Source organism: Planococcus halotolerans, assembly GCF_003289955.1.
GTDB lineage: Bacteria > Bacillota > Bacilli > Bacillales_A > Planococcaceae > Planococcus > Planococcus halotolerans.
The window spans coordinates 461,371-576,713 of the sequence record NZ_QLZR01000001.1 but is presented as its reverse complement, the minus strand read 5'-3'; the positions used below and the strand labels follow the sequence as shown (position 1 = coordinate 576,713).

General features: G+C 43.8%; 102 protein-coding genes (1 of these 102 running past the window's edge). 84 read left to right on the top strand and 18 right to left on the bottom strand.

Features of this window, described 5'->3' with window-relative positions:
* From DP120_RS02645 to DP120_RS02630, 4 genes are all read right to left on the bottom strand, one after another.
* Window positions 1–313, bottom strand: partial view of a hypothetical protein gene (locus DP120_RS02645; RefSeq protein WP_112221626.1) — the 5' portion only. 104 nt of this gene lie to the left of the window's left edge; 313 of the gene's 417 nt are visible here — the first part of the coding sequence; the start codon lies at window positions 311–313; the stop codon falls past the left edge of the window.
* Window positions 314–773: 460 nt separating this feature from the next.
* Window positions 774–1,394 (bottom strand): FMN-binding negative transcriptional regulator, encoded by a 621-nt coding sequence (locus DP120_RS02640; protein WP_112221625.1) that lies wholly within the window; start codon window positions 1,392–1,394, stop codon window positions 774–776.
* A 27-nt stretch (window positions 1,395–1,421) separates the two neighbouring features.
* On the bottom strand, window positions 1,422–1,931 hold the full coding sequence (gene paiA, locus DP120_RS02635) for a spermidine/spermine N(1)-acetyltransferase (protein ID WP_112221624.1): 510 nt from the start codon (window positions 1,929–1,931) through the stop codon (window positions 1,422–1,424).
* 17 nt (window positions 1,932–1,948) lie between these two features.
* Window positions 1,949–2,401 (bottom strand): MarR family winged helix-turn-helix transcriptional regulator, encoded by a 453-nt coding sequence (locus DP120_RS02630; RefSeq protein ID WP_112221623.1) that lies wholly within the window; start codon window positions 2,399–2,401, stop codon window positions 1,949–1,951.
* Window positions 2,402–2,605: 204 nt separating this feature from the next.
* On the opposite strand from DP120_RS02630, the gene DP120_RS02625 reads away from it, so the two are divergent.
* Both DP120_RS02625 and DP120_RS02620 read left to right on the top strand, forming a co-directional pair.
* On the top strand, window positions 2,606–3,262 hold the full coding sequence (locus DP120_RS02625; RefSeq protein ID WP_112221622.1) for an SDR family oxidoreductase: 657 nt from the start codon (window positions 2,606–2,608) through the stop codon (window positions 3,260–3,262).
* Between the two features lie 159 nt (window positions 3,263–3,421).
* Entirely contained in the window at window positions 3,422–4,279 is an 858-nt protein-coding gene (locus DP120_RS02620; RefSeq protein WP_112221621.1) for a GAF domain-containing protein, read from the top strand.
* A gap of 63 nt (window positions 4,280–4,342) precedes the next feature.
* Here DP120_RS02620 and DP120_RS02615 read toward each other — a convergent pair whose 3' ends face one another.
* On the bottom strand, window positions 4,343–5,125 hold the full coding sequence (locus DP120_RS02615; protein WP_112221620.1) for a potassium channel family protein: 783 nt from the start codon (window positions 5,123–5,125) through the stop codon (window positions 4,343–4,345).
* A gap of 158 nt (window positions 5,126–5,283) precedes the next feature.
* Window positions 5,284–5,595: a hypothetical protein gene (locus DP120_RS02610; RefSeq protein ID WP_133257363.1), complete on the bottom strand. Its 312-nt coding sequence runs from the start codon at window positions 5,593–5,595 to the stop codon at window positions 5,284–5,286.
* Between the two features lie 218 nt (window positions 5,596–5,813).
* Between DP120_RS02610 and DP120_RS02605 the strand changes: the two genes are divergently transcribed.
* The 3 genes from DP120_RS02605 to DP120_RS02595 all read left to right on the top strand — a co-directional run bounded on the left by DP120_RS02605 (window position 5,814) and on the right by DP120_RS02595 (window position 8,112).
* Window positions 5,814–6,245 (top strand): YndM family protein, encoded by a 432-nt coding sequence (locus DP120_RS02605; RefSeq protein WP_112221618.1) that lies wholly within the window; start codon window positions 5,814–5,816, stop codon window positions 6,243–6,245.
* A 187-nt stretch (window positions 6,246–6,432) separates the two neighbouring features.
* Entirely contained in the window at window positions 6,433–7,173 is a 741-nt protein-coding gene (locus DP120_RS02600; protein ID WP_112221617.1) for an SDR family NAD(P)-dependent oxidoreductase, read from the top strand.
* 75 nt (window positions 7,174–7,248) lie between these two features.
* Window positions 7,249–8,112, top strand: a complete 864-nt coding sequence (locus DP120_RS02595; protein WP_112221616.1) for a fumarylacetoacetate hydrolase family protein — start codon at window positions 7,249–7,251, stop codon at window positions 8,110–8,112.
* A 46-nt stretch (window positions 8,113–8,158) separates the two neighbouring features.
* Here DP120_RS02595 and DP120_RS02590 read toward each other — a convergent pair whose 3' ends face one another.
* Window positions 8,159–9,643 carry a BCCT family transporter gene (locus DP120_RS02590; RefSeq protein WP_112221615.1) on the bottom strand — a complete coding sequence of 495 codons (1,485 nt, stop codon included), beginning with the start codon at window positions 9,641–9,643 and terminating at the stop codon, window positions 8,159–8,161.
* A 348-nt stretch (window positions 9,644–9,991) separates the two neighbouring features.
* Here DP120_RS02590 and DP120_RS02585 point away from each other — a divergent pair, with 348 nt between their 5' ends.
* The 10 genes from DP120_RS02585 (at window position 9,992) to DP120_RS02540 (ending at window position 21,290) form a co-directional block, all read left to right on the top strand.
* Window positions 9,992–10,789, top strand: a complete 798-nt coding sequence (locus DP120_RS02585) for a carbon-nitrogen family hydrolase (protein WP_112221614.1) — start codon at window positions 9,992–9,994, stop codon at window positions 10,787–10,789.
* 553 nt (window positions 10,790–11,342) lie between these two features.
* The gene (locus DP120_RS02580) at window positions 11,343–12,542 is read left to right on the top strand and encodes a quaternary amine ABC transporter ATP-binding protein (protein ID WP_112221613.1); all 1,200 of its coding nucleotides are present in this window, start codon (window positions 11,343–11,345) and stop codon (window positions 12,540–12,542) included.
* Window positions 12,543–12,546: 4 nt separating this feature from the next.
* Window positions 12,547–13,395 (top strand): ABC transporter permease, encoded by an 849-nt coding sequence (locus tag DP120_RS02575; RefSeq protein WP_205854492.1) that lies wholly within the window; start codon window positions 12,547–12,549, stop codon window positions 13,393–13,395.
* Between the two features lie 95 nt (window positions 13,396–13,490).
* A complete protein-coding gene (locus tag DP120_RS02570) occupies window positions 13,491–14,417 on the top strand; it encodes a glycine betaine ABC transporter substrate-binding protein (protein ID WP_112221611.1) in 927 nt (308 codons plus the stop codon).
* A 384-nt stretch (window positions 14,418–14,801) separates the two neighbouring features.
* Entirely contained in the window at window positions 14,802–16,160 is a 1,359-nt protein-coding gene (locus DP120_RS02565) for an alpha/beta hydrolase-fold protein (RefSeq protein ID WP_112221610.1), read from the top strand.
* A gap of 240 nt (window positions 16,161–16,400) precedes the next feature.
* A complete protein-coding gene (locus DP120_RS02560; RefSeq protein ID WP_205854491.1) occupies window positions 16,401–17,447 on the top strand; it encodes a Gfo/Idh/MocA family protein in 1,047 nt (348 codons plus the stop codon).
* A gap of 122 nt (window positions 17,448–17,569) precedes the next feature.
* Window positions 17,570–18,526, top strand: a complete 957-nt coding sequence (locus DP120_RS02555) for a sugar kinase (RefSeq protein ID WP_112221609.1) — start codon at window positions 17,570–17,572, stop codon at window positions 18,524–18,526.
* 15 nt (window positions 18,527–18,541) lie between these two features.
* Window positions 18,542–19,162 (top strand): bifunctional 2-keto-4-hydroxyglutarate aldolase/2-keto-3-deoxy-6-phosphogluconate aldolase, encoded by a 621-nt coding sequence (locus DP120_RS02550; RefSeq protein WP_112221608.1) that lies wholly within the window; start codon window positions 18,542–18,544, stop codon window positions 19,160–19,162.
* Window positions 19,163–19,175: 13 nt separating this feature from the next.
* Entirely contained in the window at window positions 19,176–20,252 is a 1,077-nt protein-coding gene (gene uxuA / locus DP120_RS02545) for a mannonate dehydratase (RefSeq protein WP_112221607.1), read from the top strand.
* Window positions 20,253–20,285: 33 nt separating this feature from the next.
* A complete protein-coding gene (locus DP120_RS02540; RefSeq protein ID WP_112221606.1) occupies window positions 20,286–21,290 on the top strand; it encodes a LacI family DNA-binding transcriptional regulator in 1,005 nt (334 codons plus the stop codon).
* A 75-nt stretch (window positions 21,291–21,365) separates the two neighbouring features.
* Here DP120_RS02540 and DP120_RS02535 read toward each other — a convergent pair whose 3' ends face one another.
* Window positions 21,366–22,361, bottom strand: coding sequence for a LacI family DNA-binding transcriptional regulator (locus DP120_RS02535; RefSeq protein WP_112221605.1), 996 nt, complete (start codon window positions 22,359–22,361; stop codon window positions 21,366–21,368).
* A gap of 450 nt (window positions 22,362–22,811) precedes the next feature.
* Between DP120_RS02535 and DP120_RS02530 the strand changes: the two genes are divergently transcribed.
* The 14 genes from DP120_RS02530 (at window position 22,812) to DP120_RS02465 (ending at window position 38,531) form a co-directional block, all read left to right on the top strand.
* Window positions 22,812–23,843: a TRAP transporter substrate-binding protein gene (locus DP120_RS02530; protein ID WP_112221604.1), complete on the top strand. Its 1,032-nt coding sequence runs from the start codon at window positions 22,812–22,814 to the stop codon at window positions 23,841–23,843.
* A gap of 84 nt (window positions 23,844–23,927) precedes the next feature.
* Complete coding sequence (locus DP120_RS02525) at window positions 23,928–24,437, top strand: TRAP transporter small permease (protein WP_112221603.1); 510 nt, start codon at window positions 23,928–23,930, stop codon at window positions 24,435–24,437.
* A 13-nt stretch (window positions 24,438–24,450) separates the two neighbouring features.
* Window positions 24,451–25,746 (top strand): TRAP transporter large permease, encoded by a 1,296-nt coding sequence (locus tag DP120_RS02520; protein ID WP_112221602.1) that lies wholly within the window; start codon window positions 24,451–24,453, stop codon window positions 25,744–25,746.
* A gap of 69 nt (window positions 25,747–25,815) precedes the next feature.
* Entirely contained in the window at window positions 25,816–28,215 is a 2,400-nt protein-coding gene (locus DP120_RS02515) for a glycoside hydrolase family 31 protein (RefSeq protein ID WP_112221601.1), read from the top strand.
* A 76-nt stretch (window positions 28,216–28,291) separates the two neighbouring features.
* Entirely contained in the window at window positions 28,292–29,689 is a 1,398-nt protein-coding gene (gene uxaC, locus DP120_RS02510; protein WP_112222297.1) for a glucuronate isomerase, read from the top strand.
* 42 nt (window positions 29,690–29,731) lie between these two features.
* Window positions 29,732–30,568: an SDR family oxidoreductase gene (locus DP120_RS02505; RefSeq protein ID WP_112221600.1), complete on the top strand. Its 837-nt coding sequence runs from the start codon at window positions 29,732–29,734 to the stop codon at window positions 30,566–30,568.
* Window positions 30,569–30,803: 235 nt separating this feature from the next.
* Window positions 30,804–31,490: a GntR family transcriptional regulator gene (locus DP120_RS02500; RefSeq protein WP_112221599.1), complete on the top strand. Its 687-nt coding sequence runs from the start codon at window positions 30,804–30,806 to the stop codon at window positions 31,488–31,490.
* A 72-nt stretch (window positions 31,491–31,562) separates the two neighbouring features.
* A complete protein-coding gene (locus DP120_RS02495) occupies window positions 31,563–32,573 on the top strand; it encodes a C4-dicarboxylate TRAP transporter substrate-binding protein (RefSeq protein ID WP_112221598.1) in 1,011 nt (336 codons plus the stop codon).
* Window positions 32,574–32,609: 36 nt separating this feature from the next.
* Complete coding sequence (locus DP120_RS02490; protein WP_165843699.1) at window positions 32,610–33,065, top strand: TRAP transporter small permease; 456 nt, start codon at window positions 32,610–32,612, stop codon at window positions 33,063–33,065.
* A gap of 19 nt (window positions 33,066–33,084) precedes the next feature.
* The gene (locus DP120_RS02485; protein ID WP_112221596.1) at window positions 33,085–34,365 is read left to right on the top strand and encodes a TRAP transporter large permease; all 1,281 of its coding nucleotides are present in this window, start codon (window positions 33,085–33,087) and stop codon (window positions 34,363–34,365) included.
* A 36-nt stretch (window positions 34,366–34,401) separates the two neighbouring features.
* The gene (locus DP120_RS02480; protein ID WP_112221595.1) at window positions 34,402–35,160 is read left to right on the top strand and encodes an SDR family NAD(P)-dependent oxidoreductase; all 759 of its coding nucleotides are present in this window, start codon (window positions 34,402–34,404) and stop codon (window positions 35,158–35,160) included.
* Window positions 35,161–35,188: 28 nt separating this feature from the next.
* Window positions 35,189–36,592 (top strand): glucuronate isomerase, encoded by a 1,404-nt coding sequence (gene uxaC / locus DP120_RS02475; RefSeq protein ID WP_112221594.1) that lies wholly within the window; start codon window positions 35,189–35,191, stop codon window positions 36,590–36,592.
* A gap of 18 nt (window positions 36,593–36,610) precedes the next feature.
* Window positions 36,611–37,690, top strand: a complete 1,080-nt coding sequence (uxuA, locus tag DP120_RS02470; protein ID WP_112221593.1) for a mannonate dehydratase — start codon at window positions 36,611–36,613, stop codon at window positions 37,688–37,690.
* Window positions 37,683–38,531: an SDR family oxidoreductase gene (locus DP120_RS02465; RefSeq protein WP_112221592.1), complete on the top strand. Its 849-nt coding sequence runs from the start codon at window positions 37,683–37,685 to the stop codon at window positions 38,529–38,531. The genes uxuA (DP120_RS02470) and DP120_RS02465 overlap by 8 nt, the downstream gene beginning before the upstream one ends.
* Window positions 38,532–38,652: 121 nt before the next feature.
* On the opposite strand, the gene DP120_RS02460 is transcribed toward DP120_RS02465, so the two are convergent.
* From DP120_RS02460 to DP120_RS02455, 3 genes are all read right to left on the bottom strand, one after another.
* Window positions 38,653–39,525 carry a GGDEF domain-containing protein gene (locus tag DP120_RS02460; RefSeq protein ID WP_112221591.1) on the bottom strand — a complete coding sequence of 291 codons (873 nt, stop codon included), beginning with the start codon at window positions 39,523–39,525 and terminating at the stop codon, window positions 38,653–38,655.
* A gap of 261 nt (window positions 39,526–39,786) precedes the next feature.
* Window positions 39,787–39,951 carry a hypothetical protein gene (locus DP120_RS18565; protein WP_205854490.1) on the bottom strand — a complete coding sequence of 55 codons (165 nt, stop codon included), beginning with the start codon at window positions 39,949–39,951 and terminating at the stop codon, window positions 39,787–39,789.
* A gap of 80 nt (window positions 39,952–40,031) precedes the next feature.
* The gene (locus DP120_RS02455) at window positions 40,032–40,904 is read right to left on the bottom strand and encodes an AraC family transcriptional regulator (protein ID WP_112221590.1); all 873 of its coding nucleotides are present in this window, start codon (window positions 40,902–40,904) and stop codon (window positions 40,032–40,034) included.
* 115 nt (window positions 40,905–41,019) lie between these two features.
* Between DP120_RS02455 and DP120_RS02450 the strand changes: the two genes are divergently transcribed.
* The 17 genes from DP120_RS02450 (at window position 41,020) to DP120_RS02370 (ending at window position 61,551) form a co-directional block, all read left to right on the top strand.
* Window positions 41,020–42,519 (top strand): L-fucose/L-arabinose isomerase family protein, encoded by a 1,500-nt coding sequence (locus DP120_RS02450; RefSeq protein WP_112221589.1) that lies wholly within the window; start codon window positions 41,020–41,022, stop codon window positions 42,517–42,519.
* A 185-nt stretch (window positions 42,520–42,704) separates the two neighbouring features.
* Window positions 42,705–43,724, top strand: a complete 1,020-nt coding sequence (locus DP120_RS02445) for an autoinducer 2 ABC transporter substrate-binding protein (RefSeq protein ID WP_240611946.1) — start codon at window positions 42,705–42,707, stop codon at window positions 43,722–43,724.
* A gap of 73 nt (window positions 43,725–43,797) precedes the next feature.
* A complete protein-coding gene (locus DP120_RS02440) occupies window positions 43,798–45,534 on the top strand; it encodes a cache domain-containing sensor histidine kinase (RefSeq protein ID WP_205854489.1) in 1,737 nt (578 codons plus the stop codon).
* Window positions 45,515–47,155, top strand: coding sequence for a response regulator transcription factor (locus DP120_RS02435; protein WP_112221586.1), 1,641 nt, complete (start codon window positions 45,515–45,517; stop codon window positions 47,153–47,155). Before DP120_RS02440 ends, DP120_RS02435 begins: the two co-directional genes overlap by 20 nt.
* A 171-nt stretch (window positions 47,156–47,326) precedes the next feature.
* On the top strand, window positions 47,327–48,838 hold the full coding sequence (locus DP120_RS02430; RefSeq protein ID WP_112221585.1) for a sugar ABC transporter ATP-binding protein: 1,512 nt from the start codon (window positions 47,327–47,329) through the stop codon (window positions 48,836–48,838).
* 26 nt (window positions 48,839–48,864) lie between these two features.
* Window positions 48,865–49,899: an ABC transporter permease gene (locus DP120_RS02425; protein WP_112221584.1), complete on the top strand. Its 1,035-nt coding sequence runs from the start codon at window positions 48,865–48,867 to the stop codon at window positions 49,897–49,899.
* On the top strand, window positions 49,896–50,942 hold the full coding sequence (locus DP120_RS02420) for an ABC transporter permease (RefSeq protein WP_240611945.1): 1,047 nt from the start codon (window positions 49,896–49,898) through the stop codon (window positions 50,940–50,942). The genes DP120_RS02425 and DP120_RS02420 overlap by 4 nt, the downstream gene beginning before the upstream one ends.
* A gap of 57 nt (window positions 50,943–50,999) precedes the next feature.
* Window positions 51,000–52,052 carry a rhamnose ABC transporter substrate-binding protein gene (gene rhaS / locus DP120_RS02415; protein WP_112222295.1) on the top strand — a complete coding sequence of 351 codons (1,053 nt, stop codon included), beginning with the start codon at window positions 51,000–51,002 and terminating at the stop codon, window positions 52,050–52,052.
* 121 nt (window positions 52,053–52,173) lie between these two features.
* Complete coding sequence (locus DP120_RS02410; protein WP_112221582.1) at window positions 52,174–52,500, top strand: L-rhamnose mutarotase; 327 nt, start codon at window positions 52,174–52,176, stop codon at window positions 52,498–52,500.
* A gap of 191 nt (window positions 52,501–52,691) precedes the next feature.
* A complete protein-coding gene (locus DP120_RS02405; RefSeq protein WP_112221581.1) occupies window positions 52,692–54,761 on the top strand; it encodes a bifunctional aldolase/short-chain dehydrogenase in 2,070 nt (689 codons plus the stop codon).
* A 33-nt stretch (window positions 54,762–54,794) separates the two neighbouring features.
* Window positions 54,795–56,216, top strand: a complete 1,422-nt coding sequence (gene rhaB, locus DP120_RS02400; RefSeq protein WP_112221580.1) for a rhamnulokinase — start codon at window positions 54,795–54,797, stop codon at window positions 56,214–56,216.
* A 36-nt stretch (window positions 56,217–56,252) separates the two neighbouring features.
* Window positions 56,253–57,509, top strand: a complete 1,257-nt coding sequence (gene rhaA / locus DP120_RS02395) for an L-rhamnose isomerase (protein WP_112221579.1) — start codon at window positions 56,253–56,255, stop codon at window positions 57,507–57,509.
* 21 nt (window positions 57,510–57,530) lie between these two features.
* Window positions 57,531–58,301, top strand: coding sequence for a DeoR/GlpR family DNA-binding transcription regulator (locus tag DP120_RS02390; RefSeq protein ID WP_112221578.1), 771 nt, complete (start codon window positions 57,531–57,533; stop codon window positions 58,299–58,301).
* Between the two features lie 18 nt (window positions 58,302–58,319).
* Window positions 58,320–58,583: a phosphocarrier protein HPr gene (locus DP120_RS02385; protein ID WP_112221577.1), complete on the top strand. Its 264-nt coding sequence runs from the start codon at window positions 58,320–58,322 to the stop codon at window positions 58,581–58,583.
* A gap of 102 nt (window positions 58,584–58,685) precedes the next feature.
* Window positions 58,686–59,417, top strand: a complete 732-nt coding sequence (locus DP120_RS02380; protein ID WP_112221576.1) for a (Fe-S)-binding protein — start codon at window positions 58,686–58,688, stop codon at window positions 59,415–59,417.
* A 2-nt stretch (window positions 59,418–59,419) separates the two neighbouring features.
* Window positions 59,420–60,847, top strand: a complete 1,428-nt coding sequence (locus DP120_RS02375) for a LutB/LldF family L-lactate oxidation iron-sulfur protein (RefSeq protein WP_112221575.1) — start codon at window positions 59,420–59,422, stop codon at window positions 60,845–60,847.
* Window positions 60,848–60,849: 2 nt separating this feature from the next.
* Entirely contained in the window at window positions 60,850–61,551 is a 702-nt protein-coding gene (locus tag DP120_RS02370) for a LutC/YkgG family protein (protein ID WP_112221574.1), read from the top strand.
* Window positions 61,552–61,711: 160 nt separating this feature from the next.
* Here the strand turns inward: DP120_RS02370 and DP120_RS02365 are convergent, their stop codons facing one another.
* Complete coding sequence (locus DP120_RS02365) at window positions 61,712–62,131, bottom strand: hypothetical protein (protein WP_112221573.1); 420 nt, start codon at window positions 62,129–62,131, stop codon at window positions 61,712–61,714.
* A 264-nt stretch (window positions 62,132–62,395) separates the two neighbouring features.
* Between DP120_RS02365 and DP120_RS02360 the strand changes: the two genes are divergently transcribed.
* From DP120_RS02360 to DP120_RS02300, 13 genes are all read left to right on the top strand, one after another.
* Complete coding sequence (locus DP120_RS02360) at window positions 62,396–63,091, top strand: CoA transferase subunit A (protein WP_112221572.1); 696 nt, start codon at window positions 62,396–62,398, stop codon at window positions 63,089–63,091.
* On the top strand, window positions 63,069–63,722 hold the full coding sequence (locus DP120_RS02355) for a 3-oxoacid CoA-transferase subunit B (RefSeq protein ID WP_112221571.1): 654 nt from the start codon (window positions 63,069–63,071) through the stop codon (window positions 63,720–63,722). Before DP120_RS02360 ends, DP120_RS02355 begins: the two co-directional genes overlap by 23 nt.
* Window positions 63,723–63,733: 11 nt before the next feature.
* Window positions 63,734–64,732, top strand: a complete 999-nt coding sequence (locus DP120_RS02350; RefSeq protein ID WP_112221570.1) for a TAXI family TRAP transporter solute-binding subunit — start codon at window positions 63,734–63,736, stop codon at window positions 64,730–64,732.
* A 32-nt stretch (window positions 64,733–64,764) separates the two neighbouring features.
* Complete coding sequence (locus DP120_RS02345) at window positions 64,765–66,741, top strand: TRAP transporter permease (RefSeq protein WP_112221569.1); 1,977 nt, start codon at window positions 64,765–64,767, stop codon at window positions 66,739–66,741.
* Window positions 66,742–66,813: 72 nt separating this feature from the next.
* Window positions 66,814–67,827, top strand: a complete 1,014-nt coding sequence (locus DP120_RS02340) for an NAD(P)-dependent oxidoreductase (RefSeq protein WP_112221568.1) — start codon at window positions 66,814–66,816, stop codon at window positions 67,825–67,827.
* Between the two features lie 16 nt (window positions 67,828–67,843).
* The gene (locus tag DP120_RS02335; RefSeq protein WP_112221567.1) at window positions 67,844–68,824 is read left to right on the top strand and encodes an NAD(P)H-dependent flavin oxidoreductase; all 981 of its coding nucleotides are present in this window, start codon (window positions 67,844–67,846) and stop codon (window positions 68,822–68,824) included.
* 15 nt (window positions 68,825–68,839) lie between these two features.
* A complete protein-coding gene (locus DP120_RS02330; RefSeq protein ID WP_112221566.1) occupies window positions 68,840–70,183 on the top strand; it encodes a hypothetical protein in 1,344 nt (447 codons plus the stop codon).
* An 86-nt stretch (window positions 70,184–70,269) separates the two neighbouring features.
* Window positions 70,270–71,121, top strand: coding sequence for a 3-hydroxyacyl-CoA dehydrogenase (locus DP120_RS02325; RefSeq protein ID WP_112221565.1), 852 nt, complete (start codon window positions 70,270–70,272; stop codon window positions 71,119–71,121).
* A 6-nt stretch (window positions 71,122–71,127) separates the two neighbouring features.
* The gene (locus tag DP120_RS02320; protein WP_112221564.1) at window positions 71,128–71,907 is read left to right on the top strand and encodes an enoyl-CoA hydratase/isomerase family protein; all 780 of its coding nucleotides are present in this window, start codon (window positions 71,128–71,130) and stop codon (window positions 71,905–71,907) included.
* 14 nt (window positions 71,908–71,921) lie between these two features.
* On the top strand, window positions 71,922–73,073 hold the full coding sequence (locus DP120_RS02315) for an acyl-CoA dehydrogenase family protein (protein ID WP_112221563.1): 1,152 nt from the start codon (window positions 71,922–71,924) through the stop codon (window positions 73,071–73,073).
* A gap of 16 nt (window positions 73,074–73,089) precedes the next feature.
* Window positions 73,090–74,283 carry a thiolase family protein gene (locus DP120_RS02310; protein WP_112221562.1) on the top strand — a complete coding sequence of 398 codons (1,194 nt, stop codon included), beginning with the start codon at window positions 73,090–73,092 and terminating at the stop codon, window positions 74,281–74,283.
* 34 nt (window positions 74,284–74,317) lie between these two features.
* Window positions 74,318–75,385, top strand: a complete 1,068-nt coding sequence (locus DP120_RS02305; protein WP_112221561.1) for a tartrate dehydrogenase — start codon at window positions 74,318–74,320, stop codon at window positions 75,383–75,385.
* An 88-nt stretch (window positions 75,386–75,473) separates the two neighbouring features.
* A complete protein-coding gene (locus DP120_RS02300) occupies window positions 75,474–76,232 on the top strand; it encodes an IclR family transcriptional regulator (RefSeq protein ID WP_112221560.1) in 759 nt (252 codons plus the stop codon).
* 393 nt (window positions 76,233–76,625) lie between these two features.
* Here DP120_RS02300 and DP120_RS02295 read toward each other — a convergent pair whose 3' ends face one another.
* On the bottom strand, window positions 76,626–77,651 hold the full coding sequence (locus DP120_RS02295) for a DNA/RNA non-specific endonuclease (protein WP_112221559.1): 1,026 nt from the start codon (window positions 77,649–77,651) through the stop codon (window positions 76,626–76,628).
* Between the two features lie 391 nt (window positions 77,652–78,042).
* On the opposite strand from DP120_RS02295, the gene DP120_RS02290 reads away from it, so the two are divergent.
* The 9 genes from DP120_RS02290 (at window position 78,043) to DP120_RS02250 (ending at window position 93,784) form a co-directional block, all read left to right on the top strand.
* Window positions 78,043–79,902, top strand: coding sequence for an LTA synthase family protein (locus DP120_RS02290; RefSeq protein ID WP_112221558.1), 1,860 nt, complete (start codon window positions 78,043–78,045; stop codon window positions 79,900–79,902).
* 595 nt (window positions 79,903–80,497) lie between these two features.
* Window positions 80,498–83,458, top strand: a complete 2,961-nt coding sequence (locus tag DP120_RS02285; RefSeq protein WP_165843698.1) for an AAA family ATPase — start codon at window positions 80,498–80,500, stop codon at window positions 83,456–83,458.
* A 1-nt stretch (window position 83,459) separates the two neighbouring features.
* Window positions 83,460–84,485 (top strand): McrC family protein, encoded by a 1,026-nt coding sequence (locus DP120_RS02280; RefSeq protein WP_112221556.1) that lies wholly within the window; start codon window positions 83,460–83,462, stop codon window positions 84,483–84,485.
* Window positions 84,486–84,512: 27 nt separating this feature from the next.
* Window positions 84,513–84,926 carry a (deoxy)nucleoside triphosphate pyrophosphohydrolase gene (locus DP120_RS02275; RefSeq protein ID WP_112221555.1) on the top strand — a complete coding sequence of 138 codons (414 nt, stop codon included), beginning with the start codon at window positions 84,513–84,515 and terminating at the stop codon, window positions 84,924–84,926.
* Between the two features lie 21 nt (window positions 84,927–84,947).
* Window positions 84,948–87,845 (top strand): DEAD/DEAH box helicase, encoded by a 2,898-nt coding sequence (locus tag DP120_RS02270; RefSeq protein WP_112221554.1) that lies wholly within the window; start codon window positions 84,948–84,950, stop codon window positions 87,843–87,845.
* A 44-nt stretch (window positions 87,846–87,889) separates the two neighbouring features.
* Window positions 87,890–88,216 carry a nucleoside triphosphate pyrophosphohydrolase gene (locus DP120_RS02265; RefSeq protein ID WP_112221553.1) on the top strand — a complete coding sequence of 109 codons (327 nt, stop codon included), beginning with the start codon at window positions 87,890–87,892 and terminating at the stop codon, window positions 88,214–88,216.
* The gene (locus DP120_RS02260) at window positions 88,209–90,632 is read left to right on the top strand and encodes a DEAD/DEAH box helicase family protein (RefSeq protein ID WP_112221552.1); all 2,424 of its coding nucleotides are present in this window, start codon (window positions 88,209–88,211) and stop codon (window positions 90,630–90,632) included. Before DP120_RS02265 ends, DP120_RS02260 begins: the two co-directional genes overlap by 8 nt.
* 73 nt (window positions 90,633–90,705) lie before the next feature.
* Window positions 90,706–92,526 carry an AAA family ATPase gene (locus DP120_RS02255; protein WP_112221551.1) on the top strand — a complete coding sequence of 607 codons (1,821 nt, stop codon included), beginning with the start codon at window positions 90,706–90,708 and terminating at the stop codon, window positions 92,524–92,526.
* On the top strand, window positions 92,516–93,784 hold the full coding sequence (locus DP120_RS02250) for a hypothetical protein (RefSeq protein ID WP_112221550.1): 1,269 nt from the start codon (window positions 92,516–92,518) through the stop codon (window positions 93,782–93,784). Before DP120_RS02255 ends, DP120_RS02250 begins: the two co-directional genes overlap by 11 nt.
* A gap of 260 nt (window positions 93,785–94,044) precedes the next feature.
* On the opposite strand, the gene DP120_RS02245 is transcribed toward DP120_RS02250, so the two are convergent.
* From DP120_RS02245 to DP120_RS02230, 4 genes are read right to left on the bottom strand one after another with little or no spacing between them, the layout of a single operon-like run.
* Complete coding sequence (locus DP120_RS02245) at window positions 94,045–95,634, bottom strand: hydantoinase/oxoprolinase family protein (protein WP_112221549.1); 1,590 nt, start codon at window positions 95,632–95,634, stop codon at window positions 94,045–94,047.
* A 1-nt stretch (window position 95,635) separates the two neighbouring features.
* Window positions 95,636–96,730, bottom strand: coding sequence for a DUF917 domain-containing protein (locus tag DP120_RS02240; RefSeq protein ID WP_112221548.1), 1,095 nt, complete (start codon window positions 96,728–96,730; stop codon window positions 95,636–95,638).
* A gap of 14 nt (window positions 96,731–96,744) precedes the next feature.
* The gene (locus DP120_RS02235; RefSeq protein WP_112221547.1) at window positions 96,745–98,070 is read right to left on the bottom strand and encodes a cytosine permease; all 1,326 of its coding nucleotides are present in this window, start codon (window positions 98,068–98,070) and stop codon (window positions 96,745–96,747) included.
* 22 nt (window positions 98,071–98,092) lie between these two features.
* Window positions 98,093–98,698 (bottom strand): TetR/AcrR family transcriptional regulator, encoded by a 606-nt coding sequence (locus tag DP120_RS02230; protein ID WP_165843697.1) that lies wholly within the window; start codon window positions 98,696–98,698, stop codon window positions 98,093–98,095.
* A gap of 392 nt (window positions 98,699–99,090) precedes the next feature.
* On the opposite strand from DP120_RS02230, the gene DP120_RS02225 reads away from it, so the two are divergent.
* The 16 genes from DP120_RS02225 to DP120_RS02150 all read left to right on the top strand — a co-directional run bounded on the left by DP120_RS02225 (window position 99,091) and on the right by DP120_RS02150 (window position 114,416).
* A complete protein-coding gene (locus tag DP120_RS02225; protein WP_112221545.1) occupies window positions 99,091–99,636 on the top strand; it encodes a glycerol-3-phosphate responsive antiterminator in 546 nt (181 codons plus the stop codon).
* 182 nt (window positions 99,637–99,818) lie between these two features.
* A complete protein-coding gene (locus DP120_RS02220; protein ID WP_112221544.1) occupies window positions 99,819–100,652 on the top strand; it encodes an MIP/aquaporin family protein in 834 nt (277 codons plus the stop codon).
* A gap of 18 nt (window positions 100,653–100,670) precedes the next feature.
* Window positions 100,671–102,173, top strand: a complete 1,503-nt coding sequence (gene glpK / locus DP120_RS02215; RefSeq protein ID WP_112221543.1) for a glycerol kinase GlpK — start codon at window positions 100,671–100,673, stop codon at window positions 102,171–102,173.
* A 160-nt stretch (window positions 102,174–102,333) separates the two neighbouring features.
* Window positions 102,334–103,989 (top strand): glycerol-3-phosphate dehydrogenase/oxidase, encoded by a 1,656-nt coding sequence (locus DP120_RS02210; protein ID WP_112221542.1) that lies wholly within the window; start codon window positions 102,334–102,336, stop codon window positions 103,987–103,989.
* A 336-nt stretch (window positions 103,990–104,325) separates the two neighbouring features.
* The gene (glpK, locus tag DP120_RS02205; protein ID WP_112222293.1) at window positions 104,326–105,849 is read left to right on the top strand and encodes a glycerol kinase GlpK; all 1,524 of its coding nucleotides are present in this window, start codon (window positions 104,326–104,328) and stop codon (window positions 105,847–105,849) included.
* Between the two features lie 182 nt (window positions 105,850–106,031).
* Window positions 106,032–106,481 carry a DUF4357 domain-containing protein gene (locus tag DP120_RS02200; protein WP_112221541.1) on the top strand — a complete coding sequence of 150 codons (450 nt, stop codon included), beginning with the start codon at window positions 106,032–106,034 and terminating at the stop codon, window positions 106,479–106,481.
* 42 nt (window positions 106,482–106,523) lie between these two features.
* Window positions 106,524–107,504 (top strand): LysM peptidoglycan-binding domain-containing protein, encoded by a 981-nt coding sequence (locus DP120_RS02195; RefSeq protein WP_165843696.1) that lies wholly within the window; start codon window positions 106,524–106,526, stop codon window positions 107,502–107,504.
* Window positions 107,505–107,621: 117 nt separating this feature from the next.
* Window positions 107,622–108,002, top strand: a complete 381-nt coding sequence (locus DP120_RS02190; protein ID WP_112221539.1) for a YhjD family protein — start codon at window positions 107,622–107,624, stop codon at window positions 108,000–108,002.
* Between the two features lie 175 nt (window positions 108,003–108,177).
* Window positions 108,178–108,534, top strand: a complete 357-nt coding sequence (locus tag DP120_RS02185; RefSeq protein WP_205854504.1) for a YolD-like family protein — start codon at window positions 108,178–108,180, stop codon at window positions 108,532–108,534.
* Window positions 108,535–108,615: 81 nt separating this feature from the next.
* Window positions 108,616–108,840, top strand: a complete 225-nt coding sequence (locus DP120_RS02180) for an HTH-like domain-containing protein (RefSeq protein ID WP_112221538.1) — start codon at window positions 108,616–108,618, stop codon at window positions 108,838–108,840.
* 376 nt (window positions 108,841–109,216) lie between these two features.
* A complete protein-coding gene (locus DP120_RS02175) occupies window positions 109,217–110,845 on the top strand; it encodes a M4 family metallopeptidase (RefSeq protein WP_240611943.1) in 1,629 nt (542 codons plus the stop codon).
* 286 nt (window positions 110,846–111,131) lie between these two features.
* Complete coding sequence (locus tag DP120_RS02170) at window positions 111,132–111,545, top strand: acyl-CoA thioesterase (RefSeq protein WP_112221536.1); 414 nt, start codon at window positions 111,132–111,134, stop codon at window positions 111,543–111,545.
* Between the two features lie 29 nt (window positions 111,546–111,574).
* Window positions 111,575–112,339, top strand: coding sequence for a 3-oxoacyl-ACP reductase FabG (gene fabG / locus DP120_RS02165; protein WP_112221535.1), 765 nt, complete (start codon window positions 111,575–111,577; stop codon window positions 112,337–112,339).
* A 16-nt stretch (window positions 112,340–112,355) separates the two neighbouring features.
* The gene (locus DP120_RS02160) at window positions 112,356–112,805 is read left to right on the top strand and encodes an FAS1-like dehydratase domain-containing protein (RefSeq protein WP_112221534.1); all 450 of its coding nucleotides are present in this window, start codon (window positions 112,356–112,358) and stop codon (window positions 112,803–112,805) included.
* Window positions 112,802–113,233: a MaoC/PaaZ C-terminal domain-containing protein gene (locus DP120_RS02155; RefSeq protein WP_112221533.1), complete on the top strand. Its 432-nt coding sequence runs from the start codon at window positions 112,802–112,804 to the stop codon at window positions 113,231–113,233. The genes DP120_RS02160 and DP120_RS02155 overlap by 4 nt, the downstream gene beginning before the upstream one ends.
* Window positions 113,234–113,237: 4 nt before the next feature.
* Window positions 113,238–114,416, top strand: a complete 1,179-nt coding sequence (locus tag DP120_RS02150; RefSeq protein ID WP_112221532.1) for an iron-containing alcohol dehydrogenase — start codon at window positions 113,238–113,240, stop codon at window positions 114,414–114,416.
* 62 nt (window positions 114,417–114,478) lie between these two features.
* On the opposite strand, the gene DP120_RS02145 is transcribed toward DP120_RS02150, so the two are convergent.
* Window positions 114,479–115,099, bottom strand: coding sequence for a hypothetical protein (locus tag DP120_RS02145; protein ID WP_112221531.1), 621 nt, complete (start codon window positions 115,097–115,099; stop codon window positions 114,479–114,481).
* Between the last annotated feature and the right edge of the window lie 244 nt (window positions 115,100–115,343).

Genomic DNA, 115,343 nt, shown 5'->3' with positions numbered 1-115,343 from the left:
TCTTTAAGGTATCATCATCTATATAAACAATTGAGTCGTCACTATTTCGGAAATATCTTTTCACTTCGTAGAGGGGGATATTGCGTATATTGCTTAATCCATTCTGACACACGGTAAATGTGGAATATTGATAGAGAGATCCATTAATGTATTCGTTTTCCCAGCAGAAGATTAAAATCAAATCATATCTTTTCATAAAAAGAATGGTTTCCTCTTTATCTATGAGCATAAGTTCTACAGTCCGGCCAACTTCGGTCTTAAGTATGTCTAAGTTATTATCTGGCAAGATAGGTTTTCGTTTAAAAATGAACATAATTCTTATCTCCTTATTTGAATATGAAGAAAGCCGAAAATATATATTAAAAAAATAGTATTATATTGAGAAGCGAACAGTTTTTCATAATTGTTAGGTAATTATAACTTTAAAAATTATTTTGAAATATAGATAGATAGTCTATTTTTATTGTAAATCTTTAGACAATAATCTTTTTAATTTGATTTCCTGTCCTTTTTTTATGGGGAGAATTCATAATATAAAAAAATAGTAGTTCTTTTTACTTGGTTTTTATTTTTGGAGTAAATATATTAACTGGAATATTGAAGAAATAAATAAGTGGAGATTATGCAGTTTCTTTGAAAATCTGACCGCGTAAATGGCGTGAATTATTTAAAGGAAAAAATGTTAGTAACTTTTAAAAAAGGTTCAAGTCTGAAAATCTTCAGACTTGAACCTTTTTAGTAGAGCATCTATATATTGCGGTAAGAAGTAGGGATCAAATTTTTTCCATTCTCTTTTCCATCTCATCCGCCATCCGGCTGGAATCAGGATTCCCTTCCTTCCGCAATTGCTCGATGATATTGCGGTAATCCGTATCGCTGCGGTTCTGGCTCATCTTATAGGCTGCCTGGATCTCGTTCACTTTCACCTTAAAGCCGACGATGCCTTTTATTTCTTTATCGAGTAAAGATGGGGACAACTTGTCCCATAGAACAGGATCCGCACGGTGTTGCTCGTATTTCTTCATCAGCTTCGTCAGATCCTGCTTCAATTCTTCTTCATCCAGAATTTGAGCAGCGCCGTATATATGGACAGCCTGGTAGTTCCATGTCGGAACGTTTTCCTGCTCGTACCAGGAAGAAGAGATATAGGAATGCGGCCCCTGGAACATGATGAGTATTTCTTCGCTCGCCTCAAATGTTCGCCACTGGGGATTTCCGTACGCCATGTGGCCGGTTATATAATAGTCTTCCTCTTCTTTCACCAGCTGCAACGGCAGGTGGGTCGCAATGGGCCTGCCTTTTCTCGTCGTGACCAGTGTGCCGAACGAATGGTGCTGCACAAATTCCCGAATTTCCTCTACATCTGTAACTTTATAAAACTTTGGAATATACATAATTGCCCGCCTTTCGGTATAAAAGCATTAGAGTGTTTTCGTCATGATCAAATCGATTTGCTTGTCGTCACCCATATAGAAGGGGTGTGCGCCGGTTTGGACAAATCCTTTCTTCTTATAGAAGGCAATGGCATTGTCATTTTCTTCCCAAACGCCCAGCCACACTTTCTTTTTCCCCAGTTCCGCTGCAGCATCGAAAGCTTTCGCCAGCAATATTTTGCCAAAGCCTTGCTTATGGAATTTCTTCTTCACGTAAATGCGCTCCACTTCAAGCGAGTCATCGCCCATCTCTTCAGACTGGGTCTCACCGACGTTGATTTTCAGGTAACCCGCGACTTCCTCTTCGCTATAGACAAAATAGAATTGCGATTCCGGATTTTCCAGCTCAAGCGCCAATTGCTCCTGATTATAGGCCTTTTCCAAATAGGCATTGAGATGCTCCGGCGAATTCTGTTCCTTGAAAGTTTCCGTAAATGTTTCCCGGCTGATTGCCTGGAGTTCAGGCAGGTGTTCAGATGTGCATTTGATAAGTGTCATGTGTACATCGCGCTCCTTTAATAATGTCTTTTCTGTCCTTTTTTGACCGATTCCCAATCCTTTTCGACGTTCTTTCGGATCCGCTGCAGCAGACTGGCGGCAAGTTCTGCTTCCTGTGCCGTAAAACCCTCCAATGCCACGCGATTCGAATACTCATTTTCCCTTTTAATGAAAGGGAAGGCTTCTTGTCCTTTTTCGGTTGGAAACAATCGTTTGATCTTTTTATTTGCAGGATCATCCTTCTTCTCAATAAAGCCGTTCAGTTCCAGTTTCTGAATGGCACGGGTCGCTGTGGAGCGGTCCACTTTGATCAATTCCAGTAATTGCTCCTGGATGATTCCCGGATTCTCACAGATCCTCACCAGATAAAGATACTGGCCTTTGGTTAAATCGAGCTCTTTGAATTCAATATTGCTGATGGAATCCAACGCTCTGGCAATCATGCCGATTTCACGCAAAATTTCAGTCATTAGGGGCAGCCTCCGGATTTTTAGTATAAATAGAACTTACTATATATTTGTTGCAAATGCAATAAAATAAAATGACTCATTTCTGCAAACGCCCGGGCAGCTACTGAAGCTCTTTCTTTTGACTTGAAAATTTCGGTATGATTAGAATAAGGAACATCCGAATAAAGGCATTCAGCAAATTAATGGAAAGAAGGAGAGAGCGCCATGAAAACAGCAATTATTGGAGCAAACGGAAAAGTCGGGACTCGCTTGGGGCAAATGCTGGCACAACGGGGCGACGAAGCTTTTGGTTTTATTCGCAAGGAAGAGCAGGCAGAAGAGCTGGAAAAGCTGGGAATGAAGACAGTGCTGGCTGATTTGATCAAGACTGATACGGCTGAATATGTGTCGTTGCTTAAAGGGATGGACGCAGTCGTGTTTACGGCAGGAGCCGGCGGAGCGGGTACCGATCTAACCCAGGCCATCGATGGTAACGGCCTCAGTAAAATGATTGCGGCAGCGGAAGAGGCGGGAGTAAAACGCTTCCTGCTTGTGTCGGCATTTCCGGATGCGGGACGCGGCATGGGCATGCCGGAGAGCTTCGAATTCTATATGAAAGTGAAGCGGCAGGCAGATGTCGAGCTGGCGAAATCCTCACTCGATTGGACGATTCTTCGACCGGGTACGCTGACAGATGAACCCGGGACAGGAGGAGTCGAACTTGGCCTGGCCATTCCGTACGGAGAAGTTTCACGGGATGATGTGGCGGGCGTGCTTGCCGAACTGCTCCATAATCCGGAAACAACAAAGCTGATCCTTGAATTGACGGAGGGGGAAACGCCGATTTCCGAAGCTGTATCAAACCAGAACCGGCCGTTGTAAAAGAATCTGTCCGAAATCAGGAGCGGCAGTAAGCATTAATGGTATGCAAAGGTTATACTTTACTATTAAAGGGTATCATTATAGTTGATGTCTAAAGATTATAATAAGTAAAAGTGTAGCAATATAGAGCAGGTACACTCCCGAAAATGGAGGAATATGATGGAACAGTCAACTGCGGGCCCGTCCCGGCAATTCGAAAATTTCAATGAAGCAGCCAACCAGGTGCTCAAAATGTTAAGTGGCCGTATGAATATAAATACTCTGTTCATCGCGAGAAATGACGGTGAAACCAATACCATTACGAAAGCTTTTAATAGAAACGATGAGTTGGTCAAAGAAGGCAGTGAGTCGCCTTTGGACCAGACTTTTTGCAACCTGTCGATCCAACATGGCCAGGAAGCGCTTAAGATAGCTGACATTTCCAAGGATAAAAGTGCTCAAACTCTTGAAATTGCATCCGATTTCGATAATGGTTCTTTCATGGGCATCCCGATTTATTATGAAAACGGGAAAGTTTACGGCACCATTTGCGGTTTGGATAAGCATCCCTATGACTTCACGCCGGAAGATCAGGAAATGTTCGAGATGATGTCTTCGCTGCTGACTTATATTCTGGAGCTGGAGACAGCCCAGAAGGAAATCCAGAAACTTTCCTCACCGCTTGTGCCGCTGACAGATGACATCTCCATTTTGCCAATCATCGGCCACATTACCGTTACACGCGCCATGCAAATGGTTAACGATGTAGTCAATAAAGCAGGCCGGGGACTGGATATTCTGATAATCGACTTCTCGGGAATCACTCAAATCGATCAGCAGATTGAACAGCCTTTGCTGGATTTGGTGAAAACCTTGAAAGTCATGGGCGTTACTCCGGTCATTACAGGAATTACACCATCCATCGCATTGAATGTGCCGCATTTCGCCCATTCGCTGAAAGGCGAAAGAATGGAAGCGACACTGAAGATCGCCATTGAGCAGATGGGCTTTGTCTTAACGAAGAAAATTGAATCCTGACCAACGAGATAAAAAAGAACTCTGAATGAAGCCGTAGAAAGTGGCTGCACTCAGAGTTCTTTTTTATGTTGCTTTCGTTTCGGCAAAAATGGAGTTTACGGCCATTTTCGCGATTGTACCGTTGGACATGATGAATTTATCGACTTTAACATGCGAGAAATTCGGAAGATGTTCCTCCCGTTCAACTTCCACAGTCGTATAGACATCCGGCGACATCCGTTCCACCGCTGTTGCAATCAGGAGCGATTTCCCGTCTGTCAGCATCTGGTCCTCGATCCGGTCATCAGCAAAGATCAATACCGCTTTCGCCTGTTGGACATTTGCCTGCCGCAGCACGTCTCCGTGCGTGGCATTGCCTTTGACATAATGGATTCTTGGATGAACTTCTTTCGCTTTTTCCAGCCGATCGATTACCACGATTTCAGTTTGTTCATCCTGCTTTAAAATTTCGGCAATCGCATTTTCAGCTTTATGCGACCAGTCGATAATGACAATGTGATTTTTTCCTTTGTACATCAGCTCACCTCTTTCTTCCCGTCTTTTGTGCAAGCTCAGACTTTCGAACGCCTTTCCGATGAACGAGGCGAACAGCCCGATGCCGATTATGTATAAGAAAAAAACCGTGAAGATTCTTCCGCCGTAAGTGGAAGGGTACAGGTCACCGTAGCCGACTGTCAGGATCGTCGTCATGGTGAACCATAACGAATCCGCATAGCTGGTGAAAGTTGAAGGCTCAATGGCTGGCAGTATAATGGCACTGAATGCAATCAGAATCAGTGTGCTTACGGTGAGTATCAGCCAGGACAGGCTTGTCGCCTGCAGATAGAGCCGGCGAAGTATGATCAATTCAGAATCCCTCCTTTTTACTGATAGTATACACTACGAAATTTTGCCGATGGCTGCACAGTTTTCGAGAAGCGGTGCTTTCATCTGACGAGGGATGAAAAAGGCAGCCGTTTTCTGCTCATATTTATAAAACAGCAAAGAATGAATATCGGAACGGGTCAGCTGAGGTAATGCTCATTTTGGGCAAAATGAGCATTAACAGCGGCAACGATTTCTTGCATTGTTTCTTTCTTCGATGAAGTTTTTTTGAATCTTACCGGCAATAAATGTGCCGAAGATTCTTGTGCAGGAAGATGTTCAATCAGTAATATCTTATCCTCTGCCTTGGGTTTTTCATTCTCTGAGAGGAGGTATACCGAGTAAAGAGAGGTATCCATAATCAGTTTTACAGCGCTGTATTTATTATCGAGGCCTCTCGCTTCCAAAGCATGCTTTAATCTATTCTCGCTTTTACCGGACACTGGTGACATGCGGATCATCCTTTTCTCTTATAAAATCTTCTGTGGAATTAAATTTCAGGTGTTGATGAAGAAAAGTTCCTGCTATTAAGTATGCAGGAATCCCTTTTAGGTTAAAAGAGATTAGTGCTAATGAATGAAAAAATTATACAAAAAATCAGGTAAAGGGATTAGAGCGCCAAACAATGGGTATAAGTAGAGTGTACAAAAAATAAAGAGGAGGAAAAAAGATGAATCATTTAAAAGCACTTATTATTAAGTTTGTCATGATTGCTGTTGTCCTTCTGGTTATCCTGACATTGATTTATGATGTTGAGTTCGGTGATACGTTGTTAATCAGCGCAGTTTTGACGCTGGTAGCTTACGCACTGGGGGATCTGATGATTTTCCGTAAAACCGGGGACCGTGACGACCGCAATCGAGCAGACCGTGATGACGATCATACGAAACGCAATGCAATGGCGACAGTGTCAGATATTGTCCTGTCTTTCCTAGTCATTTGGTTGATGGGAGAAGTATTGCTAGAAGAAACTCCAGATCTCATCCAAGCTTCCATCATTTCTGCATTGGTGATCGGTGCAGGAGAATGGTTCTTCCATAAATACTTGGACAAGAACGTTTTCCCTGAAAAACATAACCATGCAACACATAACAACCATTAATTCAGAGAAGGGCCTTTAACGAGGTCCTTTTTTTATGCGCTTAAAGTTTTATTCCTTAGACACTTTCGGTCCAATCGAAAATCGGGAAGGACTTTGTTAGATGAGCGACAAGTGCTTTTAATATGAATAAATTCATTATTTCGATAATATAGAGGGTGGAACTATCAATATAAAGGAGGACACGCACATGGATTTAGCAGGGAAAGTGGCAGTAGTGACAGGCGGAGCTTCAGGAATCGGGCTTGCCGCAGCAAAAGCATATCTGGAAAAAGGTGCGAAAGTTGTAATCGCTGACTTCAATGAAGAAGGCGGCAAGCAGGAAGCTGAAAATTTGAAAAGCAGCGGCGAAGTGGAGTTTGTCCAAGTCGATGTTGCGAGCGAAGAATCAGTCCAGAACATGATTCAGTTTGCTGTTGATACATTCGGCACAATCGATATTCTGGTCAATAATGCAGGAATCGGTGCCCTTAGTGAGACTCATGAGCTGAGTTACGAAGATTACCATAAAGTTATTTCCGTAAATCAGGATGGCGTGTTCTTCGGCGCGAAACATGCAATTCGCCATATGATGAATAACGGGGGCGGTGTCATCGTCAATACTGCATCCATTCTCGGCAGTGTCGGGGAAGCGGGTGCGTTTGCCTATAACGCATCGAAAGGCGCCGTCAATCTGATGACAAAATCATTGGCTCTTCAATATGCCGATAAGAATATCCGTGTCAACGCAGTGGCGCCGGGCTATGTGGAATCCGGCATGGTCAGCCGCGATGCGCTCGGACCGGAATTCTACGACCAGCTTGTCGGCAAGCATCCGATCGGACGTCTTGGCCGTGCGGATGAAATAGCCCACGCCATCATTTTCCTCAGCGAAAATGATTTCATGACCGGTGCGACCATCCTCGTGGACGGCGGCTATACTGCACAATAAGGAAACAGGAACCGCCGTCCTTGTCTGGGCGGCGGTTTCAATACATAGACTAACGTTACGAAAGGGTAGATATATATGCGTTTAGCAACAATTCAACTGAACGGAAAAGAGACAGCTGCTGTCGTCGCAGCAGTTGGAATGATTCCAGTCGAAGCCATCAATAAAGAGTTCGGCCAGCAGTGGCCGACGGAACTTTTCAATCTATTGCCGCTTGAGCAACTGGAGCCATTCAAAGAATGGTTTGCCGAACAAGGTGAAGAAACGCTCGATAAACTGGCAGTTCACGATGTAGAGTTCGGCCCGCTTTACCGCCATCCGCGCAAAATCTGGGGCATCGGGCTGAATTACGTCGAGCATGCTGCCGACCTCAGCGAAGTGTCACCGAACACGGAACCTGCCAGTTTCATGAAACCCGATACGACGATCATCGGACCGGGTGACACCATCCAGGTGCCGCTGCAATCCGAGCGCACGACAGCAGAATCAGAACTCGGCATTGTCATCGGGAAAATGTGCAAGGACGTCGAAGAGCAAGACGCGCTCAGCGTCATCGCCGGCTACACAACCATCATTGACATGACGGCTGAAGACATTCTGCAGAAAAATCCGCGTTACCTGACACGCGCGAAAAGTTTCGACACCTTCTTCAGTTTCGGTCCGCAGCTCCTGACAGCGGATGAAGTGGAGGACGTACTTGACTTAAAGGTAGCTACGGTAATCAACGGTGAAATCCACCGCGACAATCTGGTGTCGAATATGACTTTCCAGCCGCAGCACCTCATTTCTTTCCATTCAAAAGTCATGACGCTGCTTCCGGGTGACATCATCTCGACCGGCACACCGGGAGCGGTCGTCATCCGGGACGGCGATGTAGTGGAATGCCGCATTGACGGATTTGAGACATTGGTGAACCCGGTGGAGGATTTGAAGAATCAATAAAGAAGCTGTTCTCCTTATTTACAGGAGAACAGCTTTTTCATTCGGACTATTGCTTATCTCGCCTCAATCCTTTGAGGAGTGAAAAGGCCATGACAACAATAATTATAGAAAACGGCAGCGCAGCGATGATGGCGATGGAACGCAGCGCCTGGAGCCCGCCGCTCAGGAGCAAGGCCGCTGCAGTGGCGGCAATTAATAGACCCCAAGCCAAACGGACAGTTTTGCCCGGTGTAATGGCTCCGCTGGATGTCAAGGTGCTGAGCACATAGCTGGCCGAATCAGCGGAAGTGATGAAGAAAATGATGATCAGCAAAAGGGCCATGACACTCAATATTAATCCGCCAGGCAGGTTCTGGAGCATCAGGAATAAGGCAAGCTCCTGATTTTCCTGGCTTGGACCGGCAATGTCAGCAACGCCGTTCATTTGCATATCCATCGCTGTGCCGCCGAATACCGTAAACCATAGAATGCCGAGGAGGGAAGGCACAGCAAGCACGCCGATGATAAATTCCTGGATGGTCCGCCCGCGTGATACCCGCGCGATGAATGTGCCGACATAAGGCGCCCATGAAATGCCCCATGCCCAGAAAAAAATGGTCCATTCGCCGAACCAGTTTTCATCAGAATACGGAGCCAGCGTCAGACTGAGTTCGAGGTAATTGCCCAAATAACTGCCGATAGCCGTCGTGAAACTTTCAAATAGAAACGCCGTCGGTCCGAGAACGAGGACGGCGAGCAGTAACAGACCCGCGACGGCCAAGTTGATCATGCTTAAATACCGGATGCCTTTATTGACGCCTGATAATGCAGAAATCATGAAGAGCACTGAAATGACAGCGATGATGATCAGCTGGGTGGCTGTTGAATTGGGGACAGGAAACACTTCGGATATGCCGCCGCTGACCTGCAGTGCACTCAAGCCGAAAGTGGTGGCAACCCCGATAGCTGTTGTGATGACCGCGACAATGTTGATGACTTTTCCTGCCAGCCCATCAACCCGGTCGCCGATTAAGGGACGAAAAGCCTGACTGAGCAACACTGGATAGCCTTCGCGAAATTTGATGAAGGCAATCGCCAGCCCGACTGTAGCATAGATGGCCCATGGCTGAAGCGCCCAGTGGAACGCACTGTACTGCAGGGAAGTTCTTGCCGCTTCTGCGGTTTCCGCTTCTGTCCCGGGCGGTGGATTGATGTAATGGAGAATGGGTTCGGCAGTACCATAAAAAACAAGGCCGACACCCATGCCGCCCGCAAAGATCAAACCGATCCAGGTATAGAACGAATACTCAGGCTCCTCATCCGGTTTGCCAAGCCGCATTTTCCGGTAAGGCCCAAATCCGAGGAATAGCGCCATAACGACGAAAAACGTCGTCACCAGCATGTAGAACCAGCTAAAGCTTCTTTGCACCCACGAAAGCGCTGTACTGCTCCATGCCTGAAGAGTTTCCGGCATGAAAACGCCAGCCAGCACCAGGGCGATGACTATAATGAATGATACATAAAACACAAAGCCGATGTGTTTGTCCCGCATAGAATTACCCCTTCAGCAAAAAGACATCATCAATAAGTGCTTTCCACCTGAACAAAGAGCTAAACGCGGATAGCTTGATAAAACCGGTTTCTTCGCCTATTCGGCGATTTTGCAGAATCAAGCAATAATCGTTTGGTATGACTGTGTTCCAGTCATCAAACTGTAATAATATTATCGTTTGAAAAGATGGACTTTTTCCTTTGATTTTGTGTATTCTTGAGACATTATACTAATAGATAGATATTCCAATTTGTATAATATTGTTATTGTCTTGGCCTAGAGACATTGATAATAGAGATTATTTCAGCTGCAAATCAGTGCAAATAAAGCCTGTGGGGAGAGGTTCACATGAAATACTCCATTTACCAAATGGATATCATCGCCGGAAAACCCGATGCGAATCGGATGAAAGTCAGGCATTGGCTTGAAGCGGAAATGAAAGAGAACAAGCCCGATATTGTCGTGCTGCCAGAAATGTGGACAACTGCCTATACACTGAAAGCCTTGGACAAAGTCGCCGATAGGGATGGTGCCAAGACAAAAAGTTTCCTGAAAGAGCTGGCGCTGACTTTCAATGTCAATATCATCGGAGGTTCTGTCGCCAATCAGAAGGGCGGCAAATTTTATAATTCATCGTTTGTTTATTCGCGGAGCGGCGAATTGGTCTATGAATACGATAAAATCCATTTAGTGCCGATGCTGAATGAACACGATTTCCTTGCCGGAGGAGAAAAGGTGCCGGAGGTTTTCGAATTGGAAGGTATCAAAATGGGTTTGATCATCTGCTACGACCTTAGATTCCCGGAAATCATCCGGAGTCTGGCTCTCGACGGTGCACAGGTTCTTCACATCGTAGCCGAATGGCCAGCAGCGAGAACCCGCCATTGGAAAGTATTGCAGACAGCCCGTGCGATAGAAAATCAGATGTATGTGGTTTCCGCAAACCGGGTTGGTGAATACGACGGAGTTGAATTTGCCGGAGCATCGATGGCCATCGATCCATGGGGAGATGTCCTGCTTGAAGCCGGCGAAGAATATGAAGAGACTTTATCGATTTCACTCGATTTGGAGAAAGTGAAAACCGTCCGCGAAGAGGTTCCTATCTTTACTAGCCGGGTACCGCATTTATATAAGAAAGAACTTTAATGATTGAACTGATATCCATAATTAAAAAAAGCGATTTCCAGACGGATTTTTTCCGGTGGGAAATCGCTTTTTTTTATGCGAAAAAAACCGATAAAAATTCAAAGGTTTTTAATTGCAAAAAGGCGAAAAATAGCTCTGAAAAATCCAAATCAAAAAATTATTTTAAAAAAAGTTAACAAAGTTTAGGTCGAAAGAATCAGATTTTTCTATCAACTTTCTCAACCCCCGTCACAAAGGCATTGAGGACTTAACAAATAATAAAAAAATGCGTTTTAAATTGTCGGAATTTGTCGGAAATAAGCCTTTCGAGAGGCGTAAATTTAGACAGTCGGTTTGAAATTGTAGGTAATTAAGCGTATAGTTGTGAACATGCGGCTTAGGTTCATTGGCACGAAAAGAGTTTATTTATATGGGTTTTTGTTTGATGGCTGACAGAAAAAAGCAGATTTTCTATGCAGCAAAAACTGCCTCAAAATAGATAAAGATGTAAGAGATTTGAAAAACTCTTAAAGCCATGAGAAGCAAAAAAATGGTAAGAGGGGTGTGAGAATATATGCCAGTCATTAAAGTAGAAGGCTTGTCGAAAGTATTCGGCAAAAATACGAAACAGGCTTTGAAGTTATTGGAAGCGGGCAAGACGAAAGAAGAAATCCTTAAACAGACGGGCAGTACTGTCGGCGTAAACCGGGCCTCTTTTGAAGTGGAAGCGGGCGAGATTTTCGTCATTATGGGATTATCGGGAAGCGGCAAATCGACCTTGGTGCGATTGCTCAACCGATTGATCGACCCGACGGAAGGCCATGTCTATGTAGACAACGAAGATTTGGCGATCATGAACAAAAAAGATCTTCTGCGGGTGCGCCGTACGAAAATGAGTATGGTATTCCAAAAGTTCGCACTTTTCCCGTTCCGCTCGATCTTGGAAAATGCAGAATACGGTCTTGAAGTACAAGGGATAGCGAAAGAAGAGCGGAGCAAAAAAGCCCGCACGTCCCTTGAAATGGTCGGACTGGGCAATTACATTGACCAGTATCCATCCCAGCTTTCCGGCGGGATGCAGCAGCGTGTCGGTTTGGCAAGAGCGCTTGCCAACGACCCGGAAGTGCTTCTAATGGACGAAGCATTTTCAGCGCTTGATCCGCTGATCCGCAAAGAAATGCAGGATGAGCTATTGGATCTTCAGGAAACAATGAAGAAAACCATTATTTTCATCACGCACGATTTGGACGAAGCTCTTCGCATCGGCGATAAAATCGCTTTGATGAAAGACGGCTCAATCGTACAGGTTGGTTCACCGGAAGAAATCCTGATGAATCCGGCAAACGATTATGTCGAGAAATTTGTTGAAGACGTTGACCGTTCGAAAGTCCTGACGGCTTACAACATCATGAAACGTCCGGAAACGGTCAATATCGAAAAACACGGTCCGCGGGTCGCGCTGGAACGGATGCAGAAAGAAGGCATCTCCAGCATTTACGTAACAGACAGCAAACGGAATCTGAAAGGCTATGTAACAGCGGATGATGCATCGATTGCACTGCGCAGCGATGTGACCAGCCTGCTGGCCATTATGAAAACGGATGCTCCGACCGTCACGAAAGATACATTGATGAATGCAATCTTTGAAATCAGCCACAATTCGCCGGTTCCGATTCCGGTAGTGGAAGATGGTAAATTACTTGGAATTATTGTACGCGGTGCGGTCATCTCAGCGCTTGCAGGACAGGGTGAGGTGAATTTAACACATGCTTAACTTTATGGAAAACATCGAAAAATTACCGTTGGGTTCATGGGTGTCTGATTTTACAGACTGGATTTCCGACAGCTTTGCGTTCCTGTTCGATCCGATCAAGAATCAATTCGGGGACGGACTGGAAGATTTCGCTGATATGCTGGCGGCAGTGCCTCCGGTAATCGTTATTTTAATCGTTGCTGTCTTGGCTTTCTTCCTTAGCGGGAAACGCTTCGGGCTGGCCGCATTCTCGATTGTCGGCTTGCTGCTTGTTTGGAACCAGGGGCTTTGGGAAGAGCTAATGCTGTCCTTCTCGCTGGTGCTCGTTGCCAGTCTGCTCTCAGTCATCATCGGTGTGCCGATTGGCATACTGATGTCGAAAAGCAAAACAGCTGAAAGCATCATTACACCGGTACTCGATTTCATGCAGACAATGCCCGCATTCGTCTACCTGATTCCTGCGGTTGCTTTCTTCAGCATCGGGATGGTACCCGGAATTTTCGCTTCCTTAATCTTCGCGACACCGCCGACTGTCAGGTTTACGAACCTCGGCATCCGTCAGGTATCGGAAGAATTAGTGGAAGCAGCCGAAGCATTCGGCAGCACAGGCGCACAGAAACTGTTCAAAGTTGAATTGCCGATGGCCAAGACCACCATCATGGCCGGCATCAACCAGACAGTTATGCTTGCCTTATCCATGGTCGTCATCGCATCAATGATCGGTGCACCTGGACTTGGCCGCGAAGTACTCTCGGCTCTGCAGCGTGCAGACGTCGGCACCGGCTTTGTTGCCGGTCTTGGGATTGTCATCCTGGCAATCATCATCGACCGCTTTACTCAAAGCTTCTCGTTGAAAAAAGGAACAAGCATCTAGAATACTTGATTGATTAGTACGACTGATCCACCTGGAATCTTTTCTAAAAAGGAAAGTGCCATACAATTTTAAAGAAAAAGGAGATTGATCATTTTATGAAAAAAGCACAATGGAAACATTTAGGTTTAGCATTTGCTGTAACGCCAATGATGCTGCTTGCAGCTTGTGGTGATGAAGAGGCGAACACGGACGAAGGAACAGCCGGTGATTCTGGCGAGGTGAACTACGGCGAAGAGATGAGCTATAAAATCACAGGCATCGAGCCTGGTGCAGGCGTAGTTGCAGCATCTGAACAAGCGACTGAAGACTACGACAGCCTTGAAGGATGGCAAGTTGTAACTTCTTCAAGTGGCGCAATGGCGACAGCACTTGGTGAAGCCATCGACAACGAAGAACCAATCATCGTAACAGGCTGGAGCCCGCACTGGAAATTCCAGAAATACGATCTTAAATACCTTGAAGATCCAAACGGCGTCTTCGGTGATGCTGAAACGATCAACACAATGGTACGCCAAGGATTGGAAGAAGAAAATCCTGAAGCTTACACAATCCTTGACCAGTTCAACTGGGAACCAGCGGACATCGAAAGCATCATGCTTGAAGTTTCCAACGGAACAGCTGTAGAAGATGCAGCATCAGCATGGATTGAAGAAAACAGCGACAAAGTGGCTGAGTGGACTGAAGGCACTGAAACAGTTGACGGCACTGAAATCGAACTTGCATACGTAGAGTGGGATACAGAAGTCGCATCTACAAACGTAGTCGGCCAAGTCCTTGAAGCTCAAGGTTTTGACGTTAAATTGACTCCGCTTGATAACGCTGTAATGTGGTCAGCGGTAGCCGGCGGCGAAGCTGACGGAATGGTAGCTGCATGGTTGCCAGGAACTCACGCAACACAATTTGAAGAGTATGGCGAAGACGTAGTAGATCTTGGTGCAAACCTTGAAGGTGCTAAAATCGGATTTGTTGTCCCTTCTTACATGGACATCGATTCAATTGAAGACCTATCGCCAAAAGAATAAAGGAATAAAAATAACCGGACTCCCGAGAGATTTTTCTTGGGGGTTCGGTTTTTTTGTATTCGAAATGAGTCTTCAGAATTTGCAATTTGATTTAGAATAGCCAAGTTATTTGCCTAGGAATATCATCCTGATTATTACCTGAAGTGAAGAAGTGATATTTTGATTATTTTATAATTATTTATCGATGATAAAAGTATTTAAAGGAAGAAGTGTGAGTCGACGAACAAAAGACTCGTGCTAAAATGACTATAAGATACAAAATCCTTGAAAATAACAACGTTGTTTTTTGATTGACTAAATATTCTAACTTCTATAACATCCTATTTACACCTGGTGTTAACTTGATGGATTTACTAAATTTATGAGATAGAAGGGAGTAAGGCTATGAAGAAAACAGTCAGTTTAGGAATCGCTTTGTCTTTAGTATTCTCAATGTTTGGAAGCACCTCATTTGCTTCAGCTGAAACATCTTCTGCATCCGATTACGCAAATTACGAGCCTGGCGTAACGGTGGAAAAAGATTCAGCTTCTCCAACGGGCTATTATGCAACATTCGTTTACGAAGATGAAACGGAGACAGCCGCAAAGGTAGAGCTTTATAGCGACACCTTCCTCCATTTTGATGTTGAGGAAGGATTTGAAAGCCCTTACATACCAGAAGATTATCGCACTGGGATGGTTCCTGCTGGCGGTAACGCGGCAACAACGTATTATCAAACCCTGGAAAATATCGGAGATAATTTATGGGCAGGCAAAGTGCCACTCTCAAGCGGAGCTTATCCATACAATTTCCGTATAACCAATCCGGATGGCAGTACAACTGCGAGACTGGATGACCCGAATAATCCGACTTTAACGAATACGGCAACCGGAATTTCCAGCTTGTCCAGCATGGTCTATATCCCGTACAGTGCTGACAAAATGGGCACCGGAGAGTGGCTGGATCGCTCAGTAGAACTTCCGCGCACAGATGGAAAAACAGGTACGGTGGAAACTGTAGCTTATACAGGTGCTGCTGGTGATACGCGCGGACTCGCGGTTTACCTGCCTCATGGATATGATCCGGACCGCAAAAAACCATACAAAGTGCTGTATATGTCCCACGGCATGTCTGGCGATCTTTACGGCAATGAACTGCGCTGGATGAATGAAGGTGCAGTGGCGAATATAACAGACAACTTAGTGGCTGATGGAAAGACAGAGCCATTTGTAGTAGTAACCATGAATAATCAGGATTTCAACTGGGATTACAGTCTAATCGAAGAAGACCAGTTTGAATACATCATGCCATATGTTGAAGCTAACTTTAACGTGTCGCATAAAGCTAAAGACCGTGCTTACGCCGGTTTGTCGATGGGTGGAATGACCACCAATCGGATGTATTTTAACCATGCAAAGGAATTTGCTTATTTTGGTATTTGGAGTTATGCAGTAACAGGAGATGAATTGAGTGATATCGAAACCTACAAGCACTTAAAGCACCCTTCTGTAATGGTGGGTGTCGGCACTTGGGACTTCTTGATTGATCCAGTGCAAAATCTACACGAGGCTCTGAATGACGAAGGAATCGAACATGCATATGTTGAACTTCCTGCAGCTCATGACTGGCAGTCGTGGCAATTGCTCTATGCAAAATTTGTAGAGAATCATCTGTGGAAAGATAAGAAAGATAAGAAAGATAAGAAAGATAAGAAAGGTAAGAAAGATAAGAAAGAGAAAAAACAAAAAGGAAATAAAGATTGAACTTATCCTGATCCAGCCATATTAAAACACTGTTCAGGCAGCCTATTCCGATAATTAAAGAGACGATGATCAAATCGGACAAGGTACTGGGCGATGAATAATAATAATATGAAAAATAACCGGATTGCCGAGAGATGTTTTTTGGTGGTCCGGTTATTTGTGAGGAATTATGTAAAGAAAAAACTCCTCTTATGCATTTACAGTTAAAACAAAAAATGAAAATACAAAGGACTGATTTTAATGCGTAAAGAAATTAAATTTGCAATCGTTGGCTGCGGAACCATAGCCACTCAGCATATTAATGCAATATTGAAAACTCCGGGAGCAAAGCTGGCCGCTGTTTATTCAAGAAAGATCGATAAAGCGGAAAAATGGGCGCATGAATATGGCGTTCAGGCATTTGACGATTACGAAGCATTGCTGCAAAGTGATGGAATTGATGCGGTGGTTATTTTGACGCCAAGCGGAACGCATGCTGAATTCGGCATGAAAGCAGCTGAAGCGGGCAAGCATGTGGTGGTCGAAAAACCCATTGATATTAACCTGGAAAAAGCAAAAGCGTTGGTGGAAGTGTGCGAGAAGTCAGGAGTGAAGTTGAGCTGTATATTCCAGCATCGATTTGATGAAGCAATCATTAGATTAAAGGAAGCGGTGGACGCCGGTGAACTGGGGCAGCTGAATTTCGGTTCCTCCCGCACCACCTGGTACCGGCCACAGGATTATTATGACAGCGGCGAATGGCGCGGAACCCGGGAACTTGATGGCGGCGGCGCATTGATGAACCAATCTATCCATTATATTGACCTCCTTTTGTATATTATGGGGCCGGTCGAAGAAGTGCATGGCTATCGTGCGACCCGCGGACACGAACGGATAGATGTGGAGGATATTGCCGTGGCGAACATGAAATTCGCATCAGGTGCTCTTGGAATAATTGAAGGGAACACGGCTGCATTTCCGGGCTTTAACACGGAGCTGGATATATTCGGCGGTGCTGGAAGTGTCCGCATCAGGTCGGATGAAATTGCGGGATGGCACATTAAAAACCAGGAGACCGTTACAATCGCTGGAGGAACCTCAGCGGCAAATGCTAAGGGGAATACCCAGACCGCAGATTACGGTCCTTCATTCAGCAGACAGTATGCTGATATCGTCCAAGCTTTTCAGAACAACACGGAGCCCCTTGTCAGCGGCAGGGAAGCGATTCGGGCATTGGAAGTGATATTGGCAATTTACGAAAGCGCAGAATCCGGAAAAGCGATTAAACTCCGTAACACCGCTTTATAGAAAAAATCTTTCTGCTATTTTCAGAATCATATGGATAGTCGAGTTGATTTTGAAAAGAGCTTGGACTATACTTTACTAAATCGGTTTACCAAACAAATTATCGATTAGGAAAGGGAATCATTATGACTGAAAATATAAAGATATTCACATTGGGTGACGCATTGATCACCTTCAATCCTTCCGAAACAGGGCCGTTGCGCTATGTGCCATCATTCACGAGGAAAGTTGGCGGCGCAGAATTGAACTTTGCAATCGGCTGCGCACGTTTGGGGATGGATACGAAATGGGTGAGCCGGCTCGGCGGCGATGAATTCGGCCGGGTCATTTACAATTTTGCACGTGGTGAAGGCGTTGATATGACAGATGTCGAATTTATCGATAACTACCCGACTTCTTTGAACTTCAAGGAAATCCGTCAGGACGGGTCTGGTAAAACGTTTTATTACCGCTATCAGTCGCCGATCTTAACGCTCGAACCCAAGGATATTACAGAAAAGATGTTTGAAGGGATCAACCTGATTCACTTGACTGGCGTTTTTTTGGCTATCGATCCGAAAAACCTTGAAATCGCCAAGAAAGTTCTGGAAATTGCGTCTGAAAAAGAGATCATGGTTTCATTTGACCCGAATATCCGTTTGAAGTTATGGACATTGGAGCAGGCGAAAGCCGCTTATACAGAAATTTTACCGTCCGTGGACATTTTACTGACAGGACTGGATGAAATTGAAATGATTAATGGAGATGCTTCAGACCAAGCGTTGGAAACGTTTGCTGAACGCTTTAATATTGAGCAGCTGGTCATAAAAGACGGCGGCAATGGATCGAGGCTTTATCAAAAAGGAACTTGGCATTCAAAAGCTGCCTTCAAGGTTACGGTCGTTGATACTGTCGGGGCTGGAGACGGCTTTGACGCCGGATTCATTTATGCGGTTCTGCATGGTTACAGCGCAGAAGACGCATTGGAGTTTGCAAATGGTTCGGGCGCTCTGGTGACGACTGTTTCCGGAGACAATGAAGGCCTGCCATATTTACAGGAAGTCTTAGCGATGGTCAGAAAAGAAAAAATTATTGAACGCTGATGAAGGAGGAATATTATGTTGAAGCATGAGATTTTATCGAGTATTACCAATACAAAAGTGGTGGCTGTCATACGCGGAAACAGCGCGGAGGAAGCAGTCGAATTATCGAAAGCAGCGATTGAAGGCGGCATCCGTGCAATTGAATTGACTTACACGACACCTCAGGTTCAAAAAGCTTTTGAAGCTTTGTACGGAGCAGATGTTTTGCTTGGAGCGGGTTCGGTATTGGATGCGGAAACTGCGCGCCATGCCATTTTAGCGGGAGCGAAATTCATCGTCAGCCCTCATTTTGAAGAAACGATTGCACCGGTGTGCAATCGTTATGGCATTCCTTATTTGCCAGGCTGTATGACAATCCGTGATATGGTCAAAGCGATGGAAGCAGGATGCGACATCATTAAATTATTCCCGGCGAATAATTTTACGCCGTCATTCATCAAATCCGTCAATGGTCCGCTTCCGCAAGTCCGTGTCATGCCGACAGGCGGCGTCAACCTGGATAATATCGGGGAATGGCTTGCAGCCGGAGCAGTCGCTGCGGGCATCGGCAGTGACCTGAATAAAGCATATACAGCTGGCGGATATAACGCGGCCGTAGAATTGACAAAAGAATACGTACAGAAAAGTAACCAATAAAGGAGGAACATTCATGAATATGACATTTCGCTGGTATGGCCAAGGCAATGATACGGTCACATTGGAACATATAAAACAAATTCCAGGAGTCAAAGGGATTGTCTGGGCACTTCACGATAAACCGGCAGGAGAAGTCTGGACAAAAGAGGAAATTGAAAAGGAAGTCGCTTATATTGAATCACATGGCTTCCATGCCGATGTTGTGGAGAGCGTCAACGTCCACGAATCCATCAAGCTTGGCAATGCGGACAGCGCCCGCTATATTGAAAATTACAAAGAATCGATCCGCAATCTGGCGGAATTCGGCGTCAAAGTGATCTGCTATAATTTCATGCCTATTTTCGACTGGACCCGCACAGAGATGTTCCATCCGCTGGAGGACGGTTCGACCGCGCTTTTCTTTGAAAATGCGAAAGTGCTGAACGCCGATCCGAAAGAGTTGATCCGCACAGTCAGTGAAGCATCTGACTTGACGCTGCCGGGCTGGGAACCTGAAAAACTGGACCGCATCACGGAACTATTCGACGCCTATAAAGAAGTCGATGAAGAGAAACTATGGGCAAATCTGGAGACATTCCTGAAAGAAATCTTGCCGGTGGCAGAAGAAGCCGGCATTAAGATGGCCATCCATCCGGATGACCCGCCGTTTTCGATTTTCGGGCTGCCTCGTATCATAACAGGAGCAGCAAGTTATGAAAAATTGATCGAAATCTCCGATTCACCATCCAATGCATTTACGATGTGCACGGGTTCAATGGGCGCGAGTAAAAAGAATGACATGGTAGCTGTAGCCAAAAAATATGCGAACCGTTCACCGTTTGCGCATATACGCAACGTACAAATCTACGATAACGGTGATTTCACAGAAACGTCCCATTACACTCAGGACGGTTCAATCGACATTAAAGGTGTCGTCAAAGAATTACATGACCAGAACTATACTGGCTATGTGCGCCCTGACCATGGCCGCCATATTTGGGGAGAAGTTTGCCGTCCTGGTTACGGGCTTTACGACCGGGCGCTTGGAATCATGTATTTGCTGGGGTTATGGGATGCATATGAAACAACGAAAAATGAAAATGCACTCTAACGTCAATCTTGTTTTTCAGGAGTTTGATCAACGATGAAAAATGTAACGATGGCCGATGTGGCTGAGCACGCAAAAACTTCTAAAAGTACAGTTTCCCAGTATCTGAACAAGCGGTATGAATATATGAGTGAAAATACCAGGAAGCGGATAGAAGCGGCGATTGAGGAATTGAATTACCATCCGAACAGCGTAGCCAGGAGCCTTAAACAAAAGGCTACTTATACGGTCGGAGTCATCGTCGCGAATATTCTCCACTCTTTTTCCACACATATCATCAGGACCCTGGAAACCGAATTCAATAAACAGGGATTTCACACGATTATCTGCAATGCGGATGATGATCCGGAAAAAGAGCGGAACTATATCGAAATGTTGCTGGCCAAACAAGTCGATGGACTCATTATATTTCCCACAGGTGAAAATCTGGATTTATACGAGCAGATGAAGGATAGGGATTTTCCGATTGTTTTCATGGACCGAAAAGTGGATGCGCAGGCGATCGATACCATAATGCTTGATAACCACAAGGCTGCTGAACTGGCTGTTGATAGATTGACAGCGGGGAATTACAGAAAAATCTCTATCATTACCACGTCTGTCATCAGAAACATCAGTCCGCGCATAGAGCGGATAGAAGGTTATCGGCAAGCACTTCAAAAATACAGCCTCCCAGTACGGGAGGACTATATCAAAACGGCGGATGCAGAACATCTTCAAGATGTATTGAGGGAGTTATTCGAAATGGATGCGCCTCCGGAAGCTATTTTGGCAGCCAATGATATTGTGCTGGTGGAAGTGCTGAAATATATAAAAGAGAAAAATCTTTCTATTCCGGATGACGTAGCGGTAATCGGAATTGACGAAGTTCCTTTTGCTGCATTCTTCACCCCACCTATTACAGTTGTGGAACAGCCAAAAATTGAAATGGCCAATCTTGCAGCGGAATTGCTTCTCAAAAAAATCAATGGGCAAAAAGAAGGCGGAAGCCCGACCGTCCATCGCATGCAGCCTAACTTGATAGACAGGCATTCTTGCTGAAGCGGCAAAATCGAAATGCAAGCAATAAATAAGACTGTGATTTTCCGGTTTTACGGGAAGCCCACAGTCTTATTTTTATTCGGATATTAAATTTTTTTCTGCGGGAGCACAAGAGCTCCTTTCAGTAATCACGGGTTTTAAGCTTTGCACAAGCGGAACGGATTGCGGATATTTGATAAATTTCGTCAATGTTTGGACCATAGCTTGTGCAATTTCTTCCACTGGAACCCCGACACTCGTTAAAGGAATTTCCATATTCGCCATTTGAGGAATATTATCGTAGCTGAGCACTGAAACGTCTTTCGGAACATTAAAATTTTCCTGTCTCAAAGCGCGTACGAGTCCAGCACTTATATCGTAACTGGCGCTGATGATAGCGGTTGGCTGATAAGGCGAATTTATCAATCGGATTGTCGCCATATAGCCGTCATACCAGCCAAAACCTTCAGTGTCGATCAGGCAGCCATCCTCGAATATTTCCAGTTTTGTCATAGCTTTCTGAAAACCGATGGATTTCTCGATTTGTCTCTCGTCAGTGGTTGTCAGGTTTCCAACGAAAGCAATTTTTCTGTGTCCAAGTTGATGCAAATAGTTGACCGCATCTTCCATAGCTGCCTGGTAATTGACATCAATAACCGGATAAGATTTATTTTTCCCCACACCATATGTGACAGACGGAAGGGACAGAGTCTCAGTTGATTCGCTTTCTCCTTCACTGAAAAGAATGACACCATCTACTTGAAACCGCTTGAACATTTCAATCGAGCTTTGAATCGAATTTACTGAAAGGATCATGGAATAGGAGCTCTTAGTGATTTCCTCGTTAATGTTTGATACTAAACTTGATGGCGCCAATCGTTCCAATGTCGGCCATATTAAACCAATGACTTTGGATTCCTTTGATACCAGCCGCTGAGCGGCGAAATTCGGTTCGTAACCCATTTCTTCCGCAACTTTTAGAATTTTATTTTTTGTTTCAGGTTTTACGAGCGGACTGTCGTTAAGCGCCTTCGACACAGTCGAGTAACTGACCCCTGCAACACGGGCAAGATCTTTGATTGTTATTGTCATAGTAAGCCTCCATCACTGTTCCTTCATTAATTTTTAATGCGAATTTTTTATTACCATATCATTGGACCTATAAAAGAAGCAATGCCATAAACACAGCTTCTTTTTTAAAAAATTCCAATATTGAAACTCGTTAAAAAGAAATTTCTGAATATATGCTTGATTATTTAATTATAATACTTTAATATGAAAATTGTAATAACAACGTTGTTATTTTTACGTTGTTAGAAATTTAGCAGGACATTTAATTTTTTAAACGAAATGAAAGCGCTTGCCTGAAAGGCGAGAAGTCACTTGACTGTTTCACGGAAGGGAATTTTCTTTTGCTGTCCGGCCGGCTGCATTTTGAAAGATTCGACTAAATTAGAAAGTTGCAGTTATATAGTAAGAGGGTTCAATCGCTGCACCTTCTGTAAATTGAGGACCGCATTATAAAAAGGGAGGAAATATATTATGAAATTTAAAAAAGGTTTTACTATCGCATCATTAGGTTTAAGTTCTATGTTATTGCTTGCAGCTTGTGGAGAAGACAGTGCATCAAGCAGCAGCTCTGTAGGCGGAGAAGCTGAAGCGGTTTCACTGCGACTGGCTCATAATCAGGGAGAAGATCATCCTATCCATACGTCATTGGTAGAACTGACAGACTTGGCTGCAGAAAAGTCGGACGACAGTGTGGAAATTGAGTTGTTCCCCAACGGCCAGCTGGGTGACGAGCGCGGCGTTATTGAATTGGTGAAATCAGGGACGCTTGACATGGCGAAAGTCAGCGCCAGCGCTTTGGAATCATTCGACAGTAACTACTCGATCTTTTCACTTCCATACGTTTTCCAGAGCGAAGAGCATTATTTCAATGTAATGGACAACAGCGAAGCTGTACAGGAAATCTTCCAGAACACACGCGATGAAGGATTCTTCACAATGGGCTGGTATACAGGCGGACAGCGCAGTATTTATACAGCAGATACAAAAGTGGAAACACCTGCTGATATGAACGGCATGAAAATCCGCGTACAGGAAAGCCCGACATCCATCGCTATGATTGAAGCTATGGGCGGAGCACCGACACCTATGTCCTTTGGTGAAGTTTATACATCTCTTCAGCAAGGGGTTATCGATGGAGCGGAAAATAATGAAACAGGCTTGACGAGCAACAAGCACGGGGAAGTTGCTAAAGCATACTCATATACAGAGCACCAATATGTACCGGATGTGTTGATCGTTAGTACCAGCATGTGGGACGGTTTATCTGAAGAACAGCAGCAGGCAATTACAGATGCGGCAGTTGAATCATCAGAAAGCCATAAAGCAGTCTGGGCTGAGGCCATTGACCAGGCTATTATCGATGCAGAGGAAATGGGCGTCACTTTCTATGAAATCGACAAACAGCAATTCATCGATGCAGCAACGCCGCTTCATGAAACTTACCAATCAGAAAACGAAGACAGCAAACGTTATTTCGAAGATTTCCAAAGCTATAACGAGTAAGAATTGAAAATAGGGTCTCAACCTTTTGCAGGAACATCCTGCAATGGTGAGACCCTAAATTTTTTTAGAATGGAGAAAACCCCAATGAGAGATATTGTAGATCGAATAACAGCGTTTTTGACATGTTCCTTGATGGTGGCAATGGTCTTAGTGGCTTGTTGGCAGGTCTTTACACGGTTCGTGTTAGGGGCGCCAAGTACATTATCCGAAGAGTTTCTGCGTTACTCTTTAATTTGGCTTACCATGCTGGGTTCAGCCTATGCATACGGCAAGAAAAAACACTTGGCGGTAGTATTTGTTGCGCGTAAAGTGCCGAAAAAATTTAAATTTTATGTTGATATGCTAGTTGAACTGATCGTATTGGCGTTCATCTTAGTGATTTTACTCTATGGAGGCACTCAAGCTTATCAGAATTCTGTCGGTCAAGTCTCTTCAGCTTTGGGTTTGCCTACGCAATATTTGTATTTGAGCATTATCGTATCAGGAGTACTGTTTCTGTTTTACGCCTTGATACATATCGTAGAACATTTCCGGGATAAGAAAAGAAATAAAAATTTGGAGACGCAGTTTGAATCCGACGAAATTCTAGAATGAGGAAGTGGACTTAATGGCGTTAGAGGCAGGAATCGTATTGGCGGTTGTATTTGCATTGATGCTCGTTATCAGTGTACCTATTTCAGTAAGTATAATCATCGCTTCTTTAGCAGCGATATTGCTCGTTTTACCTTTGGATATGGCCATTTTCACAGCCAGCCAAAAGCTGGTTACAGGTCTTGATAGTTTTACGTTGCTGGCAGTCCCATTCTTCATTTTAGCTGGGATACTCATGAATAATGGCGGGGTTGCAGAACGCCTGATAAATTTTGCGAAAGTGCTTGTTGGGCGTGCTCCGGGAGCATTAGCTCATACAAACGTAATTGGCAACACCCTGTTTGGTTCCCTGTCCGGTTCGTCAGTTGCAGCCGCGGCTGCTATTGGCGGGGTTATGGGACCTTTGCAGAAAAAAGATGGCTACGATCCGAAATTTTCGGCAGCCGTCAACATTGCTTCAGCTCCAGTTGGACTGGTCATACCACCAAGTGGAACATTGATCATCTATTCTCTTGTCAGCGGCGGTACTTCTGTTGCCGCACTTTTCGTAGCAGGATATTTGCCGGGCTTGTTATGGGCTCTGGCCTGTATGGTTGTCGCCTTTGTCATCGCTAAAAGAAGAGGCTATCCAACATCTGAAAAAGTCAGCATGAAAGTTGCTTTTAAAACGTTCTTCGATGCGATCCCCAGTTTGATGCTGATCGTCATTGTCATCGGAGGAATTCTAGCGGGTATTTTTACCGCAACAGAAGCGGCTGCGGTCGCAGTAGCATATACATTCATTTTATCTATGGCGTACGGTGCCGTTAAAATCAAACATTTGCCGAGAATCATCATGGAAGCGGTCGAAATCACTGCGGTCATTATGCTGCTGGTATCAGCTTCAGCAGTCATGTCATGGGTCATGGCCTTTACTGGACTTCCATCTGCCATCAGTGATCTGATCATCGGAATTTCAGACAACCCGATCATCTTACTGTTGATTTTGAATGTCTTCCTGTTGATCATCGGTACATTTATGGATATCACGCCTGCGGTCCTGATATTCACTCCTATTCTGCTGCCGATTGTCGTCGGCTTCGATATGGATCCGATTCATTTTGGGATTATGATGGTCATGAACTTAAGTATCGGGAATATAACTCCGCCTGTAGGCAGTGCCTTGTTTGTAGGTGCCAGTATTGCGAATCTGGATATCGAGGATGTCATCAAGCCGCTCATTCCATTCTACGTGGCGATTATTGTAGTGCTCCTCTTAGTTACTTATATTCCAGCGATTAGCATGCTGTTGCCGAACTTGCTAGGTTATTAACATTTTCCAGCTTGATCTCGCAAGGGAATTGCTAGTGATGGCGTTTCATAGTGAAAGGATGAGAAATTTATGTCTTTAAAAGAAAGTTATTTATTTGAGTTAAAGAAACAAGAAAACAATATTATCACTTTACAGCTTGATAACCCGGTGGTCGTTGCACAGGTAATGGTACTGGAGCATGACTTGATCCGCGTGCTGATGACAAAAGGTGAAGAGTTGGAAGTTGATAAGACCTGGCTGGTGGCTCCCGGAATGGACGATGTTCCATTCGAGGGCAGAAGCCGCTTTGACCTATCGCCTTTTTCGCTTCCTTCCTATCAACTATCAAACGAAGGCCAGGCTGTCAGCATTGAAACCGAAGTGCTCAAACTTTCAATCGATCTTGAGGGTTTTAAAGCCACCTGGTTCCACAAAGCAGCTGATGGAGAGCTTAAACAGATTGCTGCCGATCGCAATACACAAGCTTACAATTTTGACGGGTCGCTGGGCGATGGAATTTTCCATTACCTTCAGCGTACGCAGGATGAACAGTATTTCGGTTTAGGGGAAAAAAGCGGTGATATGGACCGCTACGGCAAACGCTATCGCATGTTGAGTGTAGATCCGATGGGATATGATGCACAGTATACGGATCCTTTATATAAGCATATTCCTTTCTATATCACGCGAAATACACAATCGGATATCTCTTTTGGGATTTTCTATGACAATATGGCGCAAAGTGTCTTTGATATGGGCAACGAAATGGATAATTACCACGGCTGGTACCGGTATTACCATTCATTCGCTGGAGATTTGGATTACTACATCATTGCCGGACCAAAGGTGAAAGATGTGGTTAAAAGATATTCCTGGCTTACCGGGAAAACCATCTTTTCGCCAAAATGGAGCCTAGGCTATTCTGGATCGACGATGACATACACCGATGCTCCTGATGCTCAAGAGCAGTTGAAGCGGTTTATTGAACTTTGTGAGGAGAATGATATCCTTTGTGATTCTTTTCAATTATCTTCTGGTTATACCTCGATTGGCGATAAACGCCACGTGTTTACCTGGAATCGGGACAAGTTTCCAGACCCTAAGGGCTTTATCGATGAGTATCATCAAAAGGGAGTTCGTTTATGTGCGAATATCAAGCCTGCTCTTCTGAAAAGTCATCCGCGTTTTAACGAGTTGAAAAAGCAGGGTATATTTATTCGGAATAGTTCAGGAGAAGTGGAAATGGTCCAATTTTGGGATGAGGTAGGGGCATATATTGATTTCACAAATGAAAAATCCATTAGTTGGTGGAAAGAAAACGTCACTTCTCAATTGCTTGAATATGGAATTGACTCGACTTGGAATGATAATAATGAGTTCGAAATTTGGTCGACAGATGCAATCTCTAGCGGATTTGGCAAGGAACTTCCGTTTGAGACAGTACGCTCTATTCAGCCGCTTCTTATGATGAAAACCTCTTTTGAGGCACAAAAAGAATTTGCTCCACATTTACGGCCTTATTTAATCTCCCGGTCCGGCAGCCCAGGTATGCAACGCTATGTGCAAACTTGGTCTGGAGACAATTATACGAATTGGAAATCGCTTAAATACAATATAAAAATGGGCTTAGGACTAAGTATGTCCGGTATTTATAATGTAGGACATGATGTCGGAGGATTCTCAGGTCTAGCTCCAGATCCGGAGTTATTAGTACGCTGGGTACAAAACGGCATCTTCCATCCGCGCTTCACAATGCATTCATGGAACGATGATCAAACAGTCAATGTCCCTTGGATGTATGAAGAAACCACGGAAAATATCCGGAATCTGATGAAATTCAGACACCGCATTACACCATATCTGTATACAGCGCTGTACGAGGCGCATGAAAATTATGAGCCGATTATCCGCCCGACATTTTACGATTTCGGACATGACAAAAAAACGTTTGAAGAAAACGATGACTTTATGCTGGGTGAATCCATGCTTGTGGCTTCGGTTGTTGAAGAAGGACGCACGGAGAGAGATGTTTATTTGCCTTCGAATGAAGGAGGCTGGTACAACTTCCATACTTCAGAATGGCATGAAGGCGGCAAAACGGTTACAGTGCCCGCGCCATTGGAATATAATCCTCTTCTGATCAAAGCTGGAAGCATTATACCGATAAACGACATAGACCCGTCATTTTTGACTAAAAATGAAGCGGGAAGAGGGTTCCTCTTGTATCCGCACACTGGAAATGGGAATTCTTCATACCAGTTATTCGAGGATGATGGTGTATCTTCAAACTATCGGGAAAATCATACAATGGTAAATGTTTCAATGGAATCGACAGCTGAGAAGGTTGAGATAAAGCTTGATGTACAAGGTACATACAGCTTGCCGTACAAGAAAATCAGTTTCTGTCTGACTGGGGACAATTCAAGAAAGATAGTTATAAACGGAAAAGAAGCAGAAAAGATAAACGGAAATTATGAAGTGAATATTTAATCGGTTTGGCAGTCATTCTTACGACTGTAAGGCTAATTGAAAATAATGTGCTAATAGAGGTGTAGATGTGAAATTTATGGATGAAGATTTCCTGTTGAACAGTAAAAGTGCGAAGATTTTATATCACGACTATGCAAAAGATCTTCCATTATATGATTTTCATTGTCATTTGAGTCCACAGCAGATTGCCGAAGACCATCGCTTTGAAAACATCACGGATCTCTGGCTTAAAGGGGACCATTATAAGTGGCGGGCTATGCGGGCGTTCGGTATAGACGAAGAATTAATCACAGGAAGTGCCGGTGATAAAGAGAAATTTCACGCCTGGATCCAAACAGTTCCATATACAATGGGGAATCCTTTATACCACTGGTCGCATCTGGAATTGAAAAAGTACTTCGATTATGATGATGTGATCAAAGAGGAAAACTGGGAAGTGTTATGGGATAAGTTGAACAATATTGTCCAGTCGGATTCTTTTTCAGCCCGTAAACTGATCAAAAACAGCAATGTAAAAGTGATCTGTACAACGGATGACCCGGCAGACAACCTTGAGTATCATGTGCAGATTGCCTCGGATAAAACGATTGAAGCGAAAGTGCTGCCAACTTTTCGTCCTGACAAAGGGCTCGGGATTTCAGCTGTCGGTTACCAGGATTATATTCAAAGTCTTGGAGATGCTGCAGACCTTGAAATCCGAGATTACGAAGATTTTTTGAAGGCACTGGAAAATAGAGTCGAGTTCTTCCACAAAAACGGCTGCCGCATCTCGGATCATGGCTTTGAATACTTGCCTTATGTGGAAACTTCCAAGGAAGAAGCAGCAGAAATTTTCCGGAAAGCACTGTCTGGTGAAACCGTTTCAAAAGCTGAAGAAGAAAAACACAAAACATATACAATGCAGTTCTTGGGCGAATTGTATGCGAAAAATGACTGGGCGATGCAGTTGCATATTGGGCCTCTCCGCAATAATAATTCCCGCATGTTCGAAAAAGCGGGTCCGGACTCAGGTTTTGACTCGATCAACGATTTTGAACTTGCACGTCCGCTCAACCAGTTCTTGAACAGCCTGGACGCAAAATCAGTCTTGCCGAGAACAATTGTCTATCCCTTGAACCCGGCGCATTTTGAGATGGTGGCGAGCACAATCGGCAACTTCCAGTCCGGCGGGATCAAAGGGAAAGTGCAATTCGGTTCCGGCTGGTGGTATAACGATCAAAAAGACGGCATGATCCGCCAGATGAAAGAGCTTGCGAATGCCGGCTTGCTGAGCCTGTTTGTGGGGATGCTGACGGATTCCCGCAGCTTCCTGTCATATACTCGACATGACTATTTCAGAAGAATCCTTTGCCAATTGATCGGAACGTGGATTGAAGAAGGCGAACTTCCTGCTGATTATGAATTTATCGGCAAGATGGTGCAGGATATCTCTTACAACAACGCCAAAGAATACTTCGCGATTGAGCTGGACTGACAGCAGCCAGCTGATAAATGCAAAAAGAAATGAGGGTGCTGAATGATTCCTATCCATACTAACTTAGACGGACGTGTAGCAGTGGTGACAGGCGGCAGCGGCGTTCTGTGTTCAGAGATGGCGCGTGAACTGTCCCGACAAGGGATGAAAGTTGCTATCTTGAACCGCACCGCAGAAAAAGGAGAAAAAGTGGCGCAGATGATTACAGAAGCTGGAGGAGAAGCAATCGCCCTGCCAGCTGATGTCCTGGATCGTGCTTCATTGGAAGCTGCAAAAAAGGAAATTTTAGAGAGATTTGGTCAGATTGATTTATTGATAAACGGAGCAGGGGGCAACCACCCCGATGCCATCACCGGACCAGAAACACACGATGAACAAGCTGCAGGCCAATCATTTTTCGAGCTGGACGAAAACGGATTTTCTTCTGTCTTTTCATTGAACTTCACAGGCACATTCCTGACTTGTCAGGTGTTCGGAAAAGAGCTGCTTAAAAGTGAAGCACCGGCAATTATCAATCTTTCTTCGATGAGTGCCTATGCACCGCTGACAAAAGTTCCAGCCTACAGCGCGGCGAAAGCTTCGATTAATAATTTTACGCAGTGGCTGGCTGTTCATTTCGCTGAAACCGGCTTGCGGGTCAACGGAATCGCTCCCGGCTTTTTCCTGACAACACAAAATCGTGATCTGCTGATGGATAAAGACGGCAATCCGACCGCACGTACGGAAAAGATTCTGAAAGCAACGCCAATGAACAAATTCGGCGAACCCGAAAACCTCCTCGGCGCCTTGCTCTTCCTGGCAGATGAATCGTATTCGTCATTTGTAACAGGAACAACGATGGCAATTGATGGTGGATTCATGGCCTATTCTGGCGTATAAGTAATTGGTGAAGTAAATACAGTAAACCGGACCCCTTAAGAGATATTCTCCAGGGTCCGGTTTTTTGTTTTCAGTTTTAAATTGATTGAATTTTAAAAGCCATTTGTTACTGTCATGAGTCTTAAAAAAAGTTTAATCTCTATAAGAGAAAACTGGAGTTGATAAAATATTTGAAATATACTACCATACAAGTATGCTAATATGTTACTATGATTACAAGTAGAGGGGGGATTACATGCTGAACATCGATTCCAACAAGAAAGTGAAAAACTTTTCGACACGGGATTATGTATATGAAATTTTAAGGGAGAACATTATTTCGCTTAAAATTGAACCAGGAAAAAATATCTCGGAAAAAGAAATCTCTGAATTACTTGAAGTAAGCAGAACACCGGTGCGCGAAGCTTTTGTTAAGTTGGCTCAAGAAGAACTGCTGGAGGTTTATCCTCAAAAAGGAACCATTATTGCATTAATAGATCTGCACCATGTTGAAGAATCGAGGTTCATACGAGAACATTTGGAACGGGCAACCGTGAGAGTAGCATGTGAAAATTTCTCGGAAGCACACCTGTCTCAGTTGGAAGAGAATCTTCACCAACAGAAAAAGTGCATAGAAGAAAATGATTTTGCTAAACTTTTCAAACTGGATGAAGATTTTCATAAGACCATTGCATATGGCAGCGGGAAAGAACGGATTTGGACATTGATCCAGCAGATGAATGCACATTTGAATCGCATACGCATGTTGAGCCTGGCAGCTAATTATGATTGGGAGTTGATACTGTCCCAGCATAAAAGAATTTATGCGGCCATTAAAGCAAAAGATGCAAATGCAGCAGAAGCGGTGATGGAAGAGCATTTGAAAAAACTGCTTTTCGAACAAGAGAAACTTCGCCAGGAATATCAGCAATATTTTAAATAATTTTTTACGCAAAATGTAAGCGCTTTAAATAAAGGGGATTTACAAAAAAATTACTCAAAGGGGATAAAAAACATGAAGAAGAAAAGTTTGATTTCAGGATTATTAATTTCGTCAGCATTGTTGCTTACAGCTTGTGGGGATGACGGTAATGCTTCAGGAGAAGCAGGAAGCGGCGAAACGTATACGCTGAAAATGGGTACAGCTTTAGCTGAAACAGATCCAATTTACCAGGGGCTTGTGGAATGGAAAGAAAATGTTGCAGAAGCGACGAATGATGAAGTGCAAATCGAAATTTTCGGCAACGGTTCACTCGGGGATGATAAAGATATTTTAGAGCAGGCAAAAGTTGGTACAAATGTAGCAGTAATTGTGGATGCAGGGCGTTTAGCGGAAATGGTGCCTGAAATTGGTATTCTTTCAGCTCCATATATTGTGGACAGCTACGAAGAAGCGAGCCAGGTAGTAGAATCTGATTTGTTTAAAACTTGGGAAGAAGAGCTGGCTCAAGACCATAATTTACAAGTGTTGTCGTTCAATTGGTATCAAGGTGACCGCCATCTATTGACGAATAAAAAAATCGAAAAACCGGAAGATTTAAAAGGTCTTGAATTGCGTACACCGGGAGCTCCAATTTGGACTGAAACAATTTCTGCTATGGGAGCAAGCCCAGCCGGTATCGCTTTTTCTGAAGTTTATCCAGGGATCCAGCAAGGTGTAATCGATGGAGCTGAAGCACAGCACCCAGCCACATACGGCGCGAATCTTCACGAAGTCATCAGCAATATTGCCAAGACAAGCCATTTCCAATTGCTTACTGGAGTAGTAGCAGGTGCTGACTGGATGGACGAACTTCCTGAAGAATACCAGCAGATCGTGAAGGAAGAGGCAGCGAAAGCCGGTGCCGAAGCATCACAGAACACGGTTGACCAATTGGCTGATTTCGAACAGAAAATGGTTGATGCGGGCGTGGAAGTTAATGACGTAGACATCCAGCTATTCAAAGATGCGACTGAAAGCGTTTATGCGGAATTTGACGGATATGAAGAATTGCGCGAAGAGATTAACAAAATTCTAGGAAAATAGTGAGTGATATATATGAAAAAGTTTGCTCGAGTATATGTGAAAGCTGAAAACTTCCTCACCAATTTTTTAATGATGGCAATTGCAGGGTTTGTGTTTTTTGCTTCAGTCATGAGATGGGCGGGTTCGCCCCTCTCCTGGAGCATTGAATTTTCTCAATTATTGTTTGTATGGGTTATTTTCCTGGGAGCCAACAGGGCTTTGCGTGAAGACTCCCATATCAGTGTTGATTTTTTCGTGAAGAAATTGCCCGATAAAGCAAGAGCGGTTCTGGAAATTATTATTTCCATACTGGTCATGGCTTTTCTGATATTTTTAATCATTTTCGGCATACAGCTGAGTATTGAGAATTCCGTCCGATTAATAAGTAACCTTCCATTAAGTTACTCTTTTGTCACTTTGGCAGTTCCTATCGGAAGTCTTCTGATGTTCATTACGCTCTCTTTAAAGCTGAAAGAGAAAATAATGCGATTGAAAACTGATCCAGCTAAGTGATTACAAAGGAGTGAGTTAAATGTTGCTGGTCGCTATAATTTTTTTCATCATGCTGTTTCTTAATATGCCGGTAGCATTCGCAATCGGTATAGCAAGTCTTTCCTTTTTCCTTATCGAACCCAATTTACCTGTTGAGATAGTAACTCAAAGAATGGTGGCCGGAACACAGTCGTTTCCCTTGATGGCGGTGCCATTCTTTATTTTGGCAGGAAATCTGATGAACTCGTCGGGAATCACGAAAAGGCTGATTCGTTTTGCCAATGCGCTTACCGGTCACTTGGTCGGCAGCCTGGCACACGTTTCAATTGTGTTAAGTACCATTATGGGTGGTGTTTCAGGTTCCGCCAATGCTGATGCAGCAATGCAAAGCCGGATTCTTGGCCACCAGATGGTTGCAAGAGGCTACTCAGGTGGTTACTCAGCTTCTGTTATCGCAATCAGCTCGCTGATTACCGCCACAATTCCACCCAGTATTGGATTGATTCTTTACGGGTATGTCGGGCAAGTTTCCATCGGCAGATTATTCCTCGCCGGTATCATTCCCGGAATTTTAATGATGGCAGTTTTGATGGTCGTTTCTTACGCGGTTGCGAAGAAACGTGGATATGACCAGGACACCGAATTGAAAAGAGCGACATTTAAAGAAGTGGTCATTTCATTCCGTGACAGTTTTTGGGCTCTTTTGTTTCCAGTCATCCTGGTAGTGGGTATCCGTTTTGGCATATTCACGGCTTCAGAAGCTGGAGCTTTTGCAGTCATGTACGCATTGGTCATTGGATTCTTTGTTTACAAGGAATTGAAATGGAAAAACTTTGTGAAATCGGTTGAACAATCCGTTTTGGATAATGCAGCGATTCTATTGATCATCGCAACTTCATCCATACTTGGATTCCTGATTACATATGACCGTCTGCCGCAGACTGCAGCAGAATTTCTGATTGGTGTTACGAGCAACGAAACGCTTATGCTACTGCTGATTCTCTTGTTCCTGGCACTCGCTGGAATGTTCATCGAATCAACAGTTCTGGTGTTGTTATTAACCCCGATATTCCTGCCGATTGTCAAAACAGTTGGAGTGGATCCGGTACATTTCGGGATTCTGATGATGACTATCGTTACATTCGGCGGTATGACGCCGCCTGTTGGTGTCACGATGTATACGACGACTTCCATTATGAAAGTGCCGATCGAGGAATATATCAAGGAGTCTGTTCCATTTATACTTGGGGTGCTCGTTCTTGTATTATTATTGGTTTTCATTCCACAGATTGTCTTATGGATTCCTGATTTACTGATGTAAGTGGATACAGTTTACTGATTTTGAGGAGGAATATTATTGTTCACATTTAACGATAAAGTCGTTTGGGTAACTGGAAGCAGCACGGGAATTGGACGGGCTATCGCCATCAATTTTGCTGAAAATGGCGCAAAGGTGGTTGTACATGGCAATTCCAATAAAGAAGACGCTGAGAAGACGCTAGAAGCAGTAAAAGAAAAAGGCGCAGAGGCGATTCTTGTTATGGGAGATGTAACAGACCGCCAGCAAGTCAGCCAAATGACCGAGACGATAAAAGAAAAATTCAACAAGATAGATATTTTGGTGAATAACGCCGGCACGATGGTCAAGCGCGCTAAAATCGAAGAGATAGATGCAGAAACTCTGCAGCGGATTATCGACGTTAACTTTTCTTCTGTTGTCTATGTCACACAAGCGGTTCTTCCGCTGATGCGCACACAGGAAAAAGGCTCCATTATTAATATGACATCCATTGCTGCCAGAAACGGCGGTGGCGGTGGTGCAGTAGCCTACGCTTCAGCTAAAGCTGCAGTCAGCACGCTGACAAGAGGTTTAGCCAAAGAATTGGCAGGAGACAACATCAGAGTAAATGGCATTGCACCTGGTATTATCACAACGCCTTTTCATGAGCGCTATTCTACACCGGAGCTGCGTCTGAATATGGCGGGACAGGTGCCAATGGGCCGAGAAGGAACACCGGATGAAATTGCCGGAGCGGCTTTGTATCTGGCGTCTGATTTCGCAGGTTATATTACGGGTGAAATTATTGAAATCAATGGCGGATTATTGATGGACTAGATTTATACAGGCAAGGAGGAATATCAGCATGAAGGCGTTTATGGATGAAGACTTTTTATTGGAAACTGAAACGGCTAAAAAGCTGTATCACGAATTTGCGGCAGCTATGCCTATATTCGACTACCATTGCCATTTGACTGCGAAAGAAATTGCAGAGAATAAATCTTTTGACAATATGACCGAGATTTGGCTGGACGGCGACCATTATAAATGGCGGGCCCTGCGCAGCAACGGTGTCCCGGAAGAATTGGTGACAGGAGACGCAGAGGACAAAGAGAAATTTCTCAAATGGGCCGAGACCGTTCCATACACTTTGGGAAATCCTTTATATCACTGGACGCACCTTGAACTGAAACGGTATTTTGACTTCCACAAAACCTTGTCGGCTAAAACTGCTGAAGAAGCATGGGAACATTGCAATAGATTATTGCAGACGGAAGAATTCACCGCGAGAGAATTAATCAGAAAATCGAATGTAAAAGGTCTCTGCACAACCGACGACCCACTGGATGATCTGGCTTATCATAAAGAAATCAAAGAAGACCCCACATTTGATATCCACGTCCTGCCGACTTTCCGTCCGGATGGGGCATTAAATGTTGAAAGCAGCGGCTTCAAAACGTGGACAGAAAAACTGGGTGCATTGACCGCTATCGAAATGTCTTCGTTTGAAAACTTCAAAGAAGGGCTTGCCGCCCGAGTTCAATATTTCCATGATGCGGGCTGCAGGCTATCGGACCATGGACTGGATTCCAACTTCTATATTGAAGCGGATACAGATGAATTAAACCGTATCTTCACTAAAGGTTTAGCAAATGAAGTATTGACCAAAGAAGAGATTATTCAATACAAAACTGCCGTATTGAAGGAATTGGGAAGACTATACCATGAAAAAGGCTGGGCCATGCAATTGCACATTGGTGCATTGCGTGCTGTGAATACCAAAATGCTCGAGAAAGTTGGTCCGAATACAGGTTTTGATTCCATTGCAGATTTTACATATGCTGAGGATTTATCGAAGCTATTGAACTCGTTGGCCTATGAAGACAATTTGCCGAAAACGATCATCTATAATTTGAATCCGCGCGACAATTATATGATCGGCTCCATGATCGGTAATTTCCAGGAAGAAACTCCAGGCAAAATTCAATTTGGTACAGCTTGGTGGTTCGGCGATCAGCGGGATGGAATGGTGGACCAAATAAAAGTGTTGGCCAACACAGGTCTGTTATCCAGATTTGTGGGAATGCTGACGGATTCGAGAAGCTTTCTTTCCTATACGCGCCATGAATACTTCCGCCGGATCCTGTGCAATGTTATCGGGGGCTGGGTTGAAAACGGGGAATATCCGGCTGATTACGAGCTGCTGGAAGAAATCATAAAAGATATATGCTACAGAAATATTGATAATTATTTAGCGATAGAATCATAAAACAGTTAGGTGATAAATATGCAGATGACATTCAGGTGGTTTGGAGAAAACGATGACTCAATACCCTTATCCCATATTAAGCAGATTCCGGGTGTAACAGGAGTAGTTTGGGCTTTACATGATGTGGCGGCTGGAGAGAAATGGCCGCTCGAAAGAATCCGGGAAGTAAAAGAACAGGCGGACCGCTACGGTTTTAATATTGATGTAGTGGAAAGTGTCAATGTCCACGAAGATATTAAGCTTGGTCTTGAAAGCAGAGACAGCTACATTGAGAACTATAAAGAAACGATCCGTGAACTGGCAAAAGTCGGCGTAAAAGTAATCTGCTATAATTTCATGCCTGTCTTCGACTGGATCCGGACTGACATGTTCAAGGAAATGGAAGATGGTTCGACGGCTCTGTTTTACGAAAAAGCGAAAGTTGATAATATGCTCCCGATGGATCTAGTGGAAAACGTATTAAAGAATAAAGACTTTTCCATGCCAGGCTGGGAACCGGAACGCCTAAATCAGCTGACAGATCTGTTTGCTGCCTATGAAAAAGTATCTGAAGAAAAGCTATGGGAAAACCTGAAGTACTTCCTGGAAGAGATTATCCCTGTTGCAGAAGAAAATGACATCCGAATGGCAATCCATCCAGATGATCCGCCGTGGTCCGTTTTCGGTTTGCCGCGCATCATCACCAGTAAGGAGAATATCCGGAAGTTTCTAGGGCTGGTGGATAATCTATACAACGGCATTACGTTATGCAGCGGTTCACTGGGTGCCAATCCGGCAAATGATATACCGGAAATCATCCGGGAATTCGGCGACCGGATTCATTTTGCCCATATCCGGAATTTAAAGCACTATGACAACGGCGATTTCATCGAGACGTCACATAAAACAAGTGACGGATCCCTGGATATATACGGTATTGTCAAAGCATTCCATGATATCGGCTATACGGGTTACACTCGACCGGACCACGGACGGCATATTTGGGATGAAGTCTGCAGGCCCGGCTATGGTTTATATGACCGGGCTCTCGGAATCATGTATCTTTGGGGAATCTGGGATTCGCTTGAAAGAACGGAAAGAGGTGTGAAGAATGCTTGAACTGAACGGTAATTTTAAAGGGAAAGTTGCTGTCGTCACCGGCGGCAGCGGTGTTCTTTGCAGTGCGATGGCACGTGAACTCGGACGGCAGGGAGCCAAAGTGGCTATATTGAACCGGACGGCTGAAAAAGGCAAAGCAGTGGAAGAAGACATCATAAATGCGGGCGGCATAGCGATTGCCATAGCCTGTGATGTTTTGAATGAGGAAAGCGTTAAACAGGCGCATGCTGAAGTCACAGAGAAATTCGGCAAATGCGATATCCTGATTAACGGAGCGGGCGGTAACCATCCTGAAGGGATTACCACAAACGAAACTTTCAGCTCCGAAGACCTGGATAAAGAAAACACCAAGACATTTTTCGACTTAACCAAAGAAGGTTTTGGCTTTGTCTTCGATTTGAACATTATGGGAACTTTAATCCCGACTCAGATTTTCGCTAAGGATATGGTGAATCGCCAGGGATGTACCATTATTAACATGTCGTCGATGAGTGCGCCATCACCCATGACAAAAGTTCCTGCATACAGTGCAGCAAAAGCGGGAATCGAAAACCTGACGCAATGGCTTGCGGTCCATTTTGCAGACGCTGGCCTGCGAGTCAACGCGATTGCTCCCGGGTTTTTCCTTACCGAACAAAACAAAAATCTTCTAACCAATGAAGATGGATCCTTAACAGAAAGATCCAACAAGATTATTTCCCATACACCGATGAAACGCTTCGGTAAACCGGAAGATTTGCTCGGCACATTATTGTGGCTGGCAGATGATAATATGTCCGGTTTTGTAACGGGCATCACAGTTCCTGTGGATGGCGGATTTATGTCTTATTCTGGTGTATAATATTTTTTCACTGGACAATAAAGAAGAGACAGTTCAAATGGTTTTAATCCCATTAGAGCTGTCTCTTTTCTATTGCAGTTTTAAGAACCGATCAGAAATTGAATGAGTAGAATACCGAGCATCAACAACGCTCAACCATCTCCGCCACATGAACTTCACCTTGCTGTTGAAACAGATAATAAGAAAGCCCTTCCTGTTTCTTGGCTTTGTACATGGCGAAATCAGCCTTGCGGATCAGGTCGGCCAGATTCTCGCCGTCAGTGGGCGCATTGCTTACGCCGATGCTGGTATGCAGCTGCTGCAAGGTGCCGTTGATATTGAAAGGTTCAAAGAAAAGCGCCATCAATTGTTCGGCAAGGTCTTTGCCCTTGCAATCTTCTGATAGCTTGGCGACAAGAAGAAATTCATCACCGCTCAGCCTCACCAGGAATTCATCTTCAGCCAGAGCAGCTCTTATCCTTCCTGCAACTTCTATCAGAACTTTATCTCCATAGAGGTGGCCGTACTGGTCGTTGATTTCCTTGAACTTATCCAGATCAAAGAACAGAAAGGCGGTCTTCTGTTGAGCCAGCCAGCCTGAATTTTTCCGGTGATACTGCTTTAGAAATTGCCGGTTCGGCAAGCCGGTCAACTCGTCGTGAAGCACTTCGTCATTTTTCTCTTCCAGATGTTCAAGTGCGCAATTCACGTCATCTGCCAGTAAACCGATCATATCACCGCCTGAGAAATTCACGCGTGCTCTGTAATCTTCTTCATGAATGCGGGCGAGGACTTCCCTAAAATGCCCGATGATCGAACGAATAAAAGAATAATTTATTAAAAAACTAGCAGCGCCACTAACCAAACCGGCTCCAAGCGCCAATAAATACAGAGACAAGACTTCGTTTTCCGGCACCGCTATAAGGAATCGAACGATAGAGGCGAAAGCAAGTCCAATAAGCGAACCTGTTCCCAAAAAGGCTCCAAACATATAAACACTGTAATTTTTCCGCATGTGAAATCCTGCTTTCTCAGAGATGCTGAATTCATTCTTCAGGTTATTTTTCAGTTTATAATAGGACTATACGCTAAAAACGAATTGGAAATAATAAGCATTAAGACCTAATTAACAACTACCCCCATTCAGTATTTGATAAACCAGAAAGTGAAGATATAAGACGAAGTCTTCTATGCAATACGAGTAAAGCAACCGATTAGATCATAAATGCCTATACAATCCCCTCAATATTTATATGAACGTAAAAAAAAACAACGCCTAGGCATCGCTCTTCAAAAAACTTTCGAGTATTTCATTGAACTTCTCGCTGTGTTCCCAAAGCATTAAATGGCCTCCCAGTATGTCGATCCGTGCTTCAGGAGAGATCCGCTGCATGAAGGAGCGGGCTGTCTCTCCCCAATGTTCAGCGGCAAATGGCGGCATTATAATACGTTTTTGAAAAAATTAAAGATTGGCTTATAGTAATCACTGGAACTTTTTTATTTAAGCATTTCCCTGCTATATCAAATCCGCCATTTCTTTCGGTATGCAAGAGGAGTGGTGCCTTCACGATCTTTGAACAAATTGATAAAATGGCTGACATTTGGGATGCCTGCATCTTCGGCAATCTCAGAAATGGAATCATTGGAATACTTGAGAGCATTTTTCGCATAAGTAATCCGGCAGGTGATGAGGAACTCATGGGGACTGATTCCTGCATATTTTTTGAATTCTCTCGCCAAGTGGTACTTGCTGAGGTTGAAGCGGGCCGCCAGATGATCAAGGGATACAGCGGTGTTGAAATACTTTTCAAGGTATCGGATTATTGCTTGCATAGTGTCGGGGATATAAGTTTCAGTTTCGAATTTACTGTGAATAGAACACAGCAATTCAGTTAGCAGGTCAGTCAGCAGTTTGGAACTTATAGGTTCAGAATGAGCGGTGAAATTCTGGTGGTTCTGGATTAATTGCTGAAAAGATGATTTGAAGTCACTTGAATTCTTGATAGTTACGACGGGGGAATCAGCAGATTGAAAATAGTGATAGTAATCACTGATTGAGGAACCATTGAGGTGGACCCAGTTAAATTCCCATAGTTCCTCTTGATCAGTCTCATAATGCTGATAATCCATGCAGGAAATAAAAAATGCCTGATTTTTTTGCAATTTGTATTTGTGACCATGGTAAGTTAAAAAACCTTTTCCGTCTAATGTGTAGACAATGAAATAGGAGTTCAGCTTTTCTCGTTCGGTGAAATACCCCGGCTTAGTTTGAAAGTAACCGGCTTCTTCCACATAGAAAAAAGAGCTTTTTGCTGACCGGCTGGGCGTGGTGATCAGCCGGATAGAATCTTCTGACCAGTTATGAGCCGCCTTTTCACGATAATGCTTCGTCATCTTAAACCTCCGCAATATTCTGTTATTTTCAGACAATATTATAGGATGTATCAATATTTGTAAACGGATACAATCAAAGTAATTCTGTTATTTCAGTAAAAAAGGGGATGAATAGATGGAGTTTGAAGCGCTAAAACCGGCAAAAAAAGCACGAATAGGGATTTATACAATTGGCTTGAAGGCATATTGGAACCAGTTTCCAGGGTTAAAGGAACGAATTGAGGAATATGGTAAATTTCTTGAAAAAAAGATGTCCGTGCATGGGGATGTAGTGAATTATGGATTGGTGGATACGGAATCAGAAGCGAGAAAAGCAGGGTATTGGTTCAATGAGCAGAATGTCGACCTGATTTTTTGCCACTCTGCCACCTATTCAACAAGTTCAGCCGTATTGCCGGTCCACCAAATCTGCAAGGCGCCTGTTATAATTCTGAATCTGCAGCCGACAGCCAGGATCAACTACAGGGATACAACGACTGGAGAGTGGCTTGCCCATTGCGGTGCATGCCCGGTTCCTGAAATCGCAAATGCATTTAACCGTGCGAAAATTCCGTTTCGCCTGGTCAGCGGCTTGCTTGGATTGGAAGAGACACCTGAAATTTCGCTGGCTGATGAAAAGACCAGCCACCGTATGGAAGCGACACGAGCGTGGAAAAAGATTGAAGAGTGGATTCGTGCGGCTGCTGTTCCACGTACTCTGCGAGAAAGCCGATTCGGATTTTTGGGGAATACCTATAATGGGATGCTTGATATGTACAGTGACTTTACAATGATACAGGCACAGACAGGTCTCCATGTGGAAGTTCTGGAGATGGGCGACCTCGATAAGATGATGAAAGATGTCACCGACATGGATGTAAAGCGGAAGCTGGAAGAAGTCGAGCGGATGTTCGAAATCAGTGGTGATTCCCCTTCTGATCCGATTGCCAGAAAGCCGACACAGGAACAATTGGACTGGTCCTGTAAAGTCGCAGCAGCCCAAGAGAAAATGGTCAAAGAGTTCGATTTGGATGCGTTGACTTATTATTATCATGGCGAGCCCGGCAGCTATTTTGAAAAACTGCAATCCGGTTTCATTATTGGTCATTCCTTACTAACGGCTAAAGGAATCCCTTGCTCTGGCGAAGGAGATTTGAAGACTGCTATTGCCATGAAAATTGCCGATATCCTGGGAACCGGAGGAAGTTTTTCGGAAGTGATGACGGTGGACTACGACGATGAAACGCTTTTATTGGGCCATGACGGTCCTTTCCATATCGCAATTTCGGAAGGCAAGCCAATTCTCCGTGGAATGGGATTGTATCATGGCAAGCAGGGAACCGGAGTTTCGGTTGAAGCCAAAGTACGTACCGGACCGGTAACGCTTTTGAATGTCACACAAACCGGAGATGGAAATCTTAAACTGATTATCAGTGAAGGAGAATCGACGGATGGAGAAATCATCCATGTCGGCAATACTCAAACTCCTGTGAAATTCGGAAAGCATCCAGATCAATTCATGGAAGAATGGTTTATGGAAGCGCCGACACATCACTTCGCCATGTCAGTAGGCAGGAATACTGAAATTTTCCGGAAAGTCGGCGAATTGCTGGCTTGCAAAACTGTGACTTTATAAAGAGCAAAAATTTTTGAGTGACTGCCTGCAGTCACTCTTTTTATTATTTCCTTTATAAAAAATAAAGAATAGTTATCAGAATAATGCTAATATAAGAACAAATAGACAGTTTTAACCAATGCAGCTAGATTGCCCGGGGAGCGAGGTGTGGTAAGTTGAAAGCTTTAAAAATACTTTTTTACCTAGTGTGTATTTTGTTGATTGTTAGCGCTTGCTCTATGCCGCCGGATAGCTCGGAAAAATATGATGTTATTTATACGCTGGATAAAGTTGCCTATGAGGAAACCGATGCAGACAGAAGTAGGGAAATTACGATTGCAGTGGTGCCGAAAGTAGCTAATATTCCTTATTTTAATGCAGCGGAAGAGGGAGCGCTTGAAGCTGCTAAGGATTTAGGCATCAACGTTATTTTTACAGGACCTGCTTTCGCTGATGCTGAGCAGCAGATAATAATTATTGAAGAATTGATTGAAGATGGGGTTGATGCCATCGCTGTGTCAGTAAATGATCCGGAAAAGTTGGCACCGATTTTGCTTGAAGCGAAAGGAAAAGGCATCAAAGTAATCACTTGGGACGCTGATACTCTTCCGCATGCAAGGGACTTTTTCATCAATATGGTCGATCCTGAAACACTTGGCCGCCATCTGATGGACATCCTTGCCTGGAACACGGGTGAAAAAGGAGAATTTGCTATCATGACTGGGGCTTTAACGGCTTCAAATCTAAACGAGTGGCTTCATTGGATTAAAATTCAGCAAAAAGAATATTATCCGGAAATGACTCTGGTGGAAGTGGCGGCTAACGATGACAATCCTCAAATGGCCTACGCCTCAGCCTTAAATCTGTTGGAGAAATATCCGGACCTGAAAGGTATTATCGGAAATTCATCAGTCGGCCCTCCAGCGGCAGCAAAGGCAGTCAAGGAACTTGAGCGGGAAGGCGAAGTGGCAGTTGTCGGATTGTCTACACCGAATCCGATGAATGAATACCTGAAAGACGGATCCGCACAGATTGTAACGTTATGGAGTCCCAAGAAATTAGGTTATTTAACAGTAATGCTTGCGAATAATTCTCTGAAAGGCATCGATCCCTACGATTGGCAGGAAATCCGCAAGGTAGGAAACATAAGGATGGTTGATGACATGGTCATTATGGGAGAGCCGATGGATTTCACGGCGGGAAATGTGGATCAATATGATTTCTAAAGCCTGGCGATTTAAGAACTACAGACTGCGAACCAAACTTATAGTTACATACTTCCTGTTGACGTTTATACCAATGTCATTATTAGGATACATTGCATACAACCAATACACAGCATCAATAGAAGAACAAGTGGGAGAATATATCCCCAAACTCCTGGACCAGGCTAATGAAAACATAGCAAACCAAATCAGGGAAATCAGCAGCCTGCCTGAGGTGCTTTATAATTCGGATCAGATTGTGGAAATCCTGAGGAATGATGCGCTTCAAAACCGCTCGTCGCTTATGCAGGATGAATTTACAGTAAATACTTACCTGTCCAGGAACTTCATTAATGGTGAAAGTCCGGATATTCTGGGGGTCTTTGTGTTGTCAAAAGACCGCATTTTTCAAAGTACGAAAATCCCATATTCCAATTTTGGACTGGATCAATCGCTTTCCTATGGGCAAAATATTGAACTTAACGGCGAAGAGGTTTTTCTTTTGCCACATCAGACTTCACTTCGTTTTGAAGGAGATCCGCCTTTCATTCTTATCATGAAGCAGCTTAATGACCTGGAAAACAGGACGGATTTGGGAACGGTCATGATTGCAGTGGAAAGCACATTTTTTAAAAAAGTAGTTGATGAATTGAATGATGAAGGAAATGCTAATTTATGGATGATGGATAAAAATGGACGCATTATTTATCATACGGATCCTTCAATGATCCGTGAAACAGATCGTGAATCCGCTGATTATCCTAAAATTGACGGCAGTTTTCGAACTGTACAGGAAGATGAAAGCCGTTTGATTAGTTTAAATTATCTGCAAGAAACGGATTGGATTCTGGCACACAGTATATTGGTAAGCAATTTAACGGAAAGAACCGATCTGGTCCGAAATGTAACGATTATTGTTTTTTTGATTTTTGTTTTGATCAGCACCGCTATCTCCATTTTGCTGGCATGGAATGTGTCAAGGCCGCTTAATCAGCTGACCAATGTTATGAAAAAAGTCGAGCAGGGAGATTTTGACGTTGATTTGCCGGCTGGCTCAACAGACGAAGTCGGGATATTGGCCAATAATTTCAATTCAATGGTGTTGGAAATAAAAGATCTGATCCGTAAAAACTACCAGATTGAATTGAAACAGAAAGAAGCAGAGTTATATGCTTTGCAATCACAGATCAATCCTCATTTTATGTACAACACATTGGAAACGATCGCCATGTCGGTTGAAGACGACGAAAAAGATACGGTCATTGAAATGGTTACCCTGCTCGGTCGCATGTTGCGATTCTCAATAGGAAACAAAGAGGATGTAGTAACAATTTCGGATGAACTGTCCCATGTCAAGGATTACCTGACCATTCAAAAAATCCGCTTTGAAGAGAAATTGGATTTTGCTATTGAGACAGAACTGGATACGGAGCAATACGGCACACCCAAATTCATCCTCCAGCCGCTTATTGAAAATGCGATTAAGCATGGCCTTGTATATGGCAATAAAACGCATATACACATCAGTGTCAGAAGGGAACGTCGAAATGACGGAACGGAAGAAATCATCTTCGGAGTGCGCGACGACGGTTCCGGTATCCAACCGGAAAAGCTGGCGGACATCAACCTTATGCTCGAGGCAGGATCAATGTCAAAACGTGATGATCATTTCGGTTTAATGAACGTTCAGGCCCGTATCCTCATTAATTTTGGCAGCACATATGGTCTGACATTATCGAGCAGCCTAAATCAGGGAACTGACGTTCAAATTAGAATCCCAGCGTTATTGAAAGACAGGGGAGGAGATCACAATGAACTCAAGAAAAATTAAAACAATCATTGTAGACGATGAAAGCCGGATTCGACGCGGGATTGAAAAGCTGGTCCTGGCTGCCGGAGAGGAGTGGCAAGTTGTCGCGGTCTATGGAGACGGCCGTGAATTACTTGAAGCCTATGATAAACAGCCGATTGATTTTAATGTTTTAATAACGGATATACGGATGCCTTCGGTGGATGGTCTTACGCTGATCAGGGAGATGAAGAAAAGAACGGCTTTCAACCCGGTGGTCATCAGTGGATTTGATGATTTCAGCTATCTCCAGACAGCGATGCGGGAAGGGGCACTGGACTACATATTAAAGCCGATAGACCGGGTGGAATTCAAGAAACAGCTTGAGGCACTTAAAGAAAAAATTATGAATCAATGGAAGGAACAGGAGAGAGAAGAAGAGGTTAAAGCCCAGACTGCAAAATTTGCATATATGAAGCAGGTGGAAAAGCTCAGCGAAGTGTCAAAAGGGTTTGAACTTGAAGTTTCCTTATTTGATTGGACGAAGGATTTTCCTGAGGGGAATTATATGCTGGTTTATATTTCAATCGACCAATCCTCCAATTATTCCCGGCTGATGTCCCGGGAAGAGTGGATTACATGGATGTTGGCTAATGAAAATATTATAGAAGAAATGCTGGCGGAAAGCGGAAGAAAGTTCTGGAAGTGGAGAGGGGAAGATTCTTCCTGGTGGATCTTATTATGCAGTAACGAAAACGAAGAGATAGAAACTTTCAGGGAAAAAATCTATAATTTCACAAAGTTGATGCAGAAAAATGTTCTATGTACGATTCCTTTATCGAACTCAATGGCCATCAGTCGGAGTTTTACGGAGCTGGCTTTATTGCAGCCAATGAGCCGGGATGTCCTGTCGCTAATGCAGTACCGTCCAGTTTTTGGAAGCAGCCAAATTCTGCAGCAGGAGATGAATATAGATCTGCAGCAGAAAAGTGAAATAGAAAATGCCGGTGAGCTGCAGCAATTTATACTGAAAATTATCCAGGCCCTGGAGAATATGAATGAAAAAGAATTGAAAAAGCAGCTTAGTCAGTTTGTTGATGGACTGCAATCATTAAGACTTTCCAGCGAGGTGGAGTTTTTTCTTCAATCGCTCAGTATACAGTTGATCAATTATGGCATAAAGTTTACTCCCCGTTTGAACACCGGGTTATTGAATCTGCAGGACACTGCAGATTTGCTTAAAAAAGCTGCGAATATGGATGAGTTGCGCACAGAGTTGGAGAAGATGATTTTGGATGTGTTCCAAAAACTTTCTGTACTGGACAAAGAAAAAGTGCATGACGAGGTACAGGTGGCAAAGCAGTGGATTCTGGAGAATTTGAAGGAAAACATTACTATCGAAAAAATTGCTTCCCATATCTACATGAATCCCACTTATTTCTGTGAATTCTTTAAAAGTGAAACGGGGGAGACAGTTCTGGATTTTGTCACAAGAAGCCGTATCTACAAAGCAAGAGGGCTTCTTCTTGGCACCAATTTGAAGATTTATGAAATCTCGGAACAAGTCGGATACGCTGATACAAAATATTTCAGCAAATTATTCAAAAAACATTACGGAGAACTTCCGTCCAAATACAGGGAAAATTTAATGCGGCCAATTTAACCTCCAAAATGGAGGTTTTTTTGTTTTTCTGGGCATAAACGGACATAAACAGAGAAATACCCTCCTTTATCCGAATATTCTCTCCTTTCTGAAAAAGTCCCTGCGTAATAAACTTATTGAAAGCGCTATCATTGGCGGAGACATAAGAGTCTGAGGATGAGGAGTGAGTAAATGTCTGACTATGTTCTTGAGTTAAAGGGTATTACGAAGGAGTTTCCTGGAGTTAGGGCATTGGATAATGTCGATTTTAAACTAAAGCCAGGGCAAATCCATGCATTGATGGGAGAAAACGGTGCAGGAAAATCCACATTTATAAAAGTAATCACAGGAGTCCATGCCCCGAACGAAGGAGAAATGTTCCTGAATGGTGAAAGAGTGGAATTCTCAAACCCGAACGATGCTCAGGAAAAAGGGATTGCTGCTATTTATCAGCATGTTACCAGTTACCCGGATTTGAGTGTGACAGAGAATATTTTCATGGGCCATGAAAGGATCCAGAAATTTACAGGACGTATATTATGGAAGGAAATGCATGACGAAGCAAAAAAAATTCTGAGATCTTTGGGTTCTTCAATCGATCCGAAATCTGAAATGGGTGCTTTGAGTGTCGCCCAGCAGCAGATTGTTGAGATAGCAAAAGCAATTTCAACTAAGGCGAAAATCATCATCATGGATGAACCTACCGCAGCGTTGACTTCACGGGAAAGCGAAGAGTTGTATAAGATTACGGAAAACTTACGGGACCAGGGCGCTTCCATAATCTTCATCTCACACCGCTTCGAAGATATGTACAGGCTGGCGTCACAAGTGACTGTACTGCGTGATTCAAAATATATCGGATCATGGGGAATAGAAGAAATTTCGAATGAAGATTTGATCATAGCGATGGTTGGGCGTGAAATCAACCAGGTTTTCCCGGAGAGAAAAGGAGAAATCGGTGAAAAGCTTTTGGAAGTGGAAGGGTTGGGGAAAGCGGGTTATTTTGCTGATGTGTCGTTTACCCTGCATAAAGGAGAGATCCTTGGTTTGACTGGTCTTGTGGGGGCCGGCAGGACAGAAGTATGCCAGTCGCTTTTTGGGATCATGCCCTACGATAAGGGCTCGATCGTGCTAAACGGAGAAAAAGTGAAAATTCAAAGCCCGAAAGAAGCCATTAGGCTGGGAATCGGTTATTTGCCTGAAGACAGGCAAAAGCAGGGGTTGGTGCTTCAATGGAGCATTGGGAGAAATATCTCTTTATCGGCACTGAGCGCTATAGGGAACAAAGGCTGGCTGAGAGATAAGAAAGAGTTTGCCATCGCCAAGGAATTAGCTGAGAAAGTCCATGTGAAAGCCAATAGCATTTTCGATCTGGTGAGTTCGCTGTCGGGAGGGAATCAGCAAAAAGTGGCAGTCGCCAAACTGCTGACTGCTGAATTAGACATCATTATCCTGGATGAACCGACAAAAGGTGTTGATGTCGGAGCCAAATCAGCAATTTACGAAATTATCAACGAATTGGCATCTCAAGGCTATGGAATTATCATGATTTCCTCTGAAATGCCAGAGGTTATTGGAATGAGTGATCGGATTGCCGTTATGCGAGCCGGAAGAATCGTGAAAATTTTAAATCGGGCAATCGCTACACAAGAAGCAATTCTTGAAGCATCCATGACAGATTCAACTGAAAAAAACGCCGGATAAAAAAGTAGGGATGGGGGTGAGTATGTATGGCCGAAACAGCAGTAGAAAGTTCGAATGAGCTTCAGCAAGAGAAAAAAGCTTCAAAACTGGCAGCAATATCTAAATTCCGCGAATTGGGTTTGCTGGCATTTATTATTCTGCTATGTATTGTAGTGCAGATAAAAAATCCCAGCTTCATGACGCTCGGCAATTTGACGGATATGATCACCAACACTGCAATCCTGAGTATTCTTGCTCTGGGAATGATGCTGGTCCTGATAACGAGGGGAATTGATTTGTCGATCGGAGCAACGCTTGCGTTATCCGGAATGCTGGTTGCACAGACTGTCAGCGTGTACAGCGGGCTGCATCCGCTTCTTGCCATTTTAATGGGAATCGGCATTGGGACGGTATGCGGGGTTACAATCGGATTTCTGGTCTCCAAAATAGGGATTCTGCCAATCATCGCCACTTTGGCAATGATGAACATTTTTAGGGGGATGACATACACGATAAGTGACGGGCAATGGATCAGTTCCTACCAAATGTCCGAGAGCTTTGTATCTATAGCAACCAGCAGTATTCTCGGTATCAATACACTGGTTTTCATAGCGATCATTATTTATATCATCGCTTTTTATTTTATCAATCATACTCGAACAGGCAGACAGATTTATGCGGTGGGAAGCAATCCGGAATCTGCAAAAGTCAGTGGTATTAACCAAACGAAAATTCTGGTCATTGTTTACTCGATTATGGGCGGACTGGCTGGTTTGTCAGGAGTTCTCTGGGTTTCTAAATTCGCGTCGGCACAAGGCGACACGGCTTCGGGCTTTGAGTTGACGGTTATCGCGGCATGCATTCTCGGCGGTGTGAGCATCGCCGGCGGATCCGGAAAGATTTCAGGTGTTATTTTAGGAGCTGTATTATTGGGGATCATGAATAACGCCCTTCCTTTGATGAATGTTTCTCCGTTCTGGCAAAGCGCGATACAAGGCGCAATTATCCTATTTGCTGTAATTGTAAATGCGCTTGTTAAGCGTGGAGTGGACAGAAATAATCTGCTGAGGAGGAAGATATGACTATGGAACAGAGAACTCTCGATCAAAATGAGTATGTTCAGAGAACACTGAAAAACAAGCAGGAATTCTCACTGAAGAAATTTTTCCTCCAATGGGAATGGCTGCTGATTCTGGTGTTCCTCCTGGTTATCGTAATCAACACTTCTCTATCCCCCTATTTCTTGAATGCAGCAGGGCTTAGAGATGCAACAATGGTTTTTCTGGATAAAGGATTTATCGTATTCCCGATGGTCATGATCATGATTTTAAGGGATATAGATATATCGGTGGGTTCTACAGTCGCATTGTCATCAGTGATCATGGCGACTCTTTACAACACTTTGAACGTGCCCATGGGTGCTGCCCTCGTAATTTGTTTACTGGTTGGCGCATTATGTGGATTGATAAATGGATTACTGATTGTGAAGTTCAAGGAGTTATCGGCCGTTATTGTAACTTTGGCGACCATGATTCTCTATCGGGGAATTGCCTACGTTATTTTAGAGGATCAGGCTTCTGGCAATTTTCCTGAATGGTTCAGTTTTTTCGGATGGGGAAGTGTAGCGGGCATTCCGTTCATCTTAATCGCGTTCACCATCCTTGCCATTGTTTTCACACTTCTGCTCCATAAGACTACATTCGGCAGACAGGTATATGCCATGGGGAACAACGATACAGCCAGCCGCTTTTCCGGAGTTCGGGTTGATAGGATAAAAGTGATTGTCTTCACCCTGGCTGGCCTGATGGCTGCAATTACAGCTATATTCCTGGCGTCACGCATGGGCAGTACACGCCCGAACGTAGCCATGATGTACGAGCTGGATGTAATTGCGATGGTCGCCTTGGGAGGAATCAGTACTGCCGGAGGCAAGGGGCGTATGATTGGTGCCATTATTGCCGTTTTCATCATCGGCTATCTCCAGTACGGTTTAGGGCTGATCAATATCCCTTCTCAGACGATGCTCATAATTATCGGTCTGTTATTGCTGGTTTCTGTAGCGGTTCCGAAGATGAAGGTGAACTGGAAATTCAAAAAGTCAGGAAGCAAGAGGAAGTTGGAATAGGTTGCTAACGGCAAAATGCCGGTTAAGTATACAAATACAATCAAAGGGGCGAAAGAAATGAAGAAAATCCTATCAAAATGGGCAGTAGTTGGTTTGGCTGTCGGATTGCTTGCAGCTTGTGGAAATGAAGATGCAGCACCGGGCGGCGAGGAAGCTGCTGCTGGCGGTGGAACTGATGGAAAACCGACTTATGCCATGGTATTTAAGAATACAGGAAATCCATATGGCGAAAAAATGATGGATGGTTTTGAAGAAGCCATCAAGGAAGCTGGCGGCGAAGTTATTCTTCGTGCTCCTGATCAGCCGACAGCTGAAGGGCAGATTCAAATTGTCGAACAGTTGATCACACAGCAGGTGGATTCGATTTTAATAACAGGAAATGATATTGACGCACTTCAGCCGGTTTTGGAAAAAGCGATGGACGCAGGCATCAAAGTGCTTTCCGCTGACTCAGCTGTAAACCCGGAGAGCCGTATGGTGCACGTTAACCAGGCAGACCCTGAGCTTATCGGCCGCACACAGATTCAGGCAGTTTCTGAAATGATTGACGGAGAAGGACAAATTGCTGTCTTGAGTGCCACATCCCAGGCGGCGAACCAGAACCTTTGGATTGAGTGGATGAAAAAAGAACTTGAAAAACCGGAATATGAAAATATCGAACTGGTAAAAGTTGCTTATGGCGATGACTTGCGCGACAAGAGTACTTCTGAAGCAGAAGCATTGCTGCTGCAATATCCGGATCTAAAGGCAATCGTATCTCCTACAACTGTAGGTATAGCGGCTGCGGGTAAAGTTCTGACTGATAAAGGGTTAGCTGGAAAAGTGATTCTGACTGGTCTTGGATTGCCGAGTGAAATGGCAACTTACATTGAAAATGGTGTTTCTCCGGCGATGTTCCTGTGGAACCCGATTGATGTAGGCTATGGGGCGGGTATGACAGCTGTGGCATTGGTTGAAGGTGACATCACAGGAGCGCTTGGAGAAACTTTCGAAGCAGGGCGACTCGGTGAAAAAGAAATTGTCGAAGACGGTGAAGGTACTCAAGTTATGCTTGGTGAACCATTCCGCTTTGATAAAGATAATATCGGTGAATGGAAAGAAGTCTATTAAATTTAAAGAACAATCCGGGTTTATTTGAAAAATGAGATTGGCGGGAGACAGATTCACAGTTTTCCGCCAGTCATCTTTTATGGAACCTAGATAAAATCTATTACTTTCAGGAGGCAGCTTAATGGAAACAAGTAATAAGTTTGCTTGGACTTGGCGGATCAAAGAAGAAGCTTTGGAAGATTATGTGCAACTTCACGAAAACCCCTGGAAGGAAGTACTCGAAGAACATACCAAAGCAGGAATCAGCAATTATTCGATTTTCCAGAATGGCAACCAATTTTTTTATTGTTTTGAATGTGACGATGTGGATAAAGCGTTTGCGTATATTGCAGACAGCGACGTGTGCAATCGATGGAATGCCATCACGTCCGAAATGGTTCAGGGGTCCTTTGATTTTAATGAAGCAGAACCAATCAGTCCGTTGAAGGAAGTTTTTTACTTAAGGTAGAATTACCGTTTTACTTATTTTTAATCAGTTGAAACGAAAAAAATCAAGGGATGTTTTAGGTTTACCAGAAAAAATGAAAATAATTGTCTTTCTTTGTCGCTCTTTCAGTAAAGTCCGGCTAAGCAAAACAACCCTATATATAAGGAAGGAATACGTTCCTTATCGAAAATAAAAGTTTACTGGAGGTATTTATGGTACAGAACTTATGGAATGAAGAAAAAGCAGCCACATTAAATGAGGGATTAAGCGAATTGGTTTATCGCTCCAACTTACTGGGTTCTGATCGTGCAGTCTGCAACTGGGGTGGAGGCAACACTTCGATGAAAACCACAGAAACAGATTTTCGCGGCCGAGAAATTGAAGTGATGTGGGTAAAAGGGAGCGGCTCGGATCTTGCCACGATGGGAGCGCAAAATTTTACCGGATTAAATCTGGAGGACATTCGCCCTTTGGCCGAGCGAGAGGAAATGACGGACGAAGAAATGGTGAACTACCTGACGCATTGCGTGATTGACAGCACGCATCCCCGGGCATCCATAGAAACTTTGCTTCATGCATTCCTGCCTTTTAAACATGTAGACCATACCCACCCGGATGCCATCATCAGTTTATGCTGCGCCGATAATGGACAAGAATTGGCAAAAGAAATCTTTGGTGACCGCTTTGTCTGGGTTCCTTATGTTCGTCCTGGTTTCACACTTTCGAAGATGATTGCCGAAGGCGTGAAAAACCACCCGGATGCTGACCTTGTGCTGATGGAAAAACACGGTTTAGTGGTTTGGGGAGAAACGGCAAAAGAAAGTTACGATAAAACAATATCAGTGATTAGTGAAGCCGAGAGTTTCATCAACTCGCGTTTAAAAGAAGAGCCTGTTTTCGGCGGAAAGAAATACGATGCTTTGACGGACGAAGACCGGAGAAATATCCTTTCGAAAGTGATGCCTGTAATTCGCGGAGCAGTCAGCGACGACAAGAAAATGCTTTTAACTTATGACTCAGCTGAAGATGTACTCGAATTCGTCAACAGCCACGATGCTGCCGGGCTGTCTCAAGTGGGAGCTGCATGCCCGGATCATTTGGTACATACAAAGATGAAGCCGCTGTTTGTCGAGTGGGATCCTGCAACAAAAAATGCAGAGCAGCTTGCTGAAGCGGTTAAAGTTGGCATCGAGAACTTCAAGGAAGAGTACAAAGCGTATTTTGAACGCAATAAAAACGAAGGGGATATCATGTTTGAACCGGCACCGCGGGTCATCCTGATTCCAGGAATCGGAATGGTGAATTCCGGAAAGAATGTGACCATGGCAAACGTCAGCGGGGCCCTGTACCACCGTGCGATATCAGTGATGAAGGGTGCGGAGGCGCTCGGCAAATTCGTATCGCTGAATGAAAATGAATCCTATAACATCGAATACTGGCCGCTGGAACTGTACAAACTTTCGCTGGCTCCAGCAGAAGCGGAATTTTCCAGAAAAGTGGCTTTTGTCACAGGAGGGGCAGGCGGGATAGGCAGTGAAACTTGCCGGCAATTCGCAGCTTCCGGCGCACATGTGGTATTGGCAGACCTTAATCTTGAAGGTGCAGAAAAAGTAGCCGCTGAAATCAACGGGAAGTTTGGCGAAGGACGTGCGCTTGCCGTCAAGATGGATGTAACCAGCGAAGAGCAGGTTCAGGAAGCGTTCAGAAGAACCGCCCTGGCTTTTGGCGGAGTGGACATCATTGTCAATAATGCCGGACTCGCAACTTCAAGCCCATTCGGGGAAACCACGTTAAAAGAATGGGATTTGAATATGAATGTTCTCGGAAAAGGCTATTTCCTGGTTGCCCGTGAAGCTTTCAATCAGATGAAAGAGCAGTCGATTGGCGGAAGCATGGTCTTCATCGGCTCAAAAAACTCAATTTACGCAGGCAAAAGCGCAGCCGCCTATAGTTCAGTAAAAGCGCTGGAAGCACATCTGGCAAGGTGCATCGCTGCTGAAGGAGGAGAATTTGGTATCCGCGTAAATTCCGTCCTGCCGGATGCAGTGCTTCAGGGATCAGCTATCTGGGGCTCTAAATGGCGTGAGGAACGTGCTGCCGCTTATGGCATCGAACCTGATCAATTGGATGAGCATTATCGTCAACGGACAACTCTGTTAGTCAATATATACCCGAAAGATATTGCAGACTCAATTTTGTTTTTATCTTCCTCCAAGGCGGAAAAAACGACAGGCTGCATGATTACAGTAGATGGAGGCGTACCTGCTGCCTTCACACGTTAAGAAAGCAGGAGCTTATGTTTTGGGAGGTTGCCCATGAAAACTTATTGTCTGTCTGTTGATATTGGTGCATCCAGCGGAAGAGTGATTGCCGGAGGTTTAGAAAACGGCAAACTTGAACTGGTGGAGGTCCATCGATTCGGAAATCAGATCATAGAAAAGAATAACCATTTCTGCTGGGATATTGAGTCATTGTTCCAGGAAATTATAAAAGGCATCAAAAAATGCAGTGCTTTTGACGAAAAGCCGGTAAGCATCGGAATCGATACCTGGGGCGTCGATTTCGTGCTGTTGGACGGCAATGATCAATTGCTGACGGATGCCATCGCTTACCGTGATCCCCGAACAGACGGAATCATGGAAGAAGTGACAGAAATCTTTATGAAAGAACGCTTGTATCTGGAAACAGGCATTCAGTTTCAGAAATTCAATTCCATTTACCAACTAGCTGCGTTGAAGAAGCAAAATCCAGAAGTGCTGGAAAAAGCAAAAACATTCCTGATGATCCCGGATTATTTGAATTTTTTATTGACTGGGGTAAAGGCCAACGAGTATACCAATGCCACAACCACTCAGTTGATCAATGCATTCACAAGAAACTGGGACAAAGAAATCATAGATCGGCTGGGCCTGAATTTTGAAATGTTCCAGGAAGTTATGATGCCAAAAACAGTCCTCGGAAATTTAAAAGAAGAATTGGCGGAGGAATGCGGTTTTGATATGAACGTCGTGCTTCCCGCAACTCACGACACTGGGTCAGCCGTCTTATCCGTGCCACAATCCGAAGATACCATCTACATCAGTTCAGGAACCTGGTCCCTGATAGGAGTCGAAAATTATTTTCCGATTTGTGTCACGAAAGCACTGGACTATAACTTTACGAATGAAGGCGGGATGGATTACCAGTTCCGATTTCTAAAAAACATTATGGGGCTGTGGATGATCCAGGAAGTTAAACGCAATTACGGAAACAGGTATTCATTTGCTGATTTAGTGGAAATGTCAAAAGGTGTGAATGGCGGAACGGCTATCGTGAATGTGGACGATGAACGTTTCCTGAAACCGGAGAACATGATTGAAGAAATACAGAAATATTGCATGGAAACCAATCAGCAAGTACCTGTGGAACCGGGAGAAATCGCCAACTGTGTTTTTGAAAACCTGGCCGCAAGCTATAAAAACGCCATTGCTGAAATAGAAGATATATTCGAAAAGGAATTCCACACGATCAATGTAATCGGCGGCGGATCCCAGAACGAACTGCTCAATCAGTTGATTGCGGATACTACAAACAAAGAAGTGTTTGCCGGACCGGTGGAAGCGACGGCAATCGGAAATTTGATTGCACAGCTGATTGCTTTAGGAGAAATCAGTGACATTGCAGAAGCGCGAAGTATTGTAAAACAATCTTTTGAAGTGAAAAAATTCACGCGCTCCACAGTAAATTTACAGGACTGAACGGCAGCGGACAAGATTCTGATCAGGAGGGGTATTATGAGTGTTATAAACCAGTTCGAGGAAGCAAAGAAAGAATATGAACATTGGGGAATCCAGGTAGAGGAAGTATTTGAAAAACTGCAGAATGTCCCCGTATCCATCCATTGCTGGCAAGGCGACGACATTGGTGGATTTGAGATCAATAAAGAAGAGTTATCAGGCGGCATCGAAGTGACAGGAAACTACCCCGGAAAAGCGACAACTCCTGAAGAACTGCGCCGGGATATAGAAAAGGCCCTTTCCCTTATTCCCGGAACGCACCGCATTAATCTCCATGCCATTTATGCCGAAACCGACGGGGAACTGGTGGACAGAGACCAATTGGAACCAAAGCATTTTGAAAAATGGGTAGTGTGGGCAAAAGAACATGGACTTGGCCTCGATTTCAATCCGACTTTGTTTTCACATAAAAAAGCTGCGGACGGTTTGACCCTGTCGCATCCTGATGCCGAAATCAGGCAGTTCTGGATAGACCACTGCATTGCCAGCCGGAAAATAGGGGAGTATTTTGGGAAAGAACTGGGAACACCTTGTCTCACCAATATCTGGATTCCGGACGGCTATAAGGATACTCCCAGTGATCGTTTAACGCCAAGAAAGCGGTTAAAACAATCACTTGATGAGATCTTTGCTGTAAAAACAGATGAACAATTCAATATTGATGCTGTTGAAAGCAAGGTTTTTGGCATTGGTTCTGAAGCATTCGTAGTAGGTTCACATGAATTCTATCTGAATTATGCGATGAAAAACGATAAAATCTGTCTGCTGGATACCGGACATTATCACCCGACTGAGCGGGTTTCCGACAAGATTTCAGCCATGCTTTTATTCAATGAAAAATTAGCTTTGCATGTATCCAGACCAGTTCGTTGGGACAGTGACCATGTTGTCATTCTGGATGATGAGCTGAAAGAAATTGCTTTGGAAATTGTAAGGAACGATGCTTTGGACCAAGTCATTATCGGACTGGACTTTTTTGATGCCAGCATTAATCGGGTTGCTGCATGGACGATCGGCACACGCAATATGATTAAAGCCCTTTTATATGGAATGCTTCTGCCCAATGAGCACCTGAAAGCACTGCAGGAAGAAGGAGACTTTACTAAGCGGCTGGCCTTATTGGAAGAGTTTAAAACCTATCCGTTTGGCGCAATCTGGAATTATTATTGCGAGACAATGGGAGTGCCGATAAAAGAGTATTGGATTGAAGAAATTTCAGATTACGAAACAGCTGTATTATCAGCCCGATCATAGACCGCGATAGAGGTGAAGAGGATGCTTATAGCAGAAAGACATAAAAAATTAACTTCTATTATAAATGAAAGCGGCAGCAGCCGGGTTTCTGAGTTGAGTAGAATTTTCAGTGTGACGGAAGAAACCATCCGCCGTGATTTGGAGAAACTGGAGAACGAGGGGAAGTTAAAACGCAGCCATGGCGGCGCTGTAAGTGTAGAACTGAGCGGCCATGAATCCCCTTACTTCGAACGTGAAGTGAGGAATGTGATAGAGAAAATGGAAGTGGCGGAAGAAGCCGTTAAATATGTATCCATCAATGAACGAATCATTTTGGATGCCAGTACGACGGCCTGGTATATGGCCAAAATTTTGCCGGATATTCCCCTGACTGTAGTGACCAATTCGCTGAAAGTGGCAATGGAGCTGTCAAATCGAAAGAAGATTTCAGTAATTTCCGCTGGCGGAACATTGCTGCAAAAATCACTGTCGTTTGTTGGACCGCAGACGACAAATGCCCTGGAATCATATTACGTCAACAAAGCGTTCATCTCTTGCCGCGGAGTTCATGCAGTGAGGGGAATCAGTGATTCGCATGAAATGCAGGCTCTTGTGAAAAAGAAAATGAGTGAAATTGCGGACGAAGTATTTTTGTTGGCAGATCACTCAAAGTTCGGGGTACAGGCATTTTCTAAAGTTGCAGCAATAGAAGAAATTAATTTTATTATCACTGATTCGCGCACCAGTAAAGAGCAGATAGATGAATTTGACGACTGCGCTGCAACGATTATCCGCCCTTCAAAAATTCAGTAACAAGAAAAGGGGATCTTTATGGCAGAAAAATCTTATAAAGTAATTTCCGAAACCGGCATTCAGGCACGGCCAGCAGCTCAATTGGTTAACCTTGCAAGTCAGTTTAAATCAGATATTTCAATACGGTACAAATCATCCACTGTGAATCTCAAATCAATTATGGGTGTCATGTCTTTAGCGATCGCAAAAGGAGCGGTAATTGACATTGCCGTCAACGGACCCGATGAACAGGATGCCCTGAACAAAATTGATCATTTCATCAAAAGCGAAATAGCCGAGTAACATGGTTTTCAGTTCACGGAGTCAGAGTGGGAAAGCTGTGTCTTTACCGGAACTATGATTAAGGAGCTAAGAAGAAAATAAAAGACGGAAGAGTGGATAAAAATGAAAGTCTCATTATTTATCACATGCCTCTCAGAAATGTTTTATCAAAATGCAGCAAAAGATGTCGTCGAGATACTCGAACGTCTCGATTGCGAAGTGGATTTTCCGAAGGGGCAGATTTGCTGCGGCCAGCCAGCCTATAACAGCGGCTATAGAAAAGATGCCAAAAAAGCGGCGAAACAAATGATTGCCAGCTTCGAAGCTTCTGAATATATTGTTACCCCTTCAGGTTCCTGTGCCGCTATGTTCAAAGAGTATCCGCAGCTTTTGAAAGACGAAGGCGAATGGTATGGACGGGCAAAAAAGATTGCCGATAAAACGTATGAATTCACCCAGTTCGTCGTCAACATCTTAAAAGTCGAAGATCTTGGCGCAACTTATCCTGCAAAAGCGACTTACCATACATCATGTCACATGACGCGTCTGCTCCACGAAAAAGAAGCCCCGTTCAGACTGCTGAAAAATGTCAGAGGGCTTGAGCTGCTGCCACTTCAAAATAATTACGACTGCTGCGGGTTTGGCGGTACCTTCGCTGTTAAGATGGCTCCGATTTCTGAGCAGATGGTAGATGAGAAAATCCGGCATATAGAAGAATCGACAGCCAATGTCCTGATTGCGGCGGATAATGGCTGCATGATGAATATAAAAGGGCGGATCGACCGGAAAGGCAAGCCGATTGAAGTGAAGCATATCGCTCAAATACTCAACACACGAGTAGAAGGGAGGGTATAACTATGGCAATGAAAATAGGCGAAAAGCCGTTTTTTGACCGGGTGGATGATGCTCTTGAAGATGGTTTCATGCGCAACGCAATGGCCAAAGCCCAGGACGGACTGCGAGGCAGGAAATTGAACGCCACAGTAGGTGACGAGCAAATTGGCGATTGGGAAGAGTGGCGCAGCGCAGGGGAAGAAATCCGCCGGCATACACTTGAAAATCTGGATTATTACTTAGATCAATTGAGTGAGAACTTTGCGAGACTGGGCGGCCATGTCTATTTTGCTGAAACCGCTGAAGATGCCACCCGTTACATCCAGGAAGTGGCCAAGAAAAAGAATGCTAAAAAAGTGACGAAAGCAAAATCGATGGTGACAGAAGAAATCGGCTTGAATGAAGCATTGGAAGAAATCGGCTGTGAAGTGTATGAGACGGATTTGGCGGAATATATTCTGCAGATTGATGACCACGACCGTCCTTCGCATATAGTTGTTCCTTCACTCCACAAAAACAAAGAGCAAATTCGGGATACTTTTCGCGACAAGGCAAATTACACCGGAACTGAGGAACCGCGGGAACTGACTGCTTTTGCACGGAGTCAGCTGCGGGAAACTTTTATGGAAGCGGATATCGGTGTTACCGGCTGTAATTTCGCTGTAGCCGAATCCGGCACGATTTCCCTCGTAACGAACGAAGGAAATGCGAATATGGTGACGACTTTTCCTGAAACCCAAATCACTGTTATGGGTATGGAACGGCTCGTGCCGACGTGGAACGAGCTCGATGTCATGATTAACTTGTTGAGCAGAAGTGCAGTAGGGCAGAAGATAACGACCTACGTAACTAATCTGACCCCTCAGTTGGAAGAAGACAGTATAGATGCGCCGAAAGAATTCCACCTGATAATTTTAGATGCAGGACGATCCAATGCTCTCGGAACTGAATTTCAGTCCGCACTGCATTGTATACGCTGTGCTGCATGTGTAAATGTTTGCCCGGTATACCGGCATATTGGGGGTCACGCTTACGGCTCAATTTACCAAGGGCCAATTGGAGCTGTGCTGTCACCGATTCTTGGAGGCTATGAGGAATACGGAGAGCTTCCCTATGCATCCAGTCTCTGTGCCGCCTGCACCGAAGCCTGTCCGGTTAAAATTCCTCTTCACGAACACCTCATTAAGCACCGGGAGAATTATGTAGAGAAAAAAGGCATGACCGGCGAGAAAATGGCGATAAAGACTTTTGGCATCGGAGCAAGTTCTCCAGCGCTATTCAAACTCGCCGTAAAGGGCATGCCAGCTATTCTGGGTCCATTAGTGAAAGACAACAGCATCACCTCGGGACCAGGTCCGATGAAGCTCTGGACCTCTGTCCGCGAATTTCCGGCTCCAGGGAAAGACAACTTCAGAAACTGGTTCAATGACCGTGGAAAAGGGAGGGAATAGCGATGACTGCCGGAACTATTCATAATAAAGAACAGTTTTTAAATAGAATCACTTCCCAGCTCGGTCGTGACAGAAACAGACAAGTTGGTCTTCCTGAATGGCAGCATCGTCCGCAGCTGGACGTATTCAGTGGAGCTTCGGTCAATGAGTTAGCTGCCGCTTTCAAAAAAAACAGCCTGGAGAAGTCGACCTTTGTCGTGAACACGGATAAAGCTAATCTTGCCGAAGCCCTGCAGGAAGTCATTATGAAATATGGCGGCGGTCAAGTAGTGGCTTCAAAGGATGCACGCTTCGGTGAATTTGGCTTAGATGCAGTGCTGGACAATGAAAAAACCCATATCTGGGACACAAATCGAGGCCAAGAAAATATTGAAATTGCAAAAAAAGCCAATATTGGCCTATTTATCAGCGATGCCGCTTTAGCTGAATCGGGTACAATTGTGCAATTCAATGATAAAGATATTGCCCGCTCAATCAGCCTGTTGCCTACGGTTTATGTGGCTATCGTACCAAAATCCACAATCGTCCCCCGCATGACACAAGTGGTTCAGGCTGTCCATCAATCGGTGGAGGAAGGAAACAATCTTGCCACCTGCATCAATTTCATCTCGGGACCGAGTAACAGTGCGGATATTGAAATGAATATCGTAATCGGGGTGCATGGTCCAGTTGAGGCTGTTCATGTGATTGTGGAGGATCTGTAATCAGTTACTTTGTACTAACTTATCAGGAGACAGTTTTATTTCGAGGTATAAAACCAGAGGATTAAAAGAATGAAAAACCGGCTCCCGAAAATGTTTTCTCTTTGGGTCCGGTTTTTAATTTAAAATTTATCATTGATTTAACTATTTTGGATTAGTGAATTCATTTTTTGGCTTCCAGCCTTCTGAGCCACTTTCCATACTTCCGCTCATCCACCTCCCAATCCCTTGCCGTCTCCTGCAATCCAAGCAGCTCCTTTATATAGAAGAAAATCTCTTCCGAAAATATACCGTCACTTCCCGCCAGCCCGTAATAATCCCAGTAAGGATCCATCGTTTCATCCAGCCACTCCAGTAAATCGCTCTTCTTCGGATAACCGAAATAGATGCTCTTATGCAAATCGCCTTCATAGTTCTGCATCCAATCGATATAGGCGATCCGCAGCATGTCGTAATCATCGATATAGGGATGGCTGAAGTCATCCGGCCCATCCTCGAACTTCTTAAAACAATCATCTGAACAAAACACATGGCCCGTGTTGTCCACCCGCGGCTTTTTCCTGCATAATTTGCACATTCTCATAATTATCACTCCTATATATAAGGGTGAAGAAACTTTCTTTTGAATTTGGTTAAAAATTATATTAATAGTTGTATAGCTAAACTAATTATTATTGCACTAAATTTTATTTTTAAAATATTCAATATTTTTGTTGAATTTAAATTTTTACTCGATTATAATTACCTTACCACCAATAAATGAAATGTCGTTTCAATAATCGAAACGAAATGAAAGCGCTTTAAAATTAATAATATTATTATGCTTTTTGATAGGAAGGAGTAAACAATGAAAAAACTATTAAAGTTAGAACACTTTTCTGAGTTAATAAAAGACGGCGATAAGTTGCTTGTTGGTGGCTTTGGTTTATCTGGGACTCCGTTATCATTAATCGATGAAATTGCAACTTCAGGTAAAAAGAATTTGACGGTAGTTAGTAATAATTTAGGAGAAAAGGGTAAGGGATTAGGAAAATTACTTGTATCAGGCAATTTGAAAAAAGCCATCGGTTCTTATTTTACAACCAATGGAGATGCAGTAAATGCTTGGTCGAAGGGAGAATTGGAAATAGAGCTGGTTCCACAGGGAACTTTAGCAGAAGCGATTCGTTGCGGAGGAGCCGGAATAGGTGGTTTCTACACAAAGACAGCAGTTGGAACGAAGCTTGCTGAAGGAAAGCATCAAATGACTTTTGACGATGGAGACTATATCCTTGAAAAAGCGATTAAAGGGGACGTAGCTTTGATCAAAGCTTTGAAAGCGGATACACTCGGCAATTTAATCTACGACCAAACAGGTCGCAACTTTAATCCTGTCATGGCGACAGCTGCTAAGCTTGTCATTGCTGAAGTTGACGAAATTGTTGAAGCAGGGGAAATTAAACCAGAGGAAATTGTCACACCGCATCTGTTTGTCGATTATGTAGTAGTTACCAAATATGTGAAAGAAGGGGGAAGGTACGTTGAGCCAGCAACAACGAATTAAAATAGCCCGAAGAATTGCTGAGGAATTTGAAGATAATCAAATTATTAACCTGGGAGTGGGAATTCCTACTTTGATTCCAGACTATATTGAAGGCAAAGATGTTTACTTGCATTCGGAGAACGGGTTGCTCGGAATGGGTCCGACACCGGAAGAAGAATTCGTTAATATGGATTTGATCAGTGCCAGCAAGAAACCTGTTTCCGTTGAGACCGGAGCTTCAATATTCGACAGTTCTGATTCGTTTCTAATGATTAGAGGCGGACATGTGGATGTAGCTGTGTTAGGAACATTGCAAGTGGATGAAACAGGAGAGGTTGCCAATTGGGCAGTGCCCGGCCAAAATATCCTAGGTGTCGGCGGAGCAATGGATTTGGTGGCTGGAGCGAAAAAAATAATTATTGCAACGATGCACACTTCAAAAGACGGTACACCAAAACTACTCAAAAAATTGACTTTTCCGAGCAGCGGTGTCCGTAAAGTGGACATGATCGTCACTGAACATGCGGTATTTGAATTTAAAGACGAAAAGATGTTTTTGATAGAAGTGCTTTCAGATATTACATTAGAAGAGTTGAAAGAAATCACACCTGCAAGTTACGAGTTAAGTACTAAGAAACTAATCAGAGTATAGGGGGAATTTATATGAAAAAGTTGTTGGGATTATTGTTATTGGTATCGATTTTGGCATTGGCAGCATGTTCTTCGGAAGAGTCAGGAACAGAAGGCGGTTCAAGTAAAGCAGCAGAAACGGACGCTGTACCAAAAGATCTGGCATTCGGTTCAGCAACAGTGGGTGGTTTCTGGTATACATTATCTGCCGGTATGGCTGATAAAATGGCGCCTATATATCCTGATTCATCTGTAACAATTGTAGAAGGTGGTTCTGTTTCCAATTTACTGGGATTAGGACAAGGAACTTTTGCTCTTGGCTTTGCTAATGGCCAAACAGTACCTGAAGCTTTAAACGGGCTAAATGAATTTGAGGAAAAAATTGAAAATGTAAGTACAGTCGCTACATTATATCCGAATGTTTTCCATATGGTCGTAAGGGAAGATTCTGATATTCAGTCTCTTGAAGATTTGAAAGGCAAAAAAGTAAGTCCCGGAATTGCAGGGTATAGTGGTGAACTTGCTTTTAAAGATATGTTGAGTGCTGTAGATATGTCTTATGATGATCTTGGCGGAGTTGAGTATATTGGAACTGCAGACGGTGCAGATCTTTTGCGTGATGGTCATATCGATGCAATTGTTGGAATGGTTGCTGCACCTCTTTCGACTTTCCAGGAATTGGATACAACAATGGGCATACGTCTGTTGCCACTTGAAGATGAAGTAGTGACGGCATTAAATGAAAAGAACGAAGGCTATCTTCCTTATACAATCAAAGGTGGCACATATTCTAATATCACTGAAGATATTAATACAGTTGCAGGTTATACAGTATTGCTTGTAAATGATGACTTGATGGGCGAGGAAGCAGTATATGATTTGACAAAAATGCTTTTTGAAAATCAGGAACATTGGAAAACATTATCTTCTACTATGAACGATTTCAGTCCGGAATATTCCGTTGAAAATAATGTTGGAAACCTTCATCCTGGAGCTGAAAGATATTATAAAGAAGTAGGGGCAATGGAGTAAAAGCCGAACAATCTAAAAAAGAAGGTGCGTCCATGACTCAATTAACAACTACTAAGGAAGCGATTAATACAAACAGTGAAGAAGTATACTCAGAAGAGGGAGTTTTGAACAATAAAGTTCGGTCTCTGAAGGGTAAGACGGGTAAAATCATCACTTGTATCGCCGTATTAATGTCTCTCTTTCACCTTTATACCGCTTTTTTCGGTGTTTTCGAATCGATTATGCAGCGATCCACTCACTTAGCGTTTGCGCTGGCACTGACTTTTGCAGTCTATAAACCGACCAAGAAAGTTATGGAATCTGAGAAAATCCCTTGGTATGACTGGGTTTTTATCGCTTTGTCTTTAAGTGTTTACTCGTATTTTGTAATAAATTCACAAAGTATTTCATCACGTATGAGTTACATTGAAACTTTAAGTACTTTGGAAATCGCTATAGGTATTATTGCCGGATTGTTACTTATTGAAGCGACAAGACGTGTAGTAGGCAATGCGTTATTACTTATTATTTTGGTTTGCTTGGTCTATGGCATCTGGGGTCATCTGGCTCCAGGTGTGCTTTCCCATAGAGAATTTACCACTATGTGGATTGTCGACCATCTTTTTTATACAGTAACAGGTGTATTCAGTACGCCGCTTGGTGTCTCAGCTACGTTTATTTTTTTGTTTATCTTGTTTGGGAAATTCCTGGAGGTTTCAGGAGCAGGCCAATTCTTCATTAATCTGTCTGTTGCTGGAATGGGGAAATATCGTGGTGGACCTGCCAAAACAGCGATTGTGGCAAGTTCAATTTTGGGAACGATTTCCGGCAGTGCAGTAGCGAATACTGTCACTACTGGAGCGTTCACAATCCCACTTATGAAGAAAACGGGATATAAAAAGGAATTCGCTGGAGCCGTAGAAGCAGTGTCCTCTACTGGTGGCCAAATTATGCCGCCGATCATGGGAGCTTCGGCATTCATTATCGCTTCCTATTTGGGGATACCTTATATGGAAGTGGCACTTGCAGCAGCTATTCCAGCATTATTATTCTATTTATGCTTATACTTTCAAGTGGATTTAAGAGCTAAGCGACTTGGTCTTATAGGCTTGGAAAAATCAGAGCTTCCAAACTTCTGGACAGTAATGAAAAATGGTTTCTTATTTTTCGTACCATTAATTGTTATTGTGTATATGCTTGTATCGGGATTCTCACCAATGAGAGCGGGTCTGTTTTCAATTGGCGCAACAATTCTAGTGGCAGCAGTCATGAAATCAACAAGGTTGTCGTTTGGAACAATTTTCCGTGCATTGGATCTGGGTGCTAAAGCAGCCATTGAAACAGCGATTGCTTGTGCCGCAGCTGGTATTATTATCGGTATTATCGGCTTGACAGGAATTGGTTTAAAGTTCAGCAGCATCATCATTGAACTATCAGGCGGCATTTTGATTGTTACGCTCATATTTACAATGATAACCAGCATAATTTTAGGCATGGGATTGCCGACTGTAGCAGCATATATTGTTCAAGTTCCATTGACAATTCCAGCCTTGATTGAGCTTGGCGTAGCGCCACTTGCTGCTCATATGTTCATCTTCTACTTTGCCATCTTGTCGGCTATTACTCCACCGGTAGCTCTGGCGGCATTCGCAGCCGCAGGTATATCGGGGGCTGAGCCGATGAAAACCGGAATTGTTTCAATGAAGTTAGGGTTAGCGGCTTTTATCGTGCCATTCATGTTTGTTTACGGAGAATCTCTTCTATTAATAGGGGACACTCAAACAATCATCTTATCGGTAATTACTGCTTGTATCGGTATTTGGGGAATCGCTTGTGCAGTGGAAGGCTGGTTACTCCGCAACGCCACTTGGTATGAACGAGTTATTCTATTTAGCGGTGCGTTATTGATGATCATCCCTGGTGTATGGAGCGATCTTATCGGTATTGCGATTTTAGTTTCGATTATCGTATTGCAAAAATTCACTTTAAATCAAACAGAAAAAGAAAATGAACCGGTATTGGAAGAATGATAAGCAATCTCCAACTTGAATTTAAGAAGTTTTGTTCATGTTGTTATTAAATTGGTGTAAAGGGAGGAAGTAATGGACAGACTCAAAATTTTACAGATACTTCCGATGTATCATCCCGAAGGGGAAAAGGTTTTAAATCAATTGGCAGAAGTGAAGAAGTTTAATGAATTCAATGAACAGCAAATTATTCAATTTCTTGATAACAATATCGTCGATGGGATTATTTTGAGGGCTCCCGCTGCCATTACCCAAGCGGTTCTTGACCATTGTACTGGTGTCAGAGCTATTTCTGGCGCCGGCGTTGGTTTGGATAATATTGATGTCAACTATGCTACCGAAAAAGGCATTGCGATCTTAAATGCACCCAGTTTAAACAGCCAAGCCACAGCAGAACATACGGTAAGTTTGATAATGGCTGTCATGAAAAATATTCCCTCATTCAATGAAGAAACAAAGAAAGGGAATTTTTCTTACCGGGACGGCAGATATACTCACGAAATGCATGGCAAGAAAGTTGGACTTATCGGCTTTGGAAACATTGCTCAAAAAGTAGGGAAAATTTTGTCGGCAGGTTTTGGAATGGAAGTGACTGCTTATGTCAGAACGATTTCTGGTGAACGTGAAAAACTCGCCAAAGCAATGAATGTGGAGTTGACGACGTCGATTGAACAGTTGTTCCAAGAAAGTGATATTGTGAGTTTGCACATTCCACTGCAAAAAGAAACTGAAAGGATAATTGATAGGTCACTTTTGTCATTGATGAAAAAAGAGGCTATCCTAGTCAATACTGCTCGCGGAGGACTTATCAATGAAGAAGATTTAATCGAGGTGCTGGAAAACGGAGACATCATTGGTGCAGGATTAGATGTGTTTACTCAAGAACCTCCTCCAAAAGATCATCCTTTTTTTAGATTAAAGCAAGTCGTGGCCACTCCTCATATTGGCGGGATCAGTATGGAAGCAGCGAAGAAAACTTCTGTCACCATTGCCCGAAATTTAGTATCTGCATTGGATGGGAATGATGTGCCCACTATAGTCAATGGAGGAAGTCTAAAGCGGAAAGTTCATGGTTTAAGCCCGCAATGATAAAGAGGTGGAGTGGATGATCGAGACAAGTATAACGGAAATGTTCGGCATCAGATATCCGATTATTCAAGGTGGACTCCAAGGACTGGGGACTTCAGCCCTTGTTTCGGCTGTCTCTAACGCTGGAGGACTGGGTTTGATCACAGCTGGCAGTTATGCTTCGAAAACAGAAATGCTAAGGGATATTGAGAAAACGCGTACTCTTACTTCCCGCCCTTTTGGTATGAATGCTGCCATTGGTATACGCAGGCCAATGGACGAATTTATCGAAGGTGCAATCGAAGCTGAGGTGCCGGTTGTATTTACATCGGGCAATAATCCTCAACAGTATATGGAACAGTTGAAGAAAAGTAATATTAAAGTGGTTCATGTATCCCCTTCTATCCGGTTCGCCAAGAAAGCGGAAGCGATTGGCTGTGATGCTGTAGTAGTGGTCGGCTATGAATGTGGCGGCCACCCTGGACAGGACGACATTACGACAATGACCTTAACACAAAGAGCGGTACAGGAACTTTCGATTCCGGTCATCGCGGCGGGCGGAATTTCAACGGGAAAAGCCGCATTGTCGGCGTTTGCTCTAGGGGCGCAAGGGATCCAGATGGGGACACGTTTTTTGACTTCAAAAGAAGTCGCGTTGCATCCTTTCATAAAAGAGCAATTAGTGAAAATGCAGGAAACGGATACTGTTCTGGTTAAAAAATCCATTAATAAGACGGCAAGAGTTATGAAAACAGCAAATGCACTTGCTTTGCTGGAGCTTGAAAAAAATGGAGCGTCATTTGACGAAATCATCCCTTATATCAACGGTGAATCCTATCAAAAATTGATAACGGAAGGAAATTTGGATTCTGGCGTAATTGCTTTAGGGCAATCCATTGGTTTGGTAAATGAAATAAAAACCGTCAACGAAATTTTCGAAGAAATTATCAAAGAATATCATGAGCAATTAAATTATTTGTATGCCGCCGGCAGAGTAAAATCTAAACAGTCTTTTTAAGAGAGAAGGGGCGGAATGCTAAGATTTGCTCTTATTCTGACGATGTGTTTTTTGTATATAATCGATGCATTTATTGCAAGTGGAACAGTGAGCATCTTCTATAGTATCTTAACTGTTATAGTTTTCTTCACTTCCTGGCTGCTGCTGGAAAAAAAGTCGAAAATCTTCACGCTGTCCCTTTTAATCATAGGGATGATCATCCATTATTCAGCGAATGGGCGCGGATTGGCTTTGTTCCAGGGCATCACACAAAATATGCCACTGCTGGCGATTTTAATCCTGGCTCCTTTGCTGTCAGTCCCTTTAAAAAGGGAAGGCATCATTGGAAGTACAGTATCCTATCTCGATGAATTAAAAAACAATCCACGGAATATTTTTTACGGCTTATCGTCGGTGATGGTGATTGTTTCTCCTATACTAAATATGGGTGCATTAAGAATCGTCCACGGGCTCGTGGAAAACATCAAAATAGCACCGAAAATTTTATCGAAATCTTATTATATCGGATTCACCCCTGCCGTTATCTGGTCGCCTTTTTTCGCTTCTGTCGGCATTGTGATTTTTTACCTGGATATAACGTATATGTCTTATTTACCGGTAGGTATCGCATTCGCTTTGATTCAATTGATATGCGGCATGCTTTTATTTCGGCCCAAAGCTTTAAAAGAACAGAAACTTGATATCCCTAATCTACCCCAATTAGACGATGGACAGAAAAAGCATATATTCCTGCTGATCAGTTATGTATTCCTGATTATTGTAATGCTAATCAGTATGGAGCAATGGCTGCATAAATCGATGCTTTTACTAGTCAGCATTATTTGTTTGTCTGTACCAATGTTCTGGTTTATCGTGCGGGGAAGCCTGGAAGTACTTAAGAATGAATTTTTTCTTTACAAAGACAAGGTATTGATGCAGACGAAGACAGAAATTTGTCTCTTTTTGAGCGCTGGAGTATTTGGCAATGCAATATCAAATACTCCGGTTAAAGCAGTGATCGAGCAAACCATGCAATGGGCTTCTGTCCGTTCTGTTGGGATCTTATTCATTTTCATAGTAGTTTGCGTGACGATTCTAGCTATGATCGGCGTGCATCAAATCATTATAATCCCGCTTATTTTGACGGCACTTATTTCCGCTGATATAGATATTCATCCTTTAATCATTGCTTTCATGTGTATCTTCTCCTGGATGTTATCAGCGGCAATTAGCCCTCTAAACGCCATGAATATCATCATCAGCAGCTGTGTGAAAAGGAATGGAGTTACGGTGGCGTACAAATGGAACGGCATGTATTTTCTTTTCACCTCAATAGCAGCACTTACATATGTTTATGTTTTAAACTTTATGTTGTCCTAGCGGTCTCAGCATGTGTGAGACTTTTTCCTTCAATCAATAAATGAAACGTCATTTTACTATTAGAAACGATTAAAAGGAGTGGAATTATGAAAAATTTTTCAGTGATTGGCTCAGGTGTCATGGGAAGAGGAATTGCCTATACGGCGGCTTTGAGCGGTTATGAAGTCAAACTCCATGATATTAACGAAACAGCCCTTGAGAATGCTCGAGAATATATAGAAAAAGAAATGAATAAAAGTGCGGAACGTGGATATGTCTCTGCAGAAAAAGTGGAAACGGCATTAAAAAGTATCACTTATACAGCGGACTTTGAAGAGACGGCAAAGAATGCAGATGTCGTAATTGAGGCAGTTCTTGAAAACATGGATTTGAAAATTGACATTTTTAAACGCTTGGATGAACAATGTCCTCCGCACACCCTTCTGGCGACAAATACTTCAACAATGAGCCCGACAGAAATAGGGGCTCAGCTTTCCCGTCCGGACAAGTTTTTGGCAATGCATTTCTTTAATCCTGTGCACAAGATGAAATTGATAGAAATCATCCGCGGATTGGATACTTCCGATGAAACGGTTGCTTTAGCCAAAGAAGTGGGCGAGCGACTTGGCAAGCAGACGGTGGAAGTAAATGAATTTCCCGGCTTTGTCACAAGTCGTATGAATTGTCTGATTGGCAATGAAGCGATGAATATGCTGATGGAAGGCGTCGCATCTGCTGAAGATATTGACAAAGCTCTGAAACTTGGGCTGAATCACCCGATGGGGCCTTTAGAACTGGCAGATCTTGTCGGACTCGACACACGTTTGCGCAATATGGAATATCTTTATCAAACTTTGGGCGAAAAATACCGTCCATGTCCATTATTGATTAAATATGTTAAAGCTGGACGGCTTGGCCGAAAATCAGGTAAAGGATTTTATAACTACGATAAAAATTAAGAGGTGATGAATATGTTTGAAAATATACAGCTGACGCTCACCAAACATTATGCATTAATTACGATTAATCGTCCCGAAGTGAGAAACGCATTGAATGCAGCAACTTTGGCGGAGATAGAAGAAGCGGTTGATCGCTGTGAAAAAGATCCGTCGATACACGTCATCGTCTTCAAAGGTGCGGGTGATAAATCATTTGCAGCAGGAGCCGATATTGGCCAGCTGAAGGAACGAAAAATGCTGGACGCTTTAATACCGGGTATGCAAGGTGCGTATAAAAAAATTGAAAACTGCAGCAAAGCGACAATTGCAGCGATTAATGGCTTTGCACTGGGCGGCGGCTGCGAACTTGCGCTGTCATGTGATATCCGGATAGCGGCAGAACATGCAAAAATCGGTTTGCCGGAATTGAATTTAGGGATCATTCCCGGCGCAGGGGGAACTCAGCGCCTGGCCCGGATTGTTGGAAAAGGCAGGGCACTCGACATGATTTTGACTGGTGCAATGATCAGTGGCAAGAAAGCTGAACAAATTGGTCTCGTTACTGAAGTTGTACCGATTTCAGAATTGGATGCTGTTATTGAGCAAAAAGCAGAAGCGATCAGTTCGAAAGGTCCAGTCGCGATTAAATTGGCGAAAATGGTCGTTCATCGCGGTTATGATGTTGACTTGGATACGGCATTAATGCTTGAGAAACTGGCACAAACCATTGTTTTTGGTACAGAAGACAAAGCTGAAGGAACAGCCGCGTTTTTAGAAAAAAGAAAACCGGAATTTAAAAACCAATAAAGGAGTGCATATTAATGAATTTTTCATTTACAGAAGATATTGAATCAATCCGTAAAGGGGTACGTAAGTTTATCCGGGAAGAAGTAGAAGCGGTGGCAATGGAGATTGAAAAAAATGATGAAATTCCGGCACATATTATTGAAATGTCGAAGGACATGGGGCTGTTCGGACTGAGCATTCCTGAAGAGTATGGCGGCTTGGGACTTGATATGGTCGGTAAATGTGCGGTTTATGAAGAATTAGGCAAAACGCATAACGGTTATACTACTTTAATCGGTGCTCACACAGGAATCGGTTCAGTGGGAATTGTTGAACTGGGGACTGAAGAACAAAAGAAAAAATACTTGCCGAAAATGGCCACAGGAGAATGGATTGGCGCATTTGCGTTAACAGAACCTGCAGCTGGATCAAATGCGGCAGCTTTAACGACCAAAGCTGTAAGACAAGGCGATAAATACATCATAAATGGATCGAAACATTACATCACCAATGCCGTCGATGGGCACGTCTTTACAGTTATGGCTTCGACTGACCCATCAAAAGGAGCCAAAGGAATCACTTCTTTTATCGTGGAAAAAGATTTTCCAGGCTTCAAAGTAGGCGCGGTTGAAGAGAAAATGGGATTGCGCGGATCGCATTCAGCAGAATTGTTTTTTGACAATATGGAAGTGCCGGTTGAAAATGTGCTGGGTGAAGAAGGACAAGGTTATGTCAACGCCTTAAAAATATTGGCAAATGGCCGTGCGGGACTTGCAGCCAGAAACCTGGGTTCATCAGAACGTCTATTGGAACACTGCATGGACTACTCCTTCGAAAGAGAGCAGTTCGGGAAACCGATTTTTGAAAACCAGGCAATCCAGCATATGCTAGCAGAAATCAGCATGCAAATCGAAGTCTTACGCGCTATGACGTACCGTGTAGCCTGGATGACAGATGATAAACAGCGTGTTATCAAAGAAGCGGCCATTGCGAAATTATACGGTTCAGATGTCTATAATCGCGTTGCAGATTTGGCAGTTCAAATTCATGCCGGAATTGGTTATATGAAAGATTATCCAATTGAGCGTTATTATCGCGATGCACGCATCACAAAAATTTACGAAGGAACGTCAGAGATTCAAAAAAACATTATTGCTGCCCAGTTGAAAAAAGAATACAAAAAATGAATGGGAGTGAAATAATTTGAATAACCCAGTAATCGTAGAGTCGGTAAGAACTGCAATTGGTAAAATGGGAGGAACATTGAAAGACGAACTCGTTGATTTTTTAGGAGCAAAAGTGATTAATGAAGTCTTGGCAAGAGGGGATTTCGACAAAAGTCTTGTAGACGAAGTGATTATGGGGCAAGCGAAGCAAAGTTCCGATTCTTCCAATCTTGCCCGTTTAGCCCTTTTACGGGCGGATTTGCCAGTGGAAGTGACAGGCTATACCGTGCACCGTCAATGCGGTTCGGGATTGCAGGCAATCAATAATGCAGATCAACAAATTCGGCTTGGTTTGTCTGAGGTAATCGTAGCGGGCGGCGCAGAAAGTATGAGTACAGCGCCTTATTACCTGAGAAATGCAAGGTACGGCTATGGAGCGGGGAATGGCATGCTGGTAGACCCAAATACCGAAAGCCAGCCGCGTTCACAGCCGATGGAAGTATATGGCGACCTAACGATGGGCATGACGGCAGAAAACCTGGCGGATCAATACAATATCGGTCGGACTGAACAAGATGAATATGCTTTCAGGAGTCAGGAACTTGCTGAAAAAGCGATTAATGAAGGTCACTTTAAAAAGGAAATTGTTCCATATGAGCTGAAAACAAGAAAAGGGATTACCGTCTTTGATACCGATGAACATCCCAGAAAAACACCGGTTGAAAAACTGGGCAACTTAAAAGCGGTCTTCAAAGAAGGCGGTTCTGTCACAGCTGGAAATGCAAGCGGACGAAATGATGCTGCATCTGCTGTACTCATGATGAGCGATAAAAAAGCGCTGGAACACGGGTTAAAACCAAAAGCACGCATCATTGCACAGGCAGTAGCGGGAGTTTCTCCGGAAATTATGGGAATTGGGCCGGTACCGTCTACGCTTAAGGCATTAAAAATGGCGGGTTTGACTTTAAATGATATTGGACTTGTCGAATTGAATGAAGCTTTTGCAGCACAGACACTGGCTGTTATTAAAGGGCTGAATCTGGATATTAAACGCGTCAATGTGAATGGCGGGGCTATTGCCCTTGGTCATCCAATTGGGGCAACTGGCAGCATTCTAATGACAAAGCTTCTCCATAATATGGAACGCAGCGGCGAAAAATATGGAATTGTTACACTCTGTATGGGCGGTGGACAAGGTATCACGACGATTGTAGAAAACCTTCAAGTATAAAGCTGTAATAACAGATTGGAAAAGAGGGAATGCTTTGGATATTTACAAAATCGCGCTTATTCCTGGAGACGGTGTCGGTCCTGAGGTAATCGATGAAGGCGTTAAAGTATTAGAAAAAATCTCTGAACTGGACGGAACATTCCGTTTCGAGTTTACGCGTTTTCCATGGGGCTGCGAATTCTACAGCGAACATGGGAAAATGATGGACGATGATGGCATGGACCAGCTGAGCAAATTCGATGCGATTTATTTAGGTGCTGTCGGATTTCCCGGAGTACCTGACCATATTTCATTATGGGATTTACTGTTGAAAATCCGTAAAGGATTTGATCAATATATCAACCTTCGTCCGATTAAATTATTGAACGGTGCGCCTTGTCCTATAAAAGAAGATCCGGCTATCGATATGCTGGTCATCCGGGAAAACAGTGAAGGTGAATATGCAGGAGCAGGAGATTGGCTGTTTAAGGATAAGCCTGAAGAAGTGGTTCTGCAGACCGGTGTCTTTTCCCGTAAAGGGACGGAACGTGTCATTCGCTTTGCATACGAAGAAGCACGAGCTTCAGGTAAATCTTTGACAAGCATAAGCAAAGGAAATGCTTTGAATTATTCAATGGTTTTTTGGGATCAAGTGTTTGAAGAAGTTGGAAAAGAATATCCGGATGTAAAAACGGCCTCATATCTCGTTGATGCGGCTAGCATGTTTTTTGTCCTTGACCCAAAAAGGTTCGAGATTGTGGTCACTTCGAATCTGTTTGGTGATATCTTGACGGATTTAGGAGCGGCATTGACCGGCGGACTGGGATTGGCGGCAGGTGCCAATATCAATCCTGAAAAGATTTATCCATCCATGTTTGAACCGATCCATGGTTCGGCTCCGGATATTGCAGGACGTGAATTGGCGAATCCGTTGGCCGCAATTTGGTCAGCCAGCCAGATGCTGGATTTCTTTGGCCATGAAGCTTGGGGCAAGAAATTATTGAACACAATTGAAAGTTTAATGGTTGAGAAAAAAGTGCTTACACCGGATATGAAGGGCCAAGCTACAACAAAAGAGGTTGGCGATCAAATAGTAGAAATGCTACATACTACAACTGACTAGCAGTTTTGCATGTTTTATCGAATCCCTCCCTTCATTATAGTAAGGTATAATGAAGAACAACATATACTTTAGGGAGGCTTATTTAAATATGAACCAAAGTGTCATTAAAGCCCTTCAATTACTGGAATATTTCAAAGAGTATCCAGAACTTACTCTTGCTGAAATAGCCGAATTAGATAATATGCCGAAACCTACAGCTTATCGCTTAATCTCTTCATTGGAAGCAAGTGGATTTTTAGTGAAAACAAAGCATACAAACCATGATGTAAAATATCATCTTGGTTTGAAGCTTTTGGAACTAGGCAGCTATGTAGCTGATCAATTGGATTATCGCAGAGTTGCTTTGCCTCATATGAAAGAATTGAGCGAGCAATTGAATGAAGCTGTTCATCTAGCAGTATTGGACGGGGAAGAAGCGATTTACGTCGAGAAAATCGAAAGCAAGAAACATATACGCTTATACAGTAAAGTTGGAGGAAGAACGCCTCTTTACACAGGTTCAGGACCCAAATTATTATTTGCTTACTTGAATCCGGAAGTAATTGAAGAAATCCTCGAGAGAATCGATTTGAAAAAGGTCACTGAAAATACTATTACGGATAAAAAGGTTTTAGCCAAAGAATTAGAAAAAATACGCCTGCAAGGCTACTCCCAAAGCAAGGCGGAATTTTATCCCGACACTGCAGGTTTTTCTTTTCCGATCATGAATCACCATGGACAGGTCATTGCTGCTCTAGTAGTAAGTATACCTATCATAAAATTTGACGAAGACACGGAAAAATTTATTATCGAAAAAATGCGGGAAACCTCTGAAAAAATTTCAAGAGATTTAGGGTATCGAGAATAGATTGGAACTGGAGTCGGAGTAATTGTACATAACCTATCGTCGTATTAATCGCGGGAGAATAGAATTAATCCTTGCTGCCATAAAATGATTAGATAATATAAAAAAACTGCAGTGGATTCTTTATTCACAGCAGTTTTTTATATTTCTTAATAACTCATTACTCTGCTCTTCGATATTGAACTTCCTTTGGTTTAAAATAATCATTAAAAAGAAAATCATTTTTCAAGACCATTTGTTAGTTGAATTACACGTGGTGCGTTAGTGAAACTCTATTCAATAAACAAATTAGTAGAGAAAAGTTGTGTTGTTTCGTTTGAATCGATTAGGATTGGATCTTGTTATGCAAATAAAAAACGGCAATGCCTAAGCATTACCGTCTCCACCAATCATAAATTATTCCCCAACCATCCCATCACCATCACGATCATCCATATACTGATACAGCCAATGATCGCTCGGGATCGGCATACTGAAACCTGCTGCTTTCGCTTCTGCAATCGTCACCTGTCCATTGCCGTTTGTATCGACTGTGGAAACGTCACCGCCTGAAGGTGCAGGGGCTGACTCGGCAGGCGCACTTTCCGTCGCCGCACTGCTTGAATCCGAAGAGTCACTGCCTGTCAGACCGAGTGATGCGTTCACTTCATCTGGGTTGCCGTTGTCGTATTTATCCACGACTTCATTGCCCATTACCGTGTAGGTATACTGATAGCTTGAGGGAATCTGCGTTTCTGTATCGGGGTAGGTGATGATGGCCTCGAAATTCGTTGCCCCGCCTGCATCACGGATTACGTCTTCCATATAAGCCTGGTCACCGTGCCGGTTGAGCGTGCTTTCCTGCGGGGTAATATTATAGGCATTCGCCACGCCTCCAAGAGAATCGGCGATGACATGTCCTTCATCTAAAATGTCACTTTCGACACCGGGAACTTTTGCCTCATCGGAATAGTATCTGCCAGTCGATAATACGGGTTCGCTGTCATCATCCTGTACAATGACTTCGGCAGCAACGACGCGCACCAATTGGCCGTGTTCGTTCGTAAATGCCCAGTATTCGCGGTCTCCAAAACCGATGTCAACGACGACATTGGCTTCACGATGTCCGGACAAATCTCCGCCATCCACTTCGATCAATTCGTATCCTGCGAACAATTCATCTTCTTGTTTGGCTGCTGCTTCCGCTTCAGCTTTTTCTTTGGCTGCCAGTTCCTGCGCTTCTTTTTCTTTCGCAAGCTCCTCAGCTTTCGCTTTTTCCTCGGCTTCTTTCTCTGCCGCTAAGCGTGCTTCTTCTTTTTCAGCTGACGTTTCTTCCTGTACAGCTGTTTCTACATCTGTCTTTACTGCCTCTTCAACATCGGTGCAGCCAGCCATAAAGATGGCCAATAATAGTACGAGTAAATAATTCATTTTCTTTGTCATTTCAGTGCTCCTCTACGAATATCGCTTTATAGTTCTATATTGCCGGGTTCCATAACAAAATATAACATGGAATGAAAGACAAATCCTAGGTATTAATAAAAATTTGTTTGGAAATATTTAGATGTGTCCTTGTTTCTGACGTATAGAAGCGAAAACGAAACTTTTCATTTTCCCTTTTGATTATCTATAATAGAGTTTCCAAATTTTGTTCTCTAAAATATTTCGGAGTTACTCCGTAGCTTTTAGAGTTGCCTGTTATCCCGTTTCATTTACAATGAAAAAGGGCAAATATATATAGATGGAACAACATAAATTATCCTCAGAATACATAAATTGAAAGTTGCCACTGTTCATCAAAAAAAGACACAAAGTAAAGTTGAGCTGATTTAAAATGAATTTCCAGAATGAAAGACTTAAAAACTTAACAGGCATCCAACTTACTTTACTGATCACAGGCATCCTTTGGCTAAAGACGGTAATCGTCTGTTTGATAGGATTTAACCTCAGCATCCAGTCCCTTTTTGACATTGTGCTGATCCTGACAAGTTCGATCGGTGCACTGCTTTTAGTGATGGGCTTCAGTTTTTACTTTGGTGAAAAAGTGAAACCTGCCATATTGTTCGGGCTGTCAGTGGCGGGGACAGCTATTCTTTACGGTGACCTTCTCTATTACCGGTTCTACAATGACTTTGTGACGGCACCAATTCTGTTTCAGTTCGATAACGTCGGCGGCTTAAGCGCCAGCACCGTCGAGTTGATGAGCTTTTGGGATGTTTTACTCTTCGTTGATTTGTTTTTAATCGGCTGGTTTCTTTTTAAAAAGAAGTTTGAGCTTACCATTCAAAAACAAACGAAGAAGAAGTATATCGCATTTGGTGCAGCTTTATTGGTACTGACCATTAGCTTAGGGCTGGTGAAATCCGTTCATCTGTTTTCTGAATCCTATGACAGGGAACAGGTGGTCAAGTCCTTGGGCCCGCTGAATTATCATGTGTATGACATTGCGGTCGGGATTAGCGCGCCTTTACAGCGGTTGACCATGACAGAGGCTGAAGCCGTTGCTTCCATAGAGTCTCTGCAGCATAAAGATCCTGGACGCACCGATCTGTACGGGTTAGCGGAAGGCAAAAATATTGTCCTGATCAGTCTTGAGTCCACCCAGGACTTCGTGATCGGCCAAAAAGTGAACGGGGAAGAAGTGACGCCGTTTCTGATTGATTTGATCGAAGACAGCTTTTATTTCAACCAGGTCTACGATCAAACGGCACAAGGGAAAACGTCCGATGCGGAATTCATGATGGACACGAGCCTGTATCCGCTCGCGAGCGGTTCGGTGTTTGTCAGAAGACCGGAAAACACATTCCATAGCCTGCCGCATATTTTAAAGGAAGAAAAAGATTATTACGCTGCCACATTCCATGGCAATGTGGATACATTTTGGAACCGCAATGTCATGTATGAGACATTGGGCTACGACCGGTATTTCTCGAAAGAGGACTATACCGTTACCGAAGAGAATTCGGTAAACTATGGATTAAAGGACACTCCTTTCTTTACACAATCAGCGGACTATATGAAGAATCTGCCAGAACCGTATTACGCAAAATTTCTCACCCTGACGAATCATTTTCCTTTCTTGCTGGAGGAAGAAGACATGTTCATCGACGAGGCGGTTACCGAAGAGGATGTCGTAAACCGCTATGTCACCACTGTCCGTTATTTAGACAAATCGCTCGAGACCTTTTTTGAAAAATTAAAAGAAGAAGGCATGTACGAAGATACCGTATTTGTCCTGGCGGGTGACCATTACGGCATTTCCGAAAAATACGAAGTAGGCCTGAACGAGCTGTTGGGCGAAGAAGCCACCATAACCAACCAGATGCAACATAAACAAGTGCCGCTGATCATCCATATTCCCGGCCAGCAAGGCGAAACCATCGCAACCCCTGGCGGCGAAATCGATATACGCCCGACCCTGCTCCATCTGATGGGCATCCAGGCGGAAGAAAGATACTCCTTCGGCCATAACCTGTTCACCCGGGACAGCGACCATCCCGTCATTTTCCGGGACGGCAGTTTCATCTCGGACGATTACATTTACAAAGACAATGTATGTTATGACAAAGAAACCGGACACGAGATCGACATTCAGCAATGTGAACCTTCTCTGGAAACGGTACGGGAAGAGTTGAAGCTGTCGGATAAGATTATTTTTGGGGATTTATTGAGGTATATGGTTGGGGGAGAGTGAGAATTATAGAGGTTGAAGGAGTGTAGAATACTAACCAATATTCCGCAAAACAGCTCGCTTTCCTGGGGGCTTGCGCTGAGCTAACTCGAGCTCGGTACCCTTCGCTCGAGTGGATCTTAGCACTTCGCTAGAAACGGAGTTGGAAAGCCAACTCCGTTTCTATTCCCTTGGGAGTCTCGCTGTTTTGCTTCATATCTCTAGAAATTTCTCTGCGCCTGTTAGGTTAGAAAGCAGGTAAAGTGAAATAAAAGAACTAGTGCTTAAATTCAATTTAACTAATAGATATAGTTTAATGGAATATATAAAGATGGGAATTTTCCACGTCACATGCAATATAACAAGACTGCCGGCTTTTTAATAGCCTGGCAGTCTTTTTGTTTTGGAAGATTCATGATGGAGACTGGAATTAATGCGAAGTGAAAGACAAATCCTAGTTAATGATAATATTTTGTTTGGAAATATTTAGATTCGTCAATTAATTTCTGGCTATAGCCGTTATAATAGAGGTAAATGTAATCGGAACATTAAAAAACAAACTTACAAATATATATATATATAGAAGAAACTCAATCCAAAAGGCGAAGGGATGATAGGAATGGCTGAACAAACTATCTACGATACCCCGTTAGAGATTACAGAAGCTCAATGGTTGGACATGCTTCGGAATGATGGGATTTTTAAAGAAAGAGACAGACAAATGGTCTTGGCTGTCATGCTACATCAAGGAAATCTACATGCTGCGTCAATTGCTCGTTATTTAAAATTAACAGGGAGTACAGCTTTAATGCTTCAAATTGATCGCTTGGGTAAAAGAATCATGAACCATTTACCTCAAATTGTTTATCCACAAAACATTAGTGGTGAAAAAAGAACATGGCATATTCCTTTTTTAGGGGAATGGCAGCCAGACAGAAATCGTTTAGTTTGGACTCTGCGCTATGAGCTTGAAAAGGCGGCAGAAATTTACTTTGAGGAAGATTTAAAAGAAGGAAAAGCTATGCCTTCTCAAACCGACTATTCCGAAATTAGAAAGAAGCTATTCGACAGTTCATATATCGATATGGCTTATGGGAGATACATAAAATTTAAAGAGAACGAGCTCTACGACGAGGCTTACAAGCTAGAAGTCCTTTCTCGTTTAAACGAGTTTATGAAAGGACAAGAAATTACAAATCTAACTGTAGTGGATATTGTTAAAAAGCTGCAGAAGGAAAATCCGAATGTAGGCAGTTTTGTCCATTGGAGCAATACAGCTGATTTAGTGAAGTTTGCTGAAGCAAAACCTGCAAGGGTAGCGGCTTTGCTTAACGAGCTTTATACCTCTGAAGCTCCGATAAGCGAACGAATTGAGAAATTCAGAGAAGAAGGCAAGACATTCAGCAACGAAATATCTCTTGGGGCACCGCTTTTTGGTTATTTACTGGCTGCCAAAGACTACAAGGAATACCCAATTTATAAACAAGAAGTATTTACTGCGATTAAAGCGGATTATGATATCAACTTCAAATTGGGAGCGGCGGGAAAAAATTATGAATTTTACCGCTATATATGCAATCTGGCTTTAGAACATTTCAAAAGGGAGAATCCGTCCCTTACTGCCTTGGACATTCAAGATTTCTTCTACTGCGCCATTACATATGATCAGATTAAAGTAGAAGCAGCAATGGATTACTTATTTGATCTTTCGGCAAAGCTTGGTGAGTTCGAACGTGACCAGGAATTAATGCTGCAAAAAATTGCTGATATAGATCCAGAGATTTTAGAAAAGGTAAGCGATCAATATAGAAACAATGAGAAAGTGAATTTGATTCGCCATAAAATTATTGAAAAGATATTGGAGGATGGACTGATATCGCTTGAAGACATGGAAATTATCAAACAAGAGATCAGCCGAAGATATGAAACGAAAATCCTGAACTCTTGGAGTGATTTCTCGATTCTCTTCCAACTGTATTATTTTGATAAAAAGAAAAAAGTTCAGATCGAACTCACAAAAATACATCGTGCTATTCGACAGTTTGAAGAGTTTAAGGATCTTAAGTTCTTTGAGGATAGAGTGTTAAATGGCTATAGCTGGAACAATCAATTCGGAACTTCGCGTTGCTGGCTGGCTGTATATGAAACCGAAAACGGAAGCCATCGGTTAGCGCCGCAATTATTTGTGGCTGTAGATCCTAAGGGTATTGAATATGGATTGCATTACGGAGATGAGCATCCAAAAGGCGGTCAAAGAAGTGTAGCGCACGTGGATGATGCAGAAAGTTTTTCTTATGAAGATTTCCATAGCAAAATTATTGATGTTCTTGATGAGTTTAAAAACGAAGAAATAACTATAGAGCCTGTAAGTCCGGTATTAAAAGAACTCACAAAAGATAAGTGGTCTGAATTACTGACAGACAACAACATTTTCCATGAAAAAGATTTGGTTTATTTGACGAAAATGTATGAATTAGGCGGACAGGCAACGGCAACGCAATTAGGTGAAGCATTGGGGATGAGCCGGAATTCTTTCAACCTTCCGGTAGTGAATTTAGCAAAAAGAATAAAAGAAGAAACAGGGTTGAAAGATGTGCACCGTGATGACGGAACTGTTTGTAATTGGTGTGTGTTATTTGAGGGTGAATACGAAGACAGCAATCGTTTCATGTGGAGCTTAAAACCGAATTTAAAAGAAGCGCTTGGAGAAACGATTGGGGAGAGGCAAATATACGAGTCTTATTCCAAAGACGCATTTCTTGAAGAGGTATTCATCGATGAAAAGACTTATGACAAAATCGCAAGTCTCTTAAAGTACAAGAAAAATATTATCCTCCAAGGACCTCCTGGAGTAGGGAAAACGTTTGTTTCGAAGAGATTGGCTTATTCCCTTATGGGCACAAAAGATGAGAGCCGTGTGGAAATGGTGCAATTTCACCAAAATTATTCTTATGAAGATTTTGTGATGGGATTCCGGCCAAAAGAAAACGGATTTTCTCTTCAATACGGCGTATTCTATGATTTCTGCCAGCGGGCACTTAATAACCCTGAAGAAGATTATTACTTCGTCATTGATGAAATCAATAGAGGTAATCTTTCGAAGATCTTCGGTGAGTTATTTATGTTGATTGAGCGGGACAAACGCGATGAATTTGTAACGATGGGTTATTCAAAACTAAAATTTACAGTTCCAAGCAATTTGCATTTGATCGGTACGATGAATACAGCCGACCGGTCATTGGCGCAGCTGGAAGTCGCATTACGCCGCCGTTTTGCTTTCGTAACGCTGGAACCGGCATTCAATGAAAAATGGCGTCAGCACATGATCAAAGAGAATGTTTCGGCTGAGATGATTAGCAAAATTCAGCAGACAGTCGAAAAGTTAAATCACGAAATTATTAATGATTATCAACTTGGAAGCGGCTATGCAATTGGCCATTCGTTCTTCTCAGCCAAGCCGGACGACATCAGTGAATATAATTGGTTTGACGGCATCATGAGTTTCGAAATTTTACCTTTACTGGAAGAGTATTATTTCGATCGGCCTGAAGAAGTAGAGCGATTGACAGAGGAAATATAAGATGGAAGAAATCTTTAAAGTTCCCATCCGAAATCTTTTTGTCCTTTTGAGTTATGCCGACAATATGCCGGAACTGATCAATAGCATGAATGACGTAGACGAAGATTTAATCACTTACGACTTTATCTGCAAACAGTTTTTAAAAGAAGTGGAGAAAGTGAATCGCCGCGGTTTAGTAAAAGACTATGTAGCAATTGCAGAACCGACTAATCGTTTAGCAGGAAGAATGGTGATGGAAGAGTCCATGTCTTACATCATTTCCAAAAAGCCGATTGTGGTTTGTGAGAAGGATGAATACACAGCCAATATCTGGCTGAATAAATTGATCAAATCGACATTGAAATCAATCACTTTAAATCGGTATGTGAAGCAGGAAACAAAAGCTCATAGCTTTAAATACATGGAGTTGATGGCAGAAGTTGATGCGCCTCCGCTCACTAAATCTTCTTTTGCCAAAATGATATTTGGTCGTCATAAACTGCATTACAAGCGGGTGCTGCAGATCGCACTCCTATTGCATGAAATGACGCTGCTATCGCATAAAAATGGCAACTGGAGCCTGTTTTCAGCCCAGCTGGACGAGCGCTCGTTAAATGGTATTTTCGAGAAATTCCTGTTCAACTTCTATAAAATTGAACAGAAAGAATACCGCGTAAAAGGGGAAGGCATGCAATGGAAATTGGAAGGGAACAAAGCTCTTTTACCAGGCATGCGGACCGATGTATCTTTGATCCATAAGAATAAGCCCGAAAAGATCATTATTGATGCTAAGTTTTATAAGAATATATTCCAAGTCCATCATGGGAAATCATCGTTTCACAGCCATAATATGTATCAACTATTCACTTACTTAATGCACCAAGAGCCAGACTTGAATTTGCGGGGGATTTTAATCTATCCGTTTAATGGCAATGCTGTTGATGAAAAGTATGTCTGGAATGAGCGAATGACGATGGAAGTGGTGACTTTGGATTTAGATGGAGCTTGGAAGGATATTTATAATAAGCTTAAAGAAGTTATTAGTTAGTAGCACTAACTATAGGAGGTAGTAAAAATCGAATCTAAGAAAAACATCCACGTAGTAGGAGCAGTCATCACCCTTAACGGGAAAATTCTTTGTGCGCAGCGAGGGTTCGAAAAGGCGTTGCCGGGCCTTTGGGAATTTCCGGGCGGCAAGATCGAACAAGGTGAGACGCCACAATCCGCTTTGCAACGAGAGATCCAAGAAGAAATGCATTGTGAAATAGAAATTGGCGAGCAAGTCGAGCACACGGTCTACGAATATGATTTCGGCATTGTGCACCTGACGACTTTTTACTGCCGCTTAGTCAAAGGGACGCCTGTTTTAACGGAGCACATCGCCATCAATTGGCTAGCACCAGCTGAACTGGAACAACTGGAATGGGCACCAGCGGATATACCAGCGATTGAAAAGCTAGCGCGGAATTCGGAGCAGCTACCTTATTAGAAAATGATGGGCGGGAGAACCATGAATTTTTTGCAGAACCTAGAGGATTCTCTATATAAAGGATTTATTGATCAGAATAAGTCCAGCAGCGAGCGGTATAAGCCGACGCTATTGATCAATAATGCAAAAACGAATGAGCATGTACTGAACTCATTAGTAGAAGAACTCGATCATTGTGAGTCGTTCATCTTTTCGGTGGCATTTATCACAGAAAGTGGTTTGGCGACGTTGAAATCTCATTTTCTAGATTTGCATCAGAAAGGCGTTAAAGGGCGCATTCTGACTTCTACATTTTTAAACTTCAATCAACCTAAGGTTTTTAAAGAGTTATTGAAGCTGACAAATGTGGAAGTGCGTCTATCAGGAATGAAAGGCTTCCATTCAAAGGGTTATATCTTTTCTCACAAGACGCATCAAACGTTGATCGTCGGGAGTTCAAACCTAACGGCACAAGCGTTAAAGGTGAATTACGAATGGAACGTAAAGCTCAGTTCACATGAAAACGGGGATTTGGTGCATCATTTCAAGGATCAGTTCGAGGAAGTATGGGATGAATCGCAAGTACTCACACCTGAGTGGATTGCCGAATACGAAAAATCATATGTGCCAACAGATTTTAGAAGAGAAGTAGGCCAAGTAGCGGAACTTCCGGAAGCTTATCCAAGAAATCCCCTCAAAGAAGCTGTAGAGGTTAAACCCAATAAAATGCAGCAAGTGGCGTTAAGAGAAATTCAAGCGGTACGGGAAGCTGGTCATGACAAGGGATTAGTCGTTTCAGCGACAGGTACAGGTAAGACTTATTTATCAGCGTTTGATGTGAGGAGTTTTGCACCGAAACGCATGTTATTTATCGTACATAGAGAACAAATTTTACAAAAAGCAAAATCAGATTTTATGCAGATTCTTGGGGGAATGGAAAAGGATTTCGGAATTTTGTCCGGTTCAAGCCGGCAAACAGATGCACGTTATTTATTTGCGACCATACAGACTATTTCCAAAGAATCCACGCTGAAGCAATTAGACCCTGAAGCATTCGATTATATTTTAATCGATGAAGTGCATAAAGCTGGGGCGAAATCCTATCTTAAGGTAATAGAGCATTTCAAGCCACAATTCTTGATGGGCATGACGGCGACGCCGGAGCGGACTGACGATTTTAATATCTATGAGCTGTTTGATTACAATGTCGCTTATGAAATTCGCTTGCAGGAAGCGATGGAAGAAGACATGCTGTGTCCTTTCCATTATTACGGCGTGACAGACGTCGAATACGAAGAAGGCGTAATTGATGAAGCTACGGCATTTGCGAAGCTGATCACCAACGAACGCGTCGACCATATCCTCGATAAAATTCTATATTATGGCCATTCGGGAGAAAAAGTTCGTGGCTTAATGTTTTGTAGTCGAAAAGATGAAGCTCTGCAACTTTCAGTGGAGTTCAATAAAAGAGGATTACGTACCACAGCGCTGACAGGAGATCATTCACAAGAAGAACGGCTGCGGCAAGTAGAATTGTTGAAAAGCGAGCAACTCGACTATATCTTAACGGTGGACATATTCAATGAAGGAATTGATATTCCAAGCGTTAACCAAGTGGTTATGCTGCGTCAAACGCAATCGAGCATCATCTTTATCCAGCAATTAGGTCGCGGCTTACGAAAACATAACTCAAAGGAATTCGTCACCATCATCGATTTTATCGGCAACTATAAAAACAATTACCTGATTCCAGTTGCCCTATCCGGGGACCGCTCGCAAAATAAAGACAATATCCGCCGACGGATGAAAGACACCAGCTATATCAAAGGGATTTCGACGGTGAACTTTGAAGCGATTGCAAAAAACCGCGTCTTTAGCGCGATCAAACGCAGCAACTTAACGGATATGAAATTGTTGCGCGATGCCTATATTGAACTGAAAAACCGCATTGGTCATATCCCGCAACTGCAGGACTTTATCCAGCATAACTCGATCGATCCGTTAGTGATCGTGCAGAAATACCAAAACTATTATCGTTTCTTATTAAAACTGAAAGAATTGGATCCTGTTCTCTCTGCGTATGAAGATCAAGTAATTACAATGCTGTCGCTGGAGATCCTAAGTGGCAAACGGAAGCATGAAATCTTGCTGCTCGATCTCTTAATAAAGCAGTCTATTGTCTCTCTTGAAGAATATCAAAATTGCTTACAAGAAAATAATTGCTATATCGACAATGAAACACTGGCATCCGTCAAAAGAATTTTGGATTTAAGCTTTTATAACATAGGCTTACAGAAAAAATATGGCGAAAAGCCATTAGTACTAACTGACAATGAAGGTAATTTCAAGCTGCATGAACAACTGCAGAATCGCTTGGAATCGAACTTTATATTTAAAGAAATGGTAATAGATCTTATCGCCAGTGCTCTTGAATTGAGTAAGCATTATACATGTGAGCAACCGCTGACTTTGTACAAGAAATACACGCGCAAAGACGCTTGTCGCTTATTAAATTGGGATAACGACGAAAGCTCCACGATGTATGGCTATAAAACAAAACACGGCACATGTCCGATTTTCGTGACCTACCATAAAAATGATGAGGTAGAATCGAGTGTCGCCTATAACGAAGAATTCATCAACCAAGAAATCTTCAAATGGTCGACCCGCAGCAACCGTACGCTGTCGTCGCGAGAAGTCCAAACGATCATAAACGCAGAACAAAACAATATCGATCTGCATCTGTTTATCAAGAAAGATAACGACGAAGGCGGAGACTTTTACTATCTAGGGAAAGCAGTGCCGGACCAAAATGCAGTAGAGCAATCAACGATGCAAGACAAAAACGATAAGACAATTCCAGTCGTGCATATGAACTTGATGCTGGAGAATAGTGTGGAGAGTAAATTGTTTTATTATATTGGAAGTGCAGAGAATTAAAGTTAGATCATTATTAAGATTTAAAGAATAGTGAGGAGAAGAAAATGCCAACTTACAACAAACTCGTCCGAGACCACATCCCGCAAGTAATTGAGAAAACCAACAAACAGTTTTCTACTCGTGTTCTTTCGAAAGAAGAATACATGGTAGAAGTTAAGAAAAAATTGAATGAAGAACTCGAAGAATATCAGGAAGCAACAACAAATGAAGAGGCAGTGGAAGAACTGGCTGACATTCTTGAATTGATGTATGCCGCTGTAAAAATACATGGAGCAACAATTGAACAGCTTGAAGAAGTTCGCCGGTCAAAAGCAGAAAAACGAGGTGGGTTTGAGAAAAGAATTTTCCTGATCGAGGTTGAAGATGACTAAGCTGGAATTGGTAACTTCTGAACTTCTGGGACATTTGGAGAAGCTTTCGAAGGAAGCGAAAGAGATACATTGGATTACGGCTTTTGCGATGAAATCAGGCATCAACTTAATTCTCCCATTTCTTCAGGAAGCTGCAGAACGAAAAGTGCCGATTAAACTTTTGGTTGGAGATTATTTATTCGTTACTCAGCCTTGCGCGTTAGAGATGCTGCTTGAACAATTGCCGGAGGCTGAAGTGCGTCTCTGGAAAAGCGGGGGAGTTTCATTTCATCCGAAATCTTACCTGTTTCGCGGAACTGAAAAATCTCACTTGATCGTAGGTTCTTCAAATATTTCTGCTTCTGCGTTAACACGGGGAGTGGAATGGAATTTGATCGCTCCTACTTCAGTGGACAATGAAGTTTTTGAAGAAGCTGTGAATCAGTTTCATACTTATTTTTACGGGGAACAGACCATTCCGCTGAATCGTGAGACTCTTGCTGAATATACCGAATTACATAAGAACGCCAATATCAAGCGACCGATCAGTCCTGTGTGGTCCGAAGCTGAAGAAGTCGAAATGACGGTAGGTCCAGCGCAGCCGCAGGAAATAAGCGAGCCGCCTGAAACATATACCAAAGAAATATCTCCGAGACCGGCTCAGCGGGAAGCGCTCGAAGCTTTGGAAAATGCAATGGATGAAGAATACAGCCGGGCAATGGTCGTTTTAGCTACTGGACTCGGCAAAACATATCTCGCTGCTTTTTTTGCAGATAAGTTCAAGAGGGTGTTGTTTGTTGCGCACCGGGAAGAAATTCTGTTCCAGGCGAAGCAGTCGTTTCAGCATGTGCATCCGGATAGAACAAGTGCTTTTTATAATGCTTCGGAGAAGAAAACAGATGCAGATTTTATTTTTGCTTCTATATATACATTAGGCAGCCAATATCACCTGGATCGCTTTGAACCGGATGCATTCGATTTGATCGTAGTGGATGAATTTCATCATGCAGCAGCTCCGACCTACGAGCGGCTGTTGAATCACTTTGAACCAAAGTTTCTGCTGGGTATAACAGCAACACCGGACCGTATGGACAATAAAGATGTCTATGCGTTATGTGATGGCAACGTAGCGATTTCGATTCACTTTCTGGACGCCATTGAACGGAATTGGCTTTCGCCATTTCAGTATTACGGCGTTTATGATGACACCGACTATTCAGCTATTCGCTGGCTAGGGACACGGTACGATGAAGAGGAACTGATGCAAGTTCAGCTCCAGGAAGATTTCGCCGGCAAGATTCTGGCAGCCTGGCAGCAGCATAAGCAAACGAGGACAATCGTCTTTTGCTCGTCTGTCAGACAAGCGATTTATATGAGTGAGTTTTACAGGAAGAATGGAGTTCGTGCTATTGCTCTGCATGGCGGATCGCCGCCTGATCAACGGAAAGCAGCAAGAGCTCGATTGGATACAGGCGAACTTGAAGTCATTTTCACTGTCGATCTTTTCAATGAAGGAGTCGATATTCCGAAGGTCGATACACTATTATTCATTCGGCCAACTGAATCACTGACGGTTTATACTCAGCAAATAGGAAGAGGCCTGCGTATTGCAGACGGCAAGTCACATTGTGTGATCATCGATTTCATCGGGAATTACCAGAATGCTGACCTGAAACTATCGGTGTTTGATAAAACAGGAAAAGCCGGTGTCAGCAATCCAATCGAACCCCTTGTTCCTTCAGCATGTGAATTCAACTTGGACATACAAGTAATTGACCTAGTGAAAGAGCTGAACAAAAAGCGCGCTCCGCGAAAAGAAGCTGTGGTTCTGGCTTATAGAGAGCTAAAGCGGGAATTCGGCAGAAGACCGACTTATTTAGAATTCCATTTACATGCTAATTCCGATTCGAAAATTGTGAAGCAAGAATTCAAGAGCTGGTTCGGCCTGCTGGCATATGCAGATGAATTGGATGAAACGGAGCAAGGTGTTTGGGTGAATCACAAAGACTGGCTGATTGAAGTGGAAAGAACAGGGATGACGAAGAGTTATAAGATGGTTGTTCTCAGTTATATGCTTTTAAAAGGTGACGATCAATGGCTGGATCCGATTACTCCGCAGGAAGCAGCTCCATACTTCCATCAATACCTGACAGAGAAAGACTATCGTTTGAAAACTGATTTCAGTGATGAACAAGGTAAGAGACTGAGAAAGTATAACGAAAAAGCTGTCAGTGATTTGATTGCACGTATGCCGATGACTAAATGGAGCGGGAGTGCGAAAGAAGGGTTAGTCAGTTTTGAAGAAGGCGTATTTAAGCTGAATTTGAATCCTGATAAAGAAGAGAATAAACTTTTGTGTTTTTGGACTAAGGAAATCTCAGACTATAGATTGCATAGTTATTTTGAGAGAAAGAGTTCAACTCCGCTTTTAAATTAACTTATAGCAAAGTATTCCTTTAATAATCCCCCTTTTTTAGCGGATAAAAATAGAAAATAACAGGAGGAATTCGGTGGCAAAAGTATTTTATAACAATATTGGTGATCGTGACGCAGTTTACATAGCAGCAGATAAATGGAAGGAACATTGTTTACTGCAAGAAGGTTCTTTATTTAATGCTGAACAAGAGTTATGGACATTAAAGAATCTGCAGACTTTGAAGTCTAGATTTAATGACAATCCTCTTTACACTGAAAAAATGACTTTCGACAAAAAGTTCGAAATGCAGTTACAAGGGTCAGAAAAGGAAATATATCAACTCGCTCTGGAAATCATGTATATCTACTATCTATTTCCGTACTCAGGAACTGTAAGTTATCGCACTAAATTGCTCAAGTTAAAGGATATAGCCAGTTGGGGTCAAATTTCATATAATGAAAGCCATCCTATGCTCCAGCATTTGGAATTAGGCATCGGTGCTACAGGTACATATTATAATACGGCAAAGTTCGAAGAAATCTCTTATATTATTCAATTTGCAATCTCCGTTAAACTTATGTCCCGTGAAGAACGAGTAAACGCGCTTAATAATCCGTGGGAACTGAAGAAAATTATTAGTGATACAAAAAATGTAATCGGCAAAAACGTTCAGGTCCAGCACATTATTTCTCATTTACTTGCTCCGGATTATTATGAATGCATGGCCAGTGCAGGTCACAAAGTTCTTATTGAAAAAAACTTTAAAGACCGGATTAAAAATACTGAAGAAACAGATATTGATAAGAGACTTTTTAAAATCCGACAATCGCTGGAAGCCGAAGGAAAATATGATCCGGTGAATTTTTACCATAATGAAGAACTAAAAGAAATTTGGAATCCAGTTCGTGTAGTAGGTACACCAATAGTTCCACAACCTGTTGAAAACCCAGATAAACCCAAAGGCAAACCAGAAGACATGAACATTGCTAATTTAGGCAATCTTGTTTTTGAAAACGAAGAGATTTTGCAGTCTCAAATACAAACTGCTTTGAAAAGTGGTAAACATATCATTTTTACTGGTCCACCGGGCACCGGGAAATCAAAATTAGCAAACGAAATTTGTAGACAGACCGAAGTGGAAAGCAAACTGGTTACTGCAACTTCAAATTGGACAACTTATGACACCATTGGAGGTTATAAGCCACAAAAAGACGGAGAATTATACTTCGATCCAGGTCTTTTTCTCCAATGCTTTAAAGATAAAGAAGGCAATGATTTAAACGAATGGTTAATAATCGATGAGATTAACAGGGCGGATATAGATAAAGCGTTTGGACCTCTCTTTTCTGTGTTGGCCGGGGATGAAGTAACCCTTCCATATGAAGCGATAGATGGTTCGCAAATTATACTGAAACCTGAAAGTAAAACTGCAGGTGATATTCAGCCCAATGAATATGTTATTCCAAAAAGCTGGAGAATTATCGGAACTATGAATACAATCGATAAATCTTCGTTATTTGAAATGAGTTATGCTTTTATGCGCCGTTTTGCCTTTATTCCCGTCAGTGTTCCGAAATCCATAACAGGGTCACTGGTTGATGAATATTTAAAGGTGTGGTCAGTGCTGGATTATTTGTACACGGATACGCTAACGTCGCTTTGGAGAATCATAAATGAGTATCGCAAAATTGGTCCAGCGATCGTCCGGGATATTGCAAATTATACAATTGAGGATGGTGACTTTACGTCTGCTATCATCTTATACGTACTTCCTCAATTTGAAGGTTTAAGTGATTATAAAATCAAGGAATTTGTTATGCATATCAAAGATCAATTAGGTGATGCGATTGCGCAGGAACTATTGGTAGATTTCATCGAAGACTATTTCCAAATAGGTGTCACTGATGAAGTTTGAGTGGATGATCAGCGAAGTAAGCAATTATCTGTATGGATATTTAAAAGATGGAGTTATCCAGATAGATTCGGTTATTCATCATGCTGACTTTACAATCGATCGTTTACAGGATTTACTCAAGTTACGATTTATCAAAAGCGATCACACGATTGCGTTTATGAAATCTCTTGAAAAAGAATTAGCTTCTATAAAATCTTCAACCAACTCAACAACCATGGAAAGTTACTATGAGGTCAGAGGAGAAATTTTATGGGAAGAGACGCTTCATCGGAGGCTCCAGACGAATCCAAAAGACCATTACCGATTCATAACTAGGGAAACGGAACGCACTTTTAATACGGATGAAAATTTGGTGTTAAAAGAATTGTTATCAAAACTTTATACGTATTGTTATGACGACCAGTTCTTGAAACTCTTCGCTGCCCGTCCATGGTATGAGGATGTAATGAATAATCGCAGAAATGTTGAAGATGCTCTCTACCATAATATATATGTATCTAAAATTGAAAAACAAAAAGTATCCGATAGAATCATTAATAAAGCAAAAACGCATCGCAAGAAAATTTACCGTGAAGCAGCTTATCTTTTGTATTTCATACACCAGTTGGAGCAGGGGAACTATACCTCCGAACACTTGAAAGATGTGCTTCACGAATTTTTCATCTTACCCGCTAACGAAGATGTGTTATTCGAACTATATTGGATTGTTCAGATTTTAAAGAAACAAAACAACGCAGAGTATTATTTAATGGATGGCACCAATTCAAAAGTTGCCAGTTGGGCAGATGGAGAATACGATTTTCACTTGTATCATGACAGTGCAGGCTCGAACCGTGTGAGATTTGCTGTTCACAGTGATGAAATAGCAGAAAGTGAAAATCCATATTTAATTCATGAAAGCCGTTCTTTCTATAAATACCATCAATTGGCGCAAACTTTCTTTAATAAGGAAAAGTCATTGAATTATTGGCGGGGGAGACCCGATATTTTAATTGAAAAGGTCCATCGCGAATCGAAACAGTTGGCGGAATTGATTATTGGAGAAATTAAAAATACCCAATCCATCAATTATGCATCAAAGGGATTGAGTGAACTTGTTAGTTATATGCACCTTGTAAAAGATAAAAATGGGCAGTATTTAATTGATAGCGATGTATTGATAAGAGGCTTATTATGCTTAGGGGAAATTGAAGTAGATAGAGCAGAACAGGAAAAGGTGAGGATTGTTTCTTTATATAATAAGGAAGTAACTATCTAATTTAAATAACTAAAACCAAAAGCGGATTACCGATAAGGTGATCCACTTTTGGATTTTTCATTAATGTTTGAAAAGGTTTGTAACGATCCTGCATCCTGATTGAGCCAAACTTTATAAATTGCCTTAAAGCAGGTGTTGTGGAGGTAAAGAGTCTCTTCCCTGAAGAAATTTTCGCTATAGACAAAGAGTAAAAAAAGCAAAAGCATAAAAAAACAAAAAAATCAGCTGATTAGTCAGCTGAATTTTTAATGAATTAAATCTTATAAAGGTGCAGCGCCAGTTAATTTCCGTTCACTCAGCAAACCGCCTGCAGCTTTGACACGGATTTTCGTGGCATTGCCTGGTAGGTAGGAAAGCGGAACTTCCTCCAAATCGACGATGACCAAATCATCTGGATCGGCACCAGCTTGGATGGCTTCATCAAAAGCCATTTTCTTGGCCAATGCCAACGTTTCTTCGCGGCCCAGTTCATCGGTTTTGAAGATTTTCTCGATCTGACCGCTCACCTGTGAAATTGCAGAGCCGATGGCGTTAGCGACTCCTGAATTTTCAGGCTTGATAACTTTGGATGCACCTTTCAGTTCGGTTGGGAACAAGATGCTTCCGCCGCCAACCAGGATGACAGGAACAGGGTCTGAACTTGTTTTCATCTTGTCGATCGTCTCTTCTGCCATGTCGACCATTTTTGTATAGACTTTTTTCAGCACTTCTTTATCAAGATGGGAAACCAGGGACGGATCTCCGAGGTCTGCAATACCTAGAGCTACAGCGACGTCGGTGGTTGTCAGCGTATCACCACCGAAGACAAGCCCTTTTTCAATCAGTCGATAGCCGACACTTTCCGGTCCGATTTGGAAACTGCCATCCTCATTTAACGTAATGATCGTTCCGCCGCCCAGTCCGATGGAAGCGATATCCGGCATGCGGAAATTAGTCCGGACGCCGCCGATTTCAACGGCTAGAGAAGACTGGCGAGGGAATGATGCCACCAGTACGCCAACATCTGTTGTTGTACCGCCCACATCGACGACGAGTGCATCGGGGTGATCAGTCAAATAAGCTGCACCGCGCAGACTGTTGGTCGGTCCGCAGGCAATCGTAAGAATCGGGTATTTCACTGTATATTCGACAGACATCAAAGTGCCGTCATTTTGACCGAAGAAGATATCGGCATGAATGCCTTCCTGCTCAAGAGCTTTGATGAATCCATTGGCAGTGGAAGTTGCAACATCAACAATTGCAGCATTGAGGATGGTGGCATTTTCACGTTCGAGCAGGCCGACACTGCCGATTTCACTCGATAGGGAAACGGCGACTTCATCTCCAAGCACTTCTCTCACGATTTCTCCAGCTCTTGTTTCGTGTTGGGTTGAAACGGGTGAGAAGACGGAAGTAATGGCGATCGAATCGACTTGTCCCTTCAATTCCTCTGCAATTTCACGGATACGTTCTTCGTCGAGCGGCACGATTTCACGTCCGTCGAATTCATTGCCTCCGCGTACGATATACAGGTGTTTTCCAAGAATGGAACGCAGATCATCAGGCACTCCGACCAACGGTTTGATCGCTGTAGTGGCCGGAGCGCCAATACGGATGGCCGCCACTTTGTTCAGGCGTTTCCGCTCGACGATAGCATTGGTGCAATGCGTAGTGCCGAGCATTGCATAGTGAATCTGCTCGACCGGCACACCGCTGGCTGCAACGACTCTTTTCAGGGCTTGGTAAATCCCTGAGCTGACGTCTTCTGTTGTTGTTGCTTTCACTTCTGAAATGACGTTATAAGCTTCATCTAACAGGACGGCATCGGTATGGGTTCCTCCAACATCAATCCCTATGCGGTAACTCGCCATATTAAATCTCCTCCTTCACTAAATGCAGTTCTTCCAGCGGCTGAAAATCGAGGTCATAGCCGAAGTACCGGGGACCGGTCACTTCGATTCCTTTTTCAGTGCGCCATTTCGGGTCACATGGCATGCCGATGACTGTGCAGCGGGATCCGTATCGGAGCCCTTCTGTCGTAATAGGCATTCCGGTGTCTGAGTCGAGAACGGTAATCAGATCCGGTGTTACACAGACAGTACGGCCATCCACTTGAGCAAGCAGATGCTCATTCTGGAAATGCAGTTTGCATTCTTCGTTTTTATTATCGTTCAATCCTTCGATAGTAGCAGTTCCTTTAGCGAATCCGTCCTGTGTTTTGCGGTTGATGTCTGTAACCTTTCCTTGGAATAGGACGCGGCCAGCAGTCAAACCAAGAATGCGATCTACAGGATTTTCATTCTCTTTCTTTGCTGCCCGGATTTCTGCGCCTATCTTTTCTTCAAGAGACAGGATGTTTTTAATAGCCGATTGCTTTACAACGCGGCCTTCCATCGGATAGATGGCGAGCATTACTGAACCGCCCATTTCAATGGTTGCAGTGCGGGCAATCCGTTCAGCCCAGACACTGTCGATCGTATTCAACAGCAAACTGTTCTTTTTTTCATCGGATAAAACCATCGGGGTTGCAGAAACACCTTCCAGATAGAACGTGACCATCTGAAGCTCCGGGAATGCGCGGCCCATTCCGTCTGCATCAATGACCGGAAGGCCGAGGGTTGCTGCTAAAGCAAGAGGCAGCAATGAATTGATCCCGCCGGCTTCAATGGGCATAGTGGCATAAATTTCTTTTCCAAGGTATTCCTCGAGCGACTTGAATGCAGCGATGGCTTCTTCACCGTTCGGAACTTTTTCAATCATTACTGTCGGTGCCCCCATCATGGCCGATGGGACAATCAGTGCGTCGTCCGGAACTTCCTCCGGATCGAGCAGCCGGATTGGGCCGTGTTCTTCAATGGCTTGCAGCGCCATCAGTTTGCCGATGTATGGGTCACCACCGCCACCAGTGCCGAGTAAGGCTGCGCCAATGGCTATGTTTTCGATTTCTTCTTTTCCAAGTAGTCTCAAGAGAAATTCCTCCTTTAGTTTTTATTGAAGATCAGATCAGTTTGTTTACTGCCTTGAAGAACTTTGCTGGCAACCAATTGCACAGCGAATGCAACTAGAAAGGCGTCAAATCCGGAAGCGCCGGTCAATGTGAATAATCCAAAGCCATTAGGAGCGGGAGTTGTAGCAAAAGCGACCAAAGAAGCGAAAATCCAAATAGTGATACCGACATAATTTACATTAGGCTGAGCATCAAGATTACTGAATGTGTATTTCTTTCGGTTCATTAGATAGTCAGCGACATAGATACCGCCGATCGGTGGTATCAGGGCACTCAGGAAAATCAGGAAAGGGATGAAATGTGTGTAAATTCCTCCCACAGCCATCGATGTACCAATAATACCGGCCGCAATGGTTAAAATATATTTCGGTGTGTGCTTGAAGATTACTGAAAATCCGAGTGCTGAAGAGTATAGATTGTTATCGTTGGTAGTCCACTGCGCCAAAATCAGAATCAGCATGGCACCTGTTCCCCAGCCGACTCCAAGTAAAATAGAAACAATATCAGTCTGTGCTGTTGCTTTCGCCAGTACAGCAGCGATTAGCAGCACTGCGCTGAATCCGGCGAAGAATCCGACAAAAGAAGAGATGACAGCATCTTTGGTCGACTTGGCATACCGGGAAATATCAGGGCCAATGATGGCGCCGACTGCCAAAGAGCCGATGATCAATGATACGGAAAGGCCGATTGTCAGCGGGTCTCCTGTCGCCGGAACACTGAGAACTTCGCTTAATGACTGATTGCTCATCACGCGGATCAATGAAGCGACCAGAAGGATGCCGAGAAGCGGGACGGCAAGAAGGCTGAATTTCTCAATAGCCTTATAACCGAAAAATGCAGTCGTGGTCATCAGGATTCCTCCTGCAACAACCAGTATTTTAGGGTGGACGTCAATATTGAAAACATTGAGCAGGACAGTGTGGAGGCTGGCCCCGAATAAATCCACTTGAACACCGAACCAGCCGAACAAAGCAATTGCTATAATTGCCGAAACAGCATAGGAACCGTATTTGCCGAGTGAAAACCTGGATACAAATGAAGTGGACAATCCTGTTTGTGCTCCGACGACAGAACAGAGAGCACTGACAACAGCCAATAGGAAACAGCCGATCAATGTTGCAATGACAGCACCAGTCATTGATAAGCCGCTGCCGAGCGATCCGCCAAGAACTGTAGCTGATAATGCAATAACTGCTCCCATCCAGACAATGGAAAGTTTCAGCCATCCTTTCCGTTTTTCCTGTGGGACGGGTTCACGTTCGAAATCCTGAACTAAATTTTTAGCGAATCTGTTTTCCATTCCATTTCCTCCTCAAATGTTTTTATTTTAACTGGGGAAGACCATAGTTCCGGTCCAATTGGAGGAATATCGACTGGATGATTTCATCCGCCGCTTGAACCTGTTCCTCCAGATAATCGGAGTCGTATATATTTATTCCCCAGAAGACACCGTTGGCAAGTAATACAAATTGTTTAATGATGCTATCCATTTCAAATGTCTGGATAGAAGGATATGTTTTCATCAATGCGCTTTCAAGTGATTCCAACATCCAATTATCGAAATCCAGCATATATTTCTGAATATGTGTTTTTATACTGGGAATCGGCGCAGTGACCAAAGAGATATAGGCAGAAGTTTCTGCTTGGTGGAATGTGTGATGGTCCACGATTCCTCGGAGCACCGCTGAAAAAATACGATTCACCGGCTCATGAATATGGCTTTCCAAAACTTTTTCCATGGCGTTATGGTGATTTTCCGAAATTTCCTGGAATGCGGCGATAAAGAGAGCTTCTTTATTCTCGAAAAAAAAGTAAATGGATGCCGGCTTAATGCCGACCTCATCAGCAATTTTCTTCATTGTCGCTCCCTGGTAGCCATACTTTGAATATTGAAGGATTGCGGCTGCTAAGATTTCTTGTTTTTTCACTTCTTCACCACCTAACAAGTATTAGGTGAAATTATATGGTCGAATTTTCAGTATTGCAAGACTTTTTTAGAAAAAAATGAATAGTTAAAATAAACAGATTAATTGAAAGCGATTCCATTTCAGCAAGGGCAAGGAACTAGATAAAAAATATTTATTTTTAAAATTGAGCAGAAAAGTCACAGATGCAGCTCTTCTTTATAGAAGAACTTTACTTTTTCTTTTTCATTCTGATGTAACGTAATTTAAATCAATCCTTTATTACCTCACCATACGAAATCACTTTTCACTCAAGCACAAAGGATTTCTTCCTTGATTAATCCAACGAATAGTAGCATCATCAAACTTAGAGGCTATTGGTTTTAGAGCGTAGAACATCTGAGGAGGAAAACGGAATGCCGGAGTTGCAGGGAGTCTTGCCCGTTTTGCGGAATATGAAGGACTTTGAGCGTTTGCTGGAAAGCCATCATCCCTATATTATTTTTCTGGAAGTGCGGCTGTCGCAGCTGCAGGTTTTGGTGCGGACCGCGAAAAAGGCGGGGAAAAAAGTTATTCTTCATGCCGATCTGATCCAGGGGCTGAAGACGGATGCTTATGGTATGGAGTTTCTGGTAAGGGAGATCAAGCCGGACGGCATCATTTCGACACGTGGCAATGTGATTACGCTGGCGAAGAAGAACAACCTGCTGACGATTCAGCGGCTGTTCCTGCTGGACAGCCATGCATTGGAGAATAACATCAAGCTGATCGGCCAGGTCAAACCGGATTATATCGAATTATTGCCCGGGATCATTCCGTCAGTGATCGAGGAAGTCCACCAGAAGACCGGTATTCCGATCATTGCAGGAGGGCTGATCCGCAGTGCGGAAGACGTTGAGCTGGCATACAGCGGCGGAGCCAAAGCCGTATCCACATCAGATTCCGAGCTGTGGGAGTTATGACGGAGAACGATGTGTTGACCGCGCTTTCAAAAGCTGATAAATTAGAATGACAAGTTAAGAGCTGTGTAAGAGAAGAGGAGACCCGCACTGTAACGGACAAATTCTGATGAGGAATTTGTCCGTTTCGTGCGGTTTTTTTGTGTTTTTCGGGTTCTGGACTGACTATCCTGGAGGAGATTATTGTGACTGAATTTTTAGCGGAAGTGATCGGAACGATGATTTTGATCATTTTTGGAGCCGGCGTTGTGGCCGGTGTCGTTTTGAAAGATTCGAAAGCGGAGAACAGCGGCTGGATTGTGATTACCATTGCCTGGGGGCTTGCTGTGACAATGGGCGTCTATGCGGTAGGGAATTTTTCCGGCGCACATTTAAACCCCGCTGTTACACTCGGTTTTGCATCTATTGGAGAATTGCCTTGGGCAAAAGTTCCTGTTTACATAGCGGCTCAAATTATCGGTGCCATTATTGGTGCGGCCATCGTGTTTTTCAATTATTTGCCGCATTGGTCACGGACAGAAGACAAGACGACAAAATTGGCTGTTTTTGCGACAATTCCCGCTATCCGCCGGCCGCTTTCCAATTTGGTCAGTGAAATTATCGGGACCACTGTCTTGGTCATGGGACTCCTGTTCATCGGAGCCAACGAATTTACAGAAGGCTTGAATCCATTGATCGTCGGTGCGCTGATCATCGCGATCGGCATGTCGCTCGGCGGAACGACAGGCTATGCCATCAACCCCGCGCGTGATTTGGGGCCGAGAATTGCCCATGCCTTATTGCCGATTCCCGGTAAAGGCGATTCAGACTGGTCATATGCCTGGGTTCCTATTGTAGGACCGGTTTTTGGCGGTATTTACGGGGCCGTTTTCTACAAAGCCATATTTACAAATGCATATGGATTGCCATTTTGGATACTGAGCGCAGTCTTCTTATCGGTTTTATTGACCGCTGCAGTTGCAGAATTGAGAACAAGCCGCCAGAAGGCAGAGCAATTAGAAGAAACTACGGTTTCATAGATGTTGGAGGAGAGCGACTTGAAGAAAGAATATATCTTATCGATCGACCAGGGTACGACAAGCTCACGGGCCGTACTGTTTAATCATAAAGGGGAAATCGTCGAAACGGGACAGCAGGAGTTCCAGCAGTTTTTCCCGAAACCGGGCTGGGTGGAACATGACGCCAATGAAATCTGGACGTCTGTTTTAGCCTGTATCGCGGATGTGCTCCGCAAGTCGGAAATCACGCCTGATCAAATTGCTGGAATCGGCATCACGAACCAGCGTGAAACAGCAGTGGTCTGGGACCGCAACACCGGCAAACCGATTTACAGAGCGATCGTCTGGCAGTCTCGTCAGACAGATGGAATCTGCAAAGAGCTGAAAGAGCAAGGGCACGAAGAATTGTTCCGCAAAAAAACAGGTCTGCTGATCGATGCTTATTTCTCGGGTACGAAAGTCAAATGGATTCTGGACAATGTGGAAGGCGCCCGCGAAAAAGCGGACAATGGCGATTTGATGTTCGGCACCATCGACTCGTGGCTCGTCTATAAATTGTCGGGCGGCAAAAAGCATGTGACCGATTACAGCAATGCTTCGCGCACGTTGATGTACAATATCTACGATTTGGAATGGGACGATGAACTTTTGGAGATTCTGACAGTGCCGAAAAGCATGCTGCCGGAAGTACGCCAGTCGTCTGAAGTCTACGCGGAAACCATCGACTATCATTTCTTCGGCCATAACGTGCCGATCGCCGGTATGGCCGGTGACCAGCAGGCTGCTTTGTTCGGACAGGCATGCTTCGAAAAAGGGATGGCGAAAAACACTTACGGTACGGGATGCTTTATGCTGATGAATACCGGAGAACAAGGCGTTCAGTCAGACCATGGCTTACTTACGACATTGGCATGGGGCGTCGACGGTAAAGTCGAATATGCGCTTGAAGGCAGTATTTTTGTCGCCGGTTCTGCAATCCAATGGCTGCGTGACGGTCTTGAGCTTCTTGAGCGCGCACCGGAAAGCGAAGCGCTTGCGGCGTCGGTCGATTCAACGGACGGCGTCTATATGGTGCCGGCATTCGTGGGACTTGGAACGCCGTATTGGGATACCGATGCACGCGGGGCGATTTTCGGTTTGACACGCGGCACGACAAAAGCGCATTTTGTCCGGGCAACGCTCGAGTCACTCGCCTATCAGACAAAAGACGTTGTAGATGTTATGATAGAAGATGCAGGAATCGAACTCAAAACATTGCGTGTTGACGGCGGAGCTGTCGGCAACGATCTTCTGATTCAATTCCAGAGCGATATTCTGAATGTACCGGTGGAACGTCCGGTCATCCAGGAAACGACAGCACTGGGCGCTGCTTATTTGGCAGGTCTGGCCGTCGGTTTCTGGAAAGATAAAGAAGAAATCGCCAAGCAATGGCAAGTCCAAAAAACGTTTAACCGCAATATGGCGGAAGAAGAATGCGAAATACTTTATACCGGTTGGCAAAATGCAGTTGCGTCAACGCGCACATTCAAACCGGTAAAGTAAAACAACTTTACAAGTTAATATCACAGGCCGGAGATAATGAGAGACCAAGCCAGTTCAGCAGAAGAAATTCTGCAGCTGTGCCGTGGTCTCTCTTTTTTGTGGAGATTACAGGTACAGAACGGAATAGAGCATCTTATATATGGAAGAGGAGAGATTTTTGATGAAATTTTCAAGTTTGAAACGCAGCGAAACAATCGGTGCCATGAAAAACGCACCTTTGGATTTATTGGTGATCGGCGGAGGGATTACGGGTGCCGGTATCGCCTTGGACGCGAGTGTCAGAGACGTCAAAACGGCAGTGGTGGAAATGCAGGATTTCGCAGCGGGCACCAGCAGCCGTTCAACGAAATTGGTGCACGGCGGTTTGCGTTACCTGAAACAGTTTGAAGTGAAAATGGTGGCTGAAGTCGGCAAGGAACGTGAAATCGTTTATGAAAACGGCCCTCACGTGACAACGCCGGAATGGATGCTGCTGCCGTTTTACAAAGGCGGTACGTTCGGTCCGTTGAGCACGAACGTCGGCTTGCGCGTCTATGACTTTTTGGCGGGCGTCAAACGGGAAGAGCGCAGAAAAATGCTGAGCCGCAAAGAAACGCTGAAGCGCGAACCTTTACTGAAAAAAGAGGGCTTGAGAGGCGGCGGTTATTATGTGGAATACAAAACAGATGATGCGCGCCTGACCATTGAAGTAATGAAAAAAGCAGTTGAAAAAGGGGCTCTTGCATTAAACTACGCTAAAGTCGTCGATTTCATCTATGACGGCGGCAAAGCGGTCGGCATCCGCATGGAAGACCAGACAAACGGGGACATCCATGAAATCTTTGCGAAAAGAATCGTCAATGCAGCCGGCCCATGGGTCGATACATTACGGGAAAAAGACCATTCGAAAAAAGGCAAAACGCTGCAGCTGACAAAAGGGATCCACCTGATTTTCGACGGCAAGCGTTTCCCGCTGAAGCAGGCCATCTATTTCGATATGCCGGACGGACGGATGGCATTCGCTATTCCGCGTGAAGGCAAAGTGTACGTCGGTACAACGGATACCGTTTACAAAGCAGACATTGCACATCCGACGATGACACGTGCTGACCGTGATTATGTACTTCGCGCGATCGATTTCATGTTCCCGGAAGTGGCTATCAGCGAGGAAGATATCGAATCGAGCTGGGCAGGATTGCGTCCGCTTATCCACGAGGAAGGCAAAGATCCTTCAGAAATATCACGTAAAGACGAAATTTTCATTTCAGATTCAGGGTTGATTTCCATCGCTGGCGGCAAGTTGACCGGCTACCGGAAAATGGGCGAAAGCATTATTGACCTGGTTACGGAGCAATTAAGAAAAGAACAAGATTTGCGTTTCCCGAAAGTCTCAACGAAGCATCTGCCGATTTCCGGCGGTGAAGTCGGCGGGTCGGAAGGATTCAAATCGTTCCGCATTGACCGCGAACAGCAGGCGATGGCAATGGGACTGAACCAGGAAACAGCTGCTATGCTGACAAGCCGTTACGGTGCCAATGTCGACCAGGTGCTGGGATTGTTCGCCGGCAGACGCGAAGAAGCGGCACAGGCAGGTCTGGATCCATTGGTATTTGCAATGCTCCGTTACGCGATGGAGTATGAAGCGGCTTATAAACCGGTAGACTTTTTCGTCCGCCGGACTGGAGCATTATTATTTGATATCCAGTTTGTGTACACCTTCAAAGAAGTGGCCATTGCACATATGGCGGAAAGCTTTGGATGGACAGAGCAGCAAATTCAAAGCTATACAACAGAATTGGATGTGCTGTTGTACGAAGCGACGAATCCGGTTGGGTGAACAGCATAAAATATAGACAAGAAGCAGCCGAAGAAAAATTGGCTGCTTTTTGCTTGCTCAAATATTCAGAACAGGGATTGACAGCGCTTTCTTTTACGTGTAACTTTAAAGACAACAAGTTAAGAGCTGTGTTGGAGACCTGAGATTCGCACATCAATGAGTCCTTCTTTTTTAAGGAGAACTTTCATTGAGTGTGAATTTTTTTGTGTTGCAGGGCTTTTTGCTTTAAACAGAGAAGGAGATAGACGTTCTCCTGCTGGCCGTTCAGTTTAGTAAATGAAAACGGAAGAAATGAAAATCACGTTGCAGAAAAATCCATTTGAGGAGGAATTCACTATGACTAAAGATTATATTTTGTCCATCGACCAGGGAACGACAAGTTCACGTGCAGTACTGTTTAACCATAAAGGGGAAATTGTCGAAACAGCCCAACAGGAATTTGAACAATTCTTTCCGAAACCGGGCTGGGTGGAACATGACGCCAATGAAATCTGGACATCTGTTCTCGCTTGTATGGCAGGCGTATTGCGGAAATCGGATGTGGACCCTAGCAAAATCGCCGGAATCGGCATCACGAACCAGCGCGAAACAGCAGTGGTATGGGACCGCAATACCGGAAAGCCGATTTACAAAGCGGTCGTCTGGCAATCGCGCCAGACCAGTGAAATCTGCAAAGAGCTGAAAGAGCAGGGGCACGAGGAATTGTTCCGTAAAAAAACGGGTCTTCTGATCGATGCTTATTTTTCCGGCACGAAAGTCAAATGGATTCTGGACAACGTGGAAGGCGCACGTGAAAAAGCGGAAAACGGCGATTTGATGTTCGGTACCATCGACTCATGGCTTGTCTATAAACTGTCGGGCGGCAAAGAGCATATCACGGATTACAGTAACGCTTCCCGCACGCTGATGTACAATATCTACGACTTGGAATGGGATGAAGAACTGCTCGAGATCCTGACAGTGCCGAAAAGCATGCTGCCGGAAGTCCGCCAGTCGTCTGAAGTCTATGCCCATACTGTCGATTATCATTTCTTCGGACACGAAGTGCCGATTGCAGGCATTGCCGGCGACCAGCAGGCCGCTTTATTCGGGCAGGCCTGCTTCGATAAGGGGATGGCGAAAAACACTTACGGTACGGGATGCTTTATGCTCATGAATACGGGCGAGGAAGGTGTCGTTTCGGATCACGGTTTGCTGACGACGTTAGCGTGGGGCGTCGACGGCAAAGTGGAATATGCGCTTGAAGGCAGTATTTTCGTCGCCGGTTCTGCGATTCAATGGCTGAGAGACGGGCTGGAAATATTGAATACTGCACCGGAAAGTGAAGGCTACGCCACATCGGTCGATTCGACGGACGGCGTGTACATGGTGCCAGCATTTGTGGGACTTGGAACGCCTTATTGGGACACAGATGCACGCGGAGCGGTTTTCGGCTTGACGCGCGGCACGACCAAAGCACATTTTGTCCGTGCGACACTTGAATCACTCGCTTACCAGACGAAGGATGTCGTAGATGTCATGATCAAAGACGCCGGGATTGAACTCAAAACTTTGCGCGTTGACGGCGGAGCAGTTTCCAATGACTTCCTGATGCAATTCCAAAGTGATATTTTGGATGTGCCGGTGGAACGTCCGGTCATTCAGGAGACGACAGCACTGGGCGCTGCTTATTTGGCGGGGCTGGCCGTCGGCTTCTGGAAAGATAAAGAAGAAATCGCCAAGCAATGGCAGGTCGAAAAAACCTATAACCGTGAAATGCCTACCGAACAAAGCGAAGAGCTTTATAACGGCTGGCAGCAAGCGGTTGAATCCACAAGAACTTTTAAACAAAAAACGGCACAAAAAGCGCCGATCGCCTAATAAGCGCCGGCTATAGAATTCAGGGGACCGAAATCATCTGCAGATTTTTATCTGCGGGTGCAAATCGGTCTCTTTTTTTTATTCAATGAAAGTGCAGAAAAAGTATCCTATTATCGCCTAATTATCTATATAGGGAGTATAGGCACCTTTTTAGGAATCTTGCCTGCAAAGGAGATGAAAAAATGACGAAAACGCAGTTTGTAAAACGAATCACGCATCCGGATTACGGCGAGCTTTATCAGTTTTTTGAATTGGATGAAGCGACACGGGAAGAGACATTACTGGATCCGTTCGATGCCGGGCTCCTGCTGATGGCGGTGGAGGAAGAAGGGCTGCCGGAGATTTTGGCGATCACCTCGAAAAGGGGAGCGGATGCCACCGGTTATTATGCCGGCGAGCAGTTTGTGGTGCATAAAGGGTCGAAGTTTGCGGCGTCGACTACGGCGAAATGTCCAAAGAAGTATGTAAAGCTGCGCGAAAAGCTGATTTTGGAAGGATTGCTGATTCCGCTGCATAATCAGCTGTTTTTAATGGAAGATTATGAGTTCGAATCGGTAAGGTCGGCGATGGGAACAGTCATTGGCGGCTGGGCGAAGGGGCCGCACGGCTGGAAAGGGAAGAAAACGACATAAGGAATGCAGCATAAGGTTAAACTAAAAACTTGGAGGTTAGTTATGAAGAACTTTTTAGCATTGCCGAATGTTATGGATATGCGCAGCCATCTTCCGAAGGAGCAGAATTACGGCGCGCGGAGTAAGCGGATCACCACCCGCGTCTGGCATCATTCGCTGACGCTGTCGCATCTGGCGGGCTCCGATGCAGCGAGTTTTGCGGCTTATCATATAGAAGCAAACGGCTGGCCGGGGATTGCGTATGCGATTATCATCGAGCCGAAAAATGTGATCCAGACGCCGCGCGGGAAACGGGCGCGGATCGTGTGGGCGCATGATTTTGACCGGCGCACGTATCATGTCGGAAACGCCAATGATTATTCGCTTGGCATTTGCGTGGCCGGGGATTACCGCAATGAACGCATGCGGGATTTTGTTAAAGAGACAATCGATGAATTGCAGGCGGCGCTAGTGGCGGACGGCACCGGCCGCGAAGACAAATCGCATCACGAGATGCCGGGCTACAGCTGGAAAGCTTGCTGCGTGTTTGATTATAAAGGGGCTTTCAAATTCCTGAACCAGCAGGCGCTGGTCAAACCGGTGCCGGCGACTTATACGATCCAGGAAGGCGATACGTTCTGGAACATCGCGAATAATATGGACGGCATCTCCGTGGTGGATTTGGAGGCGGCGAATCCGGGCGTCGACAGCCGCGCTTTGCGGATCGGGCAGGTCATTAAGCTGGGTGAGGCAAAAGGAGCCGCTTCAAAAGAAGAAGCGGCTGAAAAGGTGCCGAACCGGCAAATCGCCATGAAGGAATTTGTTTTATTGCCGAAAACGGCGAAGACGTGGAAGACGTACCGGCTGGACGTGTCGCCGGTTTCGAAGAACAGCGACTGGAGTTTGACGCCGGCAAAGTTTGGAGGACTGGAATATGAGATACTGGGCTATCCGCAAGCGCATATTGCGACGATTGAAACGGGCAGAGGCTATCGGAATATTTATGTTGCGCCGTCGACCGGTGCCAAGATTTTTATGAAATAAAGGACCAAAAGCCACTCATTTTCAGCTGAGGGGCTTTTAATTTGGCAAAAAGGATTGTCGCGTGCACTTATATGGTATATTATAAGAACAAACGTTCTTGTAATAGGAGGATTTTACATGACTCCTTTAATGTCGAAAGACCTTATCCTTCATTTTGAGAATATGATTTACCTGCCGTTTGTTCTCACGATCTTACATAAAGACAGGGGAATAATTGACAGTATGCCTTTCAAATTAAAACGTCCTTACCTGCAACTGGTTGACCAAGCGATAAAATGTGCTGAAAACGATTTGAGAATCACCAAAATTTATATGAAAAAACAGCAGTTTAGAATACTTAAGGGCAAGAAAGATGATCTGTTTACAGAGTATGTGTTTTACTACAACGGCTATGAAGACCACCGGAAGTATATGCATTTTCAATTACGGAATCGAACCGAAGAATTGATCAGTATGTACTTGTCATTGGCTGGGTCATTGGAAAACCCTCTTCCGTAATCAGGAAGAGGGTTTTTGTTTTGCTAAAATATATTGCTCAACGCTCGAATAAGAATTCTGGGAATGAATAAGAGGATGTTCTTTATTTGCCCCAAAGGATTGCTGCACTCTATTATGTGGTATAGAATAAGAACAAATGTTCTTATTTTTACAGGGGGTGGTCGCAGTGAAGAAGATGAACAATCAATTCAAGATGCAGGGCGATATCAAAGACCGGGGGAATATCAAATGGCAGGGGCTGATGCTGCCGGAGCATATCCAGATGCTGCGCGAATGGTACGCAGAAGATGAGCAGGTGCCGAAACCGGATCTCGATGAGTTTGATCTGCAGCTGATCCAGGAGGAACTCGATATCGCCTTGAAGCGGAAATGCGAAGTGCTGATCGAGACCTGGAGGGACAAGCAGCTGTTCAAGCATCGCGGAGTTATCGAACGCATCGATGTGGCGCAACGCGAACTGGTCTATGAAAGTCCGTTCGGGAGGGAGCGGCTGGTGCTGGATGAGATTGTGGGGGTTACGTTGATCGACTAGATAAGCTTAAAGGAGGAGAACATAAGTTAATAATCGAATTAATCTAAGGGGGATATTAAATAAGAGAATAGGAGAATTGCCATGGAAAAACGTTTAGGGGATATCTTATCAGAAATGTACAAATCCGCACCAGAAGGATATAAAGTAACATATATTCATTTATTCGGTATTAAGTATGGAGAAGAGATAAAAAGAAATAATTTAAGTGTAAAAGGGATTTTGGCACATTCAAAGGTGAAGCCCTCTTTTGCCACAGAAGTCAGTAAAGGAATTAAACTATCTAAATATGTCTCCACCAATGTCTAAGTATTTTCTTGCTTAGATTAAGCTATTTCAGAGAATAAACTTTCTTTGAGGTAGCTTTTTAAATTTTTATATCTTATTTAACCAATCCAGTAAGCCGAAGGTGAAATAGTGCTTGATGAGATTGTAAGGGTTACGTTAATCGATCAGGAGGGCTGCCTGCTGGGCAATCCCTTCTTTATATTTTTGAAAAGGTTCTGTAAGCCTTTTATACCAGTATTTTCTATTTCTCTGATTTCCTTCTTTTACCATTGAGTAATAAGGTTCGGTTATCGAAGTATTTTAATAGGTAAAATATTTCAAATATAAATAATTATCTGTTTATTATTGTAAGTTGAATTTCACTTCCTTATACTGAAGCTATCAAAGCGAGGGAGGAATGAAATTGAAGAAAAAATTTATTGTACCGGTTATCTTATCTTCTGCTCTTGTAGCCAGCTCATTTACCGCCACCAATGTATTGGCGCAGCCAACGGATAAAACGTGGAATGAAAATGCGAATGTCCCGATTTTTGTAAAGGAGAAATTTGCGAAAAAGAGGACTTCCAGTAATGCTTCAAACGCCCTTGATTACCTGGAAGAAAACGAGAAGAAAACAGGATTGAAGAATCCGAAGAAAAACCTGAAACAAAAAGAGACAGAAAAGGATTCGCTCGGCATGACCCATGTGCGTTTCAGCCAAACGATAAACGGGGTCCCTGTGGAAGGTGCTGAAGTAGTGGTCCATTACAGTGAAAACGATGAGCTGGTCTCTGTGAACGGCAGTCATTTCCCGGGAGTAGAGGAAGAAGCGATTGACACCACTCCTTCCGAAAGCGTGATGAAAGCAGTGCAGGCGGCCAAAAAAGCGGTAGAAGCGCCGGAACAGCTCGAGTATAATCCTGTGTCGGAACTGGTCGTTTATCCGTTCGATGGGGAAAACCATTTAGCTTATAAAGTGAATGTCAATTTCCTTGGGGAAAAGCCGGGTAACTGGTTTGTGTTCGTGAATGCAAACAGCGGCGAAGTGATCGATCAGTATAATGCCATCATGCATGCAGATGACATCCATCAATCCGTGGGAACCGGTGTATTGGGCGATCAGCGCAAAATACATACGACAAAGGAGAACCAATCTGGCCAAGGTACAGTATTCAGCTTGTCCGATGAATCACACGAAGGATTGGAGGGCATTTATACTTTTGACGCAAATGACGGAGAAATAATGACACACCACAGTGCGTCGTGGAAAGATGAATACCTGCGGCCTGGAGTGGATGCACATTATAATTCGGAACAAGTCTATGAATATTTCCATGATGAACATGACCGAAACTCGCTGGACGACAACGGAATGGCCATCATTTCCTATGTTCATTACGGCGACAATTACAATAACGCTTTCTGGAATGGACGGCAGATGACCTATGGAGACGGGGACGGTTTGTTCATGGTGCCATTGTCAGCGGGACTGGATGTTGCGGCTCATGAAATGACGCACGGTGTTATTTCAAATTCGGCAAATCTTCAATACCGTTTCCAGTCAGGCGCATTGAATGAGTCGTTTGCTGATATTTTCGGAACTTTGGTTGACGCGGACGATTGGGAAGTCGGCGAGGATATCATGGGGCCGGATGCCAAGGAAGATGGAAGAGTTTCCTTGCGCAGCTTGAGTGATCCGAGCAAATACCCGGTGAATGCAGATTACGTGCCTTACGGGAATGGAGAAGGGAAGTATCCTTCGCATATGGATGAATTCTATGATCTGCCAAGATCCCTCGATAATGGAGGCGTGCATATCAATTCTTCCATCACCAACCATGCGGCTTACCTGATTGGTGAAGAAATCGGAAAAGAAAAATTGGGACAGATTTTTTATCGCACTTTGACTGTTTACCTGACACCGACTTCAAACTTCAGTGACGCACGCAAAGCGGCTATCCAGTCTGCAGTTGATCTTTACGGAGAAGGAAGTGCAGAAGCTGCAGCCACAGCAGACGGCTTTGACAGTGTGGGAATTTACGAATAAAAAAATGTGTTAAAGGCTTTCACTTCTGAAGAAGGACAGACCGTGTTATGTGAAGTGAAAGGTCCTCCAACTTAATAGCTTGTAGAATTACAGTGAAAACCGGATGTGCAGGAGGCTTCTCTTACACATCCGGTTTTCTGTATTTTTTTATTTTTAAAGTACCAGTTACCAAGGCGGGTATTGACCGTGCTTGTTAAATTGACTGCCCCCAACGCTTCCTGTATATTGAAAAAGTAATTAATTGTCAGAAAAATTAAACAGATATTTTATGTCGAGGAGGTCCGCCATGTACGAAAAGATGATTGAGCCCCGGGTGTCCGAAACGGACGGAGTAGGGCATATCAACAATACGACGGTGCCGGTGTGGTTTGAAGCGGCGCGGAATGAGATTTTCAAGCTGTTTACACCGGATCATTCATTTAAGAACTGGAAGATGATCATCTTGAATATGAATGTGGCGTATAAGAGCCAAATCTATTTTGGGCAGGATGTGCTGGTCAAAACCTGGGTGAGCCGCATCGGCAATTCGAGTCTGGAGCTGTATGAAGAGATTTGGCAAAATGATATTTTATGCGCGGAAGGCAAGGTTACGTATGTGAATTTCAATCTGGAGGCGCAAAAAGCAGAGCGGATATCGGATTCGATTCGGGAAGAGCTCGGCAAGCATTTATTACATAATGAAACAGATGAAGAAGGATAATCTTTATTTTCAAAGAGAGGGGAATTGGCATGACGAAGAATTTTGAAGGACGCACAGCATTGGTTACAGGAGGAAGCAGAGGGATCGGCAGGCAAATCGCTGAACGTTTTGCGGAAGAAGGGGCAAATGTCGCGATTATCGATATCAACGAGGAAGCGCTGGCCGCTGCTAAAGATGAGTTGGAGGCAAAAGGCTATTCCGTTTATACGAAAGTGGCGAGTGTTACGGAAAAAGAGCAAGTGGAAGGGGCGGTGGCGGAAGTGAACGATCATTTCGGCTCCATCGATATTCTGGTGAACAATGCAGGCGTCATCCGGGATAATATGCTGTTCAAGATGACGGATGAAGACTGGCTGACGGTCATGGATGTGCATTTGAAAGGCGCCTTTTATGCGACACGTGCAGTACAGAAATACATGATCGACAAGAAATACGGAAGAATCATTAATATTTCTTCCACTTCGGCACTCGGAAACAGAGGACAGGCGAATTATGCGACTGCCAAAGCGGGTCTGCAAGGCTTCACGAAGACACTGGCGATTGAACTCGGCAAGTTCGGGGTGACGGCCAATGCTGTGGCGCCGGGCTTTATCGAAACGGATATGACGAAAGCGACGGCTGAGCGCATGGGCGTGCCGTTTGATGGCTTCGTCGAAGCGAACGTGGCGACGATTCCTGTCGGGAGAAGCGGCAAGCCGGAAGACATCGCGAATGCCGTAGCGTTTTTCGCGGATGAACGTTCTTCTTTTGTATCCGGACAGGTATTGTATGTCGCGGGCGGACCGAGAAACTGAGAAAGGGGATGCGCGGATGCTGAAAGAGATGATCGGCAGAAAGTCAGAGAAAACGAAAAACGTAATTGAACGTGGCGCGGTTAAGAAATTCGCGGAAGCGATAGGGGATGATTCGCCGCTGTTCACCGATGAAGAAGCGGGGAAGCAGTCTGTTTACGGCAGAAATATTGCACCACCGACGTTTCCGGTCACTTTCGACAGCGGTTCGATTCCGGGACTCAACCTGCCACCGAAAGGATTAATTCACGGCGAGCAGAATTATGTCTATACCCGCCCGCTTTTTGTGGGGGAAGAAGTCCATTGCTGGATTGAAGTGAAAGAGTATTACGAGCGGACCGGCAATTTCGGGAAGATGGGCTTTCTGATCCTGACCCGTTACGGGGAAGACGCCGAACAGCAGCTCCTTTTCACGGAGGAGCGGATTGTGATCATCAATGAGGCTGCCCGGAAGGAGATGGAGAGATGAGCGGAATCGGACAGATGGAAGTGGGGGAAACGCTGCCTGTAATTCAGTTGGAGCCGGTATCCCGGTTGGATTTGATCAAGTATGCAGGGGCTTCCGGGGATTTCAATCCTATACATACAATTGACGCGGAAGCGGAACATGCAGGACTTCCTGGCATTATTGCGCACGGCATGTGGACGATGGGGAACCTGGCAAAACTGTTCACTCCTTATTTGGGGGAAGGTTTTATTGAGACTTATTCGATCCGGTTTAAAGGAATGGTGTTTCTGGGAGATGTTGTCTCGTTGGAGGCGAAATTGAAAGAGAAGGACAGTGAAAAGCAGATTTTTGATGTTGAAGCTGTCAATCAGGACGGGAAAAAAGTGCTGGCCGGCAGTCTGGCTTTTGCTGTACTGAAAAACCAGCCGCCAGCTGCTCAAGGGAGTTGAACGCATGTCCGCTAAAATTACCTTTACGCCCCTCAGCTACACGGGCTGGGGAGCGCTCGATCATTTGATGGATGAAGTGAAACGGTTTGATGCGAAAAGAATTCTTGTCGTGACGGATCCGTTATTGGAGAAACTGGGAATTACAGATAAGGTTACAGAGCCGCTCGCGGCAGCCGGAATTCAGGCTGAACTTTATACGGAAGTTGTTCCGGAACCGCCGCTAGAAGTGGGTGAAAAACTGGTGCGTTTTACGCGGGAGCGGGAATTCGATCTGGTCATCGGGCTGGGCGGGGGAAGCGCGCTCGATTTGGCAAAGCTAGCCGGGGTTCTGGCAACGCATGAAGGTGATGTGGCGGATTATTTGAACCTGACGGGCACACGTTCGCTGACCCATAAAGGGCTGCCGAAAATTTTGATACCGACGACTTCCGGCACGGGTTCGGAAGTGACGAATATTGCGGTCCTTTCCCTGACGACAACGAAAGACGTAGTGACGCACGATTATTTATTGCCCGATGCAGCCATTGTCGATCCGGCGCTGACGGTGTCATTGCCTCCTAAAGTGACGGCCGCTACCGGAATCGATGCATTGACGCACGCAATCGAGGCGTACGTTTCGGTGAACGCCAATCCGGTTACGGACGGGCTGGCGCTGCAGGCGATCCGGCTGATCAGCGGTTCCATCCGTACGGCGGTTACGGATGGCAGCAATAAGGAAGCGCGTTCTGATATGAGCTACGGCAGTTTTCTTGCGGGGCTGGCCTTTTTTAACGCAGGTGTAGCGGGCGTCCATGCGCTGGCTTATCCGCTTGGCGGGCAATTCCATATCTCCCACGGCGAATCAAATGCAGTGCTGCTGCCCTATGTGATGGGCTATATCCGTCCAAGCTGCGAAAAACGGATGCGCGACATCTACGAAGCGATGGGCTTTACATTATCGGAACAGCATAATGGAGAAGATTCTCTGAAATGTGTGGAAGAACTGAAGCGTCTCGTCGCGGATGTAGAAATTCCGCTGTCGCTGCAGGGTTTCGGCATCACCGAAGAAGCGCTGGAAAGCCTGACGGCAGATGCGGTCAAACAGCAGCGCCTGCTGGCAAGAAGCCCGATGCAATTGGAGCGGGACGATATCTATGCGATTTACCGGATTGCTTATGAAGGTGTCGTTAGAGAGAAAAGCTGAACGATATTAAAGGAGTGCACATTGAATTTGTGCACTCCTTTTCGTTTGGAGAGAATTTATTTTCAATAAAGCCGGTTCCGGTTCCTGAGCAAATCCCTGTTCCTCAATAGCACCAGAACCGGCCCAATAATCGGCACCCACGCCAATCCTTTGGATCGGGCGTCCGGATAAAATCGGTGGACAGTGTAAATGGACAAGCCGTAGAGCACAAGCCAGTCGACGGTCATGACTGACACGAGGCTCGAGGCAAAGAAATAATCGACGTAATCAGCGAACGAAAATCCCTGCAGCAGCGTCAGCCAATTGACGGTCCACATGATGATGAGGACGATGAGCCAGAAGCGGGAGCGGAGGAAACGGACGAGCCAGCGAGGCGTGCGCAGTTTTTTGCCGGATTTTTTGTTGCCGAACGCATAATACGGAAGCAGCGAGAATGCGCCAATGCCAAATGACAGCAAGGCGAACGGCCACGCCGGCCAGCGCTGTTTATCGTTGAGCAAAAGAATCGTCAGAAAGACCATCGGAAAAATGCCGAGTGAATTGAACACGGCAAAGACGAGCGGGTCGATTGCGCCGATATTGCCGTTGAACAGTTCCGGGAAAATCGGATTGTTGGCGCCGGTGCCGGGTGCCAGGTAACGGGCATAGACGATCAGCAGCAGCCAGATGATTAAGAAAATCATTTCTTCACCTCGTTTTTGCTCTGAGAGCTTATATTGAAGGTAGCAATGTCAAAAATAGAAGTCAATTTTTATGGAAACCTGCCGATAAAGTAGAAGAGACACTTTTTTATGATTGTGTTTCTGATATATTTGTATTTCTTCGTTTCCCGAAATTAGTAGGTCCATTGACTTTAATTCCTTATATTGCAAGAGTGATAAAAGTTCTATATTTTTGTCATAATAACGGTTATACTTATTCTTACTA

What these genes read in the sequence shown, in the direction of transcription:
- DP120_RS02360 (WP_112221572.1), top strand. Translation starts at nt 62,396, where the DNA reads ATGAAAAAACTATTAAAGTTAGAACACTTTTCTGAGTTAATAAAAGAC.
- DP120_RS02455 (WP_112221590.1), bottom strand. Translation starts at nt 40,904, where the DNA reads ATGACGAAGCATTATCGTGAAAAGGCGGCTCATAACTGGTCAGAAGAT.
- DP120_RS02585 (WP_112221614.1), top strand. Translation starts at nt 9,992, where the DNA reads ATGAAATACTCCATTTACCAAATGGATATCATCGCCGGAAAACCCGAT.
- DP120_RS02210 (WP_112221542.1), top strand. Translation starts at nt 102,334, where the DNA reads ATGAAATTTTCAAGTTTGAAACGCAGCGAAACAATCGGTGCCATGAAA.
- DP120_RS02550 (WP_112221608.1), top strand. Translation starts at nt 18,542, where the DNA reads ATGTTGAAGCATGAGATTTTATCGAGTATTACCAATACAAAAGTGGTG.
- DP120_RS02175 (WP_240611943.1), top strand. Translation starts at nt 109,217, where the DNA reads ATGAAATTGAAGAAAAAATTTATTGTACCGGTTATCTTATCTTCTGCT.
- DP120_RS02640 (WP_112221625.1), bottom strand. Translation starts at nt 1,394, where the DNA reads ATGTATATTCCAAAGTTTTATAAAGTTACAGATGTAGAGGAAATTCGG.
- DP120_RS02560 (WP_205854491.1), top strand. Translation starts at nt 16,401, where the DNA reads ATGCGTAAAGAAATTAAATTTGCAATCGTTGGCTGCGGAACCATAGCC.
- DP120_RS02525 (WP_112221603.1), top strand. Translation starts at nt 23,928, where the DNA reads ATGAGAGATATTGTAGATCGAATAACAGCGTTTTTGACATGTTCCTTG.
- uxaC (WP_112222297.1), top strand. Translation starts at nt 28,292, where the DNA reads ATGGATGAAGATTTCCTGTTGAACAGTAAAAGTGCGAAGATTTTATAT.
- paiA (WP_112221624.1), bottom strand. Translation starts at nt 1,931, where the DNA reads ATGACACTTATCAAATGCACATCTGAACACCTGCCTGAACTCCAGGCA.
- DP120_RS02595 (WP_112221616.1), top strand. Translation starts at nt 7,249, where the DNA reads ATGCGTTTAGCAACAATTCAACTGAACGGAAAAGAGACAGCTGCTGTC.
- DP120_RS02405 (WP_112221581.1), top strand. Translation starts at nt 52,692, where the DNA reads ATGGTACAGAACTTATGGAATGAAGAAAAAGCAGCCACATTAAATGAG.
- DP120_RS02485 (WP_112221596.1), top strand. Translation starts at nt 33,085, where the DNA reads ATGTTGCTGGTCGCTATAATTTTTTTCATCATGCTGTTTCTTAATATG.
- DP120_RS02620 (WP_112221621.1), top strand. Translation starts at nt 3,422, where the DNA reads ATGGAACAGTCAACTGCGGGCCCGTCCCGGCAATTCGAAAATTTCAAT.
- DP120_RS02180 (WP_112221538.1), top strand. Translation starts at nt 108,616, where the DNA reads ATGGAAAAACGTTTAGGGGATATCTTATCAGAAATGTACAAATCCGCA.
- DP120_RS02430 (WP_112221585.1), top strand. Translation starts at nt 47,327, where the DNA reads ATGTCTGACTATGTTCTTGAGTTAAAGGGTATTACGAAGGAGTTTCCT.
- DP120_RS02515 (WP_112221601.1), top strand. Translation starts at nt 25,816, where the DNA reads ATGTCTTTAAAAGAAAGTTATTTATTTGAGTTAAAGAAACAAGAAAAC.
- DP120_RS02465 (WP_112221592.1), top strand. Translation starts at nt 37,683, where the DNA reads ATGCTTGAACTGAACGGTAATTTTAAAGGGAAAGTTGCTGTCGTCACC.
- DP120_RS02235 (WP_112221547.1), bottom strand. Translation starts at nt 98,070, where the DNA reads ATGGAAAACAGATTCGCTAAAAATTTAGTTCAGGATTTCGAACGTGAA.
- DP120_RS02540 (WP_112221606.1), top strand. Translation starts at nt 20,286, where the DNA reads ATGAAAAATGTAACGATGGCCGATGTGGCTGAGCACGCAAAAACTTCT.
- DP120_RS02365 (WP_112221573.1), bottom strand. Translation starts at nt 62,131, where the DNA reads ATGAGAATGTGCAAATTATGCAGGAAAAAGCCGCGGGTGGACAACACG.
- DP120_RS02440 (WP_205854489.1), top strand. Translation starts at nt 43,798, where the DNA reads ATGTCATTATTAGGATACATTGCATACAACCAATACACAGCATCAATA.
- DP120_RS02460 (WP_112221591.1), bottom strand. Translation starts at nt 39,525, where the DNA reads ATGCGGAAAAATTACAGTGTTTATATGTTTGGAGCCTTTTTGGGAACA.
- fabG (WP_112221535.1), top strand. Translation starts at nt 111,575, where the DNA reads ATGACGAAGAATTTTGAAGGACGCACAGCATTGGTTACAGGAGGAAGC.
- DP120_RS02325 (WP_112221565.1), top strand. Translation starts at nt 70,270, where the DNA reads ATGAAAAATTTTTCAGTGATTGGCTCAGGTGTCATGGGAAGAGGAATT.
- DP120_RS02280 (WP_112221556.1), top strand. Translation starts at nt 83,460, where the DNA reads ATGGAAGAAATCTTTAAAGTTCCCATCCGAAATCTTTTTGTCCTTTTG.
- DP120_RS02265 (WP_112221553.1), top strand. Translation starts at nt 87,890, where the DNA reads ATGCCAACTTACAACAAACTCGTCCGAGACCACATCCCGCAAGTAATT.
- DP120_RS02150 (WP_112221532.1), top strand. Translation starts at nt 113,238, where the DNA reads ATGTCCGCTAAAATTACCTTTACGCCCCTCAGCTACACGGGCTGGGGA.
- DP120_RS02555 (WP_112221609.1), top strand. Translation starts at nt 17,570, where the DNA reads ATGACTGAAAATATAAAGATATTCACATTGGGTGACGCATTGATCACC.
- DP120_RS02500 (WP_112221599.1), top strand. Translation starts at nt 30,804, where the DNA reads ATGCTGAACATCGATTCCAACAAGAAAGTGAAAAACTTTTCGACACGG.
- DP120_RS02375 (WP_112221575.1), top strand. Translation starts at nt 59,420, where the DNA reads ATGGCAATGAAAATAGGCGAAAAGCCGTTTTTTGACCGGGTGGATGAT.
- DP120_RS02200 (WP_112221541.1), top strand. Translation starts at nt 106,032, where the DNA reads ATGACGAAAACGCAGTTTGTAAAACGAATCACGCATCCGGATTACGGC.
- DP120_RS02270 (WP_112221554.1), top strand. Translation starts at nt 84,948, where the DNA reads ATGAATTTTTTGCAGAACCTAGAGGATTCTCTATATAAAGGATTTATT.
- DP120_RS02350 (WP_112221570.1), top strand. Translation starts at nt 63,734, where the DNA reads ATGAAAAAGTTGTTGGGATTATTGTTATTGGTATCGATTTTGGCATTG.
- DP120_RS02345 (WP_112221569.1), top strand. Translation starts at nt 64,765, where the DNA reads ATGACTCAATTAACAACTACTAAGGAAGCGATTAATACAAACAGTGAA.
- DP120_RS02530 (WP_112221604.1), top strand. Translation starts at nt 22,812, where the DNA reads ATGAAATTTAAAAAAGGTTTTACTATCGCATCATTAGGTTTAAGTTCT.
- DP120_RS02195 (WP_165843696.1), top strand. Translation starts at nt 106,524, where the DNA reads ATGAAGAACTTTTTAGCATTGCCGAATGTTATGGATATGCGCAGCCAT.
- DP120_RS02260 (WP_112221552.1), top strand. Translation starts at nt 88,209, where the DNA reads ATGACTAAGCTGGAATTGGTAACTTCTGAACTTCTGGGACATTTGGAG.
- uxuA (WP_112221593.1), top strand. Translation starts at nt 36,611, where the DNA reads ATGCAGATGACATTCAGGTGGTTTGGAGAAAACGATGACTCAATACCC.
- DP120_RS02565 (WP_112221610.1), top strand. Translation starts at nt 14,802, where the DNA reads ATGAAGAAAACAGTCAGTTTAGGAATCGCTTTGTCTTTAGTATTCTCA.
- glpK (WP_112222293.1), top strand. Translation starts at nt 104,326, where the DNA reads ATGACTAAAGATTATATTTTGTCCATCGACCAGGGAACGACAAGTTCA.
- DP120_RS02600 (WP_112221617.1), top strand. Translation starts at nt 6,433, where the DNA reads ATGGATTTAGCAGGGAAAGTGGCAGTAGTGACAGGCGGAGCTTCAGGA.
- DP120_RS02225 (WP_112221545.1), top strand. Translation starts at nt 99,091, where the DNA reads ATGCCGGAGTTGCAGGGAGTCTTGCCCGTTTTGCGGAATATGAAGGAC.
- DP120_RS02420 (WP_240611945.1), top strand. Translation starts at nt 49,896, where the DNA reads ATGACTATGGAACAGAGAACTCTCGATCAAAATGAGTATGTTCAGAGA.
- DP120_RS02160 (WP_112221534.1), top strand. Translation starts at nt 112,356, where the DNA reads ATGCTGAAAGAGATGATCGGCAGAAAGTCAGAGAAAACGAAAAACGTA.
- DP120_RS02590 (WP_112221615.1), bottom strand. Translation starts at nt 9,643, where the DNA reads ATGCGGGACAAACACATCGGCTTTGTGTTTTATGTATCATTCATTATA.
- DP120_RS02330 (WP_112221566.1), top strand. Translation starts at nt 68,840, where the DNA reads ATGCTAAGATTTGCTCTTATTCTGACGATGTGTTTTTTGTATATAATC.
- DP120_RS02410 (WP_112221582.1), top strand. Translation starts at nt 52,174, where the DNA reads ATGGAAACAAGTAATAAGTTTGCTTGGACTTGGCGGATCAAAGAAGAA.
- DP120_RS02605 (WP_112221618.1), top strand. Translation starts at nt 5,814, where the DNA reads ATGAATCATTTAAAAGCACTTATTATTAAGTTTGTCATGATTGCTGTT.
- uxaC (WP_112221594.1), top strand. Translation starts at nt 35,189, where the DNA reads ATGAAGGCGTTTATGGATGAAGACTTTTTATTGGAAACTGAAACGGCT.
- DP120_RS02320 (WP_112221564.1), top strand. Translation starts at nt 71,128, where the DNA reads ATGAATATGTTTGAAAATATACAGCTGACGCTCACCAAACATTATGCA.
- DP120_RS02145 (WP_112221531.1), bottom strand. Translation starts at nt 115,099, where the DNA reads ATGATTTTCTTAATCATCTGGCTGCTGCTGATCGTCTATGCCCGTTAC.
- rhaS (WP_112222295.1), top strand. Translation starts at nt 51,000, where the DNA reads ATGAAGAAAATCCTATCAAAATGGGCAGTAGTTGGTTTGGCTGTCGGA.
- DP120_RS02625 (WP_112221622.1), top strand. Translation starts at nt 2,606, where the DNA reads ATGAAAACAGCAATTATTGGAGCAAACGGAAAAGTCGGGACTCGCTTG.
- rhaA (WP_112221579.1), top strand. Translation starts at nt 56,253, where the DNA reads ATGAGTGTTATAAACCAGTTCGAGGAAGCAAAGAAAGAATATGAACAT.
- uxuA (WP_112221607.1), top strand. Translation starts at nt 19,176, where the DNA reads ATGAATATGACATTTCGCTGGTATGGCCAAGGCAATGATACGGTCACA.
- DP120_RS02380 (WP_112221576.1), top strand. Translation starts at nt 58,686, where the DNA reads ATGAAAGTCTCATTATTTATCACATGCCTCTCAGAAATGTTTTATCAA.
- DP120_RS02340 (WP_112221568.1), top strand. Translation starts at nt 66,814, where the DNA reads ATGGACAGACTCAAAATTTTACAGATACTTCCGATGTATCATCCCGAA.
- DP120_RS02155 (WP_112221533.1), top strand. Translation starts at nt 112,802, where the DNA reads ATGAGCGGAATCGGACAGATGGAAGTGGGGGAAACGCTGCCTGTAATT.
- DP120_RS02630 (WP_112221623.1), bottom strand. Translation starts at nt 2,401, where the DNA reads ATGACTGAAATTTTGCGTGAAATCGGCATGATTGCCAGAGCGTTGGAT.
- DP120_RS02370 (WP_112221574.1), top strand. Translation starts at nt 60,850, where the DNA reads ATGACTGCCGGAACTATTCATAATAAAGAACAGTTTTTAAATAGAATC.
- DP120_RS18565 (WP_205854490.1), bottom strand. Translation starts at nt 39,951, where the DNA reads ATGCCGCCATTTGCCGCTGAACATTGGGGAGAGACAGCCCGCTCCTTC.
- DP120_RS02570 (WP_112221611.1), top strand. Translation starts at nt 13,491, where the DNA reads ATGAAAAAAGCACAATGGAAACATTTAGGTTTAGCATTTGCTGTAACG.
- DP120_RS02520 (WP_112221602.1), top strand. Translation starts at nt 24,451, where the DNA reads ATGGCGTTAGAGGCAGGAATCGTATTGGCGGTTGTATTTGCATTGATG.
- DP120_RS02390 (WP_112221578.1), top strand. Translation starts at nt 57,531, where the DNA reads ATGCTTATAGCAGAAAGACATAAAAAATTAACTTCTATTATAAATGAA.
- DP120_RS02190 (WP_112221539.1), top strand. Translation starts at nt 107,622, where the DNA reads ATGACTCCTTTAATGTCGAAAGACCTTATCCTTCATTTTGAGAATATG.
- DP120_RS02300 (WP_112221560.1), top strand. Translation starts at nt 75,474, where the DNA reads ATGAACCAAAGTGTCATTAAAGCCCTTCAATTACTGGAATATTTCAAA.
- DP120_RS02285 (WP_165843698.1), top strand. Translation starts at nt 80,498, where the DNA reads ATGGCTGAACAAACTATCTACGATACCCCGTTAGAGATTACAGAAGCT.
- DP120_RS02450 (WP_112221589.1), top strand. Translation starts at nt 41,020, where the DNA reads ATGGAGTTTGAAGCGCTAAAACCGGCAAAAAAAGCACGAATAGGGATT.
- DP120_RS02245 (WP_112221549.1), bottom strand. Translation starts at nt 95,634, where the DNA reads ATGGCGAGTTACCGCATAGGGATTGATGTTGGAGGAACCCATACCGAT.
- DP120_RS02425 (WP_112221584.1), top strand. Translation starts at nt 48,865, where the DNA reads ATGGCCGAAACAGCAGTAGAAAGTTCGAATGAGCTTCAGCAAGAGAAA.
- DP120_RS02435 (WP_112221586.1), top strand. Translation starts at nt 45,515, where the DNA reads ATGAACTCAAGAAAAATTAAAACAATCATTGTAGACGATGAAAGCCGG.
- DP120_RS02385 (WP_112221577.1), top strand. Translation starts at nt 58,320, where the DNA reads ATGGCAGAAAAATCTTATAAAGTAATTTCCGAAACCGGCATTCAGGCA.
- DP120_RS02185 (WP_205854504.1), top strand. Translation starts at nt 108,178, where the DNA reads ATGAACAATCAATTCAAGATGCAGGGCGATATCAAAGACCGGGGGAAT.
- DP120_RS02290 (WP_112221558.1), top strand. Translation starts at nt 78,043, where the DNA reads ATGAATTTCCAGAATGAAAGACTTAAAAACTTAACAGGCATCCAACTT.
- DP120_RS02295 (WP_112221559.1), bottom strand. Translation starts at nt 77,651, where the DNA reads ATGACAAAGAAAATGAATTATTTACTCGTACTATTATTGGCCATCTTT.
- DP120_RS02580 (WP_112221613.1), top strand. Translation starts at nt 11,343, where the DNA reads ATGCCAGTCATTAAAGTAGAAGGCTTGTCGAAAGTATTCGGCAAAAAT.
- DP120_RS02610 (WP_133257363.1), bottom strand. Translation starts at nt 5,595, where the DNA reads ATGTCACCAGTGTCCGGTAAAAGCGAGAATAGATTAAAGCATGCTTTG.
- DP120_RS02495 (WP_112221598.1), top strand. Translation starts at nt 31,563, where the DNA reads ATGAAGAAGAAAAGTTTGATTTCAGGATTATTAATTTCGTCAGCATTG.
- DP120_RS02250 (WP_112221550.1), top strand. Translation starts at nt 92,516, where the DNA reads ATGAAGTTTGAGTGGATGATCAGCGAAGTAAGCAATTATCTGTATGGA.
- DP120_RS02170 (WP_112221536.1), top strand. Translation starts at nt 111,132, where the DNA reads ATGTACGAAAAGATGATTGAGCCCCGGGTGTCCGAAACGGACGGAGTA.
- DP120_RS02575 (WP_205854492.1), top strand. Translation starts at nt 12,547, where the DNA reads ATGGAAAACATCGAAAAATTACCGTTGGGTTCATGGGTGTCTGATTTT.
- DP120_RS02315 (WP_112221563.1), top strand. Translation starts at nt 71,922, where the DNA reads ATGAATTTTTCATTTACAGAAGATATTGAATCAATCCGTAAAGGGGTA.
- rhaB (WP_112221580.1), top strand. Translation starts at nt 54,795, where the DNA reads ATGAAAACTTATTGTCTGTCTGTTGATATTGGTGCATCCAGCGGAAGA.
- DP120_RS02335 (WP_112221567.1), top strand. Translation starts at nt 67,844, where the DNA reads ATGATCGAGACAAGTATAACGGAAATGTTCGGCATCAGATATCCGATT.
- DP120_RS02535 (WP_112221605.1), bottom strand. Translation starts at nt 22,361, where the DNA reads ATGACAATAACAATCAAAGATCTTGCCCGTGTTGCAGGGGTCAGTTAC.
- DP120_RS02505 (WP_112221600.1), top strand. Translation starts at nt 29,732, where the DNA reads ATGATTCCTATCCATACTAACTTAGACGGACGTGTAGCAGTGGTGACA.